Origin of the sequence: Actinoplanes ianthinogenes, assembly GCF_018324205.1 — a bacterium.
Lineage (GTDB): Bacteria > Actinomycetota > Actinomycetes > Mycobacteriales > Micromonosporaceae > Actinoplanes > Actinoplanes ianthinogenes.
The window spans coordinates 2585144-2699724 of record NZ_AP023356.1 but is presented as its reverse complement, the minus strand read 5'-3'; the positions used below and the strand labels follow the sequence as shown (position 1 = coordinate 2699724).

Genomic DNA, 114581 nt, shown 5'->3' with positions numbered 1-114581 from the left:
CCGGCACGACCGTCGAGGCCGACGTCGCGCTGATCTTCAGCTGGGAGTCGTGGTGGGCCGCGGAGGGGGAGGCCCGTCCGTCGCAGGCGGTGCGGTACCTCGACCAGGTGCACGGGGCGCACCGGGCGCTGCGCGAGCTCGGCGTCACCTGCGACGTGGTCTCCCCGGACGCCGACCTGACGAAGTACAAGCTGGTCGTCGTCCCCTGCCTCTACATGGTGGGCGACCTGGCCGCGGTACGGATCGCCGACTACGTGGCCGGCGGCGGGCACCTGCTCGTCACCTTCTTCAGCGGGATCGTCGACGAGCGGGACCGGATCCGCCTCGGCGGCTACCCGGGCGCGTTCCGGGACGTGCTGGGCGTGCGGGGTGAGGAGTTCGCGCCGCTCAAGCCGGGTCACCAGGTGACACTGAGCAACGGCGCCACCGGGACCCTCTGGACCGAGCGGCTGCGGACCACCACGGCGGAGACCGTCGCGGGCTATCTGGACGGGCCACTGCCGGGGACGCCGGCGATCACCCGGAACGACTTCGGCGACGGGACGGCGTGGTACGTCGCCACGGCGCTCGATGCCGACGCCATGCGGGAGATGACGCTCCAGGTCGTACGGAAAGCGGAAGTTGACCTTGAAGAGACGCACGGGGCGGAGGTGGTGCGCAGGAAGGGGGACGGGGGCAGCTACCTCTTCGTCGTGAACCACGGGGCGAATCCCGTCGAGCATCCCGCCACGGGACACAACCTCATCAGCGGAGAGCGGGTCGACGGCGTGCTCCGCGTCGAGGGCGGCGGCGTGGCCGTGGTCCGGGAGGAGGAACCGGCGTGATCAAGAAAAGATCGATCCTCCTCTTCGTCGCCCCGTTCGGGCTGCTGTTCCTCGCGTTCTACCTGGTGCCGATCGGGTACGCGATCAAGCAGTCGCTCTACAAGGTCACCCGCACCGGCACCTTCGGCCCGTCCCGCGAGGTCTTCGGCGGCCTGGAGCAATATCAGCGCGTCTTCCAGAACGGCCCGTTCTGGGAATCGGTCGGCCGGGTCCTGCTCTTCGGCGTGGTCCAGGTCCCGATCATGCTGGGCCTGGCCCTGGTGCTCGCCCTGCTGCTCGACTCCGGGCTGGTCAGGGGCCGGCGCTTCTTCCGGCTGGCGTTCTTCGTGCCCTACGCGGTGCCCGGGGTGGTCGCCGCGATCATGTGGGGCTTCCTGTACTCGCCGAACCTGTCGCCGTTCACCGCGGTCACCAGGACCTGGGACCTGCTCTCCGCGGACCTGGTGCTGTGGGCCATGGCCAACGTGGTGACCTGGGTCTACGTCGGTTACAACATGCTGATCATCTACTCCGCCCTGCTGGCCGTCCCGCAGGAGGTGTACGAGGCGGCCAAGATCGACGGCGCCGGCCAGTGGCGCACCGCCTGGTCCATCAAGATTCCCCTGGTGATGCCGGCGATCGTGCTGACGACGGTCTTCTCGATCATCGGCACCCTGCAACTGCTCGCCGAGCCGCAGGTGTTCCGCACCTTCAGCTCCGCGGTGTCCAGCACGTACACCCCGAACCTGACCGTGTACTCCACCTCGTCGATCCCGAACTTCAACCTGGCCGCCGCGTTCAGCGTGGTCCTGGCCCTCGCGACCTTCGTCCTCTCGTTCACCTTCCTGAAGTTCACCCAGCGCGGAGGCGACAAGTGAGGGCGAAGACCGCGGCGATGGCCGTCATGGGAATCTGCACCTTCTACTTCCTGGTCCCGATCTGGTGGCTGTTCGTCGGCGCGACCAAGTCCCGTGGCGACTTCTCGAATTCCGCCCCGCTCTGGTTCGCCGACTTCCACCTCGGGCAGAACCTGAGCGAGCTGTTCCACTACCGCGACGGGGTCTTCCTGCGCTGGCTCGGCAACAGCGTCGTCTACACCGGCGGCGCCGCCCTGCTCGGCACCCTGCTCGCCGCGATGTGCGGGTACGCCCTGGCCAAGTACCGCTTCCCCGGCCGGGAACTGCTCTTCACCGTCGTGCTCGGCGGCGTGCTGGTCCCGGCCACCGCGCTGGCCCTGCCACTCTTCCTGATCTTCAGCCGGCTGGAGGCGACCGACACGTTCTGGTCGGTCTTCCTGCCCAGCCTGGTCAACCCGTTCGGCGTGTACCTGGCCCGGATCTACGCCACCGCGAGTGTTCCGGACGAACTGCTGGAGGCCGCCCGGCTCGACGGCTCGGGCGAGGTGCGCACCTTCTTCACCGTCTCCAGCAAATTGATGTTCCCCGCCCTGGTCACCATTTTCCTGTTCCATTTCGTCGCGGTCTGGAACAACTTCCTGCTCCCGCTGATCATGCTCGGCAACGAGCGGCTGTTCCCCGTGACGCTCGGCCTCTACTCCTGGAACACCCAGGTCAACCAGCTCCCCGAGTTGCGCATGCTGGTGCTCACCGGCGCCCTCGTCTCCATCGTCCCCCTGGTCGTCGCCTTCCTGCTGCTCCAGCGGTTCTGGAGAAGCGGTCTGGGAAGCGGCGCCGTCAAGTAATCCCTCCGGTTTGATAAGGCGGATAAAAAGTGAAAAAACTGGCAATAGCCCTGCTGGCCTCCTCGCTGGCCCTGACGGCCTGCTCGGCAAAGGCTGACGAGACCGACGAGGCCACCGGCTGCGCCGCTTCCAAGAGCCCCGTCTCCCTCACTTTCACCTCCTGGATCCCGAAGATCGAAGAGGTCGTCAAGGTCTGGAACGACAAGCACCCGAACGTCCAGGTCAAGGTCCAGACCGGCCCGAACGGCAACGGCGGCACCTACCAGAACTTCTTCAACCAGCTGAAGGCCGGCAACGCCCCCGACCTCGGCCAGATCGAGTACGACGCGCTGCCCAGCTTCCGCGTCCAGGACGGCCTGACGAACCTGGCCGACTGCAAGCCGGTCGCCGACGCGAAGGACCAGTTCGTCGACTGGACCTGGAACCAGGTCACCTTCGGCGAGCAGAACTCGGTGTACGGCGTGCCGCAGGACGCCGGCCCGATGGCCCTGTTCTACCGCAAGGACCTGTTCGCCAAGGCCGGCATCCCGGTGCCGACGACCTGGGAGGAGTACGCCGCGGCGGCCGTCAAGGTGAAGGCCGCGGGCGGGTACATCACCAACTTCTCGCAGAGCGACATCAACCAGTTCGCCGGGCTGGCCTGGCAGGCGGGTGGCCGCTGGTTCGGCAACGACGGCAGCAAGTGGACCGTCAACCTGCAGGACGAGGCGACCACCAAGGTGGCGAACTACTGGCAGGACCTGATCACCAAGAAGCTGGTCTCCGCGGTGCCGCCGTGGACGACCGAGTGGGACAACGCGTACAACAAGGGGCAGGCCTGGACCTGGGTGTCCGCGGTCTGGGGCGCCAACTCGATCGCCTCGGGCGCGCCGGACACGTCCGGCAAGTGGGCGGTCGCCCCGATGCCGCAGTGGACCTCCGGCGGCAAGGTGGCCGGCAACTGGGGCGGCTCGTCGACCGCGGTCTTCAAGGGCTCCAAGCACCCCTACGAGGCGGCCGAGTTCGCCATCTGGCTGAACACCTCCCAGGAGGCGCTTACGCTGCTCAACCAGGGGGCCAACCTGTACCCGGCGACCAAGGCCGGCGCCACGCTCCCGGCCCTGTCCAAGGGCGTCGACTTCTACGGCGGGCAGAAGATCTATGACGTCTTCGCCGAGGCGTCCACGCAGGTCACGCCCGACTTCACCTGGGGACCGACGATGACCTCGACGTACGCCACCGCGTCCGACGGCTTCAAGGCCGCGGTCTCCGGCAGCGGCACGCTTCTCGACGCGCTGAAGAAGGCGCAGACGTCGACGATCGAGAACCTCAAGTCGCAGAGCATCCCGGTCGCCGAGTGACCGAGTTCCACCTGCGCGCCGCGGGAGTCAGCCTCGTGCTCGACTCCCGCGGCGCCGTTCTGCACTGGGGCCCGGATCTGGGTTCCCTGCCCTTTTCGCTGGCCGCTTCACAACTTCCCGCCATTCCGCCCAGCTCGATCGACGTACCGTTGTCGTTGCCGTTGCTGCCCACCGCCGGTGACGGCTGGTCCGGCCGGCCCGCGATCGCGGGCCACCACGACGGAAAACCATGCGGCACGCTGCGGACCGTCTCGGTTCAGGCCCTTTCTCAGACGATTTCGGTACGGTCGGAGAGCGCCGACGGTGTCCACGTCACCACCGAAGCCGACCTGACTGCCGAAGGTGTCCTGCGAGTCCGGCACGTCCTGGAGAATCGCGGTCCCGGTGTTTTCGCATTGGCGAACCTGGATGTGCTGCTACCCCTCCCGGCCGAGGCGTCCGAGCTGCTCGACTTCACCGGCCTGTGGGCGCACGAGCGGCGGCCGCAGCGTACGGCGCTGCGCCAGGGCGTGTGGAGCAGGGAGAGCCGGCACGGGCGCCCCGGGCACGACGACGCTTTCCTGATGATGGCCGGCACGCCCGGATTCGGATTCCGCAGCGGCCGGGTCTGGGCGGTGCACCTGGCGTGGAGCGGCGACAAACAGATCTGGGCCGAGCGATCGGCGCTCGGGCCGTCGGTCATCGGCGCGGGGGAGTTGCTCGCCCCGGGCGAGATCCGGCTGGCGCCCGGGGAGTCGTATGCGACACCGTGGACGATCGCGGTGTACTCCGATTCCGGCATCGACGGGCTCTCCGATCGGCTGCACCCGTGGATCCGTTCCCTCAAAGCTTTCGCCAAGCCGCGACCGGTCGTGCTGAACACCTGGGAAGCCGTCTACTTCGACCATTCCCTGTCCCGGCTCACCGCATTGGCCGACGCCGCGGCCGAGGTGGGCGTCGAACGATTCGTGCTGGACGACGGCTGGTTCACCGGACGCCGGGACGACCGGCGCGCTCTCGGTGACTGGTACGTCGATCCCGAGATCTGGCCGGACGGCCTGCATCCGCTGATCGCGCGCGTCCACGCCGCCGGGATGGACTTCGGGTTCTGGGTGGAACCGGAGATGATCAGCCCCGACTCGGTCGTCGCCCGCGAGCACCCGTCCTGGATCCTCGGCCCGCCCGACGCCCTCACCTGGCGTCACCAGCGCGTCCTGGACCTGTCGATTCCGGCCGCGTTCGACCATGTCCGCGGGCGGCTCACCGACCTGCTGACCGAGTACCCGATCGCCTTCCTCAAGTGGGACCACAACCGGGACCTGCTGGCGCCCGGGACCGCCCACCGGCAGACGACCGCGCTGTACCGGCTGCTCGCTGCGCTGCGTGAAGCCTTCCCGCATCTGGAGATCGAGAGCTGCGCCTCCGGCGGCGGCCGCGTCGATCTGGGCATCCTGCCGTACGCCGACCGGTTCTGGACCTCGGACACCAACGATCCGCTGGACCGGCAGCGGATCCAGCGCTGGACCGGCGTGCTCATCCCGCCCGAGCTGCTCGGCGGACACCTGGGCGCGGGCGCCGCGCACGTCACCGGCCGCCGCTCGGCGCTCGGGTTCCGGCTGGCCACCGCCCTGTTCGGGCACGCCGGCATCGAGTGGGACGTGTCCCGCGCGTCGGCCGCCGACCGCGCGTCGATCGCGGGCTGGACCGCGGAGTACAAGCGCCTGCGGCCGCTGCTGCACTCCGGTGTGGTCGTCCGGGCGGACTCGCCGGATCCGGCCGTCCTGGTGCACGGTGTTGTCGCCCAGGATCGGTCGGAGGCGGTGTTCGCCCTGGTCACGCTGGACTCCACGGCGGCGGCCCTGCCGCCGCCGGTGCGCTTTCCGGGTCTCGACCCGGACCGGGCCTACACGGTGCGGCCGGTGGGCCTGCCGCCGCGGGCGGTCCAGGACGCGCCGCCGCCGTGGCTCGCCGGTGGGGCGGTGACGCTGCCCGGCCGGGTCCTGGCTGAGGTCGGCTTGCCGGTTCCGCTTCTGGTCCCGGAACAGGCCGCTCTTTTCGCCCTTACAACAGTCTGAAACTGTCATTTACGCGGCACTTTTGACGTCCGCAGGCGTCGCGAGGCGCTGTCGGGGGGACCGGCGCGGCCGCCGGTCACGGTTGGCGTCCGGTCACGGTCTGGGTGCCGGGCCACGGAGTTGCTGGTCGCGGTTGCGGCCGCCGGTCGTGGTGGGGTGCTGGTCACGGTCTGGGGGCCGGGCCACGGAGTTGTTGGTCGCGGTTGCGGCCGCCGGTCGTGGTGGGGTGCTGGTCACGGTCTGGGGGCCGGGCCACGGAGTTGTTGGTCGCGGTTGCGGCCGCCGGTCGTGGTGGGTGCTGGTCACGGTGTGGGCGCCAGGCCACGGGGCTGTTGGTCACGGCCCGGCCGCCGGTGCGGTCGGTCGATGACCGGTCAGATCTGGTGCGCAGCCGGTTCCGGTTCACAGCCCACTCGCCGGCTGACGCGATTCTCACGTTATGCCCTACTATCTCCGCCGCCGGGCAACGCCACCTGCCCTCCTCGCGCTCCCCGGCTGGTCCTCATGGCCCTATCGGAGCTCGTGGTAGGGCCATGTGCGCCAGCTCGATGCACCCGGCTGGTCCTCATGGCCCTGTTTCGACCCTCGGTAGGGCGCTGGGTGCCAGCTCGATGTGCCCGGCTGGTCCTCATGGCCCTATCGGAGCTCGCGGTAGGGCCATGAGCGCCAGCTCGATGTGCCCGGCTGGTCCTTATGGCCCTGTTCCGACCCTCGGTAGGGCGCTGGGCGCCAGCTCGATGCGGCCGGCTGGTCCTCATGGCCCTGTCCCGACCCGTGATAGGGCCCTGGGCGCCAGCCGGGTTCTCGGCTGGCGCCCAGGGCCCTTAGAAATGCACATCAGACGGTTGTCCACAGGCCGCCCGCCCAAGATCGCGGCTGTCCGTCATGCTGGCGCAGGGCAGGCCCCCAGGGCGGGCGGGGACTGGGAGGTTGGGGGCTTTGGGGATCATCGCGTTGGTCGGGTGTTTGTCGTGGATGTGACAGAGGCGGGCGGTGGCTGGGTCCGGGCGGTGACGATGTCACTCCATCGTGGACCCGGGGGTGGCATCGCATGGTTCGGCGCGGGATGACGTTGACGCTGGCAGCGCTGCTCGCCACCACCGCGCTCGGTGCTCCGGCGCAGGCCGCCCCGGGCACCGAGCGGTATGTCGTCCGGCTCGCCGGTGCGACTGCGCCGGATCGGGTCACCCGGCCGGCGGGCGGCAAGGTGCACCACCGGTTCACCGCCGCGCTGCACGGTTACAGCGCCGACCTCACCCCGGCCGCCGCGGCCCGGCTGCGCCGTGACCCGGCCGTCGCCTCGGTCGACGTGGTCCGGCCGGTGCGGATCAGTGACACCCAGGCCGGCGCCGGATGGGGCCTGGACCGCGCCGACCAGCGGGCGCTGCCGCTCGACGGCAAGTACTCCTGGAGCGGCGGCGGCGCCGGGGTCACCGTCTACGTGGTCGACACCGGCGTGATGACCACCCACACCGAGTTCCAGGGCCGGGCCACCGCGCCGATCAGCACGGTCGACGACCCGTTCGGCACCACCGACTGCAACGGGCACGGCACGCACGTGGCCGGCACCGTCGCCGGGGTCACCTACGGCGTCGCCAAGAAGGCCCGGGTGGTCGGGGTCCGGGTGCTCGACTGCATGGGCAACGGCACCGACGAGGGGGTCGCCGCCGGCCTCGACTGGGTGATCGCCAACCACGTCAGCGGCCCGGCCGTGGTCAACCTGAGCCTCGGCGGCGACCCGTCACCGGTCCTGGAGCAGGCGGTGACCAACACGATCGCGGACGGCATCACCGTGGTCGCGGCGGCCGGCAACGACAGTGGTGACGCCTGCCAGCACAGCCCGGCCCGGGTGCCGGCCGCGGTCACCGTCGGCGCCACCGCCCAGGACGACACGCTCGCCTGGTTCTCCAACCGCGGCCCGTGCGTCGACCTGCTCGGGCCCGGCGACGGCATCCTGTCCGCCACCACCTGGTCGGACACCGCCAGCACCACGATGTCCGGCACCTCGATGGCCACTCCGCACGTGGCCGGCGCCGCCGCCCTGCTGCTCGGCCGTGAGCCCACACTCACCCCCGCGGTGGTCGCCGCCCGGCTCACCTCGTCGGCCACCCCCGGCGTGCTCAAGGGGGTGCCCGGTGACACGCCGAACCTGCTGGTCAGCACGCTGACCACGGTGCTGCCGCTGACCACCCCGGCCACCCGCCGGCTGCCGGACCCGCTGGCCGGCCGGGCGTACGCCGCCACGCTCCAGGCCACCGGTGGCGTCGGGCCGTACACCTGGAGCATCACCGCGGGCACCCTTCCGGCCGGGCTGACGCTCAACGCCGCGGGCAAGCTCAGCGGGACGCCGACCGCCGTCGCGGCCGCGACCACGGTCACCGCGCGGGTCAGGGACAGCGGCGGGCGTACCGCCGACTCGAAGGTGACCCTCGCCGTCCGCACGGCGGGGTTGCCGGCCGTCGGCGAGTTCGTGCCCGCGGTGCGCGGCGCAGGAGGCGGCCAGTCGTCTGCGGACTCGGGGCCGGTGTCGCTGAGCGCCGACGGGCGGTACGTCGCGTTCGTCTCCGCCGCCGGTGACCTGGTCGCCGGGGACACCAACGGGGTCGCCGACGTCTTCGTCACCGACCTGGCCACCGCCACCACCACGCTGGTCAGCCGTACCACCGCCGGGGCGGTCGCGGACGCGGAGAGTTGGGAGCCGGACATCTCGGCGGACGGGCGGTGGATCGCGTTCACCTCGTCGGCCCGGCTCGCCACCGACGACACCAACGACACCGCCGACGTCTACCTCGCCGACCGTACGACCGGCGCGGTCAAGCTGGTCAGCCGTCCCGCGGGCAAGCCGGCCGCCGGGCGCAGCCACGCGCCGTCGGTCAGTGCGGACGGGGCGAAGGTCGGCTACGTCTCGTCCGAGCCCGTGCTGTGGGGCGGCATCGACCCGGCGATCACCGATCAGGTGCTGGTGGCGACGATCGCGACCGGCGCGCAGACGCTGGCCAGCGTCACCACGGCCGGTAAGGCTCCGGCGGACAGTGGCAGCAGCGACCCGCGGATCTCCGGCGACGGGCGGTATGTCGCCTTCACGTCGGCCGCCAAGCAGCTGAGCGGGACGACGCCGGTGAGCAACTACGCGGATCACGCGTACCGGCGGGACCTGACCGCCGGTACCACCCGGATGGTGTCCACCCGGGCCGACGGCACCGCCGACACCTGGGGCGAGTTGCTCGACATGTCCGCCGACGGCCGGTACGTGCTGGTCACCTCGATGGATCAGCTCGCCGGCGACGTCGGTGCCGTGTACACCCAGGCCTACTGGCGCGACCTGACCACCGGCACCACCCGGGTGGCCAGCCGGGACCCGGGCGCCGCCTACACCTCCGACCGGGTGCAGACCGGCCGTCTGTCCCGTGACGGCACCCAGGTCACGGTCTCGGTCCTGGACAGCGACACGAACCTGGTCAGCGTGCTCGCGGTGACGCCGTCCACGGGCGCGTCCCGCCGGATCGGCCCGTGGTACGCCCCGCTCCCACAGGATTACTCCGGTACCTGCCGAGTCGCCGAGGGCACGGCCCTGTCCCGTGACGGGGCCTACGTCGCGCTGGCCACCACCGACGCCTCCACGGTCCCGGGCTACACCTCGGGCCCGCTGACCCCGGCGGTCACCCGGTTGCGATGACGGCGGCTTCCGCCGTACGAAAATCCGGTCTTGATCTTGCGGAGTGAGAAGGCGGCCGGAAGCGGGCGGCGGCCGCAGGGGAGGCGGTCAGTTCCCGGCGGGAGGCGCCCGGGAGCGGGCGGCGGGCCGCAGGGGAGGCGGTCAGTTCCCGGCGGGAGCCGGCGGCGGGCCGCAGGGTAAGCGGTCAGCTCCCGGTGAGAGCGACCGTGAGCAGGACGAAAGCCGTCCCGGAGGCGGCCAGACGCACATGGTTCCAGAGGAGCCATCGCCGCTCGCGGAAAGCGACCCGGACCGCCGCCACATCGATCACCGCGGGGTCACCGGCGGCCTTGAGGGCGTCGTTGAGCGGCAGGTGCACCGCGACCGTGATCACGACGACCGCCAGATAGAGGGCGAAGGCGCTCCAGATCAGCACGCCGGGGCGCAGGAAGCCGGCCGCGGCGATGGCGACCGGCGCGCCCAGGAACGTGATCATGAACCAGGGGTTGATGATCGCGCGGTCGACGGCCTGGAAGGCGGCGACGAACGTGCGGTCGTCGGTCTGGCGGAAGGCCGGCATGAGGGTGTGTGAATACAGCGCGAAGACGCCGGTGGCCAGTCCGGTCAGGACGGTCGCGGCGATCAGGACGGCCGGCATCAGCGGGGGACTTCCAGGCGGGTCGTGCCCAGGGTGAGCAAGACGCTGCCGCCCGTGTGGACCAGGCGGAGCAGGACGTCGCCGCACCGCGGGCAGCGGGCGACGACGCCCGGGGCCGGGGTCCAGACGCGGAGCGTGGCGACGGCGCCGGTGTGCCGGCAGCCGCCGCAGGTGAAGCGGGCAGCGGTCATGTCCCGCGCGAAGATCTCGGCCAGGTCGCCGGCCAGGCTGTTGCCGTCCAGCTCCGTCATCACTTGCCGCCGAATCGCTCGGTGCGGACCTTTTTCGGGTCGTGGCCGAGGGCGACCAGGATGTCGGCGGCGGTCTCGACGAACGCGGTCGGGCCGCAGACGAAGACGTCCGGGGCGAAGTCCGGCGGCCAGCCGTGCGAGTTGAGCGTGGCCACGTCGATCCGTTTCGGCGGCGCGGGCCAGCCGTCCGGTGCCTTGCGGGTGTAGACGAAGTGGACGTCCAGGCCCGGGTCGTCGCGGACCCGGCGGCGCAGCTCGTCGGCGTAGCAGGCGTCCTGCGGGGTGCGGACCGAGTAGATCAGGCGGAACGGCTGGCGGGCGCGGCGCCGCCCGCGGTCGCGGATCATCGACATCAGCGGCACGATGCCGGAGCCGCCGGCCACCAGCAGGACCGGCACGGGCTGGGCGGCGCGCCAGACGAACCAGCCGCCGATCGGGCCGCGCAGCTCGATCTGGTCGCCGGCCTGGACGACGTCGGTCAGATAGGGCGAGACCTCGCCGTCGTCGAGCCGCTGAATCGTGATCTCCACGGGACCGTCACCGGGCCAGTCCGAGGCGATCGAGTAGCTGCGCTGCGCCGAATAGCCGTCCTCGGCGGTCAGGCGCAGGTCGAGGTGCTGGCCCGGCAGGTGGCCGGACCAGTCCGGGATGTCCAGGATGAGCGTGCGGGCCGACGGGGTCTCCTCGCGAACCGCGGAGACCGTCGCGGCCTGCCAGCTCAGTCGCCCTGGTAGCGCTGCTCTGACCACGGGTCTCCGTACATGTGGTAGCCGGCCGCCTCCCAGAAGCCCGGCTCGTCCTCGACCAGCATCTCCAGGCCGTTGACCCACTTCGCCGACTTCCAGAAATACAGGTGCGGGACCAGCAGCCGGGCCGGGCCGCCGTGCTCCGGGTGCAGCGGCTCGCCGTCGAACTCGTAGGCGATCCACGCCTTGCCGTCGAGCAGATCCTCGAACGGCAGGTTCGTGGTGTAGCCGCCGTAGCTGTGCGCCATCACGTAGTCGGCGGCGGTCTCCACGTCCTCGAAGAGGGTGTCCAGCGAGACGCCGCGCCAGGTGGTGCCGAGCTTGGACCACTTGGTGACGCAGTGGATGTCCCGGGTGATCTCCTCGGACGGCAGCGCGGTGAACTGCTCCCAGTCCCAGGTGTGTTTCTCACCGGTCTCGGTGGCGACGGTGAGTTTCCACCGGTCCAGCGGGACGCGCGGGGTCGGCCCGGCGGAGAGGACCGGGAAGTCGTGTGTCAGGTACTGACCGGGAGGCAGGTCGGGGGCGGAGTCACGCCGCCGCCCGCCGAAGCCCCGGGAGATGATGCCCATGAGGTATGAGTAAACCTCAGGCCTTCACCGTCTTGCTGGTGACTCCGGCCACCTTGCTGGTGGAGGCGAGCACCACGCGGTAACTTCCGCCGCCGACCAGGCCGGTGACCTTGCGGCTGCTCGTGGCGGAGTAGGTCTTGACGGTGGACCAGCGCTTGTTGACGTACCGCTGCACGGTGAGCTTCTGGCCGGCCACGCCGGTGACCTTGACGGTGAGGGTCTTGGTGGCGGTGCGGGACACCGCGACCACGGCCTTCACGGTGTACGTGCTGGTGGCGCTCGCGGTTCCCGCGGTCAGGCGGACCCGGAACGAGGCGGTCGCGGTCCGGGCCACGGTGTAGGCGCCGGTGCTGCTCGTCGTCGCCGGGGTGCAGGACCAGGCGGCGCCGCCGACCGAGGTGCAGACGCCGACCGGCTGGGCCGACGCCGGGCTGACCTGGAAGACCGTGCTGGTCCGCGTGCCATAGGCGACCACCCGGCTGGTCACATTTGAGGTGACCTTGACAACGGGGGCGGGCGTGACAGGGGCGGGCGTGACGGGGACGGGAGTGACGGGGACGACCTTGTCGAGGGCCGCGGCCGCGTCCACCCGCCCGTACCCGAAATCGTTGTCCTTCCCCGCCGCCCCGAGGTCCACCGCCGACCCTTCCAGAGCCGACTCCACCTCGTCCGGCGTCAGCCCCGGCTTCGCCGCGAGCAGCAACGCCGCGACCGCGGCCACGTGCGGTGACGCCATCGAGGTCCCGTTCATGGTGGCGTACCCGGCGGCCGCGAGCCCGGTCGGATACGTGCTGATGATCGAGCTTCCCGGCGCGGCCACGTCGACGTAGTCCCCGGCGTTCGAGTACGACGCCACCTGGTCGGCGGAGTCGGTGGCGGCCACCGCGATCACCCCGGGATCCGCCCCGGGGTAACTGGTCGGGCTGCCCTTCTGCCGCTCGTTCCCGGCCGCGGCCACCACGACCACACCCTTACTTCTCGCGTACGCCACCGCGCTGCTCACCGCGCTGGACCGGTCCGTCCCGCCCAGCGACATGTTGATCACGTCAGCCCCGTGGTCGGCGGCCCAGACGATGCCCTGGGCGGTGTCCGAGTCGTAGCCGACGCCCTTCGCGTCCAGCACCCGGACCGGCAGGATCTTGACGTCCGGGGCGACCCCGGCCACCCCGATCCCGTTGCCGGCCAGCGCCGCGACGGTGCCGGCCACGTGCGTGCCGTGCCCCTGCGGGTCGGTGGTGCCGCCGTCCTGGTCGGTGGTGGCGTCGTACCCGGTGAGCACCTGGCCGGCCAGGTCCGGGTGGCTCGCGTCGACGCCGGTGTCGATCACCGCGACGGTCACCCCGGTCCCGGTCGAGCGCTGCCAGGCGGTGGGCACGTTCATCCTGGTGAGGTCCCACTGCCGGGACCGGTAGGTATCGGTGCCGGTGGGCGCCTCCAGCGCGCGGACGATCCCGTCGACCTCGAGGCCGAGCGTGTGCGGGCCGGACACCTGGTGCACGGTGATCACCGGGCGGCCGTCCGGGTCGAGCACGGTGCTGACCATCCGGGTCGGCTCGGCCGGGGCCGCCAGAACGGGGGCGGCCGGTACGCCCAGCACGCCCACCGCCGTCACCAGTCCCGCCAAAGCCGTGCGTCGCATCCGTGCCACCTCTCGTCCGTGATCGGTCCCGTGGGCAAAGGTCCGTCCGGCGGAGTGCGAGCAGGTCATGTCCGGGTTGCGGTTGCGGTGCGGAGATCCGGTTAGAATCGGGCGTATGCCGCTGACCGGGGAATACGAGCCCAGCACCTCCAACTGGGCGCGCGAACAGGCCGAGAAGTTCGATGCGAGCGACGGGACCGACGCCAACACGATCCAGGGCAGGCCGATCATCCTGCTCACGTCCGTCGGCGCGAAGACCGGGAAACTGCGCAAGACCCCGCTGATGCGGGTCGAGCACGAGGGGGAGTACCTCGCGGTCGGCTCTCTCGGCGGCGCCCCGAAAAACCCGGTGTGGGTCTACAACCTGCGCAAGAACCCGCATGTCGAGCTTCAGGACGGCGCGGAGCGGCATGACTACACCGCACGGGAGCTGTCCGGCACGGATCGGGAGGTCTGGTGGGCGAGGGCGGTCGAGGCGTTTCCGAACTACGCGGACTACCAGACCAAGACGGAACGGTTGATCCCACTGTTCCTCTTGCAGCGCCGCTGACGGCCGGTGAGGGCGACTCCGGGTCGCCCGCAACCCGCCCGGTGGGCGCGAATAGCGCGGAAAAAGGGGATGCCACCAGGCCAATCGGCCGCGATCATGGAGGCATGCGGACCCCCCACCAGCCCCTCGACCGCGCCAACGGCGCGGCGGTCCCGGCCGCGCGCACCCCGGAGGTGACTCCGGCGAGCCTGCCGCTGGCCGGCTCCATCGACGACGGTGACCGGCTGGTGGATCTGGTCGACCTGATCGCGCTCGACCCGTTCGTCACCGGCAAGGAGCCGTTCGGCCGCACCACCTGGCTGGAGAATCTCCGTGCCGACGCGCCGCTGACCGTCCCCGACGCGAGAGTGGTGCGCGACGCGGTGGAGGACGACGGGCACGGCCGGCTCAGCACCGGCGACGGCTGGACCCTGCACGTGATGCGGTGGAAGCAGAGCCGCCGCGCCCGGGTCACGGTCACCGCGATCTCCAGCGAGCTGGCCGAGACCGTGCTCACCGCGGTGATCGCCGACGCGGTGGAGGAGCCGGCCCCGGCCGACGACAGTGTCCCGGTGGGCTTCTGGCACTACGGCCCGCACGGTCCGCGCCGCACCCAGCGGGAGATCGGCGCCGCGCCCTGGGAGACGATCAAGCCGAATTACGCGCGCCCGGTCGCCGACACCCTGGAACGGCTGATGGCGATCGACGCGACCTCGGTCACCGGCCGGCTCCTGCTGCTGCACGGCGAGCCGGGCACCGGCAAGACGACCGCCCTGCGAGCGCTCGCCCAGCAGTGGCGTTCGTGGTGCCAGGTGGACTGCGTGCTCGACCCGGAGCGGCTCTTCGGTGACCCGGCCTACCTGATGAGCGTGGCGCTGGGCAGCGGCGACGAGGACGAGCCGAAGTGGCGGCTGCTGATGCTCGAGGACTGCGACGAGCTGATCAGCGGGGACGCCAAGGCCAGTGCCGGGCAGTCGCTGTCGCGGCTGCTCAACCTGACCGACGGCCTGCTCGGGCAGGGGCGCAACGCGCTGATCGCGATCACCACGAACGAGGACCTGTCCTCGCTGCACCCGGCCGTGGTCCGGCCCGGGCGCTGCCTGGCCAGCATCGAGGTGGGTCGTTTGCCGTACCAGGAGGCGGTCACCTGGCTGGGCACCTCGAAGGGCATCAGCCCGGAGGGCGCGACGCTGGCCGAGCTCTACGCCCTGCGCACCGGCGCCGAGCCGGTCACCGTCCCGAAACAGATCCCATCGACCGGGATGTATTTGTAGGCTCCGTGCAACCTGGGTGGTCGTCACCCGCGACGGAAGGGTGACGACCACCGACCGGGGGAGCAGGATGCGTTCCGACCTCGAACGGGAGTACGTCGACTACGTGGCCGGGCGGTTGTCCCGGCTGCATCGGGCGGCGTACTTCCTCTGCGGTGACCGGTACCGGGCGGACGACATCGTCCAATCGACGGTCACCTCGCTGTACCTGTCCTGGAAGAAGGCTGTCCGGGCGGACAACCTGGACGCCTACGTGCACCGGATCCTCGTCCGGCGTTACCTCGACGAACGGCGCCGCCGCTGGAGCCGGGTGCTGCTCGGCGAGCACGTGCCGGACCGCCCGGCGCCGTCCGGGAACGGCGTGGAGGTGCGGGACGAGCTGATCACGGCGCTGCGCACGTTGCCCAAGGGGCAGCGGACCGTGCTGGTGCTGCGGTATTTCAGCGACCTCTCGGTGGAGGACACCGCGGAGGCGCTCGGCTGTTCGGTGGGCAACGTCAAGAGCCAGTGTTCGCGCGGCCTGACCGCGCTGCGCGCTGCGCTCGGCACCTTCGAGGAAGCGAGGTAGCGGCGTGGACCAGGAACAGGCATTGCGGGAGCGGTTGGCGAAGGCGAGTGCGCCACCCAGCCGTGTCTCGATCGACTCGGTGTTGCCGGCCGCCCAGCGGGCGGCGCGGCGGAGGCAGGCGCTGTGGGCGGGCGCGGGCGTGGCGCTGGCCGTCGGCGCGCTGGTGACCGTGCCGAACGTGCTGCTGGGCGACGAACGGGCGCCGGCGGTGACAGCCGCCCCCTCGAAAGCCACGCCGTCAGCGGTCGCACCGTCGACGAGCATCCCGGAAAACGATTGCCGGATGCGGGAGCTGCCGGTACCCAAGGGGATGACCGGCGTCGAGGCGGACGGCATCGACCCGACGGGGCGCTACATCGTCGGCCACGCCACGAAGAAGCAGGACTTCCTGCCGATCCTGTGGACCGACGGAAAGCCCGAGGCGCTCCCGATGACCGCGAAGTCGGTGCAGCTCAGCGCGGTCAACCCGAACGGCGTCGTGGTCGGCCTGTCCAGTGACGGCACCGAGGACGAGGTCTTCCGCTATGCGAACGGCACCTACACCACCCTGCGCATGCCGCCCGGCGAGTGGCACCCGTACCCCGAACCGGTCGTCAACGCGGCCGGTGACGTGCTGATCAACGCCGAGCCGAGGGGCAATATCGAGGGCAAGGGCGCCATCGTCCTGCTCTGGAAGGCCGGCTCCACCGAACCGGTCCGGCTCCCGCTGCCCAAGGGCGCGCACGGCTCGGCCCTCGCCGACGACGGCACGATCGCCGGCGCGATCTACTCCGGCGGAGCGAAGGCCGCCTACGTTTGGGACCAGCAGGGCACGGGCCGGAAACTGAAGACCCCGGCCGGGCAGCGGACCGCCGGTTACGCGATGCGCGGCGACTGGGTGACCGGCGGCGTCTGGGAACCCGGGCACGCCGGGCTCTGGAACCTGCGGACCGGGGCGCTCACCGAGATCACGGCCGGCGACGAGCCGGGCGAGGCGGTCAACGCCTCCGGATGGGCGCTCACCGCCGGCGGCCGGCTGATCCGTGACGGCCGGGTGGTGGAGCTGCCCGGGCCCGGCGCCGGGCGGATCGTGCGCTCCAGCGGTCTGAGCGACGGCGGCCTGGTCGTCGGTGGCGTCGAGCTGTCCGACGGCCTGATGCACCCCCGCGTCTGGCAGTGCTGAGCTACTCCGGGGTGTTGCCGCTCGCGCCGCCGACCTGGAACGAGCCGCGCACCCCGGAGTAGGCCAGATGCGCGACCAGACCCTCCGGCACGTGCTCCAGGTTGTGGCAGTGGTCGGCCCAGATGCCCGGGTTGCCGGCCACGAAGGCGATCTCGAAGGTGTCGCCGTCCGGCACGTCCAGCGAGTCGGTCCACCACGGGCTGCCGGTGGCCGCGACACCGTTGCGGCTGAGCACCACGACGTGATGACCGTGCAGGTGCATCGGGTGCACCTTGCCGCTGCCGTTGTGCACGGTCATCCGGACCACGTCACCGGTGTCGACCATGAACATCGGGACGTCCGGGAAGAGATGGCCGTTGATCGTCCACCACATGCCCGGCCGCCCGTCGAGGAACCCGAAGCGCCTGCCGATGTCGTACTGAAAATGGCGGTTCGCCTTGTCCGGATCAAAACCGAGAGGAGCGATTTTTCCGTACGCGAGGAAGTCCACTGTGGCAGCCGGAAGCGGCGCAGCGGCCGTCCCGCCGGCGACCAGCGCCGCACCGCCACCGGCGTCCACCCGGCCGGGCGCGGTCAGCTGGAGATCCACCCGGCCGCCGGCGGTCACCAGCACCGCCTGGTTCTCGATCGGTCCCGGCTGGTTCACGTCGTGCCCGTCGATCGCCGTGAGCCGGAATGACGTGCCACTGACCCAGATCCGGATCGGCCCCGCATCCGTGTTGATCAAGCGGATGTATCGCGCGGACAAATCCGACACCTCCGGCTTGCCGTTGATGGTGCGCTTGCCCTGGTAGGTGTGCACCATCGCGACCTGATCCTGCGTGGTGCTCCCGCGCGGCACGATCACCAGGGCGCCGAACAGGCCGTTCTTGACCTGCTCGTGCGACACCTGATGCGAGTGGTACCAGTAGGTCCCGGCGTCCTTCGCCACGAACCGGTACACGAAGCTCTGCCCGCGCGGCACCGCGTCCTGGGTCACCCCGGCGACGCCGTCCTCCCCGTTCGGCACGTCCACCCCGTGCCAGTGCAGGGTCACCCCGTCCGGCACCGACTCGTTGACCAGGGTCACCTGGATCAGCTGCCCGCGCGTGGCGCGGATCTCGGGCCCGGGGGAGGTGCCGTTCAGCGTGTACCGCGAGCCGTCCTTGCGGGCGGTCAGCGTCACCGCCACGTCCGGCGTCCCGCTCGGACCCCTGAGGTCGGCCACCGACAGCCCGGCGCCGTGATCGTGGCCGGCCGCCGGGCCGCCGCCGCTGTCGGGGTATCCCATCGTGGCCATGTCGTAGGTGCCCGGGACCAGGCTGTCATACCAGAAATAGCCGATCGGGCCGAGCACGGCGAGGGCCGCCACCACGGCGATGGCGGCCCTGGTCGAGCGGCGCATCAGGCGACCGGGGCGGGCGCCTGCCGGGTGACCCGCGCCTTGCGCATGGCGTTCTCGGCGAGGCCGGCGACGGCGAGCGCGTTCAGGCCGTGCAGCGCGCCGAGCAGCGGCACGTTGTAACTGGCGAAGGCCAGGACGACCTGGAGGACCACCGCGCCGAAGACGAACAGGGCGTACCGCACCCCGTTCGGGACGCCGGCGAAGAAGGAGATCACCAGGAGCGCGACCGCCAGCAGCGGGATCACCATCCCGCCGACCACGCTGTGCAGCACGTGGCCCCAGTTCTGCGTGTTGTTGTCGAAGACGCCACCGTCGTCGACGTCGCTGAGCACCTGGAACCACGCGGCGGCGACCGCGACGAGCTGAATGACGACGCCGGCCAGAATCAATCCAGAAATGGCGCGATAAGCGGAGCGCATCGGGCTTTCCCCCTTCAAGTACCGATGCTCTCAGCGTTCTCCGGGGGGTCAGACCGGGCAATACACCGCTCGACGTATCTGCGTCGGACGGTGTACTCCCGCGGGGACGAAACGCTTGTCGGCGGCGCGCGGGCCGTACGACTCCAGGGTGACCGGGACCCTGAGCAGGGCACCGATCGCGCCCGCCCAGTCGTCGGGCCGGTGCAGCTCAGCGGGGGTGGCGCGGTGCAGGAGCGCGGTCAGGGTCGCCTGGTGCTCCAGGTCGCGGTGCGCTCCGGGGACGATGCGGCCGGTCTCCCGATAGGACGTGCAGATCCGCAGGGCCGGCTCCCGGAGGGGCGCGTCCAGGTGGGTGACGGCCAGCTCGTCGACGCCGCCGCAGACCTCCACGGCGTACCGGTGGGCGACCGCGTCGAAGTGCCCGGCCCGGAACGCGCCCTGCCACTCGCCGTGCCCGTTGTGCGCCTCCGGCAGGTCGAGCCCGGGATCCTCGGTGACGAACGGGCCGGCCCCGTGCCGGGTGGTGTAGGTGCGCACCACGCCGAGCCGCCGGAACGACGGGCAGAGCTCCGCGACGTTGTCGAAGGTGGTGGTGGACCAGGTGGTGTGCGGGTGCCAGCCGCGCCACTCGTCGAGCAGCACGCCCTGCGCGCCCTCGAAGACGCACGGGCCGTCGGCCAGGAGCCGGCCGGTGTACCGGTCGTCGACGATCCGGACCGTCCGGCCGAAGGCCGTGAACGCGTCCACGACGTCGTCGAGCGGGATGTCGCGGAACCCGTAGGCGTCCCGCACCATCGTGAGGCGGCGCCGCAGACGTGCGGGGGAGCGCACGTCTGCGACTCGGGGCGCCTCGGGGGTGCTCAGGGCGTACGCAACCGTCTCGCCCACCCCCATCCCGCACGAACCGTGCCGGTCCGAGCGCTCCCTGAGGTGATTTGCCGCGCGATGCCACGGAGTGGCGAGCAGTGCGTCGCCGTCCACCGTGAGCAGGTCGAACGGGTTGCCCAGCGCGGCCGCCTCGGCGGCCAGCGCGAGCGGATCGACGATCATGAAGCGGGTCAGGTGGGTCGGCACGCCGCGCAACGTGCCCGAGCCGAACTGGCTGAACGTGTGGTGCCGCCCGTCGTCGGTGACCACGTTGTGCGCGGCCTGCGCTCCCCCGTTGAAGCGCAGCACCGCCCGCACCGCGCCGCGCCCGCACAGCGCGTCCACCACGGTGCCCTTGCCGGCGTCCCCGTAGCCGAGGTCGACGACCGCGACGTGCTCCGTCATCACAGTCGTCGGGTGGTCAGGGAGAGCTGCGGCGTTTTCGGGACGCTGTCGGTGGTCACCTGCCGGGCGATCGTCTCGCAGACGTCGTCCAGGTCGTCCAGCTCCAGCACGTTCTGCCCGAGCAGGTCCCGCCAGGTCCGGAGGATCTGCCGGTCGCCGCCGTAGCTCGCCGCGGTCGGCAGGATGAAGAACACCTCGAACTTGCGCCGCAGCTCGGCGAGGATCTCCCGGGTCGGGATCGCCTGGCGCAGGTCGTCACCGATGACCGTGCCGACCTCCCGCGGGTCGACCTGCTCGTAGGGCATCTCGTCACCGATCAGGAACAGGAAGCCCTTCCGCTGCCGCTCCACCATCGAGTCGGTGATCACGTGCCGGGCCAGGAAGTACATCGCCAGCTCGTAGGACTCCCGCCGGCCGCCGCCCCCGCCGCCCTCCAGAACGATCTTGGACAGGTCCTCGTCCATCCGGTTGTCCGACTCGAACTGGCCCACCTGGAGCGGCACCCGGTCGCAGGTGGCGTCGCCGATCGCGCCGAACATGATCTGCGGGTCGGTGACCTTTCCCTGCCGGGTGAGCAGGCCGAGCAGTTGCGGCAGCCTGGCCTGGAGCACCCGCGGCACGTGCCGCATCGAGCCGGTGACGTCGAACATCACCACGATCGGGGTGCTCTCCGGGTGCTCGTCGCTGTCCCGGCACTCCCGCATGAACACGCCGCGCGGGTCGAGGTCCGGGTGCGCGGTGCGGGCGCCGCTGTCGCTGTAGGCGAAGGCGCTCTGGCCGGTCGCCGCGCGGTAGTGCTCGGCGGCGGTGTAGACGTCGGTGGACCAGCGTCCGCTTCCCATGATGTCTCTCCTAGATCCGGTAACGCGGGGGGATGATCTGATCGAATTCGGTGAGGAGGTGCCACGCGTTCTGCGGGCGCATCTGCGGGCGGTCGTAGCGGCAGCCGTCGGCGAAACGTCGCAGCGGATCCGGCATGGCACTGCCGAACAGCCGGATCATCAGCTGGCTTGCCAGGTGGATGTCGGTGGCGGCGGTGACCGGCCGGGTCAGGAGCACCTCGGGCGGGTAGTCCCGCTCCCGCTTCGCGATGATCGCTTTCGGCCGGGCGCCGACCGCGGTGGCGTAGCACCAGTCGATCAGGACCAGGCCGCGCCGGTGCGGCTCGATCAGCACGTGCTCCTCGAAGACCGCGCCGTGCACCAGGCCGGCGCGATGCGCCCAGCCCAGGCCGGCCAGCAGCCGCCGCCAGATCCAGACCAGATCGACGGGCGACAGGTCACCGCTGTCGGTCAGGTCGCGGAAGTCCCGTCTCCGGGTCAGGACATTGACGGTACGGCCATCGCGTCGTCCCGTGTCCCGCAGCCGCGGCGCGTAGGCCTGGAAGTCCGGGTGCCCGTGGCGGCGGAGTCGGCGCAGGGCGCCGGCCTCGGCCTCCATCAGGTCGTTGTCGCCGGGGTCCCGGGGGACCTTGATCAGCAGGTCGCCGTCCTCGTACAGGTCGGCGATGTCGCCGGAGCGCCAAGCGTTCTCGTCCGGCCCTCTTCTGCCCGGTCCTTCTCTGACCGGTCCTCTTTCGCCGGGTGCTCTTTCGCCCGGCCTTCGTTCGCCGAACCTGTGCTCGCCGGGTCCTCTTTCGCCCGGCCCCGGCTCGTCGGGGCCTTGGTAGAGGTCGGTCAGCTTGGCGAAGGCCGCCGTCGCGGGCCCGCGCAGGGCCGGGCCGGCCGCGTCCGGGTGCACGATCTTGGCCAGGATCCGGTAGGCCGACTGCCGCCGGCTGTCCACCCCGGTCGTGTCGACCAGCTCGGCGAACGTGCCGGCCGCCCGGATCGCGGCGGCCACCTCCTCGAAGGACGACCTCATCGGATCCGGTCCTCTCTGGTGGGCCGCAACAGCGCGGGGTGCAGCAGCGTCGCGTCGCCGGCCCGGTAGAGCTTGGCCTTGGGGCCGCCGCGCTCGCCGCCCCGGGTGGCGGTCGCGCCGGTGCTCTCCACGAAGCCCGGCACCGACAGCACCTTGCGGTGGAAGTTGCCGGCGTGCAGCTCCTCGCCCCAGACCGCGGTGTAGACGGCGCGCAGCTCGGAGATGGTGAACTCGCTGTCGACGAAGGCGGTCGCGAGTGGCGTGTACTCGAGCTTGTCGCGGGCCCGGTCGAGGCCCTCGGCCAGGATCTGGTCGTGGTCGAAGGCGAGATCCTCGACCTTGTCGACCGGGACCCAGAAGGCGCCGGCGGCGTCGCTGCCGGCGGTCGGCTCGGGCAGGTGCGGGGCGAAGGCCAGGTAGGCGACCGAGACGACGCGCATCCGGGGGTCGCGGCCAGGATTTCCGTACGTCCGGAGCTGCTCCAGGTGGACCCGTTGCAGCGGACCCTCGCCCGGGTGCAGCCCGGTCTCCTCGGCCAGCTCGCGCAGCGCGGCGTCGTCGAGGGTCTCCTCGCGGACGAAGCCGCCGGGGAGGGCGCGGCGGCCGGCGAACGGCTGCTCGCCGCGCTCGACGAGCAGGACGCAGAGCTTGCCGTCCCGGATGGTGAGGGCGACGACGTCGACGGTCACGGCGACGGCGGGGTAGTCCCGCGGGTCGTACTCGGCCAGGAAGCTCGCCTCGTCCGTCATCGCCCGTCCTCTCACTCGGAGTATTACTCACTCTGAGTCTTACTCGATGTGAGATGAACCTAGCGCGGCCTGCGACCCCTGTCAACGCGGAACCCGCCGCCTCGCGGTGAGGCGGCGGGTTCCCGGGCTCCTACTTCTCGTATGTCAGACAGTCGGCCCGGTCGGCCGAAGCGCCGACGGTAATGGCCGGGGCCTGACATTCGAGATTGTTGTTGTACTTGCAGTCGGCGCGCTTGCACGCGCCCACCTGAGCGGTGGCCACACCCATCCCGCCACTGAGGCCGGCCCCGATGAACGTGTCACACTCCGCGTTCATGTCCCCGATGGTGATCGCGAAAGCGGTGCATCCGTCGTGGTTGTAGCCACAGTCCGTGACCGTGCAGGTCTGAACCCGAGGCATGTTCATCATCTGAGTCATCGCGCGTCCTCCCTCTGGTCCCCGGTTTTCTGTGCCCTGAATGTAACCCTCGCGCCACCGCCGAAACCGTTTCCCCGGATGACGTTCCTGGCGCTGAATAGTCATTTCGCAGGCCATTTAGGCGAGGCGAACCTTAGTTTTTACCGGGCGGGTGATCGCCGCATAGGCATATTTCGAGGTGGCGAGGAGATCAACGACTCTACCAGGCGAATGTCTGACATATGAGGATGTTTGCGACTCTACCCAGACGAACCGGCACCAATAGTTACGCTTCCCGCGAGATGGCCCGCGACGGTTCACCGCTTGCCCGGGCCCAACAAATCCAGCGACGCGGTCCGCAGGACCCGTAGGAGGACCTCGCATGCGTAAGTCCCGCAACAAAACCCGGCTGGCATATGCCGCCGGGCTATCCACAGGGGTGGTGGGGGCCGCCCTACTAGTGGCACCGACCCCGGCTTTGGCGGCCGCACTTGCCACGATCACGCCGACCAGCGGTCCGGCGACGACAACTGTCACGATCACGTCGTCGTCCACGACGGGGACCACCACGTCCTGGGCGACCGGCACCGCGGCCGTGTTCCTGACCACGACCAACCCGTCGACGGCGTGCCCCACCTACTCGGGGAACCCGGGCGCCACCTACACGGCGGCTACCAACGTGACGAAATCCGCCGCGGACACCGTGTCGTTCACTGTGCCCGCGGGCCTGAACCCGGGCGCGGGCAATGCCCCGGTGACGTACAAGATCTGCGCCTACAGCGACGTCGCCGGTACTCCCGCCAAGGTCAACGACGATCCGGCGAACCTCTTCACGGTGCTGCCGTCGCTTTCGACCTCGGGTGGTCCGACCGGGACCACGGTGACGGTGAAGGCACCGGCGGCCGACGCGTTCTCCACCGGAACCCCGGCGGCGATCTACACGAACGCGACGACGTGCCCGGTCAACTACACCACCACCATCACCGACAAGGTGGCCTATGCCGCGACCGGCGCCACCAAGGTCGACAACACCACGGCGACCTTCAACATCCCCAGTGGTGTGACGCTGACCAGCGGCACACCCCAGGCGATGAACCTGTGCGTCTACAAGAACAACACCGGCAGCAGCGGCGCGGCGGTGGCGGGCCCGCTGGCGTTCACCCAGACGCCCGGTGTCACGTCGAACCCGACCAGCGGGGCGCCCGGCGCGGCCAACACGATCACGTTCACCGCGCCCTCGGGCACCACGTCGTTCGCGACCGCGCCCGGTATCAGGTTCTCGGCGACGGGCTGCCCGGCGACCTACGGCACCCCGGGGACGCTGGCGGTCACCAACGTGACCAAGACGGGGACCACGACCGTGACCGGCGTGCTGCCGGCCGGCGCGAACCCGACCAACGTTGCGACACCGTACAACGTCTGCTTCTACGCCGGATCGAGCAGCGGTGACACGCTGATCGGCACGAGCCTGTACACCATCAACATCCCATCGGTCCAGCTCAGCAGCACGGTGGGCACGGCCGCGGGTGGCAACGGCATTACCGCGACGTCGACCGCGGCCTACCTGAGTGGCGTCACCACTCCCTACGTGGTCTTCACGAAGGAGGAGCGGTGCCCGATCTTCTACTCGACGACCGGGACCGTCGCGACCACGGTGGCCTCGCGTAAGTTGTCGAACAACCGGGCCGCAATCACGGTGCCCGCGCTGCCGCTGACGAACGCCGCGGCGACTGACTACCAGGCGTGCATCTACGGCGGTACGAGCGGGACGAGCACGCTGCTCAGCGCGGCGACCTACACCTCGGCGACCGCGCCCACGCTGTCCGCCGTCACGCCGGCGGCCGGCACGGTGCTTGGTGGTACCGAAATCACCGTCTCGGGTAACTACCTGACGACCGCGCCCGGCTCGATCACGGCCACGCTGGGTGGGCTGCCGCTGACCGACATCACGCCGATCAACGCCACGTCGTTCACCGCCAGGACTCCGATGCACGCCAAGGAGTCCAACGTCATCCTGACGGTCAATACCCCGAACGGCAGCGTCAGCCTGCCGGCCGCGTACAGCTTCGTCCCGGCGATCGAGGCGACGCCGAACACTGCGCCGAACACGGCTGTCGCGGTGAACCTGGCGATCCGTGGGGTTGGTCTGGCCTCCGCGAACTTCACCCCTGGGGTGGCCAACTCGCACATCTACCTGGCCAGGGGCGAATACGATCCGACCGAGGTGGTCGGGTCGAGCGGCACGATGGTCAACCCGGCCATCGCGGAATGCGGCGACGTGCTGGTCATCAGCGACAATGAAGCGGCTTGTGTCCTCAACCTGGCGCAGCGGCTCAACATTCCGGCCGCCAATGTGGCCTCACGGCAGACGGCAGCGACCGATGTGGACACCGTGACCGGCAGTAAGGTAATCACTTCGGCGGTGACCGGCTTCCTGCCGAGCGACATCGGTAAGCCGATCACCGGCACCGGTATCCCGGCGGGCACGATCGTGCGCGACATCGTGGGTACCACCCAGGCGATTCTCTCCAAGGCGGCCACGGCCACCTCGGGTTCCAGTGACATCCAGGCGACCATCGGTTCCGCTGCTCTGCGGAGCTCGCTCACGATGACCGGTACCGGCACTCCCAGCATCACCTTCAGCGGCACCGATCTCACCGTGGCCGATGTCGGTCGCTGGCTTACCGGCACCGGTTTCGGGGCGCCGCGGCAGATCTTGAGTGTCGACCCGGCGGGTCACACCGCGGCGCTGTCGGGCAACGCGCCCAACGCGTCGCCCACCGACGTGTCGGTGCTCGCCAACGTTCCGGTTCCGGCTGGTGCGTACACGCTGACCTTCGTGTCCAACGGTTCGCCCGCGGCGAACACCGGCGACGTGAACTACAGCCAGAGCGTCGTCACGCCGGGTTCCACCTTCACGGTGACCAACTCCTGATCGACGTAGTTCTCCTGCGTTAGTCGGCGGCCCGGAGTCCTAGGACTCCGGGCCGTTTGGCGTCCGGGCTAGCACCTGACCGGACCTCAGAAGCACACAAGAGCAAATCTCACCAATTTCGTCACTGTCCGGAATTAAACGTATTTGCGGCGATACGCTCCGAGGCGAGATGGCCCGTCGACGACTCTCCGGGCCCCCCAATCCGACCGACGCGGTCTCCGAAGGCCGTAGGAGGATCTGCATGAACAAGTCCAAGAAGGCCGCCCGGCAGAAGTGGCTCTACGGTGCCGTCGCTCTGGGAACGGCAGCTGCCGGCGTCGCCGTCGCGACCGCTGACCTTCCGGCGTACGCCGCACCGGTCGCGCTCGTCCTGAGCTCGACCAACGGTCCGAGCGCCGGCGGTAACGCGCTGACCGGCACCGCGACCCCGACGACGGCCAACCCGTCGCCGTTCCCGGACGGGTCCACTCTCGCGGTCCAGTTCCAGTTCTACGGGACCAGCAACACGTCCTGCTACGGCGCTGCCGCCAGCCAGTCGGCCGTCCCGCGGGCGACCGCGGCGGTGACGGCGTCCGGCGCGGTCACCACGGCCGGCGTCCAGAACGCGACCGGCGTGAAGCGGGTGTCCACCACGAAGATCGCGTTCACCGTGCCGACCGGGCTCGCGCTCGTGGGCAGCCAGGCCACCTCGAAATGGAACGTCTGCGTCTACGACACCGGCACCAACTCGCTTCTGGCGACCACGACCTACACCATCAACGCCCGGCCGAAGATCACCAGCATCACGCCGACCAGCAGCCCGTCGCTCGGCGGCCAGACCATCACGGTCAACGGCGAGGGGTTCGCGACGGCGGCCGGCGCCACGACGGCGACCATCGGCGGAGCGGCCCTGACCAACATCAAGATGAACAGCTCCGGCACCAGCTTCACGGCCGTCACCCCGCAGCATGCCGCGGACACCGGACTTGCCGTGGTGGTCAGCACCACCGGTGGCACGGTGACCAGTCTGGACCCGGACAACAACAACCTGCCGCAGGACGCTGACAACGCGACTAACGACGCGCCGATCCCGTTCAGCTACAGCAATGGCATCAGCGTCACGCCGAACACCTCGCCCAACACGGCGCAGGTGGACGTCGACGTTCGCGGCGTCGGCTTCCAGGACTTCATCCTGCCGGGCGCCTTGGACGACAACGACTCCGAGGTCGCGCGCGTGCTGCTCCTCGACGCGCCCTACGCGCAGGGTTCGACGAGCACGGCGACGGCCGAGTGCACCGGTGTCCTGATCATCGACGACACCGAACTCATCTGCACCCTCGACCTCAACGGCGCCGACGGGGCCACGGATGCGGACCCGGCGGACAACATCGACGAGGGCACCTACACCCTGACCGTGGTGGAGAACGCCTCCGACCAGGAAGCCGACATGGCGGTTGCCAACCCGTCGATCATCAGCAGCGGCTCGACGTTCACCGTCGCCCCGTACTGATCGACCCACGGCGGTGCTCCCGCCGTACCGAAGCTGACATGACCGCAAGGCGAAGCGGCCCGGAGCGAAAAGGCTCCGGGCCGCTTTCTGCATGGTGTCCGTCAGGCCAGCCGTGACCATTCCGCGTTGACGGCGGCGACGCTGCGCTGCGCTGACGGCTTGCCGTCCGGGTCGACCGCGACCGTGTAGACGCTCCTGGCGTCGCTGATCCGCCAGCAGATCAGCAGGGTCGGCCGGGCCTTCGCCGGGGTGGTGGCGCTGAAGCGGACCTTGTCCGTGCAGCTGACCGCGCCGATGGTCTGATGGTCGTCGGTGACCCAGGCCAGCTCCTTCTGGCCGGTCAGGTCCGTCCGGGCCGAGTAGAGCCGGCGGACCTCGCCGCCAGTCTTGGTGACCTTGGGGTGGAGGTCGATCTGCCGGCCGCTCGGCGGCGGGGGCAGCGGGTAGTTGATCTTCGTGGTCTGCTTCGCGGCGGCCTCGCGGACCGCCTTGATTCGTTCCTCCCTGGTCCTCTTGTCCGCGGTCTGCGGCTTCTTCGCGGCCTTCTCCGGCTCGTCGGACTTGTCGGCCTTGTCGTGCTGACCGGGCCGGCCGGGCTGATCGGCCGTGACCTCCTGAGACTCGGCCGCCGTGGGGTGCTCGCTGCCGGTGAGCCGCGTGGTGGCAAGTGTCGCGCCGGCCGCCACCGCGGCCAGTGCACCGGCGCCGATGATCACGTGCTTGCTGCGCATGTCCTCGACCTTTCACGGGTCTGTTCGGACGCCTCGCCCTGCTCGGGCGCGCCCGGCGAATTCCCCATCGTCTCCCGGTCGACCTGGGGGTTCGGGCAATTCGCCGGAACCTCTGCGAAGCGGCAACCCGTTCGCTACCGGCGTGCCGCCGGGCCGGCAACCCACCCGGTCGAAGGTGGTCTTCGCCAGCGATCGGGAGGTTAGTCAATGAAGGTTCAGCTGCGCCGGTACGCCGCCGGAGCCGTCGCCGTGGGTGCCCTGGCGGCCGTCGGTGTGTACGCGCTGCCGACCGGCACCACGGAGTGGAAGCCGGTCACCTACGGCCTCACCGCGAACCCGGAGCAGCTGGTGCCGGCGACCGTGTCCGAGGCCGAGCCGGCCCGGGTGGTCAGCACCACCCTCGACAAGTCCGGCCGCCCGGTCGTCACGGTCAAGCAGGCGACCGACCGGGCCGGTGCCGCCAAGCTGGTCGAGCAGGCGCAGCAGGCGGAGAACGCGGTCGGCGTGGAGATCGACGTCAAGGCCGTCGCGCTGGGCGCGCCGACCGGCAGCGACCTCTACCGCAGCCGGCAGTGGGACCTCGGCACGATGCGCGCGGTCGACGCGTGGCAGACCTCGACCGGCGCCGGGGTGACCGTCGCGGTGGTCGACACCGGCGTGGACGCGACCAACGTCGACCTCAGCGGCAAGGTGCTGACCGGCTGGGACGCCACCACCGACAAAGCCGGCGGCAACATCGACCCGAACGGGCACGGCACCCACGTGGCCGGCACCATCGGCGCGGTCACCGGCAACACCATCGGCGTCTCGTCGGTGGCGCCGGACGTGAAGATCCTGCCGGTGCGGGTGCTCGGCGCGAACGGCAGCGGCTACATGTCGGACGCGGCCGAGGGCATCGTCTGGGCCGCCGACAACGGCGCCCAGGTGATCAACATGTCGCTGGGCGCGGGCACCAAGGTCACCGCGGTCAGCAACGCGATCGCGTACGCCCGCGGCAAGGGCGTCACCGTGATCGCGGCCGCCGGCAACGAGCGGGCGCAGGGCAGCCCGATCAGCTATCCGGCCGCGGACACCGGGGTGATCGCGGTCGCGGCGACGGACTCGTCGGACGGTGTGGCGCCCTACTCGAACGCGGGCAGCTATGTGGACGTCGCGGCGCCCGGCAGCGCGATCCTGAGCACGTACCCGGCGGCGCTGGGCAACAGCTACGGCACGATGAGCGGCACGTCGATGGCGTCGCCGCACGTCGCGGGCCTGGCGGCGCTGCTCAAGGCGGCCAAGCCGAGCCTGACCCCGGATCAGATCGAGAAGGCGATCGAGACGTCCGCTGTCGACCTCGGGTCCGCGGGCAAGGACAACGATTTCGGGTACGGCCGGGTGGACGCCGTGGCGGCCCTCGCGGCTGTGGCCACCCCGGCCACCGCGCCGACCACCTCCTCGCCGGCCCCGTCGCCGTCGGTCTCGGTGGCTCCGTCCACTCCCGCGTCGTCGTCCCCGTCGGTCACGCCCTCGAAGAGCGCCATCACCTCGCCGACGCCGGCGCCGAGCGTCAGCACCACCACCGCGCCGCCGGCCACGCCGGTAATCAAGTCGAACGTGACGTCGCGTGAGGTCAAGTACGGCGCCTCGGCCGCCACCACGTTCACCGTGACGGCGCAGGGCAAGGCGTGGGCGCGCAAGTCGGTGTCGGTCTGCGTGACCGAGACCGGCGGCGCCGAGAACTGCACCGACGCGGTCACCACGGCCAGCGGCACGGTGCCGGTCAGCCGGGTCGCCACGAAGGGCTTCCAGGTGCAGGTCAGGGTGGCCGCCGGCGCCGCGAACCTGGCCGCGGAGTCGCCGGTGGCGACCTACACCGTGCGGGCCACGGCGACCGTCACGCGTACCGCCAAGGGCACGCTCGGCATCCAGCTCGGCGGGGTGAACGGGCAGACCGTGGTGGTCGAGCAGTACCTGAACGGCGAGTGGGCGCAGGCGATCACGTACCAGGCCGCGGCCAAGGTCACGCTGAGCGGGGCGGTCGCCGGTCGCAAGTACCGGGTCGTGGTGCCGGAGAGCGCCGGTCTGCTCGGGGTGACCAGCGCGGCCGTCGCCGCCTGACCGTTTCTCCCCGCACGACAGAGGTCCGAGGTGGCACCCGCCACCTCGGACCTCTTCGTCTTCTCCGTCAGCCCATCTGCTTCCACTTGCGCTGGAGGGCGGCGACGGTCTTCTCGGCCGACGGCCGGCCCTTGAGGGAGACCGCCACGGTCAGCACACTCTTGGCGTCCGAGGTGCGCCAGCAGAGCAGCATGGTCGGGCGCTCCTTCGGCTTGCTGTCGTTGTCGAACCGGAACTTCTGAGTGCACTCCGCCGGCCCGACCTTCTTCGGCTCGCCCGCAGCCCAGAGCAGCTCGCGCTGACCGGTCAGGTCGTACTCGGCGGAGACTGTCCGCAGCGTGGCGCCGTCATCCTTGAGCGAGCCCTTGTTGGTCACCTCGACCGGACCGTTCGCCTGGGCTTTCGGCCTCGATACGAGCGGCCGCCTGAGGGGGTATCCCGCCTTCGCCGCGGCCTCGCGCGCCTCCTTGATCTCCTCTTTGACGCTCATGCTCTTCGAGGGCTTCGGCGTGGGCGTCCCGGTCTCCACGCCCTGGGCGCCCCCTCGCTTGTCGTCGGTGGTCGCCGTCGACGGCGCCACCGAGATGGGCGCCGAGCTGGACTGATCGGGCAGCAGGCCGTTGAGGGTCTGCGGCTCGGCCAGGTCCGACTGCCGGTCGGGAGCGAGTTGCAGGGCCACCAGTCCGGCGACCGCGAGTGCCGCGGCGCCGGTGGCGATGATCAGACCGCGCCGGCGCCGGGGCTGCTGGGGACCTTCCGAGGCCGGCAGGTTCTCGTCATCGTTCGCCATGTCATGTCCTTCGCGGGGTTGACTGATCCTTCGCGGGTACGAGGTCCCATGGTTTCGAAGAAAGGTTCATATCGGGGCAAGATCGGGCAATTTTCAGCCGATTGTCAGTCGAGCGCGGCCCATTCCCGTTCCAGCACCGCGACACTCGCGGTCGCCGCCGGGCGGCTGTCCCGGTTCACGGCCATCGTCACCACGCTGCGGGTGGGCGAGGTGCGCCAGCAGAGCATCAGGTGCGGGCGTTCGGCGGCGGCCGCGCCGGCGCTGAACCGGACACGGTTGGTGCAGTGCGCCGAGCCGACCATCGTGCCCTGGTCGGCGAGCAGGCTCAGCTGTCCTCGGCCGGACAGGTCGTACCGGGCCGTCGTCACCCGGATGCTGCCGTCCCGGGTGGCCTCGATCCGCTCGGTGACCTGCTGATCCGCCGTGCCCGGACTGGCCGGCGCGAGGTGCTGCAGGAAGCCGTCCGCGGCCTCGGACGCCGCGAGCTCGTCCGCGTCGAGGGACGGGCTGGGCATCGGACTCAGCTTGGCGCGGGCCGCGGACAGGGTCGGTTTGGCGCCGAGCTGCGGTGGCGGTTCCTCGGTGGGCGGCGCGGACGGCGACGGCGGGGTCTGTGGGGCGAGGGCGGCCGGCTCGGGGAGCGTGGGCTGCTGGACCTCGATCAGCTGGGTGCCGAGGAAGGCGCCGCCGGCCAGGAGGGCGGCCGCGCCGGCGACCGCGACGACGGCCTGGCGGCGGCGCAGCGAGCGGCGGGAGGGTGCGACGGCTGCCGCGGAGGCGTAGAGGCTGCCCTGAGGCTGGGGGTCGTACTCGTCATCGGCCATGTCACCGTCCTCCACCGTAGGTATGAACCTCCATGCTCCCAAATATCAGGACATCAGCGGCGGAAATGGGCTAATCCGCAGAGGCCATGATCTGTCGGGTTCCGGTCGCTCGCGTCACCCGGAGAGGGAGGTCCGGCCGCTTCCGGTTGACCCCGGGATTTCGGTACGCGCATCGTGTGGTGCACGGGTGCGTTGGCGGGCGGATCCGGGGGCCGTCCCGCGTGCCCGGGGCCCGGAGGGAGGCCATCGGTGGCACAGCGTGGTGCGGCTATGACCGAGGAAGAGCACCTGCCGGCCCGGCCGTCCTGGGACTGTCGTGTCTGCGGCGACCCGTGGCCCTGTGAACCGGCGCGAGCTCGTCTCGTCGGGGAGCACGGGCAGGTGAAGCTGGCCGTACTGATGTGGGATTTCCTCGAGGAGGCGGCCCGCGACATGCCGCACACCCCGGCGTCCGACCTCTTTGATCGTTTCCTGCGCTGGACCCAGTGACCGCGGGTTTGGACTGCTCGGAGCCGGGGATCCCGACTTGCGGCGAAACGGTGATGCCGGCCGCATGTCCTCGTTAGGGTGAAAACTACCTTTTCGAGGAGATGAGTATGATTTTTCGTCGTATGACCGTGGCGCTCGGTGCGGCCGGTCTCCTGCTCCTTCCGGCCGTGGCTGCCCAGGCCGCGGGATCGTCCGATCGGGACATCGACTTCCTGCGCGCGGCGCACCAGGCGAACCTCGCCGAGATCGCCGGCGGGCGGATCGCCTTCCAGAAGACCGCCGACCCGGCGGTCAAGAAGATTGCTGCGGACCTCATGCGCGATCACATCTTCATGGACGCCGATCTCTCGGCCACCGCGCGCAAGCTGCGGATCTCGCTGCCGATGACGCCGACCGCCGAGCAGCAGGCGCTGGCCAGGAGGTATGAGGCGGCCGGGACGGACACCTTCGACGAGTACTACATCTCGACCCAGCTGGCCGCTCACCGCGAGGCGCACGAGATGGCCGCGGCGCAGGCGGAACAGGGTGACCAGGAGGCGGTGACGGATCTGGCCGAGAAGGCGGTGCCGATCATTTCGCGTCACCAGCAAGAGCTGCGACAGGCCGCGGAGGCGAAGGGAATCGCCGGGTACGCCGGAGCGGGGGGCCGCGCGGGCTGACGATGGATCGGGACCGGCCCGGGTTCACCGGGCCGGGCTTGATCCGTTCTGTGGTGCGCTCAGCGGACGCCGAGGACCGCCGCGTCGGTCCCGCCGCGCCAGATCACGCCGACCTCCCGATAACCGCCCGCCCGGAGCGCGTCGAGATGCCAGCTCGCCGGCGGGTTCCACTCCGCGGCGTGCCCGGTCGGATAGATCCGCTGCCGCTCCACCGCCTTGACCGCCAGCCACTCGTCCGCGGCCACCCGCGCCCACCAGTCCTCCCACGACGTCGCGGCGCCGGACGCGTAACGCGCATTCCGCTCCGAGCGGGCCTGGTCGCGCAAGCGCCGGGAGAAGTCCGGCAGGTTCTCGTCCGGCATGTGGTCGGCATTCACGAAGATCCCGTCCGGCCGCAGCAGCTCCCGGATCTCCGCGTAGAGCGCACTCGTCCGCTCGGCGGGCAGCCAGTGCAGCGCGGTCGCGGTGAGCACCGCGTCGAAACCGTCGTGCGGCAGCTTGGCCCGCCAGCCCGGATCGCTCAGGTCGGCGTCGACGACGGTCGCCCGGCCGGCCAGCGAGGCCTCGGCGATGGCCAGCAGCACCGGATCCTGATCGAGCACGGTCACCCGCGCGCCCGGGAAGCGGGCGAGCGTCCGCAGGCCGATCGACCCGGTGCCACCGGCCAAGTCGAGCAGCCGCGGCGGCGCGCCACCGGTGACCGCGCCGACCGCGGTCAGCATCGCGTCGAACCGATGCTCCCGGTCCGGCATGAAAGCGGACTGCTGACGATCCCACGACTCCTGCCAGATGTAAGGATTCATGAGGCTCACGCTAGTTACATCGAGCGCGGCTGTCACGCCCTGGCCCGAAGTTTTCGGTAATGTCTGCGGTCATGGTGAGGCCTTACCCGACCCTGGTCGTCATCCGCGGCAACTCGGGCAGCGGCAAGACCACGGCCGCCCGCGAGGTCCGCCGCCGCTACGGCCGCGGGTGCGCCCTGATCGAGCAGGACCACCTGCGCCGGATCATCCTGCGCGAACACGACAGCGGCCCGGATCCGGTGGCGCCGGCCTTCATCGCCACGATGGCGCGCGCCGCGCTGGACGGCGGCTATCACGTCGTCCTCGAAGGCATCCTCTGGACCGGCCGATACGGTCCCGCCGTCCGTGAGCTGATCGCCGCCCATCCGGGGCCGGCCGCCGCTTACTTCCTCGACGTCTCTTTCGACGAGACGGTCCGCCGGCACCTGAGCCGCCCCGAGCCGATCCCGGTCACCGCCGACCAGATGCGCGAGTGGTACCACCCGCTCGACCTGCTGGGCGTCCCCGGGGAGCGGGTCGTCCCGGAGGAGTCGACGCTCGATGCCACCGTGGACCTGATCCTCCACGACAGTGGCCTGTCCGCAGCCGGCCCCTTGGCCACCTGCCCGGACCGCTGCCCCCGCTGCGCCGCCGGCAACCGATAACCGTCGCCGCCCGCTGCGCCGCCGGCAACCGCCAGCCCGGCTCGTCTCAGCCCGCCGCTTTCTGGTCCGTGAAGCGCTCGGCGAACGCCTTCAGATCCCTCCGCTCGATCGCCGCCGCCATCAGCTCCGGAAACGCATCCGGCGTGCACGCGAAAGCCGGCACCCCCAGCGCCGCCAGCGCCGCCGCGTTCTCGTGGTCATAAGCCGGAGCCCCCTCGTCGGAGAGCGCCAGCAGCACCACCACCTGCACCCCGGCCGCCGTCATCTCGGCGACCCGCCGCAGCATCTCCGCCCGCACGCCACCCTCGTACAGGTCGCTGATCAGCACGAAGATGCTGTCCCGCGGCCGGGTGATCAACTGCTGGCTGTACCCGATCGCCCGGTTGATGTCCGTCCCGCCACCGAGCTGCGTCCCGAACAGCACCTCGACCGGATCGCTGAGCTGCTCGGTCAGGTCCACCACCGCGGTGTCGAAGACGACCAGCGACGTCCGCAGCGACCGCATCGACGCCAGCACCGCCGCGAACACCCCGGAGAACACCACCGACGCGGCCATCGAGCCGGACTGGTCCACGCAGAGGATCACGTCCCGCTGCACCGCGGTGGTCCGCCGCCCGTATCCGACCAGCCGCTCCGGGATCACCGTCCGGTGCTCGGCCTGGTAGTGCTTGAGGTTGGCCCTGATCGTCTTGTCCCAGTCGATGTCACCGTGCCGCGGCCGGTTGATCCGGGCGGCCCGGTTCAGCGCCCCGGAGACCGCGGCCCGGGTCTGCTGCGCGATCCGGCGCTCCAACTGCTCGACCACCGTGCGGATCACCTGCCGTGCCGCGTCCTTGGTGGCGTCGGGCATCACCCGGTTCAGCGAGAGCAGCGTGCCGACCAGGTGCACGTCCGGCTCGACCGCGGCCAGCATCTCGGGCTCCAGCAGCAGCCGGGTCAGGTCGAGCCGCTCGATCGCGTCGGCCTGCATCACCTGCACGACGGTGCTCGGAAAGTACTCCCGGATGTCGCCCAGCCACCGCGCCACCTTCGGCGCCGACCCGCCGAGCCCGGCCGACCGCTTGGCCGGCGTCCCGCTCCCGTCCCCACCCGCGTCGTAGAGCGCGGCCAGCGCCGCGTCCATCTGCCCGTCCCGCCCCTCGGCCTTGCCCAGCGACTCCTCAGCCGGCCCGCCCAGCACCAGCCGCCACCGCCGCAGCCGCTCCCGCGAAGCCTCGTCCCGCTCAGCCATCGCCCCTCCGAGCACCCGAGCCCCGCCGCCCCGCGCCGCCGTCACGCCCCGCCGCGCCGGCAGCCCGTCCCGCCCGGCCGTTGCTCCCTGCCACGTCGGTGTCCCGTCCGCGTGCTGCCTGCCTGTTGCTGCCGGCGGCGTCGGTGTCTCGTCCACGTCCTGCCTGCCTGTTGCTGCCGGCGGCGCCGGTGTCCCGCTCGCGTCCCGCCTGCCTGTTGCTGCCGGCGTCAGTGTCCCGTCCGCGTCCCGCCCGGCCGTTGCTCCCTGCCGCGTCGGTGTCCCGTCGCCGCCCCGCTCCGCGCCGGACACCGCCGGCCGCGCCCTGAGCATCGACATCCGCCCAGCCGGCGCCGCCTCCTCCCGCTCGCCTGCCCCGCCCGCGCCCGGCAGCCCGGCCGTCGCCGCCCACCTCGTCCCCCGCCGAGGCGTCAGCCTGCGACGAGCCCGCAGCGCGCGGATGCGAGAACACCGCCGCCACCGAGTGCGCGGCCACACCACCCGCCGTCTCCGGCGCCGGGTGCGAAAACTGCATCACCGCGGGCTGCGCCTCCACCGCCCCTGCCGAGGACTCCTCGGCCGAGTGCGAGAAGAGCCCCGAAACATCCCCGTTCATGCGTCCTCCCGGACCCGGATTGCCTGCCCCAGCAGGGCCTCAAGCGCCGGCAGAACCGCCAGCGCCCGTTCCTCGTCGATCACCACGGCCCCCGCCGCGGCCGCACCGGCCCGCGGACCGGCCACCCGCTCCCCGATGGCCCGCCGCTCGCCGGCCTCGAAGGTCCCGAACGTCCTCCGCAGCAGCGGCAACACGTCGTCGAACGCCTCCGCCGGCACATCCGCCAGCCAGTCGTCGACCAGCCCCAGCAGCGCGTCGTCGTGCACCAGCAGCAACCCGCCCCCGGCGAGGAACCCCTCCACCCAGGCGGCCGCGTGCGCCGGCGGCGTCCCCACGGTCAGCGGCAACCGCAACCTGCGGCGCACCTCGACCGCGTCGAGCCGCCCCGCGTCCAGCAACAGCCGGGTCAGCCGCCCGGCCGGCAACCCGTGCAGATCCGGCCGCTGGGCCAGCGACTCCACGGTGACCAGCCACAATTCTCGCAGATCGGGATCGGCGAGCAGACTGACCGCCTGGTGCACGCCGTCGATGCCGTCACGCAACTGCTTCGCCGCGTCGTCGGAGAGCGACCCGGCCGCCGACGGCAGCCCGGCGCAGACCCGCTTCAGCAGACTCGCGGTCACCGTGGCCAGCCCGGCCACGTCGGTGCGCCGCACATCGCCGTACCGCATGGTCCGCGCCAGCGCGGGCAACGCCGCCATCAGGTGGTGCACGTCGGCGTCCAGCGCGGCCCGGGTGTCCAGGGCGGCCAGCACCTCAGGGTACGCCTCCCCGAGTTCCGCCAGCAGACAAGTCTCCAGCAGCCCGGTCACCTCGGCGAGGCTCCGCGCCGCCCGGGCCCGCCGGACCACCCGTGCGGTCGCCGCGGCCAGCACCGTGGTGCCCCACATGCTGCCCTCGACCAGCCGCACCGCGAACTCCGGCTGCCACCGCACCGTCCACTCCTCGCGGAACGTCCCGGTCCCGCGCCTCCCGGCCGCCGGCTGCCCCCACGGCACGTCCAGCGTGCGCAGCCGGTGCAGGAGCCGGCTGCGTCGCAGGTCGATGTCCTTGCGCAGGTCCAGCTCCAGGGTGCGCTCGGTGGCCTCCGGCTTGAGCCGCAGCGTGCGCTGCTGGGCGGCCAGGTCCCGGGCCAGCGGAACGGCCGGCATCTCCGCCGGCACCGCGCCCAGCCGCTCGCCGACCACCAGCTTGCGCGCGATCAGCTCGGTGCGCAGCGGCTCCCCGTCACACATCACCGCCTCGGCGGCCTCGGTCACCTCGGCCAGCCCGGCGAGCGGCCGCCCGCGCAGCGTCGCCAGCGTCTCGGCCAGCCGGGTCGCCTCGATCACGTGTGCCGACGAGGTGGGCACACCCTCCGCGCGCAGCACCCCGGCCGCGTCCACCAGCCACCGCGGCACCACCGAATCCGCGCTGCTGAACAGGTGGTGATACCACCCCGGCGACCGCACTCCCGCGCCGTAACCCGACCAGGAGGCGAGCCGCCCATAGGTCCACGGCACCCAGGTGAACGCGACCTTCCCCTTACGCCGCCCCTTGAGCAGCGCGGTGTCGTCCTTGACCGCGACTTTCCGGGTCAGCGCCGGCACGTGCCAGGCCCCGCAGACCACCGCGATGTTCTCGTGCTTGCGCCGGACCTCCCGCAGCACCGACCGCATGTAGGCCTCCCGCAGCAGGTCGTCCGGATCCTCCGGCGCGCCCTCGCGGATCGCCGTCATCGCCTCCGCGATCGCCTCGAACACCGGCACCCCACGGTGCTCGACCACGTCCTCCCACCAGCGCTCCGGATCGTCATATCCGGCCGCCGCGGCCAGCTCCCCGATCGGATCCACCGGCCGCGCCGCGGCAGGCTGCTCGGTCGCCGTTTCCCCCATTTCCTCCGGTACGTCAGAAGCCCCGTCCCCGCCGTCGAGCCCCCCTGAAGCCGTGCCGCCCACCCGAAACGCATAGGGCAGGTCGAAGAAGCGGACCGGCACCCCGCGTGCCACCGCCCACCGGATCGCCTGCCACTCCGGCGAGAACACCGCGAACGGCCAGAACGCCGCCCGGCCCGGATCGTCCACCGCGTAACCCAGCAGCGCGACCGGCGGCTCCAACCCCTCGTCAGCCACCCACCGCACCAGCTCGTCAGCCTCCGCCGGCCCCTCCACCAGCAGGATCTCCGGCTGCTGCGCGTCCAACTCCCGCACCACCGCCCGGGCCGACCCGGGCCCGTGATGCCGGACCCCGTAGAACCGCTCAGGCATCGCGGGCGGCCCGATAGAAGTCGAGCCAGTCGGGCCGCTCCCGGACCACGGTCTCCAGATACTCCCGCCAGACGACGGCGTCGGACACCGGATCCTTGATCACCGCGCCGACGATGCCGGCCGCCACGTCGCCCGGGTGCAGCGTGCCGTCGCCGAAGTGCGCGGCCAGCGCCATCCCGTTGGTGATCACCGAGATCGCCTCGGCGGTGGAGAGCGTGCCGGTCGGCGATTTCAGCTTGGTCCGCCCGTCCTCGGTCAGCCCGGTGCGCAGCTCACGGAAGACGGTGACCACCCGCCGGATCTCGTCCAGCGCGGCCGGCACCTCGGGCAGGTCGAGCGACGCGCCGAGCTGCGCCACCCGGCGGGCGACGATCTCCACCTCGTCGTCGGCGTTGGCCGGAACCGGCAGCACCACCGTGTTGAACCGCCGCCGCAGCGCGCTGGACAGCTCGTTCACCCCGCGGTCGCGGTCGTTCGCGGTGGCGATCAGGTTGAAGCCGCGCTGGGCCTGCGCCTCGGTGCCCAGCTCCGGGATCGGCAGCGTCTTCTCCGACAGGATGGTGATCAGCGCGTCCTGCACGTCGGACGGAACCCGGGTGAGCTCCTCCAGCCGGGCGATCGACCCGGTCTGCATGGCCCGCATGATCGGGCTGGGCACCAGGGCGGCCTCGGTCGGGCCCTCGGCGAGCAGGCGGGCGTAATTCCACCCATACCGAATCGCCTCCTCGGCGGTCCCGGCGGTGCCCTGCACCAGCAGCGTGGAGTCGCCGGAGATGGCCGCGGCCAGGTGCTCGGAGACCCAGGTCTTGGCGGTGCCGGGCACGCCGAGCAGCAGCAGCGCCCGGTCGGTGGCCAGGGTGGAGACGGCCACCTCGATCAGCCGGCGGGGTCCCACATACTTCGGAGTGATCTTGGCGCCGTCACCCAGCAGATAGGTCACCACGGCCTGGGGCGACAGGCGCCAGCCGGGCGGCCGGGGCCGCTCGTCGGCGGCGGCCAGCTGAGCCAGCTCGTCGGCATACTGATCCTCGGCGTGCGGTCGCAGAACAGTCACGCGAAACTCCTGAGCAGTCAGATCCGGTTGGTGGCTCGATCAGCAACTTACTGCCGGGGTGTGACACTTTCCGGCGCCAGCTCGGCGCGCATCTCCTCGCGAAAAGCCAGGGTGCGGGCCAGGTCGGCGACCGGGCGGACCCGGCCGGCGTCGACCTCCGGCTCCAGCTGGGCGGCGAGCCGGCCGGTGAGATCGGCATACTCCGGGGGCATCGCCAGGGCGGCGGTCCGGCACAGCTCGCCGAGCTGCCAGGTGTGCCGGTCGGTCCGCGCCCGGGTGGCGATCGTCTCCAGCACCGTCACGCTCAGCCGCTCCGGCCACGGACCGGGGTGCAGCGCGAGCAGCCGGTGCGCCGAGCCGTCCTCGGTCCGCAGCGCCTCGGCGGCCAGCCGGGCCAGCGCGTCCGGTGGCAGCACCAGGTGCAGATCCCAGCGAACCGCCTCGCGCAACACGCCCGCGTCGGTGGCCAGCAGCGCGGCCGCCCAGCGCGTGTCACCCTGCGCGATGGCCGCTTTGGCCCAGCCGTGCAGCAGCGGGGTGGCCCAGTCGTTTCCCCTGGCCAGCGCCAGGTAACCGGCCGGCTCCAGGTCGGCCCAGGAGGCCAGCGGCGCCCCGGCGACCACCTCCTCCAGCAACCAGGCACTGGCCCCGGCCCCGTGCGCCGGGGTGGCGCCGACCCCGTCGCGGCGCAGGTCGTCGTCGAGCCTGTCCGGCGGCCGGACGGCGAGCCGGGCCGGGTCGCCCGGCACCAGGCGGACCGCGGCGTGCGCCCGCTTCCGCATCCGCCGGCCGAACCCCGTGTCCGGCAGCCGGCGCAGCAGGTCGACGGCGGTCTGCCGGACCTCCTTGCGGCGGTCGTCCAGAGCGCGCTCCAACAGGTCCTCGTCGTCGGGGGAGAGGCCGTCGGCGAACGTGCCGAGGAACCGGGCGCGATTCTCCGACGAGTCGGCCCCCCAGGTGCTCTCCACCAGCCGGCGGGCCTGCGCCGGATCGGTGCGCCGCAGGGTGAGCAGGTGACCGAGGCGCTCGGTGCCGGTGGCGGTGGTCCAGTCGGTGACGGTGACCGGGGTCGCCTCGTCGAGCAGCCACCCCCAGTCCGGCCGCTGCCAGGCCAGCCAGGCGCCGCGCCGCCCGGCGACCCGGGCCACGCCGGAGCGGACCGTGGTGTTCCGCCGCGCCGCGTCCAGCAGCGCCGGGAGCAGCACCGGCGGCACCACGCCGCCCCGCGCCGCCGCCGTGGCCAGCCACTGAGCCAGCAACTCCTGCTCCAGATGGGCACCACCCGGCGCACCACCACGCAGGATCCGGGCCAGCCGCGCCCCGGCCGCGACCGGCAGCGGCGGGTCGATCTCCTCCGGTGCCGGCTCGACCGGCGCTTTCGCACCGCTGGGCTGAACGCCCGCCCGCCGGGTCGTCAGAGCAACGGCAGCAGCGTCGAGCAACGCGGCGGATGCACCGGCAACGGGCGCCGGATCGAGCCCGGCCGTCACCCCGCCGACCCGCACCGCATCGGCCTGCCACGGCCGCCGCGCGGTCCCGACCAGCGCCGCCGCCAGCATCTCCGGCGGCAGCTCGGCATCCCGGGGCGCACCCGGATCGGGCACCGGCGGCCCGGCCGGCACGAACTCCCCACCGACCCAGGCCGCCAGCGGCCGCAGCCCGCCCGGTGACCACTCCGCCGCCACCGAGCACGGTCGGCCACCGGCGGCGGCCAGCAGCCACCACGGCTCCCGATGACCCGCCGCCAGCGGCAACGCGTCCCCGGCCGGATCCACCAGCCAACCGTCCCCGGTCGGGACGACGTCGTCGAGGAGCACGGGCCCGTCGTACCGAAAAGGGTCGTCGGCCAGGAGCCGGGACCAGCGCGCGAGAGCGGCGCGCACCGACCCGCGGCCGTCCGGCGAGCCGAACGGCTCGGCCGCGCTCGTGCGGTCGGCGACCAGCGCGCGCAGCGGCGCCGCACCCGGATAGAAGCAGAGGTCGCCGCGGAACTCGGTGCCCGGGACCAGGTCGGCGGCGAGCGACTGGCCGGGCGCGGCGAACGACAGCACCAGCGCGAACCGCGACGTCGCCGACCCGTGCAGCCAGGTGCGCCGGGTGGTCAGCGCGCCGTCGTCGGTGTCGAACTGGCCCAGCACCTGCCAGCGGTCGGTGACCCGGGGCCCGGCCAGCACGTCCTCGGCCGAGGTGGGGAAGCCGATCCGGGAACGGACGGTGGCGGCCAGCGCCGGATCGAGCGTGTCGAGGCGATCGTGCCCGGAGATCAGAAGGTGCAGCATGGCCAGCTCGCCGAGCAGCCGGTCGGCCCAGTGCGGACCGATGCCGGCGATCCCGCCGAGCCGGCGCACCGCGCCCGCCGCCCCCGGCGCCTGCGCGTCGACCAGCCGCGCGGCCATCGGCTCGAACGCCGGGTGACCGCGCCGGCCCAGCCCGGCCAGGCCCTGCTCGACCTGGTCGTCGAGCCAGCGGCGCAGCTCGGTCAGGCCGCCGGCGACCCGCTCGGCGCGGTCCCGGGCGCGTTTCGCCGCGGCCACCGGATCGGGCGGGGACGTCCTGGCCTTGGCCCGGGCGGCCCGCGCGGTCTGCCAGGTGGTCACCCAGTCCGGCGCCGGACCGTCGCCGGCACCCGCGTCGGCCCAGTGCAGCACCAGGCCGACCGCGTGCTTGCAGGGCGCCCGGAAGCTCGGGCAGGAGCACTTGAACGCGGGCCCGGCCAGGTCGGCGGCCACCTGGTAACCCCGGACCAGACCCCAGACGATGTCGTCGAGCGTCCCGGTGGCGCCGAACTGCCCGGCCACGCTGCGCGCACGTTTCAGCGCGGCGGGGTCGGGGGCGAGCGACTCGGCCTGGGCGACGGACCATCGTTCCATGGGCACGTGACGACCCTAGGCCGCCGGTACGACAAAACCGCCGGCGTCGTTCAGCCCACCCGCCGCGTCCGTCCCCGGACCGGGTCGGTTTTCCGCGCCGCGTCGTGACGGGCGCGGACCTGCGCCGACTGTCCCCACAGCACCGCCCCGAAAGCCAGCACCATCCCGGTGACCTGCACGAACGTCAGCGCCTGACCGAGCGCCGCCCAGCCGATCACGGTGGCGGTGACCGGTGAGAGGAGGCTCAGCAACGACACCCGGGTGGCCGGCAGTCGCTCCAGTCCGCGGAACCACAGGACGTAGGCGAGCGAGGTCCCGATCAGCGCCAGGTAGGCGTACCCGAAGAGGTTCTCGCCGGTCAGCGTGGCCGGCAACCCCTCGGCGACCAGCGTGATCGCCAGGAGCGTGAGGCCGCCCGCGGCCAGCTGCCAGCCGGTCGAGGTCAGCAGCGACACCCCGGGCCGTCCCCATCGCTTGGTCAGGACCAGGCCGGTCGCCATCGACGCCGCGCCGGCGAGCCCGGCGACGATCCCGATCGGGTCGAGGCGGGCGGTAGCGGTCAGGACCGCGAGGGCGACGCCGACGGCGCCGATCACACCCGCGATCACCGTACGCACGGAAGCGCGCTCGCCGAGCACCAGCGCGGACAACCCCGCCACGACCAGCGGCTGCACCGCCCCGAGCACCGCCGCCATGCCACCGGGCAGCCGATACGCGCTGACGAACAGCAGGGCGAAGAAGAGCCCGATGTTCAGCGCCCCGAGCACCGCCGATTTCCACCACCAGGCCCCGCGTGGCATCTCCCGGGTGATCGCGAGCAGCAGCAACCCGGCCGGCAGTGCCCGCAGCACCCCCGCCAGCAGGGGTCGGCCGGGCGGCAGGAACTCGGTGGTGACCGCGTAGGTCGTCCCCCACACCATCGGCGTGAGTGCCGTGACCAGCAGAACCCGCATGACGACTCCCTCGACGGAAAGTATCTCGACATCAAGATAACCGACGTCGAGATACTTGGCACCGAGCGATCGTGGAAAATGTCAGCATGAGCGAACCCGACGGTGTCGACCGGATCCTGGCCCAGTGGGCGACCGAGCGCCCCGACCTGGACACCACCGCGATGGGCATCTTCGGCCGCATCCAGCGGATCGCCCGGATCGCCGGCGACACCGCCGAGCGTGCCTACGCCGAGTTCGGCATCGGCCGCCCCGAGTTCGACGTGATCGCCACCCTGCGCCGCTCCGGCCCGCCGTTCCAGCTCTCGCCGGGCGCCCTGGCGGCGTCGATGATGCTCAGCACCGGCGGCACCACCGCCCGGCTGGACCGCCTGGAGAGAGCCGGCCTGATAGCCCGCTCACCCGACCCGTCCGACCGCCGCGGCGTCCTGGTCCACCTCACCGACCAGGGTCTCGAACTCGCCGACCGGGCCGTGACCGCGGGCCTGGCCGAACAGCAGCGCCTGCTGTCCCACCTCACCCCGGCGGACCAGGAGCGGCTGGCCACCCTGCTCCGCCGGGTGCTGAAAGCCCTTTGACCGATCAGCGGGGCCCGCCGGGAGAAGCCCGCTCAAGCAGGGAGAACGGCGGCACCGTCTCGGCCGGGCTCGGCGGCGGCGGGGGAGTGCCGTCCCCGAACGGACGCCCACCGAGCGCCTCCCGTCCGTGCGGTGTCAGCCAGCCGCGGAGATCCGGTCCGGCCGGCACGACGCCGGTCGGGTTGATCATCCGGTGCACCTCGTAATAGTGCTGTTTGATGTGCCGGAAATCGATCGTGTCCCCGAAGCCCGGCGTCTGGAACAGATCCCGCGCGTAGGCCCAGAGCACCGGCATCTCGCTCAGCTTCTGCCGATTGCACTTGAAGTGTCCGTGATAGACGGCGTCGAACCGGGCCAGCGTCGTGAACAGCCGCACGTCCGCCTCGGTGATCGTCTCACCCACCAGGTAACGCTGCCCCTCCAGCCGCGCGGACAACCAGTCCAGCCGCTCGAACAGCCGGTGATAAGCCTTCTCGTAGGCCTCCTGCGTCGTCGCGAACCCGGCCCGGTAGACCCCGTTGTTGACGTCCGCGTAGACCGCGGCATTGACCTCGTCGATCTCCGCCCGCAACTCCGCCGGATAGAGGCGCGGCGCCCCGGGCCGGTGATGTTTCGCCCACTCCAGCGACAGGTCGATGGTGATCTGCGCGAAGTCGTTGGTCACCACGGCGCCGGACGGCACGTCGACGATCGCCGGAACCGTGATCCCCTTGTCGTAGCCCGGGAACCGCCGGAAGAACGCCTCCTGCAACCGCTCGATCCCGAGCACCGGATCCCGCCCGCCCGGGTCCAGATCGAACGTCCAGCTGCGCTCGTCGTGCGTCGGACCGGCGATGCCCATCGACAGCACGTCCTCCAGCCCGAGCAGCCGCCGCACGATGATCGCCCGGTTCGCCCACGGGCACGCCCGGCTCACCACCAGCCGATACCGCCCCGGCTCGACCGGATAACCGTCCCGAGCGTCCGCCGTGATCCGGGTGGCGATGTAACGCTGGTCCCGCGTGAACTCACCGGAAGTCATGAATCCATCCTGCCCACGATTCGCTTCCACCTCACCGCCGGAACCAAGACCATTTCCGGTACGCCCTCAGCCCGGGGCCGCTGGCGGTCCGGCGGAGCGGTCGCCTAACTTCGTTGGAATGTATGCCGCCGTCGACCTGCAAACCACCGGCACCAAGACCTCCTGGCACGACCGCATCGTGGAGATCGCGATCGTCCGGCTGGACGAGTCGGGCAAGGTGCTGGACGAGTGGTGCACCCTGGTCAACCCGGACCGGGACCTCGGCCCGCAGGAGCTGCACGGCATCAGCGGCGCCGAGGCTCGCCGCGCCCCGCTCTTCGCCGACCTGGCCGGCCAGATCGCCGCCCGGCTGGCCGGACATGTGCTGGTCGCGCACAACCTCCTTTTCGACGCCGGATTCCTCACCGCCGAGTTCGGCAAGCTGGGCGTGGCCGTGCCGGTCGGCGACGACCGCGGCCTGTGCACCATGCGCCTGGCCGGGCACTTCCTGCCGACCGCGTCGCGCAGCCTCACCGCCTGCCGCGCCGCCGCGGGACTGCCCCCGCACCGCGAGTACTCCGCGCTGGACGGCGCCCGTGCCGCCGCCGAACTGCTCGCCTATTACCTGGAGCGGGCCGGTGACCCGCCGCCGTGGGCGGAGCTGATCGACGAGGCCCGGCGGGCGGACTGGCCCGCGCTGCCGCTGACCGGCGCTGCCCCGGTGACCCGTGGCCGCTCCCGGGACCGTGACCCGCACTTTCTCACCCGCCTCGTCGACCGTCTGCCCCGGCAGCTGAACCCGGCGGCGGACGCGTACTCCGCCCTGCTCGACGGGGTGCTGCTGGACCGGCACATCTCGGCCAGCGAGGCGGACCAACTGGTCGCCGCCGCCGCGAAGCTCGGTCTGTCCCGCGCCGACGCCGAGGTACTGCACCACCGCTATCTGTCCGGGCTGGCCACGGTGGCCCTCGCCGACCAGATCCTGACCCGCGCCGAACGCCTCGACCTCGACGGCGTCGCCGAGCTCCTCGGTCTGACCAGCGCCGACGTGGACCGGGCGCTCGCCGAGGCCGCCAGCCGGCCCGCCGCGAAGGTCGCCCAGTGGCAGCTGAGCCCCGGCGACCAGGTCGTCTTCACCGGGAACCTGACCCCGCCCCGCGAGCACCTCGAGGTCGACGCGCTGACTCACGGCCTGCGCACCGCCCGCAAGGTCACCAAGCAGACCCGCCTGCTGGTCGCCGCCGATCCCGACTCGATGTCCGGCACCGCCAAGCTGGCCCGCCAGTACGGCATCCCGATCGTCACCGCAACTGCCTACAAGGCGATGCTGGAGGCCCTGCTCAGCTCCGTCCGCCACTGATTCGCGGCAGGTGGCGAGAGGCAGAGGTGGATGGCCGCCCGGAAGTGGGGCGGCCATCCTTTCGGGGTTCGGTGGGCGAGGCATCCCCCCGTGGTGATGCCTCGCCCGGCTTGGGGAGCCGGGCACTGTCGGGACGGCCGAAGAGGCCCGCGCCGGCATGCGGCCGAAGGGGCCCGCGCTGAGACCTGGCCCGCTGCTGGACCGAGGGCCGCGCTGGGGCCGCCGCCTTTATAGCATGACGGAGAGCGCTTTCCGAGACCAGCCACCAAATTTGGGAGCGTGCCCAAGAACCCTGGACGCCGTCTGAGCGGCCGCTGGACGGGCACAGAAAGGCGCGGGCCGAGACGGCCCGCGCCCTTGATCCGATGACGGTCAGTACTGGATTCCGGCCTGGGCCAGCAACCAGTTGACCGGCGGCGGTTGCTGGTGGGCGTACGCCCAGCCGGTCGGGGCCACCGGGACCGGCACCGGCACCGGCACCAGCCCGGGCACCGCGGCGAACGGCATGAAGCCCATCGGCCCGGCCGACTGCGGGGTCATGGCCGGGACGGGCACCGGGGTCAGCGACGAACCCGGAGCCGGCGCGGGCTGCGTGGTGCCGGCCTCCGACTGGCCCGACGGGACCAGCAGGTTCGCCACGGCCGCGAGCGTCGGCATGCCGGCGCCGACGCGGGTCGGGCCGAAGCCGTACGGTGCGCAGAGCGACCGGATCATGCTGAACAGGCCGGCGACGCGGGCCGCGCCGCGGGCCGCGAAGGTCTGCCGGAACACCGGGTGGTGCGCGAGCAGCAGCGCGGCCAGGCCGGTGACGTGCGGCGCCGCCATCGACGTGCCGGACTGGGCCTCGAAATTGCCGCCCGGGACGGTGGAGATGATCGCCACGCCGGGTGCGCAGACCGCGACCTCCGGGCCGAAGCAGGTGAACGCCGGCGAGAAGATGCCGTCCGCGGCGAGGAACTGCGGGCGCAGGTTGGACCGGTCCCAGCTGTTCGGCTGCACCTCACCGATGCTGCCGACCGCGGACACGGCGAACGAGTACGGCGAGCGGGCCGGGTACTTGACCGCGTCACCGGAGTTGCCGGCCGCGACGATGCAGGCCACCCCGGCGTTGACCGCGGCGGTCAGGGTCTCCTCGACCACCGCGTTGATCTCGGTGTCGCCGCCGAGGCTCATGTTGACCACGTCGATGTTGTGGTCGATGCAGTAGTCCAGGGCGTCGATCAGGCTGTCGTAGCGGCCGCCGGGGAACACCTTCAGCACATGGATCTCGGCGTCCGGGACGAAGCCGCGCAACTGGTCCTCGGAGCGGGCGGCGATCACGCCGGCGCAGTGCGAACCGTGCCCGACCAGGTCGTTGCTCCAGGCCGTGGTGTTGCCGTTGGTGAAGTCCCGGCCGACCTTGAGGTGGCTCAGCAGCGGATGGGTGTTGTCCGCGCCGGAGTCGATGATGGCCACCTTGACGCCCTCGCCGCGCAGGTTCGGGCCGAGCCGGTCGAGGCCCATCAGCCGCTGGCCCCAGCCGTGCTGGAAGCCGCGCGGGAAGCCGCTGATCGTCTCGGAGTAACCGCGCAGCCGGACCACGTTGACCGCGGCGTCGGAGACGACCGGCTCGGTCAGGTAGAGGTCCCAGTAACCGCCCGGGCGCATCACGAACAGCGAGCGGGCCGGCCGGTCGTGCAGTGTGTACAGGTCGAGGCTGACCTCGCCCTTGGAGTTCGTGGTGCCCTGGCTGGGCACGGTGTCGCCGGTCAGGGTGACGACGGCGCCCTCCAGCGGCCGGTCGTTCTCGCCGAGGACCTTGAAGCGGATCTCCTTGGGCTTCACGGCGGCCGTCGGGAACATGCCGAAGACCGAGGCGTCCTGCATCAGCGCGGGGCCGCCGCCGTATGTCAGCGCGCTGTTGTGCCCCACCACGAGCTGTGGCGCGGTGGCCGCGATCAGCTGCGCGTGCTCCGGCTCCAGGTTGGTGACCAGGATGTCGGTGGCGTCACCCTGCCCCACGCCGAGGGTGGCGAGGGTGGCGTGCGGGCGCTGGATCCGCCGGACCACGTCGAGGCCCTGCACCGCGGCGTTCAGCATGCCGGCCGACAGGGGTTGCACTCCCAGCTGCCGGGCGTTGGCCCGGGACCGGGGGGCGATCAGATATTGAGCGGTCTGGCGGGCGCCGACCGGGATTTCCTGGGGTTCCGGCAGCGCGGTGGACGCGGTGGTGGACGCGGCGGCGGAGTGGCCGCGGGATGTCGATCCACGGCGGCCTTCGGACTCGGGCATCCGTTTCCTCCCAGCATGAGGCGTGCGTCGCTGGTGGCGCCTCCGGAGAGGGCCACCAGCGCTATTCGTCGAATGGTTCGAGCTTTGCGTTGGGTGCGATCGTGTATTTTCCGGCGAACTGTTTCCGCAACGACTCGACATCATTTTCGTACGCCTGAAAGACGATATACCGCGACGATGTCTTGGTGACCGAGGCGCTGGGAAGCATCTCGACGGCGGCGAGCAGTTCGCTGAATTCGGAGCCGGTGGCGATGTATTCCTGGAGATTCATGGGTTCTCCCGGCGGGGTCGTGGTGCCGGGGGAATTCCCGGCGCCACGACCTTATCCGTCGTTTCCGTGCGGCCGCCTCAGTTGACGGCGCCCGCCATCTGCGGCACCTGCTGCTGTTGCTGCTGCCCGGTGGGCGTCTGCCCATATCCGTAAGCGCCCTGGCCGCCGTATCCGTAGGCACTCGGCGAGTAGTACGGCGGGACGAACGGCGGGGCCTGCTGCGGTCCGGCCTGGAACGGCAGCAGACCACCGGCGATGCCACCGATCGTGCTGCCCAGACCGCTGTCACCGAAGTAGCCGCCGAGCGCGCCACCGGCGATCGAGCCGAGTGCGCCGCCGAACAGGCCCTGCGGGGCGAACTGCGGAACCTGCTGCTGCGGGCCGGCCTGGAACGGAATCATCGAGGCGATCGACGGCGCACCGATGCCCGGGCTGCCGATGCCCGGCGAGCCGGGGAACGGCGTGCCGAGGACTCCGGAGCGTTCCAGGATGCTGGCCAGCGACGGGCCGAAGGTGCTCTGCGGCGTGAACTGCTGCTGCTGGGGCCCGGCCTGGAACGGCAGCAAATTGCCGAACGTCGTGCCGATTTGCTGGCCGAGGCCCTTCTGACCGAAGTAGTCACCGCCGATGCCGCCGAGAATGCCGCCCAGCGTCGAGCCGAGCGCGCCCTGCGGCGCGAACTGCTGTTGCTGTTGCTGCTGGGGTCCGGCCTGGAAGGGCAGGAGGTTGCCGAGGACCGAGCCGAGTTGCTGGCCGAGGCCTTGCTGGCCGAGGTAGCCGCCGCCGATGCCGCCGAGCATGCCGCCCAGTTGCTGGCCGAAGGCGCCCTGCGGGGCGAACTGCGGCACCTGCTGCGGCACCTGCTGCTGGGGTCCGGCCTGGAACGGCAGGAGGTTACCGAGGACCGAGCCGAGTTGCTGGCCGAGGCCCTGCTGGCCGAGGTAGCCGCCGCCGATGCCGCCGAGCATGCCGCCCAGTTGCTGGCCGAAGGCGCCCTGCGGGGCGAACTGCGGCACCTGCTGCGGCACCTGCTGCTGGGGTCCGGCCTGGAACGGCAGGAGGTTACCGAGGGTGGCGCCGAGCTGCTGGCCCAGGCCCTGCTGGCCGAGGTAGCCGCCGCCGATGCCGCCGAGCAGACCACCTAATTGCTGGCCGAAGGCGCCTTGCGGGGCGAACTGAGGCACCTGCTGCTGGGGTCCGGCCTGGAACGGTAGAAAGTTCCCGAGCACCGAACCGAGTTGCTGGCCGAGGCCCTGCTGGCCGAGGTATCCGCCGCCGATCCCGCCGAGGACGCCACCGAGCTGGGAGCCGAGTGCTCCCTGCGGTGCGAACTGCGCTTGTTGCGGTGTGAACTGCGCGCCCTGAGGATACATCTGCTGTCCGTACATAAGTCCCGTCGTCCCCTTCAAAGGGCAGCCGTTACCGGCCGCTGCGCGCGACGAATCATGCGTCCACTCCGAATGGGAATGTCGCGGTCGCTGCGGCTCGTCAGCCGATAATCGGCAAGGCCCCTAATAGTTGGTTTGATCGGTGTCAGGTCTCATCCCGTCCTGCGCAGAAACGAGATCATGAGGAGTGTCCGGACGTCCACTTCAGGGTTCCACCATCTATTTGAGGGCAGTATCGTCCGTACGGATGATTGCGCCAAAATCAACGATCACGAAAGCGCTGATCGAATGGCATTCAGATCATTTCAAGGAGATTAACAGGATCATATGTACGGCCTGCTCAAAAAAGATCGTGTGTGTCTCTTACGTTGCCCGAACATTCGCCGGCCCCGGACGGCGGCATGATGTGTCCGTGAATGACGTCGCCAAGGGACTGGTTCTGGTGGTCGAGGACGAGCGCCCGATCGCCGACCTGGTGCGGCTCTACCTGAGCCGGGAGGGCTTCGGCGTGCAGGTCGAGCACGACGGCCAGGCCGGCCTGGCCGCCACCCGCCGGCTCCGCCCGGTCGCCTGCATCCTGGACATCGCGCTGCCCGGCCTGGACGGCACCGAGATCTGCCGGCGGATGCGCGCCGACGGCGACTGGACCCCCGTCATCTTCCTGACCGCGCGCGACGACGAGGTGGACCGGATCCTCGGCCTCGAACTCGGCGGCGACGACTACGTGACGAAACCGTTCAGCCCGCGCGAGCTGGTCACCCGGGTCAAGGCGCTGCTGCGCCGGGCGGCCGGCCCGCCGGAGCCCGATCGGGTCCGCACGCTCGGCCCGCTGAGGCTCGACCAGGGCCGGCGGACGGCGGTGCTGCACGACGCCCCGCTCACGCTGACCGCGACCGAATTCGATCTGCTCGCCCACCTGCTCGGCCGGCCCGGCCGGGTGTTCACCCGGGAGGAGCTGCTCGCCGCGGTCTGGGGCTACGCCTCGCACGCCGGCACCCGCACCGTCGACGTGCACGTGGCTCAGGTCCGGGCCAAGCTCGGCGCCGCGGCCGGTCTGATCCGCACGGTGCGCGGCGTCGGGTACACCGCCGATGCGTGACTTCTTCCGTACGCTGACCGGCCGCGCCGTCCTGGTCACCGTCGCCACCGCGGTGGTCGCCGTGATCGTCACCGCGGTGGTCGCCGTCCCGGTCGCGGTGCGGTCGGTGAACGCCCAGGTCCGCGCCGAGCTGGTGGAGAAGTCGGCGATCGCCGTGCAACTGCTGACCGACCGGCGCCCGGCCGTCCGGGAGAACATCGCCGAGCGGCTGCGCCAGGACGACATCGAGATCTACGTGATCCGCCGCGGCGTGGCCGACCGTCCCGGCCTGCCGCCCCGGGTGATCGCCACGGTGACCGGCGGCGCCCTGGTGGACGTGCGGGCCCGGGTCGGCGGCCGGGCGTCGTTCGTGGCCGGCAGCCCGTTGCCCGGAGTGGACGCCGGTGTGGTGCTCACCCGCCCGGCCGACTCCGGCGTCGCGTGGCAGGTGCTCGGCAGCGTCTGGTGGGCGCTGCTGGCCGGCCTGCTCGGCGGGGTCCTGGCCGGTGCGCTGCTGGCCCGTTTCCTGACCCGGCCGATCGAGCTGGCCGCGGCGGCGGCCGGGCGGCTCGCCGCCGGGGACCGGTCGGTGCGGATCGCCCGGCACGGTCCCGCCGAGGCACACCGCCTCGCCGAGGCGGTGAATCAACTGGCCGCGGCGTTGCAGATCAGCGAGGGCCGCGAGCGCGACTTCCTGTTGTCCGTCTCCCACGAGTTGCGTACGCCATTGGCCACCCTCCGCGGCTACGCCGAAGCGCTCGCCGACGGCGTGGTCGGCCCCGACGGCGCGCAGCAGGCCGGCGCCACCATGCTCGCCGAGGCGGATCGGCTCGACCGGCTGATCTCCGACCTGCTCGTGCTGTCCCGGCTGGAGGCCGCCGACCTGCCGCTCGACGTGGTCGCCGTGGATCTGGTGGAGCTGGTCCGGGAGGCCGGAGTGGCCTGGTCGGCGCGCTGCGCGCCGGAGGGGCCGGCCCTCGCCGTCGAGCTGCCGGACGTCCCGGTCACGGTGGACACCGACCCGGGCCGGATCCGGCAGGTGCTCGACGGGCTCTGTGAGAACGCCCTGCGGGTGGTGCCGGCCGGCGCGCCGCTGGTGCTCGCGGTGCGGGCCGGAGAGGGCGGCGGGGTGGTCGAGGTTCGCGACGGCGGGCCCGGTTTCACCGACGACGACCTGGCCGTGGCGTTCGAGCGAGGCGCGCTGAACCGGCGGTATCGGGGGATCCGCAAGGTCGGCAGCGGGCTGGGGCTGGCGCTCGCGGCCCGGCTGGTCGGGCGGCTGGGTGGGCGGATCACGGCCGGGCACGCTCCGGAGGGCGGGGCGATGTTCACGGTGGAGCTGCCTTACCGAACCCGAACAATCGGCTGACGTGGGCCGATCGGGGCGGGCGGATGGTCGTACCCATGAATCGAAGCGGGAAAGCCCTGATCGTCGCCGCGACCGTGACCCTCGCCCTGGCCGGCTGCGGCGCAGCCGCGCCGGAGAAAGCAGCCGCGCCGGACACTCCGGTGGCGAGCGACGTGGCGGCCGAGGCCGTCGCCCTTCAGGAGGTGGGCTTCACCACCGATGACGACCCGTCACCGGGCGCCACCGGCAAGGACGCCGTCCGGCCCCGGGTGGTCCGCAAGCTGCTGCGCCGCAACGCGCTGCACGGCGAGGTGACGGTGCGGGTGAAGGACGGGACGAAGACCATCGTGGTGCAGCGCGGAAAGGTCACGGCGGTCACCGGCCAGAGCCTGACCGTGCAGTCCACCGACGGCTTCGAGCTCACCTGGAGTTACGGCGACCCGTTGCGGATCGTGCGGAAGCGCGAGGAGGTCAAGCGTGACGTGCTGACGACCGGTGTGCAGGTCGGCATCGGTGGCGTCCGGGACGGCGACGCGACCGACGCCCGCCTGATCGTCGTGAAATAGCGTTACTGCAAGAAGTCGGCGAACGGCGAGAGCAGGAGTTTGCCGAGGCCGGTGGCGGTCCGGTCGAGCCGGCGGCGCTCCTTGTCGAGCGCGCCCAGGTCGTGCCGGATCGCCCAGATCTTCTGCGCGTTGCGCCAGGCGACGTTGCGGGTGTACTCCACCATCTCGCCCTGCCACCAGTCGTCCAGGTCGCCGTTCATCGTGTCGATGAGCAGCTGCCAGCGATCCAGATAACCGCGCCGCAGGCCCGGGATCTCCTCCGCGAAGATGTCGTTGACCTGGAGGTAGTCGTGGTGCTGGTCGCTGCCGTCGATCGGGTCGGTGCCCAGGTGGTCGAACGTGGTGACCAGCGCGAACGGCAGGTCGAAGTTGATGTGCGCGTTGACCCCGGCGACCGCGGACGGCAGCGGGCGCGCGTCCGGCCCGGGGATCCGGCTGAACAGGCCGGCCCAGACGCCGGGACAGGCCGGGCTGCCCTCGGTCCAGTAGCGCAGCGCGTCGAAGTAGCGCGCGGCGAACTCCACGTCGAGACGGGACAGGAACGCGGGGTCCTTGAACTTGCCCGCGTAGAGCCGGTCCAGCACGTTCTCGGTGATCGTGAGGTACAGCTTGTTGAAGTCGGCCAGCGGGTTGCCGTTCAGCAACGGTGGCACCTGGCAGAGAGCGTCCTGCAGTTTGGTGAGCTGGTCGACGACGGCGGGCACGTCGTCCGGGTGCTCCTGCAGGATCGTGGACATCTGGAGCTGCACTGGCCCCCAGATCGGCTGGGTCATCGGATCCTCCACGGGACTTGCGAAATAGCGGAGGGCCCCCAGCACCGCCCGGCGGTGTGAACCACCGGGCGGTGCTCCCCCGTGACCACAGCCTTTCAAAGGCGGCGTACGAGGGGATCGGTAGAACGACGTATTCCGCGTACGTATGTCACGGCGAGATAACGATCGCCTGGTCAGGCCGCCGTCAGATAGACCCGGCTGGCTTGCACGCGGGTGCGTACCTGCAGTTTGTCGAAGATGTGGCCCAGATGCACGCCGACGGTGCGTTCGCTGATGAACAGCAACTCACCGATCTCCCTGTTCGTCAAGCCCTCGGCGACCGCGGCCAGCACCTCGCGCTCCCGCCCGGTCAGCACGGCCAGCTCGTCGCCCATCTCCGGCTCCGGCGGCGACATCGCCACGGTGTCCGCGTCGTCGGAGAGCGAGACCCGGAACCGCTGGGCGACCTCCTTGATCTCGTTCGCCAGCGGGCGGGCGCCCATCGCGATCGTGGTCGCGTACGCCTGGCGCAGCGCGGCCAGCGCGGCCGCCCGCCGGCTCTTGCGCTGCATCGCCACCTCGGCGTGCCGCAGCCGCGAGTAGGCCGCCGGGTACGGCTGGTGCCGGTCCCAGATGGCCGCCGTCCGGGACCACAGTTCCGGGTCGGACCGGCCCTCCACCCGGCTCAGCTCGGCGGCGCAGAGCGAGAGGTAACCGTCGATCACGCTGCGGACCTCGGGGGCGGCGGCGGCCGCGCTGGTCTCCAGCCGGGCCACCACGGTCTTGAGCCGGCGCAGCGCGCCCGGGTCGACCGGAACGCCGTTCACGTGCGCCTCGGCCTCGGCGCGCAGGCCGTGCCAGGCCAGCACGCCGAGCAGGACCACGTCGTCCGAGCGGGTCTCGGTCAGCCCGCGCTGCACCGCGGCGCGCGCCTCGCTGTGCTCCTTCTGCCAGATCGCGAGGCCCGCCCGCAGGGTGAGCATCGGCAGCACGTGCCGGGCACCGCCACCGGCCAGCAGGGTGGCGGCCGCGTCCAGGTCGCGGCGGGCGTTGTCCACCTCGCCGAAGTTGACCCAGAGCCGGCAGCGGGCCAGCAACAGCTCGACCGCGTCGGCGCCGGAGGGCCGGTGCCGCATCGCGGCCTCCAGCATGGTGTCCGCCTCGGCCCACTGGCCGATCCGGAAGAGCCCGTTGCCGGCGATGGCGAGCAGGCGCGTCTGGTAGGTCCGGCCGACACCGCGCGAGGCGAGGCGCTCGGCGCCCCGGCGGGCCACCAGCACCCCCTCCTCGATGTTGTTCAGCGGGCCGGTGAGCAGCTCGGCCAGGTGCAGATAGGCCACGCCCAGGTCGTCCGGGTGGCCGGAGCGCTCGGCGATCTCCACGGCGTGCCGGATGACCGCCAGGCCGGCGTCCGGGTCCTCGCGGAACGCGGCGCTGAAGCCGAGCGCGGCACTGGCCCGGACCAGGTCGGCGGTCGATCCGTTGACGGCGGCCAGCTCCAGGGCGTCCCGGGCGCGCTGGTTGGCGTCCGCGTACCGGCCCAGGTGCAGCAGCAGCTCGGCGAGGAAGGCGGCCGCGGTGGCGCGCAGCTGGGGCGTGCAGTCCGGGGACTGGAGGGCGGCTTCGTACTCCCGCTCGGCGGTCTCCGAGCGGCCGGTCGCGGCCAGGTAGCGGGCCCGGCGCAGGTGCAGCTCGCACTCGCCGGGCGCGTCCTTGCGACCGGCCAGCTCCTCCAGCCGGGCCAGCGCCAGCAGGTGCTCGCCGCACTGGTGGGCCGACTCGGCGGCGTGCTCGAGCAGCTCGGTGCGCTCCTCGGCGTCCTCGGCGGTCAGCCGCAGCGCGATGGTCCAGTGCCGGTGCGCCTCGGCGAAGCCGTAAAGGCTCTCGGCCGAGCGGGCCGCGGCGATCACCGAAGGCAGCGCCCGGGACGGAACGCCGGCGCGCTGCCAATGATGGGCCAAGCGGGCGTGATCGACCTCACCGTCGTGGGTCTCCAGGGCCTCCGCGTACCGCCGGTGCAGGGAGGCGGCCTCGGCGGGCAGCACCTCCTGCTCCAGCACCTCGGCGACCAGCCGGTGCCGCAACCGGTAACCCTCGGCGTCGCCGACCACGAACCGGTAGGCCACCGCGGCGCGGATCGCCTCCAGCAGCTCGTCCTCGGGCAGCCGGACCACCCGGGCCAGCACCTCGTGCTCGACCGGCTCGACGCCGGCCGCCACCGCGTGCACCACGGCGTGCGCGTTGACCGGCAGCTCGTCGACCCGGGCCAGGAAGATCTCGCGCAGCGTGTCGGACAGCTCGACCCGGCCGTCGCGCAGGTCGCGGGCCAGCTCCTCGACCACGAACGGGTTGCCGCCGCTGCGCTTGTAGACCCGGTCGGCGTCCTCGCCCGCCACGTCACCGGCGATCGCGCTGACCAGCTCGTGGGTCTGCTCCTGGTTGAGCGGCGCCAGGTCGACCACCCGGACCGAGCGCAACCGGCGCAGCTCGGCCAGCACCCGGCGCAGCGGGTGGGTGCCGTGCAGCGCCTCGGCGCGGATCGCGGCGAGCACCGACACGCGCACGTCGCCCAGGCCGGCGAGCAGGTAGAGCAGCAGCTGGCGGGTGCTCCGGTCGGCCCACTGCAGATCGTCGAGGACCAGAAGCAGCCGCCGGTCGCCGGCGATCGCCCGCAGGTCGCGGGAGACCCGGTCGAGCAGGGCGCCGGGGTCGTCGGCCGTGGTGGCGGGCGCGCTGTCGTGCCGGCGCAGCGCCTGGAGCACCGGGTGCAGCGGCGAGGCGTCGCCGATGTCCAAACAGGTGCCGACGAGCACCGCGAACTCCCCGCTGCGCAGCGCGTCGGCGGTCTCGCGCAGCAGCCGGCTCTTGCCGACGCCACTCTCCCCGGTGAGGAACACCGCGGCTGTCCCACCGGGACCCACGCTGCGCAGGCAGGACTGAATATCGGCCAGCGTGCCGGTGCGTCCGACAAGCGGCCCGTCGCCCCCCTGGCTGGCCATGTCCGGCAGCCTAATGCGAAAGCGACTATCACGTTGTCGTCGGTTCGGACTGTTCTGCGTCACAAAAATGACGAGTGTTGATGCTGTCACAGATACGTCGTTCTGCGGATCCGCATGTGGAGCCGGGCTGGCACCGTACTCCCGGTCAACGCAGTGATCTGGGGGAGCGTGAGACATGACCACCATCACCGTCGCCGTTCAGGAGCGGCGCCAGACAGTAACCGTGCTGTTCATCGACATAGTCGGCTTCACCGCTCTGGTGGACCGGCTGGACTGCGCGGAGGTGCGGGCGCTGCAACGGGACTACTTCTCGGCCGTGGCCGACGTGGTCCGGGACTGTGGCGGCATCGTCGAGAAGTACGTGGGGGACGCGGTGATGGCGGTGTTCGGCGCCGGCGAGGACGGCTTCGAGCCGGAGGCGGCCGCCTCGGCGGTGCGCGCGGGCCTGTCGGTCCAGGAGACGTTGAGGGGGCGTCTCCTGGCCGGCAGGCACCGTGTGCGGACCCGGGTGGGGCTGGCCACCGGCGAGGTGATCGTGGATCCGCTGATGACCTTCGACGGGGGGTACGGGATGATCAGCGGCAGCGTGGTGAGCACGGCGGCCCGGCTCCAGGCGTACGCGCCGCACGACACGGTGGTGGTCTGCTCGGCCACCCGGGAGGTCACCGACACGCTGATCGCGTACCAGGAGCTGCCACCGGTGTCCGTCCCGGGCAAGTCCTACCCGTTGGACCTGTGGCGCGCGCTACAGCCCCAGTCTGCCCGGTTGGTGGGGGTCCGCTAGCGTTTTTTGTAACCTTTTTCCCGAATTTTCGGTCTAGCGGGTCAAGACCTGGCTCGCCTGGGGCAGAAGTGTCGGAGGCTCCGGGTAGGCTCGCGCCGTCCTTGACCACCTTGGCCGACCGGGAGTGCCGCCTCGTGACCGCACAGCCAGAGACCTTGTACGGGGCTGACGACCTCACGCACCTGGAAGGGCTGGACGCTGTCCGGAAACGCCCAGGGATGTACATCGGGTCCACCGACAGCCGGGGCATCAACCACCTGGCGAACGAGATCATCGACAACTGCACCGACGAGGGCGTCGGTGGGCACGCCACCCGGATCGCCGTCACGCTGCACACCGACGGCTCGGTCCAGGTCGACGACGACGGCCGGGGCATCCCGACCGACGTGCACGCCAAGAGCGGCCTGAGCGGCGTCGAGCTGGTGCTCACCCGGCTGCACGCCGGCGGCAAGTTCGGCGGCTCCGGTTACAAGGCCTCCGGCGGCCTGCACGGCGTCGGCGCCTCCGCGGTCAACGCGCTCTCGCTGCGCTACGACGTCACCGTCAAGCGGGACGGCAAGGTGCACGAGATCTCCTTCCAGCGGGGCGTGCCCGGCGTGTTCGACGGCCCCGGGCCGACCGCGCCGTTCACCCCGCAGGCCGGCCTGCGGGTCACCCGCCGGATGAAACGCGGCGAGCCCACCGGCACCTCGACCCGGTACTGGTACGACGCGCGGTATTTCGAGAGCGGCGCCCGGCTCGACATCGAGGCGGTCCGGGCGAAACTGCGCAACACCGCGTTCCTGGTCGCCGGTGTGCAGTTCACGCTCTTCGACGCGACCGCGGAGGAGCCGGCCACCGAGACGTTCCACTATCCCCACGGGCTCACCGACATGGTGGAGTTCCTGACCCCGGCCGCCGACAAGCCGGTCTCCGGGATCCTCATGGTGACCGGCTCGGGGACCTACAAGGAGAACGCCGCCGACGCCAACGGCGTCATGCAGTCGAACGTGGTCCGTGAGGCCCAGGTGGAGATCGCCTTCCGCTGGGGCACCGGTTACGAGCGGACCGTCGAGAGCTTCACCAACACGATTCGCAACGTGCACGGCGGCACCCACCGCAAGGGCTTCGAGCGGGCCCTGGTGCGCGCGCTGACCGAGGCCATCCGCAACAGCCGCGGCCTGCTCAAGCCGAAAGAGGAGCCGCCGGTCCTGGACGACCTGCTGGAGGGCATGACCGCGGTCATCCATGTGCGGGTGCCGGAGCCGCAGTTCACCTCGCAGACCAAGGACGAGCTCTCCACCGCCGGGATCACCCGGGTGACGCAGAGCCTCGTCGAGGCGTACCTGAAAGAGTGGATCGACGGCCGGCGCACCAAGACCGAGGCCCGCACGGTCCTGCAGAAGGTGGTCGACGCCGCCCGCGTCCGGCTCACCCAGAAACAGCAGAAGGACGCGGCCCGCCGCAAGACCGCCCTGGAGGGCGCGTCGATGCCGGCCAAGCTGGTGGACTGCCGGGCGATCGGGATCGACCGCTCCGAGCTGTTCATCGTCGAGGGTGACTCGGCGCTGGGCACCGCCCGGATGGCCCGCTCCTCGGAATACCAGGCGCTGCTGCCGATCCGCGGCAAGATCCTCAACGTGCAGAAAGCCAGCCTCCAGCAGGTCCTGGACAACGCCGAGTGCTCGGCGATCGTCCAGGTGCTCGGGGCCGGCTCCGGCCGCACCTTCGAGATCGGGCAGATGCGGTACGGCCGGGTCATGATCATGGCGGACGCCGATGTCGACGGCTCGCACATCCGGACCCTGCTGATCACCCTGTTCGCGAAATACATGCGGCCGGTGATCGAGCAGGGCCGGCTCTACGCCGCGATGCCGCCGTTGCACAAGGTGGTCACCAAGGGGCGTAACTCCGAGACGGTGTACACGTACACCCAGCAGGAGATGGAGGCCACCGTCAGCCGGTTCGAGCGGTCCGGCAAGCAGGTGCAGAAGCCGGTGCCCCGGTTCAAGGGCCTCGGCGAGATGGACGCCGACGAGCTGTGGGACACCACGATGAACCCGGCCGCCCGCACCGTGCGGCGGATCACCATCGAGGACGCCGAGCGCGCCGAGGCCACCCTCGAGCTGCTCATGGGTGAGCGGGTCGAACCCCGGAAGAACTGGTTGATCGAGGCTGCCGGCCGGATCGACCAAGAGACGATCGACGCCTGAGAGGTCCGCAAGCCATGGCACGCCGCAAAACCGAGAACCGCGTCGACCTGTCCGCGTTCGATCAGGCCGGCGCCCGGGTCATCGACAACCCGCTGACCACCGAGGTGGAGGACTCCTACCTGGAGTACGCGTACTCGGTGATCCACTCACGGGCGCTGCCGGACGCCCGGGACGGCCTCAAGCCGGTGCACCGGCGGATCCTCTGGTCGATGTCCGAGCAGGGTCACCGCCCCGATCGGGCGTATGTGAAGTCCGCCCGCGTCGTCGGCGACGTGATGGGTAAGTACCACCCGCACGGCGACGTGGCGATCTACGACGCGCTGGTCCGGCTCGCCCAGGACTTCTCGCTGAACACGCCGCTGATCGACGGCCACGGCAACTTCGGCTCGCCGGACGACGGCCCGGCCGCCGCGCGGTACACCGAGGCGCGGATGTCCCGCGAGGCGATGCTGCTGGTCGGCGAGCTGGGCGAGGGCACCGTCGACTTCAAGCCGACCTACGACGGCGACGACGTCGAGCCCAAGGTGCTCCCGGCGGCCTTCCCGAACCTGCTGGTCAACGGCACGTCCGGGATCGCGGTCGGGATGGCGACCAACATGATCCCGCACAACCTGGGCGAGGTGGTCGCGGCCGCCCGGCGGCTGATCACCCATCCGGACACCGATCTCGACGGACTGATGCGCTACGTGCCCGGCCCCGACCTGCCGACCGGCGGTCAGCTGCTCGGGCTCGACGAGGTGCGCCGGGCGTATGAGACCGGTCGCGGCGTGGTCCGGATCCGGGCCCGCGCGCAGACCGGCCCGCTGGAGGGCGGCCGGGGGCGGCAGGCGATCACGGTCACCGAGCTGCCCTACGGCATCGGCGCCGAGAAGATCATCGAGGCGATCACCGACGAGGTGAAGGGCAAGCTGATCACCTCGGGGCCGCGGCGCGGGCAGCGGCAGGCCGCCCGGCTGACGGGCATCGCCGACGTCAAGGACCTGACCGACCGGGAGCACGGCACCCGGCTCGTCATCGAGTGCAAGGTCGGGGTCAACCCGCAGGCGCTGCTGGCCGACCTCTACCGGCTCACCCCGCTGGAGAGCTCGTTCGGCATCAACAACCTGGTGCTGGTCGACGGGCAGCCGCGGACGCTCGGGCTCAAGGCGCTGCTCGAGGTCTTCGTCCAGCACCGGTACGACGTGGTCACCCGGCGGACGACGTACCGGCGGACCAAGCGCGAGGACCGGCTGCACCTGGTCGACGGCCTGCTGATCGCCCTGATCGACATCGACCGGGTGGTCGCGATCATCCGGGCCAGCGACGACGCGGCGGCGGCCAAGGCGTCCCTGATGAGCGAGTTCGGGCTCAGCGACATCCAGGCGACGTACATCCTGGACACCCCGCTGCGGCGGCTCACCCGGTTCGACCGGATCGAGCTGGAGACCGAGCAGGAGCGGCTGCGGGCGGAGATCGCCGAGCTGAGCCGGATCCTGGACGACGAGGCCGTACTGAAAAAGGTCGTGTCCGATGAATTGGCCGAGGTGGCCAAGGAGTTCGGCCGGCCCCGGCACACCACGCTGATCGACGGGGACCTCAAGGAGGTGCTCGCCGCCTCGGTGCCGGCCGGGCCGCTCGAGGTCGCCGACGACCCGTGCCAGATCATCCTCTCCGCGACCGGGCTGATCGCCCGGACCGCGGCGGAGAGCGAGGAGTCGACCGAGGGCCGCAAGCGCAGCGGCCGGGTCAAGCACGACGCGGTCCGCGCGATCATCCACTCGACCGCCCGCGGGCGGATCCTGCTGATCACCAACCGGGGCCGGGCGTTCAAGACCGACGTGCTGCCGCTGCCGGTGCTGCCCGAGCAGTCCGGCACGGTGTCGCTGCGCGGCGGCATGTCCGCCTCCGAGCTGGTCCCGCTGGAGAAGGGTGAGAAGGTCGTCGGTCTCGCGCCGCTGACCGCCGGCGACTCGCCCGGCCTCGCGCTGGGCACCCGGCAGGGCGTGGTGAAGGTGTGCGCCCCCGAGTGGCCGGTGCGCTCCGACGAGTTCGAGGTGATCACCCTCAAGGAGGGTGACGAGGTGCTCCAGGCGACCTGGCTCACCGACGGGGCCGAGTCGCTGGTCTTCATCACCTCGGACGCGAACCTGCTGCGGTTCCCGGCCAAGCTGGTGCGGCCGCAGGGGCTCAAGGGCGGTGGCATGGCCGGCGTCAACCTGACGGCGGGGGCCACGGTCATCTCGTTCCACGCGATCGTCACGTCGGACACCACGCACGGCGAGCCGATGGTGGTCACCTCGACCGGCACACAGGTGAAGGTGTCACCGTTCGCGTCCTACCCGGCGAAAGGCCGGGCCACCGGCGGCGTCCGGGTGCAGCGCTTCCTCAAGGGGGAGTCGGAGCTGGTGGTGGCCTGGGTCGGGCCCCGGCCGGTGGGGGCCAGCAGCACCGGTGACCCGGTCGAGCTGCCCGAGCCGGACGCGCGCCGGGACGGCTCCGGCGCCGCGGTGATCATGGGTCCGCAGCTCATCGGTCACCACATCGAACGCGACTGACCCGCCCGGCCTTCAGCCCGCGAACCGCTCGACGGCGTCGAGATCGTCGGGCTGGAGGCCGCGGTTCGGGCGGGGCGCGATCAGCAGGACACGCCCCAGCCCCGGCAGCTCCTCGTGGGCGGACGGCGGGATGTCGGCGTCATCGGTCCAGATCAGGGGCCGCCCGTCGGTCAGCACCCGGCGGGCGGCGGCCAGCTTGGCGACGGCGGCCTCTTGCGGGGTCAGCTCCTCGGTCCAGCACGGTTGCAGGTGGGGCAGGGCGAACAGGCGCTCCAGCTGGCCGGCCTGGGCGCACCAGGTGGTGCACCAGCGGATCTCGGCGGTGCCGGCTCGGTGGATCGCGCGGATCCGGTCGAGCAGAGCCGGGGCCCAGCGCATGACATATCCGATGCCGTCGGCGTAGGCCATGCCGCGCCGGGGTGCGGCGCCCCAGCCGGGGCGGTTCGCGTTCAGCACGCCGTCGACGTCGAGCAGCCAGACCGGACGGGTCACCATGTCGGGCGGATGCGGCCGGGGACGACCAGGCGGGACAGGCCGGCTCGGACGGTGGTGAGATTGTCCGGGCCGAGGGCGTCGGCCCAGGGGCGCAGGGCCTCCTCGGCGGCCGCGTCGGCGGCTCGGGTGCAGGCCCAGCCGCGGTCGGTGAGGGTCAGCAGCCGGGCGCGGGCGTCGAGCGGGTGGGGGCGGCGCTCCACGTAACCCTTGCGGACCAGCTCGTCGGCCATCTGGCTGGCCGCCTGCTTGGTGACGCCGAGATGCTCGGCCAGCTCGACGACGGTCGCGCCGTCCGGGGCCAGGCGGACGAAGGCGAATCCGTGTGCCGGGCGCAGGTCGGCAAAACCGCGGGCCCGGACACCCGCGTCGATGGCGTCGACCAGCGCGGATGCGGCACCGAGCAGCAGCACCGGCAGGTCCAGGAGATCACGTCGCACGCAAGCAGTTTGACATGGCGGTCAAGTTGCTTGACTATTTGGTCAAGCGGCTTGACCAAATATGAGGGGGAGAAGCATGGCGATCCATCGCCAGAGCGAGGCGGTCACGCACCGCCTGCACGGTTCGGTCTTTCATTCGTACGTTTCTCCGTCCGCCGGCAGCGAGCAGCTCTGCGCGTGGCGGTTGGAGATCGCCGGCGGGACGGCGGGTGTCCGGCACCGGATCGACCGGGAGGAGGTGTTCCTGGTGCTCGCGGGGAAGGTGCGGGTGTTCCTGGACGGGGTGGTCGAGGAGATCACCGCCGGGGACGTGCTGCGGGTGCCGGTCGGCGCCGAGTTCGGCCTCGACAACCCGGGCCCGGACCCGGCGGCGGTCTGGGTGACCACCAGTGTCGGGCTGAAGGCGACGCTGCCGGACGGCTCGGTGATCAGCCCACCCTGGGTGAACTGAGTCGCCCGGGGGCGGGGAGGCCCCACCCCCGGGAGACTCAGAAAGGCGGCGCCGGGAGGCTGGAAGGCGGCGCCGGGAGATTGGAAGACGGCGCGGAGGGTTCAGAGGGCGGTCCGGAGCGCCCAGATCGCGTCCATCTCGGACGGCGAGAGCGGTCCGGCCGCCTCCGCGGCGAGGCATTCCACCAGCTCGGCGCGGTTCTTCACGCCGAGGACGACCGTGGACACCCCGGCCGCGGTGAGCGCGTAACGGTGGGCCAGCACCGACGGCGTCGTTCCCAGCTCCGCGGCGAGTTTGCGGAACGGCTCCGCGCGTACGAAATCAATCGCCGCGGGGTGGTCGGCCGCAAGCGTACGGTCAAGACTCGCGGTCAATGACCCGGCCGCGACCGCGCGGATGCCGATCACCTGGACCCCGTGCGCATTCGCGGAGCGGATGAGCTCCTCGGTCCGCGGCCGGGCCCCGGGGAAGAACCACAGATCGCCGTTGAAATCGAGCGGGTTCACCACGATCTGCGCCGCGTCCGGCCGCGGACTCCCGTCGAACGCGGCGAGCACGCTGTCCGGGTGCCCGACCGCGGTGATGCCCCAGGCGCGGATGTCGCCGGCCGAGCGCAGCCGCTCGAACTCGGCGGCCGCCTCGCGGTAACCGTCCAGCCCGATCGAGTGCGGGTGCGGCCCGGTCACCCGGATCTGCGTGTGCAGCAGGAAGAGGTCGAGGTGGTCGCGGCCGATCCGCTCCAGGCTGGCGGCGAGGCCGCGGCGGATCCGAGCGGCGAAGTCACGCTCCTCGTCGTCCTCGAGGGACACCTTCGACGTGATCATCACGTCCGGGTGCGAGGCGGAGCGGAGGGCCTCGCCGGCCGCCCGCTCCGCCTCGAAGCCGGCGCCGTAGGACGGCGCCAGGTCCAGCATGGTGATCCCGGCGTCGAGGGCGGCGTGGATGGTGGCCACCGCCTCGCGCCGGTCGGTCGAGCCCCAGACGCCGGCGATGCCGCCGCCGCCCAGGGTGAGTGCGCTGATCCGGCCGAGTCGTCCGAAGTCCCTGAGTTCCATGTGGACGAAGCTAGGACCTGGAGTGCACTCCAGCACAAGAGCGAAGGAGCGAGGGTTCACTTGCTCGGCGGCGGGACCTCACACTTGATCTTCGGGTTGACGCCGAGCCAGTTCAGCGGGCCGGCCAGCGTGGTGACGATGACCGTGCCGGCTTTCGCGCAGCTCGCGTCGCCGGTGTCCTTGAAGTAGCCGCGTTCGAAGGCCGCGACCAGGCCGAGCAGAAGCCAGATGACGATAATGACCGCGCCTGCGCGCATCGAGAGCCTCCTCAGTCGGGGATGCGCGGCAGATACCCGGAATCACACCGTGGATAAACGGCGAGCCTGGAGCGTGTAGGTGTGCGGCAGCCGCTCCGGCCGGTCGGCCAGCTGCCACTCCTTGTTGTCCAGCTTGCGCATCCGTCCGGGCAGCGCGTCCCAGGGCACGCTCTGGTGCTCGACCAGGCCGGTCAAGGTCAGACCCGCTTCCAGTACGGCGGTGACGATCTCCCCGAGCCCGTGGTTCCACTCGTGCGTGACCGTGTGCGTCATCTGATGATCGGTGTCGACGTAGGTGCCCGGCTCGTCGTAGATCTGCGGCTCGGCCTGCTCGAAGTACGGCTCGGAGAGCGCCAGCACCCCGTCGGTCCGGTCGTAGTCGCACGCCCACAGGACCGGGTGCCCCTCCCGGATGAACAGCCGCCCGCCCGGGGCCAGCAGCGACGCCACCGTCCGTGCCCAGCGCTTGATGTCGGGCAGCCAGCCGAGCGCGCCGATCCCGGTGAACACCAGGTCGAACTCGCCCTCCAGCACCTCACGCGCGGCGTAGACGTCGCTCTGCACGTAGTCGATCGCGGCGCCGGCCCGGTCGGCCAGGATCCGGGCCTGCTTCAGCGACTCCCCGGAGAAGTCCAGGCCGGTCATCCGCGCGCCGAGCCGGGACAGCGAGAGCGTGTCGGTGCCGATGTGGCACTGGAGGTGCACGGCGCGCAGCCCGCTGATGTCGCCGAGCAGCGGAAGGTCGAAGCGGACCACGTCGCTGATCTGCTCCGGGTCGCGCACCAGAGCCTCGACGGGGTAACCGGGCGACGCGGCGTGCGCCGCCGCCCGGTCGTCCCAGTTGGCGCGGTTGACGGTCAGGTAATCGCTCACGCGCCGGAGCGTATGCGCTCCCGGAACCACAGCGCACTCTGTTTCGGCGTCCGTCGCTGGGTCTCGTAGTCGACCGCGACCAGGCCGAACCGGCGGCGGTAGCCCTCCGCCCACTCGAAGTTGTCCATCAGCGACCAGGCGAAGTAGCCGCGTACGTCGGCGCCCTGATCGCGGGCCGCGAGCGCCGCTTCGACGTGCGCCTTCAGGTACGCCGTCCGCTCCTCGTCGGCCACGAACCCCTCCGGATCGGGGTCGTCGTCGTAGACCGCCCCGTTCTCGGTGACCGCGAGCGGCAGCCCGTACTCCCGGTGCAGGCGCAGCAGCAGCGTGGTGAACCGGTCCGGGGTGATCGGCCAGCCCATCGCGGTCTCCGGCGCGTCCGGCTTGATCTCCCGGACGATCGCGCGGCCCGCCGCGTCGTGGGTGTTGCCCTGCTCGTCGCGCCCGGCGAAGTCCTGTCCGAAGTAGAAGTTGACGCCGAGCACGTCCGGCCGCCTGTTGATGATCTCCAGGTCGCCGTCCTGGATCGGCAGCAGGTGCCCGTGGTCGGCGAGGATCGACGCGGGGTAGTGGCCGTGGACGATCGGGTCGAGGAAGATCCCGGCGACGTTCTCGTGGGCGCGCCGGCCGGCGGCGATGTCCACCGGGTCGTCGGTGTGCGGCGTCGCGGTGCCGATGTTCAGCGCGATCCCGACCGAGTTGTCCGCATTTTTCGCGACATCGGTTGCGAGGCCGTGCGCGAGCAGCAAGTGGTGGGTAGCTCGCATCGCGTCCTCGAACGAACGCCGTCCCGGAGCGTGCACCCCGTGCTCATACCCGAGGAACGCCGCACACCACGGCTCGTTGAGGGTCTGCCAATGGCGAACCCGGTCCCGCAGCCGGTCGACTACCAGCTGCGAGAAGTCCGCGAACCGGTAGGGCGTGTCCCGGTGCGGCCACCCGCCGGCGTCCTCCAGTTCCTGCGGCAGGTCCCAGTGGTACAGCGTCAGCCACGGATCGATCCCGTTGGCCAGCAGCTCGTCCACCAGCCGGTCGTAGAAGTCCAGCCCCGGCTTGTTCGCCGGCCCCCGCCCGCCCGGCTGCACCCGGGTCCAGGACACCGAGAACCGGTACGCGTTCACCCCGAGGCTCTTGATCAGCCGTACGTCGGACGGCATCCGGTGATAGTGGTCGCACGCCACGTCGCCGTGCTCGCCGACCACCTCGTGCGCGAAGGTGTCCCAGATGGACGGTGTCCGCCCGTCCTCCGCGGCGGCCCCCTCGATCTGGTAGGCCGACGTCGCCACGCCCCAGGTAAAGCTCACAGAGTCCCCTCAGGATGGAAATGGTGAGGGCCGGTCCCGACGGCAAGGGACCGGCCCTCTGCTCACTCGTGCAGCCAGCAGGCGACCGACCGGTCGCCCCCGCTCGGCGTCAGCACGGGAATCTTGTCCGGGCACGGCTCGAACGCCTTCGGGCACCGGGGGTGGAACGAGCACCCGGCCGGCATGCCCTTCAGGTCCGGCGGCGAGCCGGGGATGCCGGTCAGCTCCCGGCGCGGCCCGCGCAGCGCCGGGAACGAGCCGAGCAGGCCCTTCGAGTACGGGTGCAGCGCGTCCTTGTAGATCGCCGCGGCCGGCGCCTCCTCGACGATCCGCCCGCCGTACATGATCGCGATCCGGTTCGAGAACTCGACCAGCAGCGACAGGTCGTGGGTGATGAAGACGACCGAGAAGCCCAGCCGCTCGCGCAGCTCGATCAGCTGGCTGAGGATCTGCCGCTGCATGACCACGTCGAGCGCGGTGGTCGGCTCATCCATGATCACCACCTGCGGCTGGAGGATCAGGGCCATGCCGATCATCACGCGCTGGCGCATGCCGCCGGAGAGCTGGTGCGGGTACGCGTCCATCCGGTCGGCGGCGATCCCGACCAGCTTGAGCATCTCCCGCGCCCGGGCGTTGCGCGCGGCCTCGGACATCTCCGGGCGGTGCGCCCGCAGCACGTCGGTGAGCTGGGTGGAGATCTTGTGCACCGGGTTGAGCGAGTTCATCGCGCCCTGGAACACGATCGCCGTCTCGGCCCAGCGGAAGCCGCGCAGCTCCCGGTCGGTGAGGCCGAGCACGTCGTACGGCTCGCCCTGTTCGGGGTGGTAGATCACCTGACCGCCGGTGATCACGCCGGGCGGGGGGAGCAGGCGGGTCATCCCGTACGCCAGGGTCGACTTGCCGGAGCCGCTCTCGCCGGCCAGTCCGAGCACCTCGCCGCGGTGCAGCGTCAGGTCGACGTCCCGGACCGCGCGGACCGCCTGGTCGCCCAGGCCGTACCCGACGTTCAGGTTTTTGATCTCGAGAACCGGCTGGCTCACTGCACGGTCTCCTTCCGAATGACCGGCGTGGCGACCGGCGTGGCGCCCTGCGAGAGAACCGGGGTGAACCCGATGCGCATCCGTACGGTATTGCCCGAGGCGGTCTTGATCTTGGTCTTTCCGACACTGCGCAGGCGCGGGCTGACGAACTCGTCGATCCCGAAGTTGATCAGCGAGAGGGCGGTGCCGAGCAGCGCGATCGCGAGACCGGCCGGAATGAACCACCACCACGCCTCGCGGGCGAGCGCCTGCTGGCCCTGCGCCCAGAACAGGATGGTGCCCCAGTTCCAGGTGTCCGCCGAGGCGACGCCGATGAAGGCCAGGGTGATCTCGGAGAGCACCGCGAAGATGACCGTGCCGACGAACCCGGAGGCGATCACCGCGGTCAGGTTCGGCATCAGCTCGAACATGATGACCCGCCAGGTCTTCTCGCCGGTGGCGCGGGCCGCGTCGACGAAGTCCCGGCGGCGCAGCGACAGCGTCTGCGCCCGCAGCACGCGGGCGTTCCACGACCACGAGGTGAGGCCGATGACCATGGCGATCAGCCAGTCCTCGGCGTTCTCCAGGGTCGACGTGATGATGATGATCAGCGGCAGGGCCGGGATGACCAGGAAGACGTTGGAGAGCGCGGAGAGGCCCTCGTCGGTCTTGCCGCCCAGGTAGCCGGCGGTCACCCCGATCAGCACCGAGAGCACGGTCGCGACGGTGCCGGCGAAGAAGCCGACGAAGATCACGCTGCGGGTGCCTTCCAGCAGCTGGCTGAAGACGTCCTGGCCGAGGTGGGTGGTGCCCAGCCAGTGGTCGCCGGACGGCGGCTGGAGCAGGTCGTTGCTGCGGGCGCTGGGGTCGTACGGCGCCACCCACGGACCGATGATCGCGAACAGCACGTAGATGCCGAGGATGATCAGGCCGGTGGCGGCCTTGCGGTTGCTGACGAAGCGGAAGCGCTGCTTCTTGGCCTTCTTCGTGGCCTCCGGCTGCGCCATCGAGCCCTGGCCGGGAATGACCTGCTCGATGCTCGAAGTAGGGATCGTCATCGTCAGCCCTCCTTGCGGGTACGCGGGTCGAGAAGCAGGTACGCCACGTCCGCGAGCAGGTTCGCCACCAGCACCGAGATCGTGATGATCAGGAAGATGCCCTGCATCAGCGGGTAGTCCGACGCGCCCAGCGCCTGGAACAGCTGGAAGCCGATGCCCGGGTAGGAGAAGACGATCTCCACGAGCAGCGTGCCGCCGACGATGAAGCCGAGCGACAGCGCGAAGCCGGAGACGTTCGGCAGCAGCGCGTTGCGGGCCGCGTAACTCGTCGCCACCCGGCGGTCGGAGAGCCCCTTGGCGTGCGCCACGGTGATGTAGTCCTCACTGGACACGGTCACCATCATGTTGCGCATGCTGAGGATCCAGCCGCTGACCGACGAGATCAGGATGGTCAGCGCGGGGAGCAGACTGTGCCGGATCGCGCTCGGTATGAAGTACTGGTCGAACGCGGGCACCAGGCCGTTGTCGAAGCCGCCGGACGACGGGAAGAAGCTGTCCGGCCCGGTGAGCAGGTAGATCGCGATGATGCCGAGCCAGAAGTACGGCACCGAGGAGAGGAACGTGGTCACCGGCAGCAGCCCGTCGGCCCAGGAGCCGCGCCGCCAGCCGGCCAGCACGCCCAGGCCGGTGCCGAGGAAGAAGCTGATGATCGTGGTGATGCCGACCAGCATCAGCGTCCACGGCAGGCTCTTCGAGATGACCTCCGACACCGGGGTCGGGAAGAACGTGAAGGACAGGCCCAGGTCTCCGTGGAGCAGCTGGTTCCAGTAGTCCAGGTACTCCTGCCAGAGGCTCTTGTCGTCGTCGAGTCCGAACAGGATGTAGAGCGACTGGATCGAGTCGCTGCTGAGCTGGCCCTGGTACTTGGTGATCAGCGCCTGCACCGGGTCGCCCGGGACCATGCGCGGGATGAAGAAGTTCAGCGTGATCGCGGCCCACGCGGTGAAGAGGTAGAACGCCAGGCGTTGCAGGAAGTACTTCACGGGGCCACCTCGTCACGGTCGTACAGCCAGCAGGCGGCCCAGTGGCCGGGCGCGTCGCCGATCAGCAGGGGTACCGGCAGCTCGGTGCGGCAGCGCTCCATCGCGACCGGGCAGCGCGGGTGGAACCGGCATCCGGCCGGCGGGTGGATCAGGCTCGGCGGCTCGCCGTTCCCGGCGTCCTTGCCGTCGGCTTCGGACAGGCCCGCGAGCCGGTCCGGGTCCGGCGCGGATTCGATCAGCAATTTCGTGTACGGGTGAGCCGGCGACTGTGTCACCGTCTCGCTGTCACCGCCCTCGACCATCCGGCCGGCGTACATGACCATCGTGTCGTCGGCGAAGTACCGTGCCGACGCGATGTCATGGGTGATGTACAGGATCGCCAGGTTCAGCCGGTCCCGCAGGTCCCGCAGCAGGTTCAGCACCCCGAGCCGGATCGACACGTCCAGCATGGACACCGGCTCGTCGGCGAGCAGCGCCTCGGGCCGCGCGCCGAGCGCCCGGGCGATCGCCACCCGCTGGCGCTGGCCACCGGAGAGCTCGTGCGGGAATTTGTCCAGGTACCGCTCCGGCGGGGTCAGCTGCACCCGCTCCAGGAGCTCGGTGAGCGCCTGCTCGAGGTCCTGGTCGGTCGTGCCGGCGTTGTCGTGGATCTTCAACGACCGGGTCAGGTGATACCGGATCGTGTGCGTCGGGTTCAGCGACGCGAACGGGTCCTGGAAGATCATCTGAACCTGGGAGCAGTATCGGCGGAACGCCGCCCCTCCCTTGACCTTGGTCGTCTCGCCGTGCAGCCGGATGTCCCCGCCGGTGCGGGGGTACAGCTGGGCGAGCAGCCGGGCGATGGTGGACTTGCCCGAGCCGGACTCGCCGACCAGGGCCACCACTTTGCCGCGGCGGAGAACGAGGTCCACGTCATCGACGGCGTGGACCGCGTCTTTCCGATTCGAGAACAGGTCGCGCAGCTTCCGGCGGACGGGGAAGTGCTTGGTCAGGCCGATCGCCTCAAGCACCACCTCGCCGGCCGGCGCTTTCGCGTCGGGGATCGACGTCATGCCGTGTCCTTTTGAAGCAGCGAGCAGGGAGGGGCGGGCGCCCCGGGGAGAACCGGGACGCCCGCGGTGTCAGGCGATCAGGAGGCGGCGGGCTTGAGGTGCATGATCACGTCGAGCGCGCCGGACTGGGTGGGCTGCATCGGGGCGTACGGGTCGGCGTCGGTAGGCCAGCCGATCCAGTTCTTGGTGCTGTAGGCGCCACCGACGTTGTCGGCGCCGACCGGCAGCATCGGGGCCTGCTCCACGAAGACCTTCTGGAGCGTGGCCAGGGCGGTGGTCCGCGCGGCGTCGTCGGTGGCGTTCGCGTACGCCTTCAGCGCGGCGGTCGCCTCCGGGCTGTCGAAGCGGCCGAAGTTGCCCTGCTGGGCCGGGGTGCCGATCGGCTTCTTGAGGTCGCCGTCCATCACGGTCTGGTAGATGTCGAACGGCGTCGAGCCGCCGTTGGTCCAGCGCAGCACCGCGTCGAAGTCACCGGTCTGCACGTTCTGGTCCCAGACGTTCTGGTTCGGCTTCTCCACCGTGGCGGCGATGCCGATGTCGGCCAGGTTGGTCTTGATGATCTCGAGGCTGGTCTGGTAGTCGGACCACGGAGCCGGGTCGCTCAGCTTGATGGTGACGGCCTTGCCGCTCTTGTCCTTCAGCGTGGTGCCGTCCAGCTTGTAGCCGGCCTCCTGGAGCAGCTTCTTGGCGCCCGCCACGTCGACCGAGAACGTCTTGCCCTTGTAGGCCTCGGTGATGTAAGCGTCACCGGCGCCGTCCGGCAGACCCGTGACGCTCTTCAGCTCGGGGTGGAAGTAGCCCGCCTCGGCCTGGTTGAAGATGTCCGCCCGGTTGATGACCATGTTCATCGCCTGGCGCAGCTTCGGGTCGTCGAACGGCTTGCGGGTGGTGTTGATGTAGAGGCCGTGGATGCCCAGCACGCCCGGCGCCCAGACCTTGTTGTTCTGCGGGTCCTTGGAGACGAAGACCTGCTGGTAGTCCGGGATGAAGACGAAGCTCCACTCGGAGGCGCCGGTGGCCAGCGCGGTGGTCTGCGCGTTGTTGTCGGCGTACGAGGTGTACCGAAGCTCCTTGATGGCCGGCTTGTCCTGCCAGTAACCGCTCTCCCGGCGCTCGAGCACGATGCCCTGCTGGCTGAACGACTTCAGGGTGTACGGCCCGCTGCCGATCGGCTGCTTGATCGGGTCGGTGGCCGGGTCCGCGATCTTCTCCCAGATGTGCTTCGGGACGATCGGGATCTGGCTGATGATCTTGTGCCAGGAGGTGAACTGCGACGACTTGAAGGTGACCTTCACCTTGCTGCCGTCCTGGGTGACCTGGTCGATCGGGAGGGCGAAGATGTTCAGCGCCTCCTTCTCCTTGATCAGGTTGAAGGTGTAGACGACGTCCTCGGCGGTCAGCTTCTGCCCGTCGGACCAGGTGGCGTTGTCCCGGATGGTGACGTCGAGGGTCTTGTAGTCCGGCGACCACTTGATGTCGCTGGCCAGCCACGGCTTCGCGGGGTCGGCCGGCTTGACGTTGTTCCACATGCCGAGGGGCTCGTACATGACCCAGCGGTAGCCCAGCGACGAGGCGGCCGCGGTGCCGAGGAACGGGTTGTTGCTCTCGGTGACCGTGCCGTTCGGCATGCCGATCGCCAGGAAGTCGGCGCCCTTGCTGTTGGCGTTGTCCTTGTTGGCGTTCGGCGAGTCACCGCACGCGGCCAGACCGCCCGTGACGAGCACGCCCGCCAGGGCGGCCGCGAACAGCTTCCTTCTCTGCATCGGAGAATCTCCTCGGATTGCGATTTTCGGGGTGAGAGGGGTGCCCGTAGGGCGTGCGGCATCGCGTGACCGGCGGGCGCCGGCCCCGAGGTGCGCGGGGTCGCTCGGCCGGCCGCCTGGCCGGTCGAACAGGTGCTATGTCAGGTTCTCGGTCAGGCCTGGGTGGACGCGCGCACGGTGAACGTCGCCGGGATCACCGTCGGCCGGTTCGGGAGCGGGGTGCCGTCGAAGTGCGCGAGCAGGGTGCGGGCCGCGGCCTCGCCCATCTCGCGCATCGGCTGGTGCACCGTGGACAGCGGCGGCTTGTGGTGGGCCGCCATCGGGATGTCGTCGAAGCCGACCACCGCGACGTCCTCCGGCACCCGCCGGCCGCTGTCCTGGATGGCCTGCACGACACCGAAGGCGGAGAGGTCGTTGTGGCAGAAGACGGCGTCGAAGTCGAGGCCGCCGGCGATCGCCTGCTTGACCCCGTCGGCACCGCACGCGACGGTGAAGTCGCCGGAGAGCAGGTGCGCCTCCGGGATGGGATGGCCGGCCTCGGCGAAGACCGAGGCGAAGCCGTCGGTGCGCTGCACGGTGCAGCCGAACCGGGCCGGGCCGGTGATCACGAGCGGCTTGTGGCGCCCGATCTCCAGCAGGTGCCGGGCCGCGTCGGCCGCACCGCTGTGGTTGGTGGTGCCGACGGTCGGGATCTGCTCGCCGGAGAGCTGGTCCCGGTCGTCGATCAGGACCATCGGCAGGCCCCGGTGGTGCAGGGTCTTGATGTAGTCGAGGGTGCCCTCCGGCTCGATCACCAGCAGGCCGTCGAACGACTTGGCGGCGACCTGCGCGGCGAACTGCCGCATCGAGTCGTCACCGCGGTTGCAGGTGAACAGCAGCAGGCCGTACTCCTCGGCCTCCAGCACGTCCACCGCGCCCTGGAGCACCTCGCCCATCCAGGGCCAGGTCAGCGAGGGCACCAGCATGCCGACCACCCGGGTGCGGCCGCGGGCCAGGTTGACCGCGCGAGCGCTGGGGACGTAGCCGAGCTCATCGATCACCGCACGGACGCGCGCGGCGGTCGACTCGTCCAGCTCACCCTTGCCGTTGAGAACCCGGGACACGGTCGTCTTGCTGACCTTGGCCCGAGCCGCCACGTCGGCGATGGTGATCGGCACAGCTCCTCCGAGTTTTTGTGTCCGGCCGGTGACGCCGGGGTTCGGAACCGGTTTCGGGACCGGTTTCGGCAGTCAACCGCAGTGAAGGCCGTCACGTCAATGGCCGGGAGATCTATTTAGGTTTCGGTCCGATAACCGGCCGGAACCGGTTTCGTTTACTGCGGCAACAATCGGTAGGTATCGGTCTCCGGCGCCAGATTCGGGAGGATCACCCCGAGCGGCGCGTCGATCATCAGGTCGGCATAGGGCTCCCCGCGGGTGACCCCACGGTTCACGATGGCCACCCGGACGCCCTGCTTGACGGCTCGCAACACGAAGCGCCGCCCGGACATCACGGTCAACGACGAGCCGAGGACCAGCAGCGTGCGCGCCCCGGCGACGAGGTCGAACGCCCGGGACACCCGGTCGGCCGGCACCGTCTCGCCGAAATAGACCACGTCCGGCTTGAGCAGGCCGCCGCAGGCCGGGCAGTCGACCACGGTGAACCCGTCCAGCGCCGCCTCGTCCAGCTCCACGTCGCCGTCCGCGTTCACCGCGGCGGCCACCGCGGTGAAGTGCGGGTTGGCCGCGGTCAGCCGGCCCTCCAGATCCGCGCGCGGGGTCAGCGCGCCGCACGACAGGCAGACGATCCGGGCCAGGTTGCCGTGCAGCTCGACCACATCCCGGGCGCCGGCCGCCTGGTGCAGCCCGTCCACGTTCTGCGTGATCACGCCGTGCAGCAGGCCGGACTCCTGCCAGCGGGCCACCGCCCGGTGCCCGTCGTTGGGCCGGGCCAGGCCGATGGTCCGCCAGCCGAGATGGCTGCGCGCCCAGTACCGCCGGCGGGCCAGGGGATCGCCGGTGAACGTCTGGTAGGTCATCGGGGTGTTGCGCCGGGCCGAGCCGGACGGGCCCCGGTAGTCCGGGATGCCGGAGTCGGTGGACAGGCCCGCCCCGCTGAGCACCACCACACCGCCCTCGGCCAACCAGCCGTCCAGGCGGGCCACCTGCTCCAGCACCTCGAGATCCATGACACCCATGGTCCCTCGTCCGGGTGACCGGTGGTGCCCTCCGTCCGGGTGGCCGTGACCGGAACGACCCGTGCGCGTTGCCGTCCGCGCCGGTAGGTTGATCCTTGTGACCGCTGTGGCGCAAGAGGCGAACCGTCCGTGGGATGGTCGCCGGCTGCTGCGGTTCCTCACCGGGCTCGCCCTGCTGGCCCTGGCCGTCACCCTGCGCCTACCCGCCACCGCTCCCGCCCCGACCGCTGAACCGGTCAATAAGGTGGCCGCCGTCGCCACCGCCGAGCCGGCCCCGGAGCAAGCGCGGGAACAGATCGAGGACGAGACCCGCGAGCCGGCCGAGCCGGCCCCGCAGCCGCGGCGGATGACGACGTCCGTCCTGACCGGTGTCCTCCCCGCCACCGGCGACCCCCGCGCACCCCCGACCCGCTGACACTCCCGCCACCGGACGCGCCGCCGACGGCCCGTCCCGGATCAACCGTGTAAGCCGGCCTGCCGAGAAGTTCCGCTCAACTGGGGGTGTTCCGTGGATTCCGCATTCCTGAGTTCCATCCCGCAAGCCGTGGGGATCTGGCTGATCATCGTGCTGCTCCTCGCCGTCGCCGCGGCCACCGTCTCGGTGCCACGGGTCTTCACCGAGCCGACGCCGGCCGCCACCGAGCGTGAGAAGTACGCCGAGGAGGTCACCACCGCCGCCGCCCGGGCCGCCGTGACCGCGGAGCGCCGGCGCGCCGAGTGGGAGGTGGCCCAGGCGGCTGTCGACGAGGCCTGGATCGCGTACGAAAAGGCCGACCTGGACGCCAAGCGGATCGCCGCCGCCGGCGCCTACCCGTTGCTGAGCCGCCGCCGCAAGCCGGGGGAGAACGTCGACCGGCAGCGTTACCTGCACCGCGCCGCCACCGCCCGGTGCCGCTCCCACGACCTGTCGATGGACCAGCTCAACGACGTCCTCGCGCACCGCGGCTGGAATCCCCGGCTGCACCCGGTCCAGCAGGAGTCGGTGCTGGCCCAGGCGGTCCGCGCGCACCGGCTGGCCGGCTACTACACCGCGGTGGAGCGGGAACGCTCCGCCTGGCGCGGTGCCGAGGCGGCCGCCGAGGCGCTGCGGGCGCTGCGGTCCGAGGCGATGGCCGCCCCGCTGCGGGTGGACGTCCCGGAGCCGGTCGACCAGCAGTGGTGGGCCGAGCAATGGACGCCGGCCGAACTCCCGGCCGCGGCGTGACGTCCATCCTGGAGCCCGTTGTTCACAAGCGGCCCGTAATACCGGCCCGGTAACGTTGCCCGGGCGGCGGCGTGATCGGACGGCGAGGAGGAGATGGTGGCGGTAACACCGGCGGAGACGAACCAGGTGGCCCGGATGCACCGGGCGGCCCTGGTCGAGGATGCCGTGCACGAGATCATCGAGCGCGGTCTCCGTAACCGGGGCTGGAAGCCGTACATCACCGCCTACACCGGTTACGGCGCGCCCGGCTGGGCCCGGGTGATGGGCCGGGTGCTGCTCTCCCGCCCCCGCCTGGCCCGCAAGAAACGGGAGAAGGTGCGCGGCTGGCGCAGCTTCACCACCACCCCGGTGAGCGGTGCGGTGGTGCGCATCGAGGTCGGCAGCAGCGTCACCGAGACCCGCACCGACCGCAGTGGTTATGTCGACTGCCGGGTCAAGGGCGACCTCGAGCCGGGCTGGGCCACCGTCCGGCTGCAGTGCGAGGGTGCGGCCCCGGTCGACGCCCCGATCCGGGTGATCGACCCGGCCGTCCGGTTCGGCCTGATCTCCGACATCGACGACACCGTCATGGTCACCGCGCTGCCCCGCCCGATGCTGGCCGCGTGGAACACGTTCGTCCTCGACGAGCACGCCCGGATGGCCGTGCCCGGCATGGCCGTCCTCTACGAGCGGCTGGTCAACGCGAACCCGGGCACCCCGGTGATCTACCTCTCCACCGGTGCGTGGAACGTGGCGCCCACCCTCACCCGTTTCCTCAGCCGCCACCTCTACCCGGCCGGTCCGATCCTGCTCACCGACTGGGGCCCGACCCCGGACCGCTGGTTCCGCAGCGGCCAGGAGCACAAACGCACCACGCTGCGCCGCCTCGCCGAGGAGTTCCCGGACGTCAAGTGGCTGCTGGTCGGCGACGACGGCCAGCACGACCAGGAGATCTACTCCGAGTTCGCCCGGGAGCACCCGGACAACGTGGCCGCCGTGGCGATCCGCCGGCTCTCGCCCACCCAGGCGGTGCTGGCCGGCGCCATCCCCGGCCCGTCCGAGACGCCCGAGGCGGTGCCGTCCGGTGGCAAGACCTGGTTCGCCGCACCGGACGGCGCCGGCCTCTGGTCCCTGCTCCGCGACACGGACCTGACCCAGTGAGCCCTTACTCCGCCTGCTCCGCCGGGGTGGCGGCCTCCGCCACCCGGCTGTGCAGCCGCTCCCGGATCTCGTCGGGGGAGTATGCCCGGCGCTTGCGCTCGGCCCGCGCGATCACCACCCCGGTCGCCGCGACGCCCGCCAGCCCTGCCAGTCCCGCTATCTTCCACCACCGCATCTGCTGAGAATAGACACGTGGTTGCCGACATCAGCCTCGACGAGGCCATCGACCTGACGCGTACGGGTGACATCTGGATCTTCCGGGGCCGCTCCGGGCCGGATCGTGCCATTCAAACTCTCACCAACAGCCCGGTGAACCATGTCGGGATGTCCCTGGTGATCGAGGACATGCCACCCCTGATGTGGCACGCCGAGCTGGGCAGATCACTGCCCGACCTGTGGTCCGGCACGTTCCAGCGCGGCGTCCAGCTGCACGACCTGCGCGACGCCGTGACCGTCTGGGCCCGCCGTTACGGCCAGCGCGGCTGGCTGCGCCAGCTCGACCCCGGCGTCACCCGTGCCATGGAGGACAAGGCCCTCAAGACCGTCGCCCGCCTGGACGGCACCCCGTTCCCCTCCACGTCCCAGCTGGCCTGGCGCTGGGTCCGCGGCCGCGTCCCGCAGATCCGCCCCCCGTGGAAGCCGGCCGACGACGACCCGGCCACGCTGGAGCGCGCCTACTGCGCCGAGGTGGTCGCGGTGACCTATGAGGACATGGGCCTGCTGCCCCGCAACCGGAAAGCGAACTGGTACGACCCCGGCCGCTTCTGGTCCGGGGACGAGCTCGAACTCAACGCGGGCTTCAAGCTCGGCGACGAGATCTCGGTCCGGGTCCCCGACGCATAACCCCATTTTTTGTACGACCTCGTGGTCCGGCAAGCGCAACAGCCGTGTCCCGTGGCTGAGCGCGCGGTGGTCCCGGTGCCGGGCCGCGAGGCCGCGCCGGGCTGAGCTCGCGAGGTCCGCCCATCCCGGGAAGCAGCCGCGCCGCACGGGCGACGCCCACCGGATCGACCCGCCAACGTCCCAGTCCCCGCCCGCGCTGGGTGGTGTCTTCGATGCCCCCGGCGTCCGCGTCCGCCTGGGCGGCAGCCAGCATCTTGGCGAACGTTCCGTTCAGCGCCCACCTGCGGAAACGGGTGTAGATCGACTTCCAGGAGCCGTACCGGGCCGGCACCCGTTGAGCACCCGGCGGTCATCCTCCCGCGGACGACCGCCGGTGACCGCCGACGGCAGATGCCGCGACAAGGGATCCCACTCGGTGTCGGTCAGCTCATAGCGGCGAAGACACCACCTAGGGGGGCCGCCCCGAAGTCAGTGTGGCGCAGGAAGGCGTTCCGGCGCCGGCGGGCTGTGGACGATGCGGCACTGTGGATGAACTCGCACGCGTCAGCATCGTTCGCTGTCGATGGGGTGGCGAGTCGGTCGCGTCGTCGGGACGGCGCCTCGGGGCGTGCGCCGGAACTCGACGCGTTCGCCGCCCGCGCGGCCGAGGGCTGTGGTGCCGAGTGGGCGGGACAATGCGGGGATGGGTCTGATTGCCCGGGTTGCCGAGGTGGTCGCGCTCGACCGGCTGCGCGCGCGGGCGGTCGGCGGGGCCGGCTCGGTCGTGCTGCTGACCGGTGAGGCCGGGATCGGCAAGACCACAGTGGTCGAGGAGGCGGTCTCGCGCGCCGTCGCCACCGGCGCCACCGTGCTCACCGGGCGCGCCGACCCGGACGAGGGCGCACCCGCCTACTGGCCCTGGCAGCGCCTCCTGGAAACCGCCCCGGTCACCCTCAGCCGGGCCCTGACGGTGGGCGGGCCGGCCGGGGAGCCACCGGCGGCCGCGCGGTTCCGGATCAACCGGGCGGTGCTGGACGGGGTGCGGGCGGCGGCGGGTGACGCGCTGCCGGGTGGGCTGGTGCTCGTGCTGGAGGACCTGCACTGGGCCGATCCCGCTTCGCTCGGGCTGCTCGCGGCGCTGGTCCGGGAGGTGCGGGACGTCCCGGTGCTGGTGCTGGCGACCGCCCGCGCGCTGGACCTGCCCGGCGCCGAGGTCCTGGAGCTGGCGGCCTGGGACGTTCCGGAGGTCGAGGCCTGTCTCGCACAGGCGGCCGGCGGCCCGGTGCACCCGTCCTGGGCCGCGGTGGTGCATCGGCTCGGCGGTGGGAACCCGCTCTACACCCGGGAGCTGACCCGGCTGCTGGCCGACGCGGACCGGTTGCGCCGCCCGGCCGGCGCCGTCGCCCCACCGGACGGTCTGCTCCGCCTGGTCGGCCGCCGTCTCGCCGACCTCGATCCGGAGTGCCGTGACCTGCTGGGCCTGGCCGCCGCCCTGGGCGCCGAGATCGACGTACCGCTGCTGACCCGGGTGGCCGGGGTCGAGGGGGTGGACGGGCTGCTGGACGGGGCGATCCGGGACGGGCTGCTGGTGGAGGATCCGTGGGCGCCGGCTCGGTTGCGGTTCGCGCACGAGCTGGTGCGGGAGGCCCGGTACGCGGAGTTGAGCCGGGCGGAGCGGATCGCGGCACACGGGCGGATCGCGGAGGTGCTGGCCGGCACAGGGGCCCGGCCGGACGAGATCGCCCGGCATCGGGTGCGCGCGGCGGTGGACGATCGATCGCGGGCCGCGGCCCGGGAGGCCTGTGTCGCGGCGGCTGAGGCGGCCGGGCGGCAGCTCGACCACGGGGCCGCGGTCACCTGGTACGGCCACGCTCTGGACAGTTTTCCCGGTGACTCGGCGTTGCGGTTGGGGCGGGCGGTTTCGGCGTACCGAAATGGGCAGTTGAATGTTGCTCTGCGTGACTGCGAGGCTCTGCTCGACCACGCGGAGACATCGCGGGATCCGGATCTCGCGGCCTCGGCCGCGCTGGTGGTCCGCGGTGTCGGCGGACCGCTCGCCGCCGCCCTGCTCCGCCTCTGCGAGCGAGCCCTGGCCGTCGACGACGCCCGTGAGCAAGGCGACGCTCGTGAGCAAGACGACGCTCGTGAGCAAGACGACGCTCGCGAGCAAGACGACGCCCCTGAGCACGGCGACGTCCGCGAGCAAGGCGACGTCGGGGACAGCAGCGACGCTGGGCAAGGAGGCGACGGCAAGCGACGACACGACGCAGGGGAGCGGGGCGATGGCGAGCGGGCGCCCGCCGCGCGACGGGCGCAGGTGCTGGCGCAGTTCGCCTATCTGCTGGTGGAGACCCGTGAGGTGGAGCGTGCCGAGGTGATCAGCCGGCAGGCGATGGCGCTCGCCGAGCGGACCGGTGACCCGGACGCCCTGGCCGCCGCCGTGCACGCCCGGCACGAGGTGCTCGACCCGGTCGCCGCCGCCGAGGAGGTGCTCGACCTGGCCACCCGCAGCATCGCGCTGGCCGCGGCCGGCAGCCGGCCGGACGCGGAGCTCTGGGGCCGGATCTGGCGGCTGGACGCGCTGCTGCTCCTGGGCGACCTGCCCGGTTACGACGGCGAGTTGAGCCGGCTGGCCGGGCTCGCCGACCGGCTCGGCTGGCCGGTGATCCGCTGGCATCTGCTGCGCGCCCGGGCCACCCGGCAGGCGCTGGCCGGCCGGATTCTCGCCGCGTGCGAACTCGCCGACGAGGCTTATGCGCTGGCCGGCACGATCGAGGAGGAACCGGCCCGGATGCTGCACTCGGCGTTCCGCACCGGGCTGGCGCCGCTCACCGGCGAGCCGCCGGCCTGGCCGGACGACCTGGCCGCCGCGGCCGCCGAGTTCGCCGCGGTCCCGATCGCGATGGCGGAGATCGGGCTGCTGGCGATGTACCGGGCCGACCGGGAGGTGGCCGCGGTCTGCGCGGCCGGGCTGCGGGCGATGCTGCCGGGCCTGCGGCCGGACAGCCGGCGGACCTTCGTGGTGATCACCGCCGGTGAGCTCGGCGCCTGGCTGGGCGACCGCGAGCTGACCGCGGAGGCCTACGCGGTGGTGGCGCCGCTGCCGGCGCGTTACCTCTATTCGACTACCGCCTGTCACGGCACGACCGCGCGGGCGCTCGGGGTGATGGCCGCGGCGCTCGGCGACCAGGACGCCGCTGAGCGGCATCTGGAGCAGGCGATCGCGATGGAGCGGCGGATCGGCGCCGAGCCGTTCCTGGCACAGGCCCTGCTGGCGTACGCCCGGATCACCACCCCCCACCGAGCCCGCCCGCACGCCCTGGAAGCCCTCGCCATCGCCCGCCGGCTCGGCCTCGCCGGCCTGCTCGCCGAGGCCACCGCCCGCTCCCGGGACGAGCTGACCACCCGCGAACGGGAGGTCGCCACGCTGGCCGCCGAGGGCCTGGCGAACCGGGTGATCGCCGAGCGCCTGTTCATCTCGGAACGGACCGTGGAGACGCACGTCCGGCACGCGCTGGCCAAGCTCGGCGCGGCGAACCGGACCCAGCTGGCTGCCCGGTTACGTGGCAGCGGTCAGTACCAGCACTGAGGTGTGGCGGGCCGGTTCGCCGCAGGCTCGGTGCATGACGACGAACACGCTCACCGAGATCCGCAGCGGCACGTACACGATCGACCCGGCCCGCTCGACCTGCCGGTTCACCGCGAAGCACGCGTTCGGGCTGAAGCCGGCGCACGGCACGATGACCGTCACCGGCGGCACCGTCACGGTGGCCACCGACCCGGCCCGGTCGATCGCCTCGGCCGAACTGGACGCGACCAGCTTCACCACCGACGACCCGCGCCGGGACCGGGACGTCCGGGGTCCGCGCTTCCTGGACACCGCACGGCACCCGGAGATCGGCTTCCGGTCCACCCACTGCCGGCTCGGGCCGGACGGCTGGCAGGTCGCCGGGGTGCTCAGCGTCCGGGGCGGCTCGTGCGAGGTGGTCCTCGACCTGGAGTCCTGGGAGCGGGCCGGCGACGGTTACCGGTTCACCGCCGGCTGCGTGGTGGACCGGGTCGCCGCCGGGGTGCGCGGCGGCCGGGGCCTGATCCAGCGGTCAGTCCGGATCGCCCTGGACGTCGTCGTGCGCCCGGCCTGAGGCCTGTCTCATAACCCGGCCGCGGCCCCGGTCGGATTATGGAACAGGCCTCAGCACCGCGGCCCGCATGGCGGTCGCCAGCCAGGCCTGCAACGCCTCCTCGGACCAGCCGCACCGGTGCACGAGCGCGCCGTAGAGCGCCGGGTCGTTGTACACCCACACCGAGTCGATCGCCGCCTCGAGGTCACGGCCCGGCGCCGGCTCGCCCAGCCCGGCCGCGTGCTCGACGACCATCCTCGCCCCGAAGCGGCGGTTGGTCAGCAGCGTCTCCCAGAGCTGGGCCGCCTCCTCGCTGTCGTCGGCGGCGCGCCGCACGGTTTCGAAGAGCCGTGCGGCGCGTCCGCCGATCAGAACACAGACAGCGGCGTACGCGTCGAGCACCGCACCCGGGTCCCGGGCTTCGAACACCGGCCGGAACCACGGCCGTTGCGCCACCGGCACCGGCTCGTCGTCGCCGGCCAGCGCCTCGTCGAGCACCTGCTTGAGCAGCGCCGCCTTGGAGCCGAAGGAGGCGGTCACCGTCGGCCGGGCCACTCCGGCCTCCTCGGCGACCGCGGTCAGCGAGGCGCGGGCGTATCCCTGGGACACGAAGAGCTCACCGGCGGCCCGGACGATCGCCTGCCGGGTCCGGCGGGCCGCCTCCTCGCGGACCGGGGAGCGATACCGGCGCCGGGGCTCATTGACACCACTCACAGTTGCGTCATACTAGCGGCATATTGGATAGACGCCGTTATTGTCAATTGGAGGGGTGCGATGAAGCCGTACGTACTGCATGCCGGCGAGGGTGCGGCCCTGTGGTTCCTGGGCAGCCGGGCCGTGGTGAAGGCGACCGGCGCCGAGACGCAGGGCCGGCTCTCCGTGGCCGAGTTCGTCAATCCGGCCGGCTTCGCCACCCCGCTGCATCGGCACCTGCATGAGGACGAGATGTTCTACGTGCTCTCCGGGACCGCGGAGTTCCGGTGCGACGGGGAGTCGCTGCTCGCCGGGGCGGGTGACTTCGTGCTGTTGCCGGCCGGTCTGGCGCACGGTTTCGTGGTGGGGGCCGAGGAGCCGTTGCGGGCCTTGCAGCTGACCACCCCGGGCGGCTTCGAGAAGTTCGTGGCCGAGGTCGGGGAGCCGGCGACCGGGCCCGGGCTGCCGCCGGAGGTCACCCCGGTCGATCCGGTCCTGCTGGGCCATGCGGCGGCCCGCCACGGGATCGAACTGCTCGGACCTCCGCTGCGCTGAGGCCGGAGAACGGCACGAAACGCGGCGACGCCGCGCGGTGTTGTGGAAGGCCACCCACCAAAGCACGACGCCGCCCTGGCGGAAGCCCGGGCGGCGTCGGTCGCGGTGCGGTGTCAGCCGCCGCCCGGCGGCAATCCGGGCGGCATCCGTCGCGGTGCGGTGTCAGTGGCCGCCCGGGAGGAGCCCGGTCGGCGTCCGTCGCGGTGTCGGGTCAGCGGCCGGAGCGGCGACCGCCCGCGCGTGCGGAGAACGCGGCCGCCCCGCCACCGGAGGCGGGACGAGGCTGCGGCGTACCCGAACGGTTTGTCCTTGATTGCCCGGACCGCCCGGCATTCCCCGCGCTCCGGGGCGCCGGCGAAGCCGGAGCCTGCCCGTCCCCGGCACCCCGCCGCCGCCCGGAAGCAGCCTTCTCGGCGCCCCCGCGCCCGGAAGCGGCCTTCTCGGCACGCCCGGCGGCCGACGTGCCCGCACGCTCGGTGGCCGAGCCCGCCCGCCCGCCGGTTGCGGCCGTCCCCGTGCGCCCGCCGGTCGCGGCCGCCCCCGTGCGCCCGGAGGCTGAAGGCGCGCCGCCGTCCGGCGAGGCGCCGGCACCGTTACGGCCCCGGCCACCCCGGCGCCGCCGGGACGTGCCCGCGGACTCGGGCGAAGCGGGCCGCGACGGCGAAGCGGGCCGCGCCGGTGACGCCGGCTGCACCGGCGCCGGCGACACGAACGTCCGCTCACCCGGCGCCAGCTCCGCCAGCAGCGTGTCCCCGGGCCGCGCCCGCCGGGTCACCGGCCGGATCCCGGCCTTGCGGGCGAGATCCCGCACGTCCGCCTGCTGATCGTCGGTCATCAGCGTGATCACCGTGCCCCGCGCCCCGGCTCGCGCCGTCCGCCCGGAGCGGTGCAGGTACGCCTTGTGCTCCACCGGCGGATCAGCGTGCACCACCAGCGTCACGTCGTCCACGTGGATGCCGCGGGCCGCGATGTCGGTCGCCACCAGCGTCTCCGCGGTCCCGTCCGCGAATGCCGACAGGTTCCGGTTCCGCGCGTTCTGCGCCAGGTTGCCGTGCAGCTCGACGGCCGGGACGCCGGCGGCGATCAGCTGCCGGGTCAGCACCTTGGCCCGCCGCTTGGTCCGGGTGAAGACCACCGACCGGCCGGGCGCCGCGAGCAGCTCGACCAGCACCGGGAACCGGTCGTCGGGCTGGACGTGCAGCACGTGGTGGTCCATCTCGACGGGCGCCTGCGCGGCCGCGTCGACGTGGTGCGTGACCGGTTTCCGGAGGAACTGCTTGACCAGGACGTCGATCCCGTTGTCCAGGGTCGCCGAGAACAGCAGCCGCTGTCCACCGGCCGGGGTCTGCCCGAGCAGCCGCCGGACCACCGGCAGGAAGCCCAGGTCGGCCATGTGGTCGGCCTCGTCCAGCACGCTGATCTCGACGGCGTCCAGCGAGGCGTGCCCGTTGCGGATGTGGTCGTCGAGCCGGCCCGGGCAGGCGACCAGCACGTCGACGCCCTTGCGGAGCGCGGCGATCTGCGGGTTCGCCCCGACGCCGCCGAAGACGGTGAGGGTGGTCAGGCCCATCGCGGTGGCGAGGGGTCGCAGGCTGGCCTCGATCTGGGTGGCCAGCTCCCGGGTCGGCGCCAGGATCAGCGCACGTGGGCGGCCCGGTTTCGGGCGGGTCTTCGACGCGGCCAGACGGGTGACGACCGGCAGCACGAACGCGTACGTCTTCCCGGATCCGGTGCGACCCCGGCCGAGCAGGTCGCGCCCCGCGAGCGAGTCCGGCAGCGTGGCCGCCTGGATCGGGAACGGTGTGGTGATGCCGAGGTCGGCGAGAGCACCGGAGAGAACGGCGGGGACGCCTAGCTCGATGAACGATGTCATTAAGGGGGTAACTCCGTAGGTCAGTTGGAGATCAATCCTACTGGTCACCCGTGGCAACCACTTTGCACCCGGTATCGAACCAGGCCGCACTCAGCCTCGCAGATCTTTTTCCTCAGTGCCGGACACCCTCCCCGGCCAGTACTGAGGAGACCCCTGATGAACGGTGAGGCACCTGCCGTCGATCGGCGTGGCGAGGACATCGTGCGAGCGAACATGCCGCTCGTCGGGCACCTGGTTCGCGAGATGCTGGCCCGGGTCCCCGCCCACGTCAACCGTGACGATCTGCTCTCGGCAGGGTACGCCGCCCTGGTCGCCGCCGCCCGCGGCTTCGACTCCGAGCGGGGCGTGCCCTTCCCCCGGTTCGCCGCCGCCCGGGTACGCGGCGCGCTGCTCGACGAGCTGCGCGGGCTGGACTGGGCGAGCCGCTCGGTGCGCCAGCGGGCCCGCCGCACCGACTCGGCCCGCGAGGAGCTGACCGCCGAGCTGGGCCGCACCCCGAGCGTGCAGGAGCTGGCCGAACGGCTGGGCTGCACGGTCGAGGACATCGAGCACGCCGCCGACGACGTGCACCGCGCCACGGTGTTCAGCCTGCAGGGTTTCGCCACCGCGACCGCCGACGACCTGGTGACCGAGCGCACCCCCGGGCCGGAGGACATGCTGATCCTCCGGGAGCGTCTCGGTTACCTGCGGCACGCGGTGGAGGCGTTGCCGGAGCGGCTGCGGGTGGTGGTCCAGGGCTACTTCTTCGACGAGCGCCCGATGATCGACATCGCCGCCGACCTCGGGGTCAGCGAGTCCCGGGTGTCGCAGCTGCGCGCCGAGGCGCTGGTGCTGCTGCGGGACGGGTTGAACACCCACCTGGACCCGGCGCTGGCCGCGGAGAACCCGCCCAAGGAAGGGTGCGTGGCCCGGCGGCGGGCGGCGTACTACGACCGGATCGCCAGCCGCGGCACGCTGCGCACCCGGCTCGCCCTGACCGGCCCGGACGGGCTCCCGGTCGCGGCCTGACAGACTTCGCAGGTGGTGAGGGGCCCGTCGCGGTTCGCGGCGGGCCCAGCCGCGTCTCAGCTGTTCGCGCAGGTCCCGGCCTTCTTCTGGGCCGCGATGGCCTTGGCCGCGCCGAGCTTGTAGAGCGCCAGCCCCTCGGCCGCCGGCTCCAGCTTCCACGCGTCCTTCTCGTAGACCATGGTGTACGACTGCGCCGCCACCAGCTGCTTCGCGATCACGATGGCCTTGTCGGTGCCCTCCATCCGGGCGCTGGTCAGGGTGATCGCCAGCCCCTTGCGGGAGCACGCCTGGTTGAGCTTGACGTAGTCGTCCTTGCTGATCGCCTGCTTGCCGGCGCTGGTGTACATCTCCCAGGCGCCGGCGAAGTCGCCGCCGCTGAACCGGTCGAACACGGTCTGCGCGGCGTTCTTCGCCCCGTCCAGGGTCTTCGGCTCGGGTCCACCGGCGGCGGCCGCGGCGGCGTTGCCGGCCGGGGTGTCGTCGTCACCGGAGCAACCGGCGGTCACCCCGAGCGTGGCGACGGCGGCGAGGGCCAGGACGGCAAGACGGTACGGGTGGTTGTTGTCCATGTCCCGGTTAATCCCGGCACGCCGCCTCGCGTAACGGCCCCGGCGTGTCGTTGACGACTTCCTGACACTTGCCCGCCCGCCCGTAACCCGCGGGACTTCAAGTAGTCTGGTCGTTTGCCGTAAACAGAAAAGGCAACCCCGAAAAAGGAGTTGCCAGCGGCCGGAATGATAGCACGAAAAGGGGCGATTTTGTCAAGCTCGAGCGCCGATTTCGATGCTGAGCAGGCGTACTTGACCGCGCTCTACCAGCGGCTCGATCAATTGCGTGAGCAGGCCGACAGCCGGCTCAAGGCGATCCTGCTGGAGGGCGGCGGCACCCCGCAGGGCCGCACCCAGCGCGAGGCCACCCGCGCCCACTACGCGGAGCAACTCGCCCAGATGAATTCCGTCGAGAACGGTCTGTGTTTCGGCCGGCTCGACTTCGCCGCGGAGAAGGAGCGCTACATCGGCCGGCTCGGGTTGTTCGCCGAGGACCGGGACGAGGACCCGCTGCTGATCGACTGGCGGGCGCCGGCCGCCCGGCCGTTCTATCTCGCCACCGCCGTCAACCCGGAGGGTGTCACCCGGCGGCGGCACCTGCGCACCCGGGGCCGGGTGCTGACCGGCGTCGACGACGAGGTGCTGGACCTGGAGGCGGTCGACGGCACCGGGCGCGAGGACGTGACCGGCGAGGCCGCGCTGCTCTCCGCGCTCACCGCGAACCGGACCGGCCGGATGCGCGACATCGTCGAGACCATCCAGGCCGAGCAGGACGAGGTGATCCGCTCCGGGCTGGCCGGGGCCCTGGTCGTGCAGGGCGGGCCGGGCACCGGCAAGACGGCGGTGGCCCTGCACCGGGCCGCGTACCTGCTGTACACGTACCGTCAGCAGCTCACCCGCTCCGGCGTGCTGATCCTCGGGCCGAACACCACGTTCCTGCGCTACATCTCCCAGGTGCTGCCGTCGCTCGCCGAGACCGGGGTGCTGCTGGCCACCCTCGGCGACATGTTCCCCGGCGTGCGGGCCCGGGCCGCCGAGCCGGCCGGGGTCGCCGCGCTCAAGGGCGACCTCGGCCTGATGCTCCCGGCTCTGGAGAACGCGGTCGCCGACCGGCAGACCGTGCCGGACGACTTCGTCGAGGTCGACCACGACGGCTACCCGCTGCGCATCGACCGCGCGCTGCTGGAGGACGCCCGGGCCGCGGCCCGCAGGTCGGGCCGTCCGCACAACGTGGCCCGGGCGGTCTTCGTGACCGAGGCGATCCACCAGCTCTCCCTCCAGATCGCCGAGCGGATCGGCGCCGACCCGCTGGGCGGGGACAACCTGCTCTCCGAGGCCGACCTGGCGGAGACCCGCCGCGAGCTGCGCGAGGACATCGACGTCCAGCAGGCGCTGTTCGAGTTCTGGCCGGTGCTCACCCCGCGGCAGGTGCTGCGCGACCTGCTGACCGACGCCGACCGGCTGGAGTCGGCCGGGCTGCCCGCGTCGTTCCTGCGGGACGCCGCGCACGGCTGGACGCCGGCCGACGTGCCGCTGCTCGACGAACTGGCCGAGCTGCTCGGGGTCGACGACACGCTGAAGAAGCGGGAGGCGGCCCGGCAGCGGGAGGCCGCGATCGAGTACGCCGAGGGCGTGCTGGAGATCGTCGAGGGCTCCCGCTCGCTGGACTTCGAGGACGTCGAGGAGGAGATCCTCTCCGCGATCGACGTGGTCGACGCGAGCGCCTTCGTCGAGCGGCACGAGGTGATCGACACCCGGACCGCGGCCGAGCGGGCCGCCGCCGACCGCAGCTGGGTCTTCGGGCACGTCATCGTGGACGAGGCGCAGGAGCTGTCGCCGATGGCCTGGCGGCTGCTGATGCGCCGCTGCCCGAGCCGCTCGATGACCGTGGTCGGCGACGTCGCGCAGACCTCCGAGCTGTCCGGCAGCACCACCTGGGACCAGGTCTTCGAGCCCTACGTCGGGCAGCGCTGGCGGCTCGTCGAGCTGAGCGTCAACTACCGCACCCCGGCCGAGGTGATGGCGGTCGCGGCCGACGTGCTGGCCGCCGTCGACCCGCAGCTCAAGCCGCCGCGCTCGGTCCGCTCGGCCGGCGTCATCCCGTGGGCGCGGCAGGTGCCGGCCGCCCGGCTCGCCGAGGAGCTGATCGCCGACGTGCGCAAGGAGGCCGCCGCGGTCGAGTCCGGGCGCGTCGGCGTCCTGGTCCCGGCGAGCCTGGAGCCGTCGCTGGGCGCGGCCCTGGTCGAGGCGGTACCGGGCGCGGCTGTGGGGGAGCAGCCCGACCTGCTCAACCACGTCGTGCTGATGACCGTCCGCCAGGCCAAGGGCCTGGAGTTCGACTCGGTCCTGGTGGTCTGTCCCGACGAGATCATCGCGGAGAGCCCGCGCGGCCTGTCCGATCTCTACGTCGCCGTCACCCGCGCCACCCAGCGCCTCGGCGTCCTGCACACCACCCCGCTCCCGCCCGTCCTCGGCTCGCTCGCCTGACCGTTGCGGCCCTGCCTTCCCGGCAGGGCCGCTTTCCCCCTTTTTGCGTACGACCAGCGCCGGCTCAGTCCACGGCTCGCGCGATGAAAACGTTCTCCCGGCCGGGCCGATCAGGGGCGTCCCGCACCTCCAGCACGGCGAATCCGGCCGCGTCCAGGGACTCCTCGATCTCCGCCCGCGACCGGAAGCGCAACGTGGATTCCGAGGTCACGACCGCCCCGTCCGCGTGGAACCGGTATTCGAATCGGAACGACACCAGCGGCAGCCGGACCTCGCCGAGCGTGAACCGCCGCTCCACCGGCCCGATGCCCGGAATCTCGAGAGTGGTGGGCAGCTGAGTGGTGACCCACTCCTCCCAGCCGCGGAACTCCGGGCGGCGCGCCTCGAAGACCACGTGCCCGCCGCGCCGCAGCACGCCGCGGATCCCGCGCAGCGCGGCTGTCCAGTCGTCGTCGGAGAGGAACACCTGAGCGACGTTCGCGGTCATGACGGCCAGGTCGGCGGGCTCCCGCCCGGCCCAGGCGTCCACCAGTCCGGCGGCGCCGGCGTGCAGCCAGGTGACCCGGCCGGCGCCCGGTTTCCGCTCGGCCACGCCGAGCGAGGCGAGCGCCGGATCGGCGCCGATCACCGTCCGGCCGCTCGCGGCCAGCAGGACGGCCAGGGTCCCGGTGCCGCAGCCGACGTCGACGATCCGGGTGGCGCCGAGCTCGTCGATGATCGCCAGGTAGGCGGGGAGGTCCCCGCGATCGGCGTCGAAGTGGTCGTAGAGCGCGGCGAGCCGGTCATCGGCGAAAATCGCGTCGGGCATTCCCGGAACCTAGTCAGCCGAGCTCCAGGCACGCCACCGCATAAAATCCGGCGACGTCGATCTCCGGGCGGCCCGGGGTGTACATCCGGGCGGTCTCGAACGCCGGGGTCAGGCCGGCCCGTTCGGCGAGCGCGGTGGCGGCCGGATTGATGCCGGGGACGTCGAGGGCGATCGCGGACAGGTGGTCGTCGTCCTCGTCGTGGGCGAGCGCCTCCAGCAGCTGCGCGGCGATCTCCGGGGTGTCGGCGTAGAGCGGGCCGATCCGGGTGCCCTCGACCGCCGGCCGCCGGACCCCGAGCCCGGCCACCGCGCCGTCGTGCAGCGCGGCCAGCGCGTGCCGGTTCGGCGCGGAGATCCACAGGGCGAGGAACGTGTCCCGCCCGGCCGGGACGAAACGCCGCTCGTAGGCGGCCAGGTCCGCGAAGCCGACGCTGCGGGCGTCGACCAGCGTGCTGCCGGGTGCGGCCGGGTCCAGCCGCGGCACCCCCTGGTAACGCAGGTTGGTCCAGGCCGGCTGGAACCCGGACTTGCGGTAGTTCTCCTGCTGCGCGACCACCCCGTCGAGCCCGACGACCCGCCCGGCGAGCCGCCGCATCCCGGCCTGCCAGGTCTGCCATCCGTAACCCTGGCCCCGATGGCCGGGAACGGTCAGATAGAACCCGAGGAACCCGTGTGTGCCGCCGTAGCGGACCACCGAGATCGAGGTGATCGGGTGACCGTCGAGCCGGCCGACGAGAAAAGCGCCGGGGTCGACCGGAAAGAAGATCCGTTCGTCACCGATGCCCGGATTCCAGCCCTCGGCGGTGGCCCATTCCGCGAGCAGTCCCATGTCGTCGACGCTGGCGGGTGCCACCACGAATTCGCCCATATCGCGACCTTAATGAAAAATGCGCGGTAATGCGGAAGGGCCCGGCGTCCGGAGACGCCGAGCCCTTCGCGAGGTGAGGTCAGGCAGCGGTGACCGGGCGCATGCCGCGGCCCAGCGCGGTGTGGCCGTGCGCGTTGGTCATCGCCAGCCGGCTGTTCATGGTGGTGTTGCTGGCGATGCTGGCGTAATACGAGGCCCGGCGGCGCGCGGTGATGCTCTCCGGGTTCTCCGGGTTCGGGGCCAGCTCCGGGTCGAGGTGGGTGTTGAGGCCGTCGCGGAGCAGCGAGAGAGCCTCGGCGCGCAGCTGGGAGACGCGGGACTCGGTGACGCCGAGGTCCTTGGCGATCTCCGCCATCGGGCGCTCCTGGAGGAAGTACTCGGTGACCACGGTCTGCAGACGGTCCGGCAGCGAACCGATGGCGTGGTGCAGGTAGCCGATCTGCTCGCGGCGCAGCAGCATCTCTTCCGGGCCCGGGTCGCGCTCGGTGACCAGGTCGTCGGCGCTGCTGGTGGTGAAGCCCTGCAGCGACAGGACGGTGGCCCGCTGCACGTCGGTGTCGGTCTGGTGCAGGTCGGTGGTGGTGGTGCCGAGCGCCTGGGCCAGCTCCTCCGGGGTCGGCGTGCGACCGAGGGTGGTGGTCAGGCTCTGCCGGGTGACGTCGGTGTTGCGGGCCTTGGACCGCACCGAGCGGGTCGCCCAGTCCAGCGCGCGCAGCTCGTCGAGCAGGGCGCCACGGATCCGGGTGCCGGCGAAGCGGTGGAACGGCACGCCGCGCTCCGGGTCCCAGCCGCGCGCCGCGGTGACCAGGGCGTGCAGGCCCGCGCTGGTCAGGTCGTCGCGGTGGATGTGGTTGGGGATCCGGCTGAGCATGTCCCGCACCAGGTGGCCGACCAGCGGCATGTGCGTGCGGATCAGCTCCTCCTGCTCGGCGGCGGAGAGCACCGGAGTGGCGGAAGCGGTGTCGGCGGCGAGGTCGGCAGCGGTCGTCACGGTGCTGGTCATGTCGTATCCCCCGGTTGTTGTCGGCGCCCGTTGGCTGGGTGGGCACCGGCTGACAGGGAGAAACTTTGAAGGCCGGAAGGTGCGGGAAAAGGTCACGCACAGTTGCCTCCCGGTTGCTTGAAAACCGGGGCCGTCCTCTCGCGTTGCCGGAGTCGATCGGCGGGGGGTTGGGGTGGTTGAGATTTCCGGCGTCGGTAAATCAAGATCTTCATTTACGCAGGCCCAGCGGGGTGCGGATCGCATGCTCCCGCGCGGGCCGGGCGCGGAGATCTGGCCGCTGGCGCGTCCAGGGCGATCTCCGCACCCTTCATTGCCCGTGGGTGGTTCCGGAGATCAAACCCCGGCTGGCCCCCAGCGCCCTATCCCACGCCCGGATAGGGCCACCAGGACCAGCCGGACACTCCCGGGCTGGCCCTCAGCGCCCTATCCCACGCCCGGATAGGGCCATCAGGACCAGCCGGACACTCCCGGGCTGGCCCTCAGCGCCCTATCCCACGCCCGGATAGGGCCATCAGGACCAGCCGGACACTCCCGGGCTGGCCCCCAGCGCCCTATCCCACGCCCGGATAGGGTCACCAGGACCAGCCGGACAGTCCCCCGCCGGGCCTCAGCGCCCCAGGGCGGACGCGGGAACGGGGCGAGCCGCTTGACATTCCTGGCACATGGGATGTCTTCATTGCCCGTGGGCGGTTCCGGAGATCAAAACCCGGCTGTCGTCATGTGCGGGGCGTCAGCGGACCCAGGGTCAGGGCCCGGCCGGTCGCGACGCGGCTGGGTGGCGGTCAGGGCTTGGCGAGCCGGCGTCGGCGGCGCTGGGTCAGCAGCAGGAGGAGGGGCATCGCGGTGAGCACGACGGCGACCGTGCCGGCCGCGGCCACGGACAGACCGCGGGACTTGCCGGCGGCCGGGGCGGCGCCGGCGGCGGAGGCGCCGGTGGTGGCCTTCTCGGCGGTGGCCGAGCTCTGCGCCTGTGCCGAGGCGGCGACCTCGGCCGGGGTGACCAGGTGGCCGACCGACGCGCCCCGGGGCTGGGCGAATCCCCAGTCGAGCAGGGCCGCGCCCTGCTGCCAGCCGCGGAGCGGGCGGGCCTCGGCGCCGAGCAGGGTGACCACCAGCCGCCGCCCGTCGCGCTGGGCCGCCCCGACGTAACTGTGCCGGGCCACCGTGGTGAAACCGGTCTTGCCGCCCATCGCGCCCGGGTAGTTGTAGATCAGCTTGTTCTCGTTCTGGAACTGGAAACCTTTGACCTTCTTGGCCGGCTGCGCGGGCATCTGCGCGCTCTTGGTGAGCACATATTTGCGGAAGTCGGCGTTGGCGAAACAGACCCGGGCGATCAGGGCCAGATCGTACGCACTGGTGAACTGTCCCTTACCGTCCAATCCGGACGGCGTGACGGCGTGCGTCTGGAACGCGCCGATCGATTTCGCCTTGGCGTTCATCGCCGCCACCGTGGTGGCCACGCCGTCGGCGCCGCCGCCCCCGGCCATCCGGGCCAGGGCGTTGGCCGCGTCGTTGCCGGAGTTGAGCAGCAGGCCCAGCCAGAGGGTCGAGATCGGGTAGGTGCCGCCCACCACGATCCCGACCGCCGAGCTGTTCACCTCGATGTCGAGGTCGCTCGGCACCACCTTGATCTTCTGGTTCGGGTCGAGCCGGTCGATCGCGGTCGCGGCGAGCAGCGTCTTCTGCACGCTGGCCGGGGTCTGGTGGACGTGCGGGCCGCAGGCGCCGAGCACCTCGCCGGTGTCCAGGTCGGCGACCATCCAGGTGGTCGCGGTGACGGCCGGCGGTTTCCGCGCGCCGCCCGGGACGACCAGGCCGTGGGTGGCCAGCTCGTCGCCGCCGACCCGCATGTCCTGCGGGTTGTCGGCCGGCGGGACCGGGCGCGGCGGGGCGCTCGGCTTGGCGATCTTCGGCTTGGGGCAGGGGATCTCGGCGGCGGCCCGCGCGGAGCGGAGAGCGGATCCGGGAGCGGCCTGCGAAGCGGAGGACGGAACGGTGACGAGGGCGGCGACCAGGGCCAGGGCGGCGGTGATCCGGGGAACCGTCACGGCCAGCGTGCTCCCGCTTCCAGTCGTCGATCGAGAAGGTCACGCAGCGGGATCGGCTCGCCGTCACCGCCACCGGCCCCGACGATCAGCCGGGGCATGCTCGGGGACAGGTCGGCGCCGGTGAACCGGGCGCGCAGCGAGGCCGGGACGGTGAGCACGTAATACTCCCCGTCCTCGCCGGCGGCGACGGTCCGGTTCGCCTTCAGATACCACCCGCGGACCCGGGTCTTGTAGGTCCACCGGCCGTCGTAACTGGTCGCGGTGAGCGGATGCGGGGTCAGCCCGCGCTCGGCGGCCTTGCGGACGAACTCCTCGAGCAGCGCCGTGGCCTGCCGGGCCTCGGCGGTGCGCCCGGCCTCCAGGGCTGCGGCCCGGCCGGCCACGGCCTGCCGGTGGTGCGCCAGCCAGGCGGCGTGCTCGTCCTGCATGGCGCCGACCCTAACGTGAGACCCTGGGCGTTGGTCAACCGGGCTTTCTCAGGATTCGGTGCGAATACTCACAGCCCATTCTGATAAGGGACCTGACGATCGCGAAGAAAAGAATTGCCGGATCGCGCCGGGGAGTTGCGCGGGATGCGGTTCGGGGGCCAGACTGTGCCCGGGCGATTAAATTCTCTCGGGAGTCGTTATGGCGCGGCAGGTAATCACCACCCTGATCGACGATCTGGACGGCAAGAAGGCGGATCGCACCGTCGAGTTCAGTCTCGACGGAGTCAGCTACACGATCGACCTTTCCGAGGCCAATGCCGGAAAGCTGCGCAAAGCCCTGGACCCGTACATCAACGCGGGAACGCGGCTGGGTCGCACCGCCGCGCGCATCCCGTCCCGGGGCGCCGCGCCGGCCCGCACCGCCGGCTCCCGCGACGAGAACCGGCTGATCCGCGAGTGGGCTATCCGCAACGGGCACAAAATCTCCGAGCGCGGCCGCATTCCGCAGGAGGTCAGCAACGCCTATCGAGCCGCACACGGCCGCTGACCTCGTTCCACATCGGACCGCGTCAAATACTACGAAGCCGGGGCAGTTCCGCGGCCACGGCTTCGAGCGTCTTCTCGTCACCGGCAAACCAACTGGTCTCGCGGGGCCAGTGTGTGATCACGTCGGTGAATCCCAGCTCGGCGGCGCGCCCGGTGGCCTCCTGGAACGCATCCGGACTGCTCATCGAGAACACCGGTGACGAGTCCAGATTGAGGTAACGGTCGATCGATTCCGGGGCCCGCCCGGCCGCCGCCAGGGTGGCCTCGAATCGGTCGCGGATCTCGGTGACCGCGCGCCACCATTCCGCGGCGGTCTCGGCCTGCGGGCCGGTGGTGACCCAGCCGTCGCCGTACTTCGCCGCGAGCCGCAACGCCCGCGGCCCGTTGGCGGCGACCACGAACGGCGGCCGCGGCTGCTGCACCGGTCCCGGCGTGCTGCGTGCGTCGACCGCCGCGAAATAGGACCCGGACCAGGTGGTCGCGGGGGAGCGCAGGATGTTGTCGAACAGCTCCAGGAAGTCGGTGAAGCGGTCGACCCGGGCGCGCGGGGTCAGCTCCGGCTTGCCCAGCACGGCCGAGTCGAAGCCGATCCCGCCGGCGCCCAGCCCGAGGATCAGCCGCCCGCCCGAGATGTCGTCGAGGGCGGTCGCCTCGCGGGCGAAGTGCGCCGGGTGCCGGAAGTTCGGCGACGCGACGTAGGTGCCGAGCCGGATCCGCTCGGTGACCAGGGCCGCCGCGGTCAGCGTCGGCACCGCGTCGAACCACGGTCCGTCGACCAGGTCCCGCCAGCCCAGATGGTCGTAGGTCCAGGCGTGGTCGAAGCCGTACTCCTCGGCGAGGCGCCACCGGCGGCTCGCCTCGGCCCAGCGCCGGTCAGGAAGGATCACGATGCCGAAACGCATCGGCACAGACTAGCTGCCCGCACCGGTGGGTCACGCGAGGCCGCGGCGTGCCCCAGGCGGCGCCGGGCGGCGATGCCTACGCGGTGCGGAGATCGTCGTCCGCCGCGGTGTCGGGGGCGGTGTCGGCGGCCGCCGCCTCGAAGGCGCGCAGGGCCCGGACCAGGTCCTGGCGGGCCGAGACCGGCATCCGTTCGAGGACCTCGGCGAGCGCGTCGCGGCGGCGCGCCCGCAGGTCGGCGAGGAGCCGGCGGGAGGCGGGGGTGAGCAGCAGCCGCACCTCGCGGCGGTCCCGCGGGTCGGCCACCCGGCGCAGCAGCCCGGTCGCCTCCAGGCGGTCGCAAAGCCGGCTGGCCGAGGACGGCACCACGTCGAGAGCCTCGGCGAGGCGGCTCATGTTGGTGTGCCGGTTCTCCGCGACGATGGTGAGCACCCGCAGCTGAGCGGGCGGGATCGCCGGGATCTGGGCGAGACGGGCCTTTTCCAGGACAGCCACCAGCGACTCCAGCGACGTGTCGATCGCCGCGGCGACATCGGTGGCGTGCTCCATGGCGTTCCCCGTCGCGAAGTCGCAGAACCTCAAAGGTCTGCTGGGTACCCCGCCGGACACTGCCGTAAACCGGTCAACGGCGCCAATCCAGGCAGACAGTGACCGCGTCGTCCTCCGGCTCGGCGCCGGCGTGAAACTCACGCAAGCCCCGCATCACCGTACCGACCGCCTCGGTGGCCGGTTGCAACCGCGTCGCGCGCAACGCCGTGAACAGGCCGGATTCCCCGAATGTGGGACCACCGCCGGGTGCCGCCGCGTGCACCCCGTCGCTGACCACGAGCAGCCGGTCGCCCGGCTCCAGCCGGAACCGCTCGATCTCGTAGTGCGCCTCGCCGAACATGCCCAGTGGCAGCTGCTGCTCCAGCCGGACCTGGTTGATCTCGCCGCCCCGGCCGACCATGCACTGCGGGGAGCCGGCGTCGACGGCGTCGACCCAGCCGCCGACCAGGTCGATCTCCAGCAGCAGGGTGGCGGCGTGCAGGCCGCCGCCGTACCGGGCGTGCAGCGCGTCCGAGGCGAGCTCGGCCTGCTCGACGATGTCCGCGCCGCAGCGGCGGGCGTTGCGCATCGCGTTCACCGCGGTCGCGGTCAGCAGGGCCGCGTCGAGACCCTCACCCGCGCCGTTGAGCACCGTGATGGTCAGCCGATCCTGGCTGAGCGCCCAGTCGAAGTGGTCGCCCCGCACGTCGTACGCCGGCTCCAGTTGCCCGCCGAGCTGGAACCGTTCGTCGCCGAGGGAGCGGCCGGGCAGCAGGTCCCACTGCAACTCGGCGGCCATCGTGAGCCGCTGGCTGCACTGCGCCCGCCGATACCGGTCGGTCATCCGGTCGGCCGCGCGGATCGCCACCGCCAGCTCGTCGGCGACGATCCGGAGCTGCTCGGCCTGCTCCGGGTCGGGGCGGGCGGGCAGGTCCACCCGCAGCACCCCGAGCCGCTCGCCCCAGCAGGACAGCGGCAGGTGCAGCCGGGTGCCGGCCGGCCCGTTCCCGGTGCCGGGCCGCTGGCTGGCCAGGCAGCGCAGCGCGGCCGCGTCCTGGTCGGTGCCGGGCGCGTCGAGCAGCGGCGCGAGTCGGCGCAGCGTCAGGTCGGCGACCAGCACCTCGACCCGGTCGGCCGCGAAGTGCCGGCGCAGGTGCTCGGCTGTCACCTCGGGCAAACGGTCGGGTGCGGTGGCACGCAGCAGCGCGCCGACGGGAACCGGTCGGTCGGACACCTGTACTCCTCTCCGGGACCGATATTTGTTATACGACAAATAAAAGCCGTGGGGACAGCGCCGCGTCCGGCGGACCACCTTCAGGCGAACGACTTCTCGAAGTGGATCAGGGACCCGGTGCGCGGGCTCGACTGCATCCGAACGTTCTCGGCCAGCGCCCGGATCAGGAACAGGCCCCGCCCGCGCTCGCTGTCCGCGGTGGGCGCCGTGCCGCCGGCCGGGTCGAAGCCGTGGCCGTCGTCGACCACGTCGATCGAGCAGCGGTCCTCGGCGACGTCCAGGCGGACCTCGTACGCCTCCGCACCGGTCGCGTGTTTCACCACGTTGGCGCACGCCTCGGTGAGGGCGATCTCCAGGTCGGTGCCGGCTTGCCGGTCCACCGTCAGGGAGGTCAGCGCGCACCGCAGCAGGCGGCGCACGGCGGGCACACTGTCCACCTCGCGGGGAAGATTCAGCCGAACCGACATGCGCATGCCGTTTCTGTGCCCGATCGGTCCAGGAGTTAACCGTGCGAGGAAGACCACGTCGCCGTTTCGTGTTATCCATGGTCCCCGCGCCCGTCTCCCCTTCTGGCGCCCGGCGCCGGAGGAAAGGGCAGTGCAGATGGCGAACCAACCCGACACCGCCACGGTGGTGGCCGCGCGCGCCGGCGACCCGGCCGCGATCGACCGGCTCGTGGCCGGATACCTCCCGCTCGTCTACACCATCGTGGGCCGGGCCCTGGAGGGGCACGCGGACGTCGACGACGTGGTGCAGGAGACCATGATCCGGGTCCTGCGGAACCTCGGCGAGCTGCGCGAGCCGGAGGCGTTCCGCTCCTGGCTGGTGGCGATCACGGTGCGTCAGGTGCGGGACCGTTTCCGGGCCCGGCAGGTCGGCGAGCACGCCCTGCTCGAGGAGGACCTGCGCGATCCGGGCGCCGACTTCACCGACCTGGCGATCACCCGGCTGGAGCTGTCCGGGCAGCGCCGGGAGACCGCCGAGGCGACCCGCTGGCTGGACGAGGAGAACCGGGAGCTGCTCTCGCTCTGGTGGCTGGAGGCCTCCGGCGAGCTGACCCGCGACGAGATCGTCGACGGCACCGGGCTGGGCCGGCAGCACGCCGCGGTCCGCATCCAGCGGATGAAGGGCCAGCTGGAGACGGCCCGGGCGGTGGTCCGGGCGCTGCACCGGCACCCGATCTGCCCGGAGCTGGCGGTGCTGATCGAGCCGTGGGACCGCCGGCCGAACGCGTTGTGGCGCAAGCGGATCGCCCGGCACACCCGCGAGTGCATGCTCTGCGCGCCGGCCTGGCAGGACATGGTCGCGGCGGAACGCCTGCTGGCCGGCATGGCCCTGGTGCTGCCGGCGCCGACGCTGGCAGCCGGCCTGAGCACCGGAGCCGGAGCGGGCGCCGGCGGCGGGATGAAGGCGCTGGCCGTCAAGGCGGGGCTGAGCGCCACCCAGAAACTGCTGGTCACCGCGCTCGCGGTGACCGTCGCCGGGGGTGGCGGCGTGGCCGCGTACACGCTGGGCGGGCAGAACGATCCGGCGGTGCCGCAGGCCGTCGTCGCCCCGTCGCCGGCCACGGTCACCCTGCCGCCGTCACTTCCGCCCTCGGCCGCGCCGACGAGCAGGTCACCGTCGCCGTCGCGTACCCAAAAGTCGCCGTCCGCGAAAGCGGCCGTGCCGGCCACGCGGACCTCGGCCAAGAAGGGCGTCGGCGTCTGGAAGTTCGACGGGTCCACGGCGGCGCTGAAGAACGTCGGCGCCGGCTGGTACTACGACTGGGCGCCGCAGAACGACGAGATCCCCGGGCCGGCCGGGGTCGAGTTCGTGCCGATGATCTGGGGGAAGCAGAACGTCACCAGCGCCACCCTGAAGCAGGCCAAGGCCGAGGGGGACGTGCTGCTCGGCTTCAACGAGCCGGACATGGGCGGGCAGGCGAACATGAGCGTCGAGGACGCCCTGGCCGCCTGGCCGCAGCTGGAGGCGACCGGGATGCGCCTGGTCAGCCCGGCGGTCGCCTACGGCGGGGACACCGCGGGCGGCTGGCTGGACCGGTTCATGACCGGCGCGAAGGCCAAGGGGCTGCGGGTCGACGCGATCGCCCTGCACTGGTACGGCTCGGACTTCAGCGCCGCCGCCGTCGACCAGTTCCTCGGCTACGTCGACGCGGTGCACAAGCGGTACGGCAAACCGATCTGGATCACCGAGTTCGGCCTGATGAACTTCTCCGGCTCGCCGAAGTACCCGAGCGACGCGCAGAAGGTCACCTTCATCAAGGGCACCACCGCCGGCCTGGAGAAACGCTCGTTCGTCGAGCGCTACGCCTGGTTCGGCCTGCCGGCCGTCGGCGACAGTGTCGACTTCGGCTTGTACAAGGACGGCGACAGCCCCACCGAGGCGGGCAAGGCGTACCGCGCAGCGGGTTAGAGTCGAGTTCATGATTCGGTTCGGGTACAAGGCGTCGGCGGAGCAGTTCGCTCCGGCCGAACTGCTCAGGTACGGCATTCTCGCCGAGGAGCTGGGCTTCGACTCGGTCTTCGTCAGCGATCACCTGCAACCGTGGCGGCACGACGGCGGGCACGCCCCGGCCGCGCTGCCGTGGCTCGGGGCGCTCGCCGCGCGTACCGAAAGGATCCTGGTCGGCACCAGCGTGCTGACCCCGACCTTCCGCTACCACCCGGCCGTGGTCGCGCAGGCCTTCGCCACCCTGGGCTGCCTCGCGCCGGGCCGGGCCATCCTCGGCGTCGGCTCCGGCGAGTCGCTCAACGAGGTGGCGCTCGGCACGCAGTGGCCGGACGGCAAGGAGCGGTTCGCCCGGCTCAAGGAGGCGGTCCTGCTGATCCAGAAGCTCTGGGCCGAGGACCGGGTGACCTATGAGGGACAGTTCTACTCCACCGAGAACGTCACCATCTACGACAAGCCCGACCAGCCGGTCCCGATCTACATCGGCGCGTCCGGCCCGGCCGCGACCCGGCTGGCCGGCCGGATCGCCGACGGCTTCATCACCACCAGCGGCAAGGGGCACGGGCTCTACACCGACACGCTGCTCCCCGCCGTCAAGGAGGGCGCGGAGAAGGGCGGCAAGAAGCTCGACGACCTGGACCTGATGATCGAGGTCAAGGTCTCCTTCGACGACGACATCGAGCGGGCCCGCAACGACACCCACTACTGGGGCGCGCTGGCGCTGTCCCCGGAGGAGAAGACCGGCGTCGAGGACCCGGTCGAGATGCAGCGCCTCGCCGACGCCCTCCCGGTCGAGCGGACCGCCACCCGGTGGATCGTCTCGTCCGACCCGGCGGAGCACGCCGCGAAGGTCGCCGAGTACCTGGACATGGGCTTCAAACACCTGGTCTTCCACGCGCCGGGCCCGGACCAGGAACGCTTCCTGCGCCTGTACTCGACGGAAATCCTCCCCCGCCTCCGCACCCGCTAGGCTGTTCCATCCGGGGGCCCCAGAAACCCACGAACTTTCCGCAAAGCGCCGCCCGGCTTCGGCCGGACGGCGCTTTGGCGCTTTGTCGCTTATCGGTCCTGGTCCGGCCGCGGCACGGCCCGCAATTTTCCGGTACGCCCACCGCCCCCACCCTCACCGTTGATCACGCGAAGGTTGGGCCGCCCCTGCATCCGCCGCCGCCCCGCGCCGACCTCCCGGCCCGCCTCGGCGCCCCGGTTGTCCCGCCAGCGCCGCTGCACCGTGGTGGCGTCACCGAGCGACCGTCCGCCCGCGGCGCCTCCGCCGCCGAGCGACCGTCCGCCCGCGGCGCCCCCGCCGCCGAGCGACCGCCCGCCCGCAGCGCTCCCGCCGCCGAGCGCCCGTCCGCCCGCGGCGCTGCCCCCGCCGGGCGACCGGCCCAGGCCGGTCGACCCGCTGCCCCCGCCGAGCGACCGGCCCGAGTCGCCGGACCCGCCCAGCCCGCCGAAACCGCCCAGCCCGCCGAAGCCGCCGAGCCCGCGCGGACCCTGCCGCCTTTCAAGGCCGGGCATCCCGCTCCCGGGGTTGGTCGCCGGCCACCGCGCGCCGAGATCGTCGAGGGCCGGCAGCCGGTCCATCGCCGACAATCGATCCGAGGCCGGGCCCGGCGTCCCGTCCGACACCCGCCTCGATGGCTGGCCCGAGAAGTGGCCCGAGGCGCGGTTCGCCGCGCCGAACAGCCCGCCCGGGTTCGACAGGCCCGCGTCGGTGCCGGTGCGCCCGAGGATGCCCGGCTCCGCACCGGCCGTCCGCCGCCCGGTCAGCACCACGATGCTGTCCGCCCCGGCGGTCCGTGCCGCCCGCCGCCGGTCGAGGTATTCGCCGATCAGGGCCCGCGCGGCCGGCAGCACGCCGGGGCGGGTCGCCGGTGCGGTCCGCGGGTACGCCACCGCCGGCACCTCGGTCACGAACAGCCCGTTCATCCCGGACCGCACGGTGAGCAGCGGCTCGATCTCCGCGCCGTCGCCGCGGACCGGGTCGACGCCGGACACCCGGGGCAGCCCGACCGAGCCTGCCACGTCCCGCCAGAACGCCCGGAACCCGAAGCCCGGGTCGGTCCGCCGGCAGCCGAACAGCACCGCCATCAGCCAGAGCAGGACGCGCGCCCCGATCCGGGAGCCCCGCCCGCCGGACAGGTCCCGCCCGTCGCCGCGGAACCGGGAACCCTGCGCCACGTCCGCGCCGTCGCGCAGCGCCTGGAGGTAGCGGGGGAGTTCGGCCGGGTCGCAGGAGCCGTCGCCGGCCAGGGTGACCACGATGTCGCCGGAGCTCTCGGCGACGCCGCAGGCCAGCGCGTTGCCAGCCCCGGCGCGGGTCTGCCGGACCACCCGGACGGCGGGGTGCGCCGCGGCGGCGGTGGTGGTGTCGTCGTCCCGGCCGGCCACCACGATGACCTCGGCGACCGCGGGCAGGGCGGCGAGCAGGACCGGCAGGGCAGCCGTCCCGACCGGGATCACGACGCTCACGGAGGGTGATGAGGGGCGAAGGGGTGGCACGGGCATGCGCCGACGCTACCGGCCTGCAACCTTCCGGCAACTCGCCCGACCGGTGGATCGTGATCATCTCAGCGGTCGTCACCGTCCGTACGAAAAACGGTTTGGCGGTAGTGTTTTGTCCCGTGATGAACCTGGGGCTCCACATCTCCAACTTCAGCTGGCCGGAGGGGTCGGCCCGGCTCGGGACGACGCTCGCGGAGATCGCGTCGGCCGCCGACGAGGCCGGTTTCGAGCGGATCAGCGTGATGGACCACCTCTGGCAGATCCACGTGATCGGGCCGCCGGAGATGGAGATGCTCGAGGCGTACACGACGCTCGGCTTCCTGGCCGCGCACACCCGCCGGGCCAAGCTGCTCACCCTGGTCACCGGGGTGATCTACCGCGAGCCGGGCCTGCTGGCCAAGGCGGTGACCACGCTCGACGTGCTCTCCGGCGGGCGGGCGATCCTCGGGCTCGGCGCGGCGTGGAACGCGGAGGAGTCGGCCGGGCTGGGCCTGCCGTTCCCGCCGACCGCCGAGCGGTTCGAGCGGCTGGAGGAGGCGCTGCGGATCTGCCGGCAGATGTTCGACGGGGACGAGACGGCGTTCGAGGGGCAGCACTACACGCTGACCCGGCTGCTGAACTCGCCGTTGCCCCTGTCCCGGCCGCGTCCGCCGATCCTGGTCGGCGGCGGCGGGGAGAAGAAGACGTTGCTGCTGGTCGCGAAGTACGCGGATGCCTGCAACCTGTTCGCCGGCCCGGAGCTGCCGCACAAGCTCGACGTGCTGAAACGGCACTGCGACGCGGTCGGCCGGGACTACGACGAGATCGAGAAGACGGTGCTCTACAACATCGACCCGGGGGAGCGCGGCGAACGGGTCGGGGAGATCATCGACGTGATGCGGCACCTCGCCGGGCTGGGTGTCTCGGTCACCCACGGCTCGGTGCGCAACGCCTGGGACACCAAACGGTTCGAGATCTTCCGGGACGAGATCATCCCCGCGGCGGAGGCGCTGTGAGCATCGAGGCGGTCGTCTTCGACCTGGACGGCGTGATCATCGACACCGAGGAGGTGTGGGAGGAGGTCCGCCGGGGTTATGTGGCCGAGCACGGCCGCGAGTTCCTGCCGGACAGCCAGGACCGGATGATGGGGATGAGCACCGTCGAGTGGTCCAGCCACCTGGCCGACGAGGTCGGTGTCCCGGTGCCGGCCGCGCAGGTGGCGGCGGACGTGCTGGGGCGGATGGCCGCGCGGTATCGGGAGTCGCTGCCGCTGATCCCGGGTTCGGTGGAGACGGTGCGGGCGCTGGGCAAGCGGTATCGGCTGGCGTTGGCCAGCTCGTCGGCGCGGATCCTGATCGATCAGGTGCTGGCCACGGCGGGGCTGACCGACGAGTTCGAGGTGACGCTGTCGACCGAGGAGGTGGCTCGGGGCAAGCCGGCGCCGGACGTCTATCTCACCGCGGTCGCCAAGCTCGGGCTGACGCCGTCGGTGTGTGCGGCGATCGAGGACTCCAGCAACGGCCTGCGGTCCGCGGGCGCGGCCGGGCTCGCGGTGATCGCCGTCCCGCACGGGGTGTATCCGGCCGCTCCGGACGCCCTGGCCCAGGCCTCGCTGGTGGTCAAGACCATCACCGAGGTGACCCCGGAGGCCGTCGCCGCGCTCCGCTGATCTTCCCGGCTGGCCCCCACGGCCCTGTCCCGGGCCCGGAAAGGGCCACGAGGGCCAGCCGCGTGTTGCGAGCTGGTTCTGACGGCCCTGTGGCGGGTGCGGGAAGGGCCGTGGGGGCCAGCCGCGTGTTGCGGGCTGGTTCTGACGGCCCTGTGGCGGGTGTGGGAAGGGCCGTGGGGGCCAGCTGCGTGTTGCGGGCTGGTTCTGACGGCCCTGTGGCGGGTGCGGGTAGGGCCGTGGGGGCCAGCTGCGTGTTGCGGGCTGGTTCTGACGGCCCTGTGGCGGGTGTGGGAAGGGCCGTGGGGGCCAGCCGCGTGCTGTGGGCTGGTTCTGACGGCCCTGTGGCGGGTGCGGGTAGGGCCGTGGGGGCCAGCTGCGTGTTGCGGGCTGGTTCTGACGGCCCTGTGGCGGGTGTGGGAAGGGCCGTGGGGGCCAGCCGCGTGCTGCGGGCTGGTTCCGGTGGCCCTGTGGCGGGTGTGGGAAGGGCCGTGGGGGCCAGCCGGGTGACCGCGAGGCGCGCGGCGGTCCGGACCGTGGCGCGCCTCGCGGGCTGGGCTGGGCGGGGCGGTGCTGTGGGCGTACCGAAAGCGGGGGTTAAAAGGTGTAGTCGGGGAGCTGGAGGTTGGTGCTCCGGCCGGACGCGATCTTGAAGGTGAAGTCCAGAAACCATTTCTGGTTGTTGAGGTAGTTCCGCATGCGGATGCCGCGGTCGGTCTTCGGGGCCATGAAGCGGCCGGTGGTGTCGCCGCCCTTCTGCGTGCCGCGGGCGAACTTGGCGATCCGCTGGACGTATCGCGGGAAGGCGACGCGGTGGTCGCCGCCGGCCGCGGCCAGCTCGCCGGCCAGGACGTAGGCGCAGACGACCGCGGTGCCGGTGCCCTGGCCGCCGATCGTGGCGCCGCAGGCCGCGTCGCCGAGCAGGACGATCCGGCCGCGGGACCACTCCGGGGCGTCGACCCGGCAGATCTGGTCGAAGTAGAGGTCGTCGACCTTGTCCAGCTCGGCCAGGAAGCGGGGGCCGAGCCAGCCCATCCCGCCCAGTCGTTCGCGCAGGATCGCCTTCTGCGCCTCCGGGTCGTGGCGGTCGTAGGTCAGCTTCGGCGCGGCGAACATCGCCAGGACGTCGGCCGCCCCGGGATCGCGGTGGTTGCCGCTGACCCCGATCATCCGGCCGGGCGCGCTGTGCCACAGGTGGTCCGGGGTCAGGTCCCACTCGTTCGGGATCGCCCAGGTGGCGACGTAGTAGCCGAGGTGCTTGACGAACCGGTCGTCCGGGCCGAAGGCCAGCCGCCGCACCCCGGAGTGCACGCCGTCGGCGCCGACGACCAGGTCGAAGGTGCGCTGCCGGCCGGAGGCGAAGGTGACGTCGACGCCGGCCGGGGTCTCGTCCATCGCGGCGATCCGGTCGCCGAACAGGTACTCCGTGGCGTCGGAGGCCTCGCAGAGGATCCGGGCCAGGTCGCCGCGGAAGACCTCCAGGTCGCCGCCGGCCATCTCGGCCGGCCACTCCATCTGCCGCTCGCCGTGCTCGTCGACGAAACGCATCGCCTTGCCGTGGGTCTGCACCTCGCGCAGGGCCGGCAGCACCCCCATCTTGTCCAGCACGCCCATGTGCAGGTCGCCGCGGAAGTCGACGGCCTGGCCGCCGGTGCGCAGACGCGGAGCGATCTCGACGATCGTCGGGCGGTGACCGTGGCGAGCCAGCCAGTAGGCCAGGGCGGGGCCCGCGATGCTCGCGCCGGAGATCAGGACGTCCATGTCATCCTCCAGAAACTGTGTCCATTGGACTCGGTTATTTCTGTGTACGGTAGACGCAGTTAGCAAGGAGGGCAAGTGGCTGATTTCCTGTGGCAGGAGCGGGCCGGCGGGAAGCGGGGGCCGAAACCGGCGTTGACGCTGGAGGCGATCGCCGACGTGGCGATCGCGGTGGCCGATGCGGAGGGGCTGGACGCGGTCACGATGCAGCGGGTGGCCGCCGATCTCGGTTACACCAAAATGGCCCTATATCGGTATTTGCCGGGCAAGACTGAGTTGGTCGCGGTGATGTTGGAGCGGGTCATGGGTGCCGCGCCCACTCTGCCGGAGGCGGGGTGGCGCGATGCGCTGATCACCTGGACAAAATGCCTTTTATCCGTTTTCCTACGGCACAGCTGGGCGTTGGTGGCATCGACCGGAAAGCGGCCCATCGGCCCGCACGAACTCGACTGGATGGAGGCGGCCCTGGCCCGCATGCCGGCCGGGCTGACCGGCGCCGAACGCATGGACACCGTCGCGATCCTCGCCGCGCAGGTCCGTGCCCTGGCCATGCAGCCGGACGAGTCGGGCATGATCACCGCGCTCACCGAGCACGCCGCCCGCTTCCCGGCGGTCACCGCCGCGATCGCCGACATGACCGCCCACGGTGGACAGGACCAGGCGCTCTCCTTCGGGCTGGAGCGCATTCTCGACGGCCTGGAGGCGCTGCTCGCCAAGCGGGTGTGAAAGATCTTCGATCCGGGTAGTCCCGGGCCGAAACCCCCTGGAGGTGAGGCCGTGAGCGGTCTACGGCTCGACGTGGACTTCGTCGATTATCTGATCCTCGCGATCTATTTCGTCACCGTGCTGGGCGTCGGCTTCGCGGCCCGCCGGGCGATCCGCAACAGCGCCGACTTCTTCCTCTCCGGGCGCTCGATGCCGGCCTGGGTCACCGGCCTGGCCTTCATCTCGGCGAACCTCGGCGCGCTGGAGATCATCGGCATGGCCGCCAACGGCGCCCAGTACGGCATGATGACCCTGCACTACTACTGGGTCGGCGCCGTCCCGGCGATGGTCTTCCTCGGCATCGTGATGATGCCGTTCTACTACGGCTCCAAGGTGCGCAGCGTCCCGGAGTTCCTCCGGCTGCGGTTCAACCGGCCCACCCACCTGTTCAACGCGCTCAGCTTCGCGGTGGCCCAGGTGCTGATCGCCGGCGTCAACCTGTACGCCCTGGCACTGATCCTGCAAGCGCTGCTCGGCTGGCCGCTCTGGCTCTCCATCGTGATCGGCGCGGCGATCGTGCTGGTCTACATCACCCTCGGCGGGCTCTCCTCGGCGATCTACAACGAGGTGCTCCAGTTCTTCGTGATCCTGGCCGGCCTGCTCCCGATCACCATCATCGGCCTGGTCAAGGTGGGCGGCTGGAACGGCCTCGTCGACCAGGTGCAGAACAGCAAACTGGGCGACGCGGCCCTGCACACGTTCTCGAACACCGCCAGCACCGACAACCCGCTCGGCGCCAGCTGGATCGGGATCATCTTCGGTCTCGGCTTCGTGCTGTCGTTCGGGTACTGGACGACGAACTTCGCCGAGGTGCAGCGGGCGCTCAGCGCCAAGGACATGAACGCGGCCCGGCGTACCCCGATCATCGGGGCGTTCCCGAAACTGCTGATCCCGGTGGTCACCGTGATCCCCGGCCTGATCGCCCTGGTCACCGTGCAGGGGCTGGGCGCCGATCAGGGCGCGCTGAAGTACGACTACGCGATCCCGCTGCTGATGCGCGACCTGCTGCCCAACGGCGTGCTCGGGGTGGCGGTCACCGGTCTGGTCGCCTCGTTCATGGCCGGCATGGCGGCCAACGTGAGCGGATTCAACACCGTTTTCACGTACGACATCTGGCAGTCCTACGTCCGCAAGGACCGGCCGGACGGGTACTACCTGCGGGTCGGCCGGATCGCCACGGTGGTCGGCGTGCTGATCGGGATCGGCACGGCCTTCATCGCGGCCGACTTCAACAACATCATGAACTACATCCAGGCGCTGTTCTCGCTGTTCAACGCGCCCCTGTTCGCCACGTTCATCGTCGGCATGTTCTGGAAGCGGATGTCCGCCTGGGCCGGTTTCTGGTCCCTGCTGCTCGGCTTCCTCGCCTCGCTCACCCTGTACGTCCTGCACCTGAGCGAGGTGCTCAAGTTCAACTCCGACCTGGAGGAGAGCTTCTGGGGCGCCGGCGCCGCGTTCGTGGTCGCCGTGATCGTCGCCGGGATCGTCACCCCGTTCACCCCGGGCAAGCCGGACAACGAGCTGCGCGGCCTGGTCTACGGCCTGGCCGGGCCGAGCACCGGCGCCGACGTGGTGATCACCGGTGAGAAGGTCTGGTGGCGCAACCCGGTGGTGCTCGGCACCGTCGCGCTGATCCTGGCCGCCCTCCTCTACGTCCCCTTCTGGTGAGGTCGACATGCCTGACAAGACACGGCTCTTCGACGTACGCGCGGTCATCGGCGGCATGTTCGTCGTCTACGGGGTGATCGTCACGCTGCTGGGCATCTTCGACACCCCGGCGGAGATCGACAAGGCCCAGGGTGTCCGGATCAACCTGTGGATGGGGCTGGCGATGCTCGCCCTGGGCGGCCTGATGCTGCTCTGGCTGCGGCTGAACCCGCCGAAACCGCTCGCCGAGCAGCCCGACGAGACGGACGCGCCGCAGGACTGATGTGCGAGCAGGTGTGCCCCGGTTGCCATCGTGGTGCACAGGGTCCGCAAATCTTCAAGACAGCTACCTGTGCAACCGATAACCGGGGCATGGAACCCCTCGCCTCACTCAGCAGCCTCGGCAGATCCGGCGGCCAGCGCGCAGCTGGCTGGCAGGCGCAGCTCCGAGTCGACTATGTCGTCAACCGGGTGGCCCAGACCCACCGCGGCCAGTCCGAGGATCAGATCAAGCAGGCCCTCCAGGACCAGCTGCGGGTCTACGGTGTGGTCCCCAACGCCAAGCAGATGGCGATTTACGCCAAGGCGATATCCGCGCTCCCGGAGCTACCCCCCAGGTAGGGGCGGGAAGCGCAGTATCCGGTCGTCGCCGTCCCGCGGATCGCCGCGGCCGTCGGTGTTCGAGGTGGTCAGCCACAGCGAACCGTCGGCGGCCACGGCGACCGTGCGGAGCCGGCCGAACTCGCCTTGGAACTCGGCTTTCGCGGTGCCGCCGGTCAGCGGGACCGTCCACAGTCGTTCGCCCTTGAGGGCGGCGACGTACAGCGTAGTGCCGGAGACCGCCGCCCCGCTGGGCGACGCGTCGTCGGTGCGCCACTGCACGATCGGGTCGGTGTACCGCGCGTCGCCGCCCTTGCCCTCCACCTCCGGCCAGCCGTAGTTCTTGCCCGGCTGGATGATGTTCACCTCGTCCCAGGTGTCCTGGCCGAACTCGATGCCGTACATCCGGCCCTGCGCGTCCCAGGCCAGGCCCTGCACGTTGCGGTGCCCCAGGCTCCAGACCGGTGAGCCGGGGAACGGGTTGCCCGGCGCCGGCTTGCCCTCCGGGGTGAGCCGCAAAATCTTGCCGTTCGGGTCGTCGCGGTCCTGCGACTGCGGCTCGTCGCCGGCGTCGCCGGTGCCCACGTACAGCATCCCGTCCGGGCCGAAGGCGAGCCGCCCGCCGTTGTGCCGCGGCCCCCGGTCCAGCCCCTTGAAGATCACTTCCTGGGTACGGTCGGAGCGCCGGAAGCGGACGATCCGGTTGTCGTCGTCACCGGTGAAGTAGGCGTAGATCCAGTCGTCCCGCACGGCCAGGCCCAGCAGGCCGCCCTCGCCGCCGGCCCGCACGCCGGGGACGGTGTACACCTTCTTCTTCTCGGTGCCGGGCTTCACCTGGTAGATGTCGCCGGTCTGCCGCTCGGCGACCAGCGCGCTCCCGTCGTCGAGGAAGGCCAGGCCCCACGGGACCTGGATCCCGGTCGCGACGATCTCCGGGGTGGCCGCCAGGTCGGGGCCGGTGGCCGTGGCGGCCGGCGGCGGCGCGGACGCCGACACCGACGGGACCGGGTCCACCGTGGGCGGCTGCTCGGCCGAGCAGGCGGTCACCAGGACGGCCCCGGCGGTGGCGATGGCCAGGCGTGTGACGGTCGTCATGGTCCAACCCTGCCACGCCCCTTCGCCGGGGAATGCCCCATATGATGCAAAAACGGGCATTCCCCAGAATCGTTGCCTGAGTGCGACCGAAGATGGTGCCGCGCGGCCGACTCCCGCCGCGCAGGGCGGAGAGTTGGGTTTTGCGAGCTTTGCGACGGCCGGTCACGGCGGCGATCCTCACCCTTGCCACCCTTGTCGGATTCCTCCGGCCGGCGGTCGCCGCGGGGCCGGTGAGCTGGACGGCCTGTCCCGAGGACGAGAAGGTGCAGTGCGGCGTCATGCGGGTCCCGGCGAACTGGGCCGACCCGTACGGGCCGACGATCGAGCTGCGGATGGCCCGGCGGCAGGCGACCGACCCGGCGCGGCGGATCGGCGTGCTGATCGTGAACCCGGGCGGCCCCGGCGGCTCGGCGGTCAACATGACGCTGGACGCCGACTTCACGCCGGAGCTGCTCAAGCGGTTCGACATCATCGGGCTCGACCCGCGCGGGGTGGGCCGCAGCGCCCCGGTGCTCTGCGACCAGGCGCTGGTCGACGCGAAACCGTCGCCGCTGGTCCCGGACGAGGCCGCGTTCCGCGCGCTGGCCGAGTACAACCGCAAGCTGGCCGCCGACTGCACCGCCCGCAGCGGGCCGGTGGTCGAGCACGCCGACACCGGCAGCGTGGTCCGGGACGTGGAGGCGCTGCGGGTCGCGCTCGGCGAGCCCAGGATCAGCATCATGGGCGCGTCGTACGGCTCGCTGATCGGCGAGCTGTACGGCGAGTATCACCCGGGCACGCTGCGGGCCGCGGTGCTGGACTCGGTGATGGACCACAGCGTGGACGTGGACACGTTCCTGGCCCAGGAGACCGTCGCGGTGCAGGACTCGTTCACCGAGTTCGTCAAGTGGTGCGCCCGGGACGCCCGGTGCGTGCTGCGCGGGCAGGACATCCCGAAACTGTGGGCGACGCTGCTGGGCCGGGCGGCGGCCGGGACGCTGGAGGATCCGTACGACCCGCCGGCCAAGCTCGGTGTCTGGGAGCTGATCTCGGCGGCGTTCAGCGCGTTCTACGACCCGCAGTGGTTCTCGTTCGCGCACTACCTCCAGGACGCCGCCCATCCCGCGGCGGCGGCCGGGCGACGGGCGCGCGAGGCGGCGCCGGTGGACCTGACGCCGAACAGTTTCCCGGCGGTGTTCTGCGGGGACTGGGCGCTGCCGGTGGGGGACTTCACCGCGTACCGGAAGCGTCTTGAGATCTTGGCGGGCCTCGCGCCGCAGGTCCGTGCCTCACCGCTGGCCCTGTCCGCGGCCGCGGGCTGCGTCGGCTGGCCGGTGCCGCCGGCCAGCCCGCAGCGGACGCTGTCCCCGGCGAAGCTGCCGACGCTGCTGGTCAACGCGTTGCACGATCCGGCGACCGGGCACGCCTGGGCGCGGCAGGTGGCGGCGCAACTCGGGCCGAACGCGCGGCTGCTGACCTATCAGGGGTGGGGGCACATCGCGTACTCGCACAGTCCCTGCGTGAAGGCGGCGGTCGAGCGCTACCTGATCGACCTCACCCTGCCGGCCGCCGGCGCGACGTGCCCGGCGGTCGAACCCGAACCGTTCGGTGTCGGTTGATCGTTGTAGCGGTTGTGTCCGGCCGTCATCAGCGGTAGGCAGGGATTGACAACCGACACTGTCCTGTCTGGAGGGCCGATGCGGTTCCTATCAGCACTAGCAGCACTTTCGTTGACCACCCTCGGATTCGCGACGCCGGCGGCGGCGGCCACCGTGACGAAGACGCCGACGGCGCGGGGGTACGGCGGGGCGATCGCCACCGTGGACGCCGACGCCACCGCGGCCGGGCTCGAGGTGCTGCGCCGCGGCGGCAACGCGGTGGACGCCGCGGTCGCGGCCGCGGCCACCCTCGGCGTGACCGAGCCGTTCGCCTCCGGGATCGGCGGCGGTGGGTTCTTCGTCTACTACGACGCCCGCAAGCACCGGGTCTTCACCATCGACGGACGCGAGGCCGGGCCGGCCACGATGACGTCGACGTACTTCGTGAACCCGGCGACCGGGTTGCCGTACGCGTTCGACGAGGCCCGGGTCAGCGGCCTGTCGGTCGGAGTCCCCGGCACCCTGGCGACCTGGGAGTCGGCGGCCCGGCAGTGGGGCACGCGTTCCCTGTCGAGCGCCCTGACCGACGCGGCCGAGGTGGCCGACCGCGGATACACGGTGGACGCCGAGTTCCGGCGGCAGGTGACCGAGAACGCGGCGGCCTTCGGGCAGTTCGACGCGACGAAGGCGCTGTATCTGCCGGGTGGGGCGCCGCCGGCGGTGGGCACCACGATCCGTAACCCGGATCTGGCGGACACGTATCGGGAGATCGCGCGCAAGGGGACCGGGGCGTTCTACCGCGGCGACATCGCCGAGGACCTGCTCGCCACCGTGACGAATCCCCCGGTCTCGGGCTCGCCGGCCGCGCCGTGGGCCTACCCGATCCGCCCCGGCCGGCTGACCGCTTCTGATCTCGCGAAGTATCGGGTCCGCCACCCCGCGCCGACCAGGTCGGGCTACAAGGGCCTGACCGTCTACGGCATGTCCACCCCGTCCAGCGGCGGCACGGCTGTGGGGGAGGCGCTCAACATCCTCGAGGCGTCACCGCTCGACTCGGCGTCGACGGTGGAGAAGCTGCACTACTACCTCGAGGCGTCCGCGCTGTCCTTCGCCGACCGTGGCCGCTACGTCGGCGCCGGCACCCCGCAGTCGACCCTGCGGAAGTTGATCTCGGACCGGTGGGCGGCCGGACGCGCGTGTCAGATAAACCCGGACAAAGCTTTGGTGAAGCCGGTCGCCCCCGGCCCGTCGAGCTGCACCCCGGCCACCGCGGCGGCGACCCCGGACACCGGGATGAGCACCACCAACCTCACCGTCGCCGACAAGTGGGGCAACGTCGTGGAGTACACCCTGACCCTGGAGCAGTTCGGCGGCAACGGCATGGTCGTGCCCGGCCGCGGCTTCATGCTCAACAACGAGCTGACCGACTTCAACTTCACCGGCACCCAGGGCACCTTCGACGACCCGAACCTGCCCGGCCCCGGCAAACGGCCGCGCAGCTCGATGTCGCCGACGATCGTGCTCAAGGACGGCAAGCCGTTCCTGGCGGTCGGCGCGCCCGGCGGCTCGACGATCATCACCACCGTGCTGCAGATCATCTACGGCCGGCTGGAGCTGGGTCTGACCCTGCCCCAGGCGCTGGCCGCGCCGCGCGCCGCGCAGCGCAACACCGCCGGGATCCAGGCCGAGCCGGCCTTCCACACGACGTACGGCCCGCAGCTCACCGCGCTCGGCCACGTCTTCGGGCCGGACGCGCCGGAGATCGGGGCGGCCACCGCGATCGAGTTCACCCGGCACGGCGGCCAGCTCGCCGTCGCCGAACCGGTGCGGCGGGGGAGCGGGTCGGCGGCAGTGGTGCACCCAACCTCTTAAGTTGTCGGTCGGTTGCGACGATGGTGCAGGACGTAAGCGCAGGCAGGGACCATCGGGGGGCGGTCAGCCATGATCACGACGGCGGCACTACTGGTCGGTTTGGCCCTCACCCCGCCGCCCGCGGCGCCGGAGCCGGTCGCCTACGTCCGCGCCGGTGACGTCTACGTCAGCAACGGGCCGACGGAGAAACGGCTCACCACCGGAGGCGGGTACGCCCGCCCCCGGTGGTCGCCGGACGGCAAGCAGCTCGCCGTCCTCAAGGGCGGCCAGCTCTGGACCATGAAGGCGGACGGCACCGGGCAGCGCCGGCTCACCACCCGCCCGGCGGCCGGCCCGTCCTGGT

Annotated in this window: 102 protein-coding genes (2 of these 102 running past the window's edge); 46 read left to right on the top strand and 56 right to left on the bottom strand. The window is 71.6% G+C overall.

All coding sequences use genetic code 11. The annotated features are described in order from the left end of the window. From Aiant_RS12460 to Aiant_RS12435, 6 genes are all read left to right on the top strand, one after another. Positions 1–824, top strand: partial view of a beta-galactosidase gene (locus tag Aiant_RS12460; RefSeq protein WP_189335334.1) — the end only. 1150 nt of this gene lie to the left of the window's left edge; only the last 824 of its 1974 coding nucleotides appear in the window; the start codon falls outside the window, past its left edge; its stop codon occupies positions 822–824. Next, positions 821–1681 carry a carbohydrate ABC transporter permease gene (locus Aiant_RS12455; RefSeq protein ID WP_189335333.1) on the top strand — a complete coding sequence of 287 codons (861 nt, stop codon included), beginning with the start codon at positions 821–823 and terminating at the stop codon, positions 1679–1681. Before Aiant_RS12460 ends, Aiant_RS12455 begins: the two co-directional genes overlap by 4 nt. Beyond that, positions 1678–2505 (top strand): carbohydrate ABC transporter permease, encoded by an 828-nt coding sequence (locus tag Aiant_RS12450; RefSeq protein ID WP_229831180.1) that lies wholly within the window; start codon positions 1678–1680, stop codon positions 2503–2505. Before Aiant_RS12455 ends, Aiant_RS12450 begins: the two co-directional genes overlap by 4 nt. 29 nt (positions 2506–2534) lie before the next feature. Further along, entirely contained in the window at positions 2535–3845 is a 1311-nt protein-coding gene (locus Aiant_RS12445; RefSeq protein ID WP_189335332.1) for an ABC transporter substrate-binding protein, read from the top strand. After that, a complete protein-coding gene (locus tag Aiant_RS12440) occupies positions 3842–5899 on the top strand; it encodes an alpha-galactosidase (protein ID WP_189335331.1) in 2058 nt (685 codons plus the stop codon). The genes Aiant_RS12445 and Aiant_RS12440 overlap by 4 nt, the downstream gene beginning before the upstream one ends. 1066 nt (positions 5900–6965) lie before the next feature. After that, positions 6966–9575, top strand: coding sequence for a S8 family serine peptidase (locus Aiant_RS12435; protein WP_189335330.1), 2610 nt, complete (start codon positions 6966–6968; stop codon positions 9573–9575). 184 nt (positions 9576–9759) lie between these two features. Here the strand turns inward: Aiant_RS12435 and Aiant_RS12430 are convergent, their stop codons facing one another. The 5 genes from Aiant_RS12430 to Aiant_RS12410 are packed head-to-tail and all read right to left on the bottom strand — an operon-like array spanning position 9760 to position 13420. Continuing rightward, the gene (locus Aiant_RS12430) at positions 9760–10212 is read right to left on the bottom strand and encodes an anthrone oxygenase family protein (RefSeq protein ID WP_189335329.1); all 453 of its coding nucleotides are present in this window, start codon (positions 10210–10212) and stop codon (positions 9760–9762) included. After that, positions 10212–10463 (bottom strand): DUF6510 family protein, encoded by a 252-nt coding sequence (locus tag Aiant_RS12425; protein ID WP_189335328.1) that lies wholly within the window; start codon positions 10461–10463, stop codon positions 10212–10214. Before Aiant_RS12425 ends, Aiant_RS12430 begins: the two co-directional genes overlap by 1 nt. Next, positions 10463–11212, bottom strand: a complete 750-nt coding sequence (locus tag Aiant_RS12420; protein WP_229831177.1) for a ferredoxin reductase — start codon at positions 11210–11212, stop codon at positions 10463–10465. The genes Aiant_RS12425 and Aiant_RS12420 overlap by 1 nt, the downstream gene beginning before the upstream one ends. Then, positions 11182–11781: a sulfite oxidase-like oxidoreductase gene (locus Aiant_RS12415; protein ID WP_189335327.1), complete on the bottom strand. Its 600-nt coding sequence runs from the start codon at positions 11779–11781 to the stop codon at positions 11182–11184. Before Aiant_RS12415 ends, Aiant_RS12420 begins: the two co-directional genes overlap by 31 nt. A 16-nt stretch (positions 11782–11797) precedes the next feature. After that, complete coding sequence (locus Aiant_RS12410; RefSeq protein WP_189335326.1) at positions 11798–13420, bottom strand: S8 family peptidase; 1623 nt, start codon at positions 13418–13420, stop codon at positions 11798–11800. A gap of 115 nt (positions 13421–13535) precedes the next feature. Between Aiant_RS12410 and Aiant_RS12405 the strand changes: the two genes are divergently transcribed. The 4 genes from Aiant_RS12405 to Aiant_RS12390 all read left to right on the top strand — a co-directional run bounded on the left by Aiant_RS12405 (position 13536) and on the right by Aiant_RS12390 (position 16950). Then, complete coding sequence (locus tag Aiant_RS12405; RefSeq protein WP_189335325.1) at positions 13536–13970, top strand: nitroreductase family deazaflavin-dependent oxidoreductase; 435 nt, start codon at positions 13536–13538, stop codon at positions 13968–13970. A 104-nt stretch (positions 13971–14074) separates the two neighbouring features. Then, complete coding sequence (locus Aiant_RS12400) at positions 14075–15223, top strand: DUF5925 domain-containing protein (protein ID WP_189335324.1); 1149 nt, start codon at positions 14075–14077, stop codon at positions 15221–15223. Positions 15224–15290: 67 nt separating this feature from the next. Next, a complete protein-coding gene (locus Aiant_RS12395) occupies positions 15291–15788 on the top strand; it encodes a SigE family RNA polymerase sigma factor (protein WP_189335323.1) in 498 nt (165 codons plus the stop codon). Between the two features lie 4 nt (positions 15789–15792). Then, a complete protein-coding gene (locus tag Aiant_RS12390) occupies positions 15793–16950 on the top strand; it encodes a hypothetical protein (RefSeq protein ID WP_189335322.1) in 1158 nt (385 codons plus the stop codon). 1 nt (position 16951) lies between these two features. Here the strand turns inward: Aiant_RS12390 and Aiant_RS12385 are convergent, their stop codons facing one another. The 7 genes from Aiant_RS12385 to Aiant_RS12355 all read right to left on the bottom strand — a co-directional run bounded on the left by Aiant_RS12385 (position 16952) and on the right by Aiant_RS12355 (position 23055). Continuing rightward, entirely contained in the window at positions 16952–18334 is a 1383-nt protein-coding gene (locus Aiant_RS12385; RefSeq protein WP_189335321.1) for a multicopper oxidase family protein, read from the bottom strand. Next, positions 18334–18753 carry a hypothetical protein gene (locus Aiant_RS12380; protein WP_189335320.1) on the bottom strand — a complete coding sequence of 140 codons (420 nt, stop codon included), beginning with the start codon at positions 18751–18753 and terminating at the stop codon, positions 18334–18336. Before Aiant_RS12380 ends, Aiant_RS12385 begins: the two co-directional genes overlap by 1 nt. 48 nt (positions 18754–18801) lie before the next feature. Further along, positions 18802–20025 (bottom strand): adenylosuccinate synthetase, encoded by a 1224-nt coding sequence (locus Aiant_RS12375; protein ID WP_189335319.1) that lies wholly within the window; start codon positions 20023–20025, stop codon positions 18802–18804. Further along, on the bottom strand, positions 20025–20867 hold the full coding sequence (locus tag Aiant_RS12370) for a hypothetical protein (RefSeq protein WP_189335318.1): 843 nt from the start codon (positions 20865–20867) through the stop codon (positions 20025–20027). The genes Aiant_RS12375 and Aiant_RS12370 overlap by 1 nt, the downstream gene beginning before the upstream one ends. A 10-nt stretch (positions 20868–20877) precedes the next feature. Continuing rightward, positions 20878–21888, bottom strand: coding sequence for a protein kinase family protein (locus Aiant_RS12365; RefSeq protein ID WP_189335317.1), 1011 nt, complete (start codon positions 21886–21888; stop codon positions 20878–20880). Beyond that, entirely contained in the window at positions 21885–22637 is a 753-nt protein-coding gene (locus Aiant_RS12360; protein ID WP_189335316.1) for an NUDIX hydrolase, read from the bottom strand. Before Aiant_RS12360 ends, Aiant_RS12365 begins: the two co-directional genes overlap by 4 nt. A 130-nt stretch (positions 22638–22767) precedes the next feature. Next, positions 22768–23055 (bottom strand): DUF1540 domain-containing protein, encoded by a 288-nt coding sequence (locus Aiant_RS12355; RefSeq protein WP_189335315.1) that lies wholly within the window; start codon positions 23053–23055, stop codon positions 22768–22770. Between the two features lie 457 nt (positions 23056–23512). On the opposite strand from Aiant_RS12355, the gene Aiant_RS12350 reads away from it, so the two are divergent. Together Aiant_RS12350 and Aiant_RS12345 are read left to right on the top strand one after the other, a co-directional pair. Beyond that, positions 23513–25969, top strand: a complete 2457-nt coding sequence (locus Aiant_RS12350; RefSeq protein WP_189335314.1) for an IPT/TIG domain-containing protein — start codon at positions 23513–23515, stop codon at positions 25967–25969. A 241-nt stretch (positions 25970–26210) separates the two neighbouring features. Next, on the top strand, positions 26211–27458 hold the full coding sequence (locus tag Aiant_RS12345; RefSeq protein ID WP_189335313.1) for an IPT/TIG domain-containing protein: 1248 nt from the start codon (positions 26211–26213) through the stop codon (positions 27456–27458). 101 nt (positions 27459–27559) lie between these two features. Here Aiant_RS12345 and Aiant_RS12340 read toward each other — a convergent pair whose 3' ends face one another. Beyond that, positions 27560–28189, bottom strand: a complete 630-nt coding sequence (locus Aiant_RS12340; RefSeq protein WP_189335312.1) for a hypothetical protein — start codon at positions 28187–28189, stop codon at positions 27560–27562. A 207-nt stretch (positions 28190–28396) separates the two neighbouring features. Between Aiant_RS12340 and Aiant_RS12335 the strand changes: the two genes are divergently transcribed. Beyond that, positions 28397–30289 carry a S8 family serine peptidase gene (locus tag Aiant_RS12335; RefSeq protein WP_189335311.1) on the top strand — a complete coding sequence of 631 codons (1893 nt, stop codon included), beginning with the start codon at positions 28397–28399 and terminating at the stop codon, positions 30287–30289. A gap of 67 nt (positions 30290–30356) precedes the next feature. Here the strand turns inward: Aiant_RS12335 and Aiant_RS12330 are convergent, their stop codons facing one another. Further along, positions 30357–31079 carry a hypothetical protein gene (locus tag Aiant_RS12330; RefSeq protein ID WP_189335310.1) on the bottom strand — a complete coding sequence of 241 codons (723 nt, stop codon included), beginning with the start codon at positions 31077–31079 and terminating at the stop codon, positions 30357–30359. A gap of 104 nt (positions 31080–31183) precedes the next feature. Beyond that, entirely contained in the window at positions 31184–31903 is a 720-nt protein-coding gene (locus Aiant_RS12325; RefSeq protein ID WP_189335309.1) for a hypothetical protein, read from the bottom strand. Between the two features lie 270 nt (positions 31904–32173). Here Aiant_RS12325 and Aiant_RS12320 point away from each other — a divergent pair, with 270 nt between their 5' ends. Then, positions 32174–32392: a hypothetical protein gene (locus Aiant_RS12320; RefSeq protein WP_189335308.1), complete on the top strand. Its 219-nt coding sequence runs from the start codon at positions 32174–32176 to the stop codon at positions 32390–32392. A 107-nt stretch (positions 32393–32499) separates the two neighbouring features. Further along, on the top strand, positions 32500–33051 hold the full coding sequence (locus tag Aiant_RS12315; protein ID WP_189335307.1) for a DUF4142 domain-containing protein: 552 nt from the start codon (positions 32500–32502) through the stop codon (positions 33049–33051). Positions 33052–33110: 59 nt separating this feature from the next. Here Aiant_RS12315 and Aiant_RS12310 read toward each other — a convergent pair whose 3' ends face one another. Continuing rightward, positions 33111–33854, bottom strand: a complete 744-nt coding sequence (locus Aiant_RS12310; RefSeq protein WP_189335306.1) for a class I SAM-dependent methyltransferase — start codon at positions 33852–33854, stop codon at positions 33111–33113. 71 nt (positions 33855–33925) lie between these two features. On the opposite strand from Aiant_RS12310, the gene Aiant_RS12305 reads away from it, so the two are divergent. Next, entirely contained in the window at positions 33926–34498 is a 573-nt protein-coding gene (locus tag Aiant_RS12305; RefSeq protein ID WP_189335305.1) for a kinase, read from the top strand. Between the two features lie 46 nt (positions 34499–34544). Here the strand turns inward: Aiant_RS12305 and Aiant_RS12300 are convergent, their stop codons facing one another. From Aiant_RS12300 to Aiant_RS12280, 5 genes are all read right to left on the bottom strand, one after another. Then, positions 34545–35729, bottom strand: coding sequence for a VWA domain-containing protein (locus tag Aiant_RS12300; RefSeq protein WP_189335304.1), 1185 nt, complete (start codon positions 35727–35729; stop codon positions 34545–34547). A 609-nt stretch (positions 35730–36338) separates the two neighbouring features. Continuing rightward, the gene (locus Aiant_RS12295) at positions 36339–38588 is read right to left on the bottom strand and encodes a DUF5682 family protein (protein ID WP_189335303.1); all 2250 of its coding nucleotides are present in this window, start codon (positions 38586–38588) and stop codon (positions 36339–36341) included. Next, a complete protein-coding gene (locus Aiant_RS12290) occupies positions 38581–39642 on the bottom strand; it encodes an ATP-binding protein (protein ID WP_189335302.1) in 1062 nt (353 codons plus the stop codon). The genes Aiant_RS12295 and Aiant_RS12290 overlap by 8 nt, the downstream gene beginning before the upstream one ends. 47 nt (positions 39643–39689) lie before the next feature. Beyond that, a complete protein-coding gene (locus Aiant_RS46490; RefSeq protein ID WP_268248852.1) occupies positions 39690–42512 on the bottom strand; it encodes an SWIM zinc finger family protein in 2823 nt (940 codons plus the stop codon). Positions 42513–42562: 50 nt separating this feature from the next. Beyond that, on the bottom strand, positions 42563–43465 hold the full coding sequence (locus tag Aiant_RS12280; RefSeq protein WP_189335300.1) for an EamA family transporter: 903 nt from the start codon (positions 43463–43465) through the stop codon (positions 42563–42565). A gap of 86 nt (positions 43466–43551) precedes the next feature. Here Aiant_RS12280 and Aiant_RS12275 point away from each other — a divergent pair, with 86 nt between their 5' ends. Next, a complete protein-coding gene (locus tag Aiant_RS12275) occupies positions 43552–44040 on the top strand; it encodes a MarR family winged helix-turn-helix transcriptional regulator (protein WP_189335299.1) in 489 nt (162 codons plus the stop codon). A gap of 4 nt (positions 44041–44044) precedes the next feature. On the opposite strand, the gene Aiant_RS12270 is transcribed toward Aiant_RS12275, so the two are convergent. Then, the gene (locus Aiant_RS12270) at positions 44045–45061 is read right to left on the bottom strand and encodes a glutathione S-transferase family protein (RefSeq protein ID WP_189335298.1); all 1017 of its coding nucleotides are present in this window, start codon (positions 45059–45061) and stop codon (positions 44045–44047) included. 118 nt (positions 45062–45179) lie between these two features. Here Aiant_RS12270 and Aiant_RS12265 point away from each other — a divergent pair, with 118 nt between their 5' ends. Then, complete coding sequence (locus Aiant_RS12265; RefSeq protein ID WP_189335297.1) at positions 45180–46400, top strand: exonuclease domain-containing protein; 1221 nt, start codon at positions 45180–45182, stop codon at positions 46398–46400. 372 nt (positions 46401–46772) lie between these two features. On the opposite strand, the gene Aiant_RS12260 is transcribed toward Aiant_RS12265, so the two are convergent. The 3 genes from Aiant_RS12260 to Aiant_RS12250 form a co-directional block, all read right to left on the bottom strand. Next, the gene (locus tag Aiant_RS12260; RefSeq protein ID WP_189335296.1) at positions 46773–48671 is read right to left on the bottom strand and encodes a S8 family serine peptidase; all 1899 of its coding nucleotides are present in this window, start codon (positions 48669–48671) and stop codon (positions 46773–46775) included. Positions 48672–48732: 61 nt separating this feature from the next. Then, a complete protein-coding gene (locus Aiant_RS12255; RefSeq protein WP_189335295.1) occupies positions 48733–48942 on the bottom strand; it encodes a hypothetical protein in 210 nt (69 codons plus the stop codon). A gap of 77 nt (positions 48943–49019) precedes the next feature. Beyond that, the gene (locus tag Aiant_RS12250) at positions 49020–50315 is read right to left on the bottom strand and encodes a hypothetical protein (RefSeq protein WP_189335294.1); all 1296 of its coding nucleotides are present in this window, start codon (positions 50313–50315) and stop codon (positions 49020–49022) included. A gap of 427 nt (positions 50316–50742) precedes the next feature. Between Aiant_RS12250 and Aiant_RS12245 the strand changes: the two genes are divergently transcribed. Genes Aiant_RS12245 through Aiant_RS12235 form a run of 3 tightly spaced genes read left to right on the top strand, consistent with a single transcriptional unit; the run spans position 50743 to position 53322 of the window. Then, positions 50743–51429, top strand: a complete 687-nt coding sequence (locus tag Aiant_RS12245) for a response regulator transcription factor (RefSeq protein WP_425322668.1) — start codon at positions 50743–50745, stop codon at positions 51427–51429. Further along, complete coding sequence (locus tag Aiant_RS12240; protein ID WP_189335292.1) at positions 51422–52777, top strand: sensor histidine kinase; 1356 nt, start codon at positions 51422–51424, stop codon at positions 52775–52777. The genes Aiant_RS12245 and Aiant_RS12240 overlap by 8 nt, the downstream gene beginning before the upstream one ends. A gap of 35 nt (positions 52778–52812) precedes the next feature. After that, positions 52813–53322: a hypothetical protein gene (locus tag Aiant_RS12235; RefSeq protein ID WP_189335291.1), complete on the top strand. Its 510-nt coding sequence runs from the start codon at positions 52813–52815 to the stop codon at positions 53320–53322. A 2-nt stretch (positions 53323–53324) separates the two neighbouring features. Here the strand turns inward: Aiant_RS12235 and Aiant_RS12230 are convergent, their stop codons facing one another. Beyond that, positions 53325–54095: a DUF5995 family protein gene (locus Aiant_RS12230; protein ID WP_189335290.1), complete on the bottom strand. Its 771-nt coding sequence runs from the start codon at positions 54093–54095 to the stop codon at positions 53325–53327. A gap of 173 nt (positions 54096–54268) precedes the next feature. Next, the gene (locus tag Aiant_RS12225; protein ID WP_189335289.1) at positions 54269–57073 is read right to left on the bottom strand and encodes an ATP-binding protein; all 2805 of its coding nucleotides are present in this window, start codon (positions 57071–57073) and stop codon (positions 54269–54271) included. A gap of 175 nt (positions 57074–57248) precedes the next feature. On the opposite strand from Aiant_RS12225, the gene Aiant_RS12220 reads away from it, so the two are divergent. The 3 genes from Aiant_RS12220 (at position 57249) to Aiant_RS12210 (ending at position 62583) form a co-directional block, all read left to right on the top strand. Then, positions 57249–57857 carry an adenylate/guanylate cyclase domain-containing protein gene (locus Aiant_RS12220; protein ID WP_189335288.1) on the top strand — a complete coding sequence of 203 codons (609 nt, stop codon included), beginning with the start codon at positions 57249–57251 and terminating at the stop codon, positions 57855–57857. Positions 57858–57991: 134 nt separating this feature from the next. Continuing rightward, positions 57992–60049 carry a DNA gyrase/topoisomerase IV subunit B gene (locus Aiant_RS12215; protein ID WP_189335287.1) on the top strand — a complete coding sequence of 686 codons (2058 nt, stop codon included), beginning with the start codon at positions 57992–57994 and terminating at the stop codon, positions 60047–60049. A gap of 14 nt (positions 60050–60063) precedes the next feature. Further along, positions 60064–62583: a DNA gyrase/topoisomerase IV subunit A gene (locus Aiant_RS12210; protein ID WP_189335286.1), complete on the top strand. Its 2520-nt coding sequence runs from the start codon at positions 60064–60066 to the stop codon at positions 62581–62583. Positions 62584–62595: 12 nt separating this feature from the next. Here Aiant_RS12210 and Aiant_RS12205 read toward each other — a convergent pair whose 3' ends face one another. Together Aiant_RS12205 and Aiant_RS12200 are read right to left on the bottom strand one after the other, a co-directional pair. Then, a complete protein-coding gene (locus tag Aiant_RS12205; RefSeq protein WP_229831175.1) occupies positions 62596–63078 on the bottom strand; it encodes an HAD domain-containing protein in 483 nt (160 codons plus the stop codon). Then, the gene (locus tag Aiant_RS12200; RefSeq protein ID WP_229831174.1) at positions 63072–63515 is read right to left on the bottom strand and encodes a MarR family winged helix-turn-helix transcriptional regulator; all 444 of its coding nucleotides are present in this window, start codon (positions 63513–63515) and stop codon (positions 63072–63074) included. The genes Aiant_RS12205 and Aiant_RS12200 overlap by 7 nt, the downstream gene beginning before the upstream one ends. 76 nt (positions 63516–63591) lie before the next feature. On the opposite strand from Aiant_RS12200, the gene Aiant_RS12195 reads away from it, so the two are divergent. Further along, on the top strand, positions 63592–63966 hold the full coding sequence (locus Aiant_RS12195) for a cupin domain-containing protein (RefSeq protein WP_189335285.1): 375 nt from the start codon (positions 63592–63594) through the stop codon (positions 63964–63966). Between the two features lie 101 nt (positions 63967–64067). On the opposite strand, the gene Aiant_RS12190 is transcribed toward Aiant_RS12195, so the two are convergent. From Aiant_RS12190 to Aiant_RS12140, 11 genes are all read right to left on the bottom strand, one after another. Further along, positions 64068–65021 carry an aldo/keto reductase gene (locus Aiant_RS12190; RefSeq protein ID WP_189335284.1) on the bottom strand — a complete coding sequence of 318 codons (954 nt, stop codon included), beginning with the start codon at positions 65019–65021 and terminating at the stop codon, positions 64068–64070. A 56-nt stretch (positions 65022–65077) separates the two neighbouring features. Continuing rightward, the gene (locus Aiant_RS12185) at positions 65078–65278 is read right to left on the bottom strand and encodes a hypothetical protein (RefSeq protein WP_189335283.1); all 201 of its coding nucleotides are present in this window, start codon (positions 65276–65278) and stop codon (positions 65078–65080) included. A 42-nt stretch (positions 65279–65320) separates the two neighbouring features. Further along, positions 65321–66151 (bottom strand): class I SAM-dependent methyltransferase, encoded by an 831-nt coding sequence (locus Aiant_RS12180; protein ID WP_189335282.1) that lies wholly within the window; start codon positions 66149–66151, stop codon positions 65321–65323. Continuing rightward, entirely contained in the window at positions 66148–67455 is a 1308-nt protein-coding gene (locus tag Aiant_RS12175; protein ID WP_189335281.1) for a GH1 family beta-glucosidase, read from the bottom strand. Before Aiant_RS12175 ends, Aiant_RS12180 begins: the two co-directional genes overlap by 4 nt. Positions 67456–67517: 62 nt before the next feature. After that, positions 67518–68495, bottom strand: coding sequence for an ABC transporter ATP-binding protein (locus Aiant_RS12170; protein ID WP_189335280.1), 978 nt, complete (start codon positions 68493–68495; stop codon positions 67518–67520). Then, positions 68492–69532, bottom strand: a complete 1041-nt coding sequence (locus Aiant_RS12165) for an ABC transporter permease (RefSeq protein WP_189335279.1) — start codon at positions 69530–69532, stop codon at positions 68492–68494. Before Aiant_RS12165 ends, Aiant_RS12170 begins: the two co-directional genes overlap by 4 nt. Before the next feature lie 2 nt (positions 69533–69534). Beyond that, positions 69535–70515, bottom strand: coding sequence for an ABC transporter permease (locus Aiant_RS12160; protein ID WP_189335278.1), 981 nt, complete (start codon positions 70513–70515; stop codon positions 69535–69537). Then, entirely contained in the window at positions 70512–71567 is a 1056-nt protein-coding gene (locus tag Aiant_RS12155) for an ABC transporter ATP-binding protein (RefSeq protein WP_189335277.1), read from the bottom strand. The genes Aiant_RS12160 and Aiant_RS12155 overlap by 4 nt, the downstream gene beginning before the upstream one ends. Positions 71568–71644: 77 nt before the next feature. Further along, positions 71645–73330, bottom strand: coding sequence for an ABC transporter substrate-binding protein (locus tag Aiant_RS12150; protein WP_189335276.1), 1686 nt, complete (start codon positions 73328–73330; stop codon positions 71645–71647). A 152-nt stretch (positions 73331–73482) separates the two neighbouring features. Next, entirely contained in the window at positions 73483–74487 is a 1005-nt protein-coding gene (locus tag Aiant_RS12145) for a LacI family DNA-binding transcriptional regulator (protein ID WP_189335275.1), read from the bottom strand. Positions 74488–74642: 155 nt separating this feature from the next. Then, complete coding sequence (locus tag Aiant_RS12140) at positions 74643–75506, bottom strand: NAD-dependent protein deacetylase (RefSeq protein WP_189335274.1); 864 nt, start codon at positions 75504–75506, stop codon at positions 74643–74645. A 97-nt stretch (positions 75507–75603) separates the two neighbouring features. On the opposite strand from Aiant_RS12140, the gene Aiant_RS12135 reads away from it, so the two are divergent. From Aiant_RS12135 to Aiant_RS12125, 3 genes are all read left to right on the top strand, one after another. Next, positions 75604–75921 carry a hypothetical protein gene (locus tag Aiant_RS12135; protein ID WP_189335273.1) on the top strand — a complete coding sequence of 106 codons (318 nt, stop codon included), beginning with the start codon at positions 75604–75606 and terminating at the stop codon, positions 75919–75921. Between the two features lie 93 nt (positions 75922–76014). Then, entirely contained in the window at positions 76015–76710 is a 696-nt protein-coding gene (locus Aiant_RS12130) for a hypothetical protein (protein WP_189335272.1), read from the top strand. 93 nt (positions 76711–76803) lie between these two features. After that, on the top strand, positions 76804–77850 hold the full coding sequence (locus Aiant_RS12125) for an App1 family protein phosphatidate phosphatase (RefSeq protein WP_189335271.1): 1047 nt from the start codon (positions 76804–76806) through the stop codon (positions 77848–77850). 4 nt (positions 77851–77854) lie between these two features. Here Aiant_RS12125 and Aiant_RS12120 read toward each other — a convergent pair whose 3' ends face one another. Then, positions 77855–78025, bottom strand: a complete 171-nt coding sequence (locus tag Aiant_RS12120) for a hypothetical protein (protein ID WP_189335270.1) — start codon at positions 78023–78025, stop codon at positions 77855–77857. Between the two features lie 17 nt (positions 78026–78042). Here Aiant_RS12120 and Aiant_RS12115 point away from each other — a divergent pair, with 17 nt between their 5' ends. The 3 genes from Aiant_RS12115 to Aiant_RS12105 all read left to right on the top strand — a co-directional run bounded on the left by Aiant_RS12115 (position 78043) and on the right by Aiant_RS12105 (position 82814). Beyond that, positions 78043–78693, top strand: a complete 651-nt coding sequence (locus Aiant_RS12115; protein ID WP_189335269.1) for a hypothetical protein — start codon at positions 78043–78045, stop codon at positions 78691–78693. Between the two features lie 682 nt (positions 78694–79375). Continuing rightward, complete coding sequence (locus Aiant_RS12110) at positions 79376–82261, top strand: ATP-binding protein (RefSeq protein WP_189335268.1); 2886 nt, start codon at positions 79376–79378, stop codon at positions 82259–82261. Positions 82262–82295: 34 nt separating this feature from the next. Next, complete coding sequence (locus Aiant_RS12105) at positions 82296–82814, top strand: YceI family protein (RefSeq protein WP_189335267.1); 519 nt, start codon at positions 82296–82298, stop codon at positions 82812–82814. Between the two features lie 36 nt (positions 82815–82850). On the opposite strand, the gene Aiant_RS12100 is transcribed toward Aiant_RS12105, so the two are convergent. After that, positions 82851–83507, bottom strand: coding sequence for a TetR/AcrR family transcriptional regulator (locus tag Aiant_RS12100; protein ID WP_189335266.1), 657 nt, complete (start codon positions 83505–83507; stop codon positions 82851–82853). Positions 83508–83567: 60 nt separating this feature from the next. On the opposite strand from Aiant_RS12100, the gene Aiant_RS12095 reads away from it, so the two are divergent. After that, complete coding sequence (locus Aiant_RS12095; RefSeq protein ID WP_189335265.1) at positions 83568–84041, top strand: quercetin 2,3-dioxygenase; 474 nt, start codon at positions 83568–83570, stop codon at positions 84039–84041. Positions 84042–84252: 211 nt separating this feature from the next. Here Aiant_RS12095 and Aiant_RS46485 read toward each other — a convergent pair whose 3' ends face one another. Beyond that, positions 84253–85914 (bottom strand): DEAD/DEAH box helicase, encoded by a 1662-nt coding sequence (locus Aiant_RS46485; RefSeq protein ID WP_189335264.1) that lies wholly within the window; start codon positions 85912–85914, stop codon positions 84253–84255. Between the two features lie 156 nt (positions 85915–86070). Between Aiant_RS46485 and Aiant_RS12085 the strand changes: the two genes are divergently transcribed. Next, entirely contained in the window at positions 86071–86922 is an 852-nt protein-coding gene (locus Aiant_RS12085) for a sigma-70 family RNA polymerase sigma factor (RefSeq protein ID WP_189335263.1), read from the top strand. 56 nt (positions 86923–86978) lie between these two features. Here the strand turns inward: Aiant_RS12085 and Aiant_RS12080 are convergent, their stop codons facing one another. Further along, on the bottom strand, positions 86979–87491 hold the full coding sequence (locus tag Aiant_RS12080) for a hypothetical protein (protein WP_189335262.1): 513 nt from the start codon (positions 87489–87491) through the stop codon (positions 86979–86981). Positions 87492–87656: 165 nt separating this feature from the next. On the opposite strand from Aiant_RS12080, the gene Aiant_RS12075 reads away from it, so the two are divergent. Beyond that, on the top strand, positions 87657–89957 hold the full coding sequence (locus Aiant_RS12075) for a HelD family protein (protein ID WP_189335261.1): 2301 nt from the start codon (positions 87657–87659) through the stop codon (positions 89955–89957). 64 nt (positions 89958–90021) lie between these two features. Here Aiant_RS12075 and Aiant_RS12070 read toward each other — a convergent pair whose 3' ends face one another. The 5 genes from Aiant_RS12070 to Aiant_RS12050 all read right to left on the bottom strand — a co-directional run bounded on the left by Aiant_RS12070 (position 90022) and on the right by Aiant_RS12050 (position 95112). Further along, complete coding sequence (locus Aiant_RS12070; RefSeq protein WP_189335260.1) at positions 90022–90765, bottom strand: methyltransferase domain-containing protein; 744 nt, start codon at positions 90763–90765, stop codon at positions 90022–90024. A gap of 13 nt (positions 90766–90778) precedes the next feature. After that, complete coding sequence (locus Aiant_RS12065) at positions 90779–91633, bottom strand: GNAT family N-acetyltransferase (RefSeq protein WP_189335259.1); 855 nt, start codon at positions 91631–91633, stop codon at positions 90779–90781. Between the two features lie 79 nt (positions 91634–91712). After that, on the bottom strand, positions 91713–92636 hold the full coding sequence (locus tag Aiant_RS12060) for a sigma-70 family RNA polymerase sigma factor (RefSeq protein WP_189335258.1): 924 nt from the start codon (positions 92634–92636) through the stop codon (positions 91713–91715). Positions 92637–93418: 782 nt separating this feature from the next. Further along, on the bottom strand, positions 93419–94684 hold the full coding sequence (locus Aiant_RS12055; RefSeq protein WP_189335257.1) for a D-alanyl-D-alanine carboxypeptidase family protein: 1266 nt from the start codon (positions 94682–94684) through the stop codon (positions 93419–93421). Further along, positions 94681–95112 (bottom strand): hypothetical protein, encoded by a 432-nt coding sequence (locus Aiant_RS12050; RefSeq protein ID WP_189335256.1) that lies wholly within the window; start codon positions 95110–95112, stop codon positions 94681–94683. The genes Aiant_RS12055 and Aiant_RS12050 overlap by 4 nt, the downstream gene beginning before the upstream one ends. A 199-nt stretch (positions 95113–95311) precedes the next feature. Between Aiant_RS12050 and Aiant_RS12045 the strand changes: the two genes are divergently transcribed. Next, complete coding sequence (locus Aiant_RS12045; RefSeq protein WP_189335255.1) at positions 95312–95659, top strand: histone-like nucleoid-structuring protein Lsr2; 348 nt, start codon at positions 95312–95314, stop codon at positions 95657–95659. A 22-nt stretch (positions 95660–95681) separates the two neighbouring features. Here the strand turns inward: Aiant_RS12045 and Aiant_RS12040 are convergent, their stop codons facing one another. The 4 genes from Aiant_RS12040 to Aiant_RS12025 form a co-directional block, all read right to left on the bottom strand. Next, the gene (locus Aiant_RS12040; protein ID WP_189335254.1) at positions 95682–96560 is read right to left on the bottom strand and encodes an LLM class flavin-dependent oxidoreductase; all 879 of its coding nucleotides are present in this window, start codon (positions 96558–96560) and stop codon (positions 95682–95684) included. A 76-nt stretch (positions 96561–96636) separates the two neighbouring features. Next, positions 96637–97107, bottom strand: a complete 471-nt coding sequence (locus Aiant_RS12035) for a MarR family transcriptional regulator (protein WP_189335253.1) — start codon at positions 97105–97107, stop codon at positions 96637–96639. 73 nt (positions 97108–97180) lie between these two features. Further along, positions 97181–98320: a PP2C family protein-serine/threonine phosphatase gene (locus Aiant_RS12030; RefSeq protein WP_189335252.1), complete on the bottom strand. Its 1140-nt coding sequence runs from the start codon at positions 98318–98320 to the stop codon at positions 97181–97183. Between the two features lie 80 nt (positions 98321–98400). Continuing rightward, positions 98401–98793 (bottom strand): ATP-binding protein, encoded by a 393-nt coding sequence (locus tag Aiant_RS12025; protein WP_189335251.1) that lies wholly within the window; start codon positions 98791–98793, stop codon positions 98401–98403. A gap of 130 nt (positions 98794–98923) precedes the next feature. On the opposite strand from Aiant_RS12025, the gene Aiant_RS12020 reads away from it, so the two are divergent. Beyond that, a complete protein-coding gene (locus Aiant_RS12020) occupies positions 98924–100735 on the top strand; it encodes a sigma-70 family RNA polymerase sigma factor (RefSeq protein WP_189335250.1) in 1812 nt (603 codons plus the stop codon). A 10-nt stretch (positions 100736–100745) separates the two neighbouring features. Next, positions 100746–101741 carry a glucose-6-phosphate dehydrogenase (coenzyme-F420) gene (fgd, locus tag Aiant_RS12015; RefSeq protein ID WP_189335249.1) on the top strand — a complete coding sequence of 332 codons (996 nt, stop codon included), beginning with the start codon at positions 100746–100748 and terminating at the stop codon, positions 101739–101741. A gap of 89 nt (positions 101742–101830) precedes the next feature. Here the strand turns inward: fgd and Aiant_RS12010 are convergent, their stop codons facing one another. Beyond that, positions 101831–103246 (bottom strand): glycosyltransferase family 2 protein, encoded by a 1416-nt coding sequence (locus Aiant_RS12010; protein ID WP_189335248.1) that lies wholly within the window; start codon positions 103244–103246, stop codon positions 101831–101833. A 155-nt stretch (positions 103247–103401) separates the two neighbouring features. Between Aiant_RS12010 and Aiant_RS12005 the strand changes: the two genes are divergently transcribed. Together Aiant_RS12005 and Aiant_RS12000 are read left to right on the top strand one after the other, a co-directional pair. Then, positions 103402–104274, top strand: coding sequence for an LLM class F420-dependent oxidoreductase (locus tag Aiant_RS12005; protein ID WP_189335247.1), 873 nt, complete (start codon positions 103402–103404; stop codon positions 104272–104274). Continuing rightward, positions 104271–104927, top strand: coding sequence for an HAD family hydrolase (locus tag Aiant_RS12000; protein WP_189335246.1), 657 nt, complete (start codon positions 104271–104273; stop codon positions 104925–104927). Before Aiant_RS12005 ends, Aiant_RS12000 begins: the two co-directional genes overlap by 4 nt. Before the next feature lie 594 nt (positions 104928–105521). Here the strand turns inward: Aiant_RS12000 and Aiant_RS11995 are convergent. Continuing rightward, a complete protein-coding gene (locus tag Aiant_RS11995) occupies positions 105522–106685 on the bottom strand; it encodes an FAD-dependent monooxygenase (RefSeq protein WP_189335245.1) in 1164 nt (387 codons plus the stop codon). Between the two features lie 75 nt (positions 106686–106760). Between Aiant_RS11995 and Aiant_RS11990 the strand changes: the two genes are divergently transcribed. The 4 genes from Aiant_RS11990 (at position 106761) to Aiant_RS11975 (ending at position 109715) form a co-directional block, all read left to right on the top strand. Further along, positions 106761–107408 (top strand): TetR/AcrR family transcriptional regulator C-terminal domain-containing protein, encoded by a 648-nt coding sequence (locus Aiant_RS11990; protein WP_189335244.1) that lies wholly within the window; start codon positions 106761–106763, stop codon positions 107406–107408. Between the two features lie 51 nt (positions 107409–107459). Beyond that, positions 107460–109115, top strand: coding sequence for a sodium:solute symporter family protein (locus Aiant_RS11985; RefSeq protein WP_189335243.1), 1656 nt, complete (start codon positions 107460–107462; stop codon positions 109113–109115). A 7-nt stretch (positions 109116–109122) separates the two neighbouring features. Then, positions 109123–109377, top strand: a complete 255-nt coding sequence (locus Aiant_RS11980; RefSeq protein WP_189335242.1) for a hypothetical protein — start codon at positions 109123–109125, stop codon at positions 109375–109377. Positions 109378–109466: 89 nt separating this feature from the next. Further along, entirely contained in the window at positions 109467–109715 is a 249-nt protein-coding gene (locus Aiant_RS11975; RefSeq protein WP_189335241.1) for a hypothetical protein, read from the top strand. Here Aiant_RS11975 and Aiant_RS11970 read toward each other — a convergent pair. Beyond that, a complete protein-coding gene (locus Aiant_RS11970; RefSeq protein WP_189335240.1) occupies positions 109701–110789 on the bottom strand; it encodes a PQQ-dependent sugar dehydrogenase in 1089 nt (362 codons plus the stop codon). The genes Aiant_RS11975 and Aiant_RS11970 overlap by 15 nt on opposite strands. 140 nt (positions 110790–110929) lie before the next feature. Here Aiant_RS11970 and Aiant_RS11965 point away from each other — a divergent pair, with 140 nt between their 5' ends. From Aiant_RS11965 to Aiant_RS11955, 3 genes are all read left to right on the top strand, one after another. Then, positions 110930–112387: an alpha/beta hydrolase gene (locus tag Aiant_RS11965; protein WP_189335239.1), complete on the top strand. Its 1458-nt coding sequence runs from the start codon at positions 110930–110932 to the stop codon at positions 112385–112387. Between the two features lie 78 nt (positions 112388–112465). Continuing rightward, on the top strand, positions 112466–114238 hold the full coding sequence (ggt, locus tag Aiant_RS11960) for a gamma-glutamyltransferase (protein WP_189335238.1): 1773 nt from the start codon (positions 112466–112468) through the stop codon (positions 114236–114238). A 69-nt stretch (positions 114239–114307) separates the two neighbouring features. Beyond that, on the top strand, positions 114308–114581 hold the start of the coding sequence (locus Aiant_RS11955) for a TolB family protein (protein WP_189335237.1). The gene runs 644 nt beyond the window's last position; 274 of the gene's 918 nt are visible here — the first part of the coding sequence; its start codon is at positions 114308–114310; the stop codon falls past the right edge of the window.

Coding starts and splice junctions, on each gene's coding strand:
- Aiant_RS12435 (WP_189335330.1), top strand. CDS start 6,966: ATGACGTTGACGCTGGCAGCGCTGCTCGCCACCACCGCGCTCGGTGCT.
- Aiant_RS12430 (WP_189335329.1), bottom strand. CDS start 10,212: ATGCCGGCCGTCCTGATCGCCGCGACCGTCCTGACCGGACTGGCCACC.
- Aiant_RS12425 (WP_189335328.1), bottom strand. CDS start 10,463: ATGACGGAGCTGGACGGCAACAGCCTGGCCGGCGACCTGGCCGAGATC.
- Aiant_RS12415 (WP_189335327.1), bottom strand. CDS start 11,781: ATGGGCATCATCTCCCGGGGCTTCGGCGGGCGGCGGCGTGACTCCGCC.
- Aiant_RS12410 (WP_189335326.1), bottom strand. CDS start 13,420: ATGCGACGCACGGCTTTGGCGGGACTGGTGACGGCGGTGGGCGTGCTG.
- Aiant_RS12405 (WP_189335325.1), top strand. CDS start 13,536: ATGCCGCTGACCGGGGAATACGAGCCCAGCACCTCCAACTGGGCGCGC.
- Aiant_RS12400 (WP_189335324.1), top strand. CDS start 14,075: ATGCGGACCCCCCACCAGCCCCTCGACCGCGCCAACGGCGCGGCGGTC.
- Aiant_RS12395 (WP_189335323.1), top strand. CDS start 15,291: ATGCGTTCCGACCTCGAACGGGAGTACGTCGACTACGTGGCCGGGCGG.
- Aiant_RS12385 (WP_189335321.1), bottom strand. CDS start 18,334: ATGCGCCGCTCGACCAGGGCCGCCATCGCCGTGGTGGCGGCCCTCGCC.
- Aiant_RS12380 (WP_189335320.1), bottom strand. CDS start 18,753: ATGCGCTCCGCTTATCGCGCCATTTCTGGATTGATTCTGGCCGGCGTC.
- Aiant_RS12375 (WP_189335319.1), bottom strand. CDS start 20,025: ATGACGGAGCACGTCGCGGTCGTCGACCTCGGCTACGGGGACGCCGGC.
- Aiant_RS12370 (WP_189335318.1), bottom strand. CDS start 20,867: ATGGGAAGCGGACGCTGGTCCACCGACGTCTACACCGCCGCCGAGCAC.
- Aiant_RS12365 (WP_189335317.1), bottom strand. CDS start 21,888: ATGAGGTCGTCCTTCGAGGAGGTGGCCGCCGCGATCCGGGCGGCCGGC.
- Aiant_RS12360 (WP_189335316.1), bottom strand. CDS start 22,637: ATGACGGACGAGGCGAGCTTCCTGGCCGAGTACGACCCGCGGGACTAC.
- Aiant_RS12355 (WP_189335315.1), bottom strand. CDS start 23,055: ATGACTCAGATGATGAACATGCCTCGGGTTCAGACCTGCACGGTCACG.
- Aiant_RS12345 (WP_189335313.1), top strand. CDS start 26,211: ATGAACAAGTCCAAGAAGGCCGCCCGGCAGAAGTGGCTCTACGGTGCC.
- Aiant_RS12340 (WP_189335312.1), bottom strand. CDS start 28,189: ATGCGCAGCAAGCACGTGATCATCGGCGCCGGTGCACTGGCCGCGGTG.
- Aiant_RS12335 (WP_189335311.1), top strand. CDS start 28,397: ATGAAGGTTCAGCTGCGCCGGTACGCCGCCGGAGCCGTCGCCGTGGGT.
- Aiant_RS12330 (WP_189335310.1), bottom strand. CDS start 31,079: ATGGCGAACGATGACGAGAACCTGCCGGCCTCGGAAGGTCCCCAGCAG.
- Aiant_RS12325 (WP_189335309.1), bottom strand. CDS start 31,903: ATGGCCGATGACGAGTACGACCCCCAGCCTCAGGGCAGCCTCTACGCC.
- Aiant_RS12320 (WP_189335308.1), top strand. CDS start 32,174: ATGACCGAGGAAGAGCACCTGCCGGCCCGGCCGTCCTGGGACTGTCGT.
- Aiant_RS12315 (WP_189335307.1), top strand. CDS start 32,500: ATGATTTTTCGTCGTATGACCGTGGCGCTCGGTGCGGCCGGTCTCCTG.
- Aiant_RS12310 (WP_189335306.1), bottom strand. CDS start 33,854: ATGAATCCTTACATCTGGCAGGAGTCGTGGGATCGTCAGCAGTCCGCT.
- Aiant_RS12305 (WP_189335305.1), top strand. CDS start 33,926: ATGGTGAGGCCTTACCCGACCCTGGTCGTCATCCGCGGCAACTCGGGC.
- Aiant_RS12300 (WP_189335304.1), bottom strand. CDS start 35,729: ATGGCTGAGCGGGACGAGGCTTCGCGGGAGCGGCTGCGGCGGTGGCGG.
- Aiant_RS12295 (WP_189335303.1), bottom strand. CDS start 38,588: ATGCCTGAGCGGTTCTACGGGGTCCGGCATCACGGGCCCGGGTCGGCC.
- Aiant_RS46490 (WP_268248852.1), bottom strand. CDS start 42,512: ATGGAACGATGGTCCGTCGCCCAGGCCGAGTCGCTCGCCCCCGACCCC.
- Aiant_RS12280 (WP_189335300.1), bottom strand. CDS start 43,465: ATGCGGGTTCTGCTGGTCACGGCACTCACGCCGATGGTGTGGGGGACG.
- Aiant_RS12275 (WP_189335299.1), top strand. CDS start 43,552: ATGAGCGAACCCGACGGTGTCGACCGGATCCTGGCCCAGTGGGCGACC.
- Aiant_RS12270 (WP_189335298.1), bottom strand. CDS start 45,061: ATGACTTCCGGTGAGTTCACGCGGGACCAGCGTTACATCGCCACCCGG.
- Aiant_RS12265 (WP_189335297.1), top strand. CDS start 45,180: ATGTATGCCGCCGTCGACCTGCAAACCACCGGCACCAAGACCTCCTGG.
- Aiant_RS12260 (WP_189335296.1), bottom strand. CDS start 48,671: ATGCCCGAGTCCGAAGGCCGCCGTGGATCGACATCCCGCGGCCACTCC.
- Aiant_RS12255 (WP_189335295.1), bottom strand. CDS start 48,942: ATGAATCTCCAGGAATACATCGCCACCGGCTCCGAATTCAGCGAACTG.
- Aiant_RS12250 (WP_189335294.1), bottom strand. CDS start 50,315: ATGTATCCTCAGGGCGCGCAGTTCACACCGCAACAAGCGCAGTTCGCA.
- Aiant_RS12240 (WP_189335292.1), top strand. CDS start 51,422: ATGCGTGACTTCTTCCGTACGCTGACCGGCCGCGCCGTCCTGGTCACC.
- Aiant_RS12235 (WP_189335291.1), top strand. CDS start 52,813: ATGAATCGAAGCGGGAAAGCCCTGATCGTCGCCGCGACCGTGACCCTC.
- Aiant_RS12230 (WP_189335290.1), bottom strand. CDS start 54,095: ATGACCCAGCCGATCTGGGGGCCAGTGCAGCTCCAGATGTCCACGATC.
- Aiant_RS12225 (WP_189335289.1), bottom strand. CDS start 57,073: ATGGCCAGCCAGGGGGGCGACGGGCCGCTTGTCGGACGCACCGGCACG.
- Aiant_RS12220 (WP_189335288.1), top strand. CDS start 57,249: ATGACCACCATCACCGTCGCCGTTCAGGAGCGGCGCCAGACAGTAACC.
- Aiant_RS12210 (WP_189335286.1), top strand. CDS start 60,064: ATGGCACGCCGCAAAACCGAGAACCGCGTCGACCTGTCCGCGTTCGAT.
- Aiant_RS12205 (WP_229831175.1), bottom strand. CDS start 63,078: ATGGTGACCCGTCCGGTCTGGCTGCTCGACGTCGACGGCGTGCTGAAC.
- Aiant_RS12195 (WP_189335285.1), top strand. CDS start 63,592: ATGGCGATCCATCGCCAGAGCGAGGCGGTCACGCACCGCCTGCACGGT.
- Aiant_RS12190 (WP_189335284.1), bottom strand. CDS start 65,021: ATGGAACTCAGGGACTTCGGACGACTCGGCCGGATCAGCGCACTCACC.
- Aiant_RS12185 (WP_189335283.1), bottom strand. CDS start 65,278: ATGCGCGCAGGCGCGGTCATTATCGTCATCTGGCTTCTGCTCGGCCTG.
- Aiant_RS12165 (WP_189335279.1), bottom strand. CDS start 69,532: ATGACGATCCCTACTTCGAGCATCGAGCAGGTCATTCCCGGCCAGGGC.
- Aiant_RS12155 (WP_189335277.1), bottom strand. CDS start 71,567: ATGACGTCGATCCCCGACGCGAAAGCGCCGGCCGGCGAGGTGGTGCTT.
- Aiant_RS12150 (WP_189335276.1), bottom strand. CDS start 73,330: ATGCAGAGAAGGAAGCTGTTCGCGGCCGCCCTGGCGGGCGTGCTCGTC.
- Aiant_RS12140 (WP_189335274.1), bottom strand. CDS start 75,506: ATGGGTGTCATGGATCTCGAGGTGCTGGAGCAGGTGGCCCGCCTGGAC.
- Aiant_RS12125 (WP_189335271.1), top strand. CDS start 76,804: ATGGTGGCGGTAACACCGGCGGAGACGAACCAGGTGGCCCGGATGCAC.
- Aiant_RS12120 (WP_189335270.1), bottom strand. CDS start 78,025: ATGCGGTGGTGGAAGATAGCGGGACTGGCAGGGCTGGCGGGCGTCGCG.
- Aiant_RS12110 (WP_189335268.1), top strand. CDS start 79,376: ATGGGTCTGATTGCCCGGGTTGCCGAGGTGGTCGCGCTCGACCGGCTG.
- Aiant_RS12105 (WP_189335267.1), top strand. CDS start 82,296: ATGACGACGAACACGCTCACCGAGATCCGCAGCGGCACGTACACGATC.
- Aiant_RS12095 (WP_189335265.1), top strand. CDS start 83,568: ATGAAGCCGTACGTACTGCATGCCGGCGAGGGTGCGGCCCTGTGGTTC.
- Aiant_RS46485 (WP_189335264.1), bottom strand. CDS start 85,914: ATGACATCGTTCATCGAGCTAGGCGTCCCCGCCGTTCTCTCCGGTGCT.
- Aiant_RS12085 (WP_189335263.1), top strand. CDS start 86,071: ATGAACGGTGAGGCACCTGCCGTCGATCGGCGTGGCGAGGACATCGTG.
- Aiant_RS12080 (WP_189335262.1), bottom strand. CDS start 87,491: ATGGACAACAACCACCCGTACCGTCTTGCCGTCCTGGCCCTCGCCGCC.
- Aiant_RS12075 (WP_189335261.1), top strand. CDS start 87,657: ATGATAGCACGAAAAGGGGCGATTTTGTCAAGCTCGAGCGCCGATTTC.
- Aiant_RS12070 (WP_189335260.1), bottom strand. CDS start 90,765: ATGCCCGACGCGATTTTCGCCGATGACCGGCTCGCCGCGCTCTACGAC.
- Aiant_RS12065 (WP_189335259.1), bottom strand. CDS start 91,633: ATGGGCGAATTCGTGGTGGCACCCGCCAGCGTCGACGACATGGGACTG.
- Aiant_RS12060 (WP_189335258.1), bottom strand. CDS start 92,636: ATGACCAGCACCGTGACGACCGCTGCCGACCTCGCCGCCGACACCGCT.
- Aiant_RS12050 (WP_189335256.1), bottom strand. CDS start 95,112: ATGCAGGACGAGCACGCCGCCTGGCTGGCGCACCACCGGCAGGCCGTG.
- Aiant_RS12045 (WP_189335255.1), top strand. CDS start 95,312: ATGGCGCGGCAGGTAATCACCACCCTGATCGACGATCTGGACGGCAAG.
- Aiant_RS12040 (WP_189335254.1), bottom strand. CDS start 96,560: ATGCGTTTCGGCATCGTGATCCTTCCTGACCGGCGCTGGGCCGAGGCG.
- Aiant_RS12035 (WP_189335253.1), bottom strand. CDS start 97,107: ATGGAGCACGCCACCGATGTCGCCGCGGCGATCGACACGTCGCTGGAG.
- Aiant_RS12025 (WP_189335251.1), bottom strand. CDS start 98,793: ATGCGCATGTCGGTTCGGCTGAATCTTCCCCGCGAGGTGGACAGTGTG.
- Aiant_RS12020 (WP_189335250.1), top strand. CDS start 98,924: ATGGCGAACCAACCCGACACCGCCACGGTGGTGGCCGCGCGCGCCGGC.
- fgd (WP_189335249.1), top strand. CDS start 100,746: ATGATTCGGTTCGGGTACAAGGCGTCGGCGGAGCAGTTCGCTCCGGCC.
- Aiant_RS12005 (WP_189335247.1), top strand. CDS start 103,402: ATGAACCTGGGGCTCCACATCTCCAACTTCAGCTGGCCGGAGGGGTCG.
- Aiant_RS11995 (WP_189335245.1), bottom strand. CDS start 106,685: ATGGACGTCCTGATCTCCGGCGCGAGCATCGCGGGCCCCGCCCTGGCC.
- Aiant_RS11980 (WP_189335242.1), top strand. CDS start 109,123: ATGCCTGACAAGACACGGCTCTTCGACGTACGCGCGGTCATCGGCGGC.
- Aiant_RS11975 (WP_189335241.1), top strand. CDS start 109,467: ATGGAACCCCTCGCCTCACTCAGCAGCCTCGGCAGATCCGGCGGCCAG.
- Aiant_RS11970 (WP_189335240.1), bottom strand. CDS start 110,789: ATGACGACCGTCACACGCCTGGCCATCGCCACCGCCGGGGCCGTCCTG.
- ggt (WP_189335238.1), top strand. CDS start 112,466: ATGCGGTTCCTATCAGCACTAGCAGCACTTTCGTTGACCACCCTCGGA.